Consider the following 113,013-nt stretch of genomic DNA (forward strand, 5'->3'; position numbering starts at 1 on the left):
CTCCAGGGCCTGGCACGCCTCGATCTGGAACGGGTCCAGCGCGAAGTCGTACATCTCACGGAAAGGGGCGAGTGCGGTGGCCTGCTCGGCCGCCCGCAGCTTGGCGGCGGCGTAGCGCTCAGCAGGGGACATGTCCTCGGTCATCGTGCTTACGAGCCTACCGGCCACCTCTGACAACGAGCCGATCATTATGGACGCCCTTTACCGGCCCTCCCCGGTTACCGGCCCTCCCCGGCACGCACCACTCCCCCACCGACACCCACGGGTCCGGGGCCCCGGAGAGGGCCCCACGCCCCCGGTACGGCTCCCGCCGACGGGCCGGGGGCCGGGGGGCCGGGGCCCGGGGGCTCGGGGTCGGGGCCCGGGGCTCGGGGCCGGGGGCTCGGGGTCGGGGGCCCGGCGGGCAGTTGCCTGCGCCCCCGCAGCCTGTCGTCTGCGGCCCTGCCACCCGCAGTCCCGCAGGCCTGCTGCCCCACTGCCTGCGGCCCAGCGACCCCATCGCCCGCCACCTGCGACCCCGCGGCCTGTCGTCTGCGGCCCTGCCACCCGCAGTCCCGCAGGCCTGCTGCCCCACTGCCTGCGGCCCAGCGACCCCGTCACCCGCCACCCGCCACCCGCCACCCCGTGGCTTGTCGCCTGCGGCCCTGCCACCCACAGCCCACCGCCCCGCTGCCTGCGACCCAGCGCCCCCATCGCTCGCCACCTGCGACCCCGCGACCTGTCGCCCGCGGCCCTTCCACCCACAGCCCACCGCCCCGCAGTCCGCGGCCCCGCCACCCCGCCACCCCGCCACCCCGCCACCCCGCCACCCCGCCACCCCGCCACCCCGCCACCCGCGGGTATCGCCCCGCTCCTGTGGGTATTCCCCCGCCGGGGGGACGATCACGTTCGATTCGCCCCGTAGGGGCGCGAAGCCGCGCGGACGCCATGGAGCCGTAAGGGCGCGAGAGCCGCAGAGACCGCAAGGGCGCAGGGCCAGCGCGGGAGCCGCGAAGCCCGCTGGACCGGCACGGGACAGGGCCAGCGCGAGAGCCGCGAAGCCCGCAGGGCGCAGGACCGGAACCGCAGAGGCCACAAAAACGCAGGGCCAGCGCGAGAGCCGCGAAGCCCGTACGGCGCAGGACCAGCACCGGAACCACAAAGCCCGCACGGCGCAGGACCAGCACCGGAACCACAAAGCCCGCACGGCGCAGGACCGGCACCGGAACCGCAGAGGCCACAAAAACGCAGGACCCGCACGGGAACCACGAAGCCCGCAAGGGCTCACGAGCGGGAGCGGAATTGCCCGGCTCACGAGCGGGGGGGGAACCACCCCGGCTCACGAGCGGGGCGGGGGCGGAACCACCCCGGCTCACAGTCAGGGGCGGAACCGCCCCGCCCAACAAGAACGAGCCCCGCAGAGGTGGCTGCGGGGCTCGTTCTCGTCGGCTCGGCCGTGGCCGGAGTGTTCTTCTCCTGGCCGGGGTGCGCTACGTCGCGTCGTCGTAGCCGTTGCGGCGTGGTGGTGTGTCGCCGGTGGACTGTTCCGGGAGCATCCGGTGGCCGGTGGCCGGGTCGAGGCCGTCGATGCTCTCGGGGGTCAGGTCGAGCTGCGACGCCTCGTCGTCGTCCAGTTCCCGGTCCGGGTTGGCGCGTCGGCGGCGGCGGTCGTTGAACAGGCAGACACCTACGGCGCCGAAGTACAGGAGCACGATCGGGGCCGCGAGCAGGCCCATGGTCAGCGGGTCGCCGGTGGGCGTGGCGAGCGCGGCGAAGATCGTGATGCCCAGCACCATGAAGCGCCACCAGCTCAGCACCCGGCGCCCGGTGATCACTCCGCCGAAGTTCAGCAGGATGAGGAGCAGGGGCAGCTCGAAGGCCAGGCCGAAGACGACGACCATCCGCGTGACGATGTCCAGGAACTCGTCCGCCGGGAAGAGGTTGGACCACTCGCTGGGCGTCAGGCCGACCAGCGCGGCGGCCGTGGTGGGCAGCACCGCGTAGGCGAGGTAGGCGCCGCCGAGGAACAGGGGGGCGCCGGCCGCCACGAAGCTGAGCGCGTACTTCTTCTCGGTGTTGTGCAGGCCGGGCGCGAGGAACGCCCACAGCTGGTAGAGCCAGACCGGGCTGGCGATGACGACGCCCGTGGTGAGCGACACCTTGAGCAGGATCGTGAAGGGCGCCAGCATGCCCTGCGCCGTGATCTGCGCGCAGGGATGGTCGGGCGGCGTGTTGGCAGCCGTGCCGCGCGGGCAGCCGACGCTCTCGATGACCGGGCCCGTGATGAAGTGGGCGATGTCCTTGTAATAGAGCATGGCCACGGCGGTGACCACGCCGATCGCAAGGACCGACTTCAGCAGCCGGTTGCGCAGCTCACGCAGGTGCTCCGCGAGCGGCATCCGCCCCTCGGGGTCCTTCTCCTGTTTGCGGGCAGACTTGAGCAACCCACGTCCTCGTCTCGTGCAATCAGCCGCCACCGGCCGACCGGGCCGGCGGAGCTGGGTCGGCTCCGGGTCAGCTCTGGGTGGTGCGGTTCGGCTCGGCGACGGGGCGCGAGCTGTTCACGTCACCCGGGGAGGCCTGGATCGTCCGCGGCGCGGCCTGGGAGTCGGCCGAGGAGGAGGCGTCCTTGTTGGCGGCCTCGCCGCCTTCGCCGCCTTCCTTCTTCATGGCCTTGGCCTCGCTCTTGAGGATGCGGGCCGACTTGCCGAGCGAACGTGCCATGTCCGGGAGCTTCTTCGCGCCGAACAGCAGCACAATGACGACGAGGATCAGAATGATCTCGGGGGCCCTGAGGTTGCTGAGCATGTGCGACTACCTTCTCGCCGGGTCGGCGTCTACTTCGGTGCCTGCCGTGGGGGTCGGACTGGCGTGCTAGTGCTGACAGCGATCGTAACGTTCGGCGGTGAACGGGCGGCAAGGGACGTACGTACTGCGGGTTTCCGCCACCGCCTCGCGGTCTGAACTGCGAACAGCAGCGTACCGCCCGCACACCCGTAGCAGCAGGGTGCGGTAGCAGTCCGCGATATCAGTCCCGGCCCGACTCGTGGGCTCGCGCGGCCAGTGGCGTCGCCGCCCGCTCCAGGTCCTCGGCGGCCCGCTGGATGCGCGCCGAGGTCTGCCCGACCTGGCGGGCGAGCCGCCGTACCTCCACGAAGACGCGGACGGCGAGGATGCCGAGGACGGCGATGCCGAGGAAGCCGAGGGCGATGGCGATCATGGGCCAGAGCATGGGCGAAGCCTATCGGGGGTGTGGACGTGACGAATCCCACAAGAAGTGGGTCATATCCGACGGGTTGGAGTCGGTGGCCGAGTGGGGTCGACGGCCGGGTTGGGTCGTGGCCGGGTCGGGTCGGTGGCCGGGAGGAGTCGGTGGCCGGATGGGATCAGCCGCGGTGCAGTCGCAGGGTGCGGACCCCGCCGCCCGTGAGCAGCTCGATGATCCGCTCCCCCGCCGGTTTGCGGACCGCGCTGCCGCAGTCCGGGCAGGTGAAGGAGTAGAAGGTGGTACGGCTGCTGGCGCCGATGGCCAGGCGCAGCGCGTCCGAGGCGAGCTCGAAGCGGCCGCGGCAGTCGGGGCAGGCCGCCTTGAAGAGCACCGGGCCGGTCAGGGCCGTGGGCATCGCGCCCGCCATGGTCGTCGTCATCGTTGCCGCCCGCCCTTTCGCGCGTTACTCGCCGTACGCCGCGAGGGCCTGCCGGGACGCCTGCCGCGCGCTGTCGGCGAGCGCCTGCGGTGAGACGATGTGGCCGTCCCGGCCCAGGCGCAGCGCGAGCCGCCGCAGCGAGGCGGGCTCGGGGGTGCGCAGGGTGATGCGCAGGCCGCCGTCGGACTGTTCCTCGGCGCTGTCGTGCGGGTAGTACTCGGCCACCCAGCGCCCGCCGGGCCCCACCTCGATGACGACCTCGGGGTCCTCGGCGGCGGGCTGCACCAGTCCTTCGGACAGGTCGCGCAGCTCGACGGGTGGCGGGTCGGAGGGGGCGTCCAGCAGTTTGATTTCGGCGACCCGATCGAGCCGGAAGGTGCGGCGGGCCTCCGAGAGCCGGCACCACGCCTCGACGTAGGTGTGGCCCACCGCGAACAGCCGGATCGGGTCCACCTCGCGCTCGGTCAGCTCGTCGCGCGCGGGCGAGTAGTAGCGCAGCCACAGCCGGCGCCGCTCGGCGATGGCCCGGTCGACGTCGGCGAAGACGCCGCCCTCGGACTCGAAGGTGACCGACACCCGCGAGCTGGCGCCGGCCGCTTCGCCCGCCGCGGCCTCCAGCTTGGCGGTGGCGCGCAGCAGCGCCTGCCGGTCGCCCTCGCGGAGTCCGGGCAGGGTGGCCACGGCGCGGGCGGCGACCAGCAGGGCGGTGGCCTCGTCGGCGGCGAGGCGCAGCGGTTCGGCGACGTCGTCCGGGTTGTGCCACCAGATGCGGTCGCCGTCGGTGTCGATGTCGAGCAGGTCGCCGCCGCGGAAGCTCGTACCGCACATGGGCAGTACGTCGAGGTCGGCGATCAGCTCGTCCTCGGAGATGCCGAAGGCGCGGGCGACGTCGGAGACGCGGGCGCCGGGGCGCTCGCGCAGGTAGGTGACCAGCGACAGCATCCGCCGGGTCTGGTCGATGGCGTTGGTGGCCATGGAGTGTGCGTCCCGTCTCTCTCAGCCCTTGGCCACGGCGCGCAGCCGGTCCACGACGTCGGCCCGCAGTTCGGCGGGTTCCAGCACCACCACGTCGGGCCCGAACTCGACGAGCCAGGCGTCGAGTCCGTGTCCGTACGGGATCTCCAGCTCGTCCCAGCCGTCGCCGAGTTCACGGATGCTCAGCGCGCGGGCGCGCAGCGGGTAGCCGTGGTCGGTGCGCAGGGTGATGCGGGCGGTTCCGGTGGCGGTCTCGCCCGCCCAGCTCTCCACCGTTTCGCGGACCGTGACGTGGTCGGGCACCTCGGCGGTGAACTTTCCCTGCCGGGAGCGGACCTTGCCGGTGATGCGGGAGAGCCGGAAGACCCGCTCGGCCTGCCGCTCGCGGTCCCAGCCCGCCAGGTACCAGTGGCCGCGCCAGCACTCCAGGATCCAGGGTTCCACCTGCCGCTGCTCGGGGCGGGCGGCGTTGGACTTGCGGTAGTCGAAGACGACGGGGCGGCGGTCGCGGCAGGCGAGCATCAGCGGTTCGAAGGCGGCCTCGTGGGCCGGGATGCGGGGTTCGAGGGCACTGTGGGGCTGCTGTGCCTCGAAGGCGTCGTCGTCCTGGAAGGGCACGCCGGCCGCCCGCAGCTTCTGCAGCGCGCCGCTGGCGGCGCCGGCCAGCCGGGCCTGCTGCCAGATCTTGGCGGCGAGTCCCAGGGCGGCGGCCTCGGCCGCGTCCAGGGTGATCGGGGGGAGGCGGTTGCTGTCCCGGCGCGCGAGATAGCCGGTCTCCCCGTCGAGTCCTTCGACGGTTTCGATGACCAGGCCGAGTTCGCGCAGGTCGTCCTTGTCGCGCTCGAACATCCGGTTGAAGGAGTCGTCGCTGCCCGTACCGGCGTCCCCGGAGCCGAACGTCTCCACGTACGCCTCGATGGAGGCCCGCAGTTCACGTTTGGTCAGCGGGCGACGGGTGCCCAGAAGGCACAGCGCCAGATTCATCAGCCGCTCGGCCTTGGCAATGGCCATCGACGCCCTTTCTTGTCGGACTCCCGACCGATGACCGTACCGCTCCGGGGACCTGCGGCAAAGCCGAGGGCCCGTGCCACCCGGCACGGGCCCTCGGTGCGCGCCGGCCGCCGCTGTGCCGCGGCCGGCTGCTGCCGTTCTCAGACGGACATCAGGTCACAGACGAAGATCAGCGTCTCGCCGGGGGCGATCCGGCCGCCGCCGGCGCCGCGGTCCCCGTACGCCAGGTGCGCCGGGATGGTCAGCCGACGGCGGCCGCCGACCTTCATGCCCTGTACGCCCTGGTCCCAGCCGGAAATGACCTGACCGGCACCGAGCTGGAACTCCAGCGGGTTGCCGCGGTTCCAGCTCGCGTCGAACTCCTCGCCGGAGCTGAAGGAGACCCCGACATAGTGGACCTTGACGAAGTCCCCGGCCTTGGCGACCGGCCCGTCGCCCTCCCACAGGTCCACGATCTCCAGATCGGTGGGGGCGTCGCCCTCAGGGAAGTCGATCTCGGGCTTGTCGATGTTCACGAAAGTGCTCCTACGAAAGAATGTGCACAGCTACGTACACAGTCTGGCAGATCATGCTCACACGGTGCCGACGATGTCGACGGAGAACACGAGGGTGTTCTTCGCCAGCTCGTGCTGCGGGTTGGCGCCGTAGCCCAGCTTCGGCGGAATCACGATCTCCACGCGGTCGCCGACGTTCTTGCCGACCAGCGCCTGGTCCCAGCCCTTGACGACGGCACCGGTGCCGATCTGGAAGGCGGTGGCCCCGCCGTGGTCCCAGGAGGAGTCGAACTTCTTGCCGTCCTCCCACTTCACGCCCGTGTACTGCGCGATCAGCCCGTCACCGGCCTTGACCTTCGGGCCCTTGCCCTTGACGAGCACCTGCTCCTTGAGGTCGGCGGGCGCCTTCTCCCCCTTGGGGACGGTGATCGTCGCGGCCTTCTCGCCCTCCGCCTTGACCTCGGGCATGCCCTCCTCGGGCGCCGCCTGCTGACCGTCGGACTTGCCCTTCTTGTCCGCCTTGCCCGCGGCGACCACGTCCACGACCCACACCAGGCCGTCCTCCGGCTTGATACCGGACTGCGGGTTCAGGTTGTCGCCGATCAGCGCCTTCGCGGTGCCCTCGACCTCGAACCGGCTGCCGACCTTCTGCCCCGCCACCGCCTCCAGCACCTTCTGCGGCAGCTGCTGCTGGGTCTGCTGGTCGCTGATCTCACTGACCAGCTGCATCCGCGGGGCCTTCGCATCCGCACCGGGCTGCTTGGTCCACGTGCTGCCGAGGTTCTGGCCGTCCTTCATCGTCTGCGCCGCGAAGTCCAGCCGGACGTAGTCGCCCTTCTTGACCGTGTCGCCCTTGCCCTCGTTCAGTGTCTTGGTGACCGCCTCACCGGGCGCCTTGGCGTCCTTCGGCACCGTGATCTTGGGCTGCTCCCCGGGCTTCCCCTCCACCTTGGCGACCGCGGAGGCCGACGAGCCCTTGCCGTCATCGGACCCACAGGCGGCGGTGAACAGCAGGAGGGGCACGGTCAGTGCCGCGGCGGCGGCGCGGCGGGTGTTCTTCGTGAAGTTCATGAAGTCCAACTCGGGGTCGTGGGGTGGGTGGGCAATGCCCGCCACTCTACGACCTGACCCCGGGGGCATTTCCATAAGCAACACAACGGCGTAATACAGCAATGTGCCGGGAGCTCCCGCGCTCCCGGCACATCCACGTCCGGTCGTCACCGTATCCGGTGACGACCCGGACTCACATCCCCGCGATGAGCTTCTCGACCCGGTCGTCCACGGACCGGAAGGGGTCCTTGCACAGCACCGTGCGCTGCGCCTGGTCGTTGAGCTTCAGGTGCACCCAGTCGACCGTGAAATCGCGGCGCTGCTCCTGCGCCCGGCGGATGAAGTCACCGCGCAGCCGGGCCCTGGTGGTCTGCGGGGGCACCGACTTGCCCTCGAAGATCTTCAAGTCGTTGCAGATACGGGCTGCCTGCCCCTTCCGCTCCAGCAGGTAGTAAAGGCCCCGGCGGCGGTGGATGTCGTGATACGCGAGATCTATCTGCGCCACCCGCGGATGCGACATGGTGATGTTGTTCTTGGCGCGGTAGCGCTCGATGAGCTGGTATTTCATCACCCAGTCGATCTCGGTGGCGATCCGGTCGAGATCCTGCTCCCGTACGGCTTCGAGGGTACGGCCCCACAATTCCAGGACCTGCTCGACCGTGCCCGTACGGATACCGCGCCGTTCGCAGAAGTCCACCGCCTTTTCGTAGTACTCCTGCTGCACCTCCAGGGCCGACGCCTCCCGGCCGCTGGCCAGCCGCACCTTGCGCTGACCGGTTATGTCGTGACTGACTTCCCGGATGGCCCGGATGGGGTTCTCCAGCGTCAGGTCCCGCATGACGGTGCCCGCCTCGATCATGCGCAGGACGAGGTCGGTGGCACCGACCTTCAACAGCATGGTCGTCTCGGACATGTTGGAGTCGCCGACGATGACGTGGAGGCGGCGGTAGCGCTCCGCGTCGGCGTGCGGTTCGTCGCGGGTGTTGATGATCGGACGGGAGCGGGTCGTCGCCGAGGAGACGCCCTCCCAGATGTGCTCGGCGCGCTGGCTCACGCAGTAGACGGCCCCGCGCGGGGTCTGCAGGACCTTGCCCGCTCCGCACAGCAGCTGACGGGTCACCAGGAAGGGGATGAGAATGTCCGCGAGCCGGGAGAACTCTCCGTGCCGGGCCACGAGATAGTTTTCGTGGCAACCATAGGAGTTTCCCGCGGAATCGGTGTTGTTCTTGAAGAGATAGACGTCGCCCGCGATTCCCTCCTCGTGCAGGCGGCGTTCGGCGTCGACCAGCAGACCTTCGAGAATGCGCTCGCCGGCCTTGTCGTGGGTGACCAGTTCGGTCACGTTGTCGCACTCGGGGGTTGCGTATTCCGGGTGCGATCCCACGTCCAGGTACAGGCGGGCGCCGTTCCGCAGGAAGACATTGCTGCTGCGGCCCCATGACACGACACGGCGGAAGAGGTACCGCGCCACTTCGTCAGGAGACAGTCGACGCTGTCCCCTGAACGTGCATGTGACGCCGTACTCGTTCTCCAGCCCGAAAATGCGGCGGTCCATGACTGAACATTACGCCTGATGGCCTGCTCTGAAACCGGGTTGGGCGGCCTCGTTCCGATCATTTTCCGCCGTGACCTGTGCAGCACCGCTCACGGCGGCGCCGCCACCAGGGGAAAGAAAGCGTTTTGTCGACACAAGTACGAGCAACGCGGCCACGCCGCCCGCACCCGCCACCCCGAACCCGGCGGCCGGACCACCGCGCTCCACCGCGGGCCCGACCACCGTCATCCCCAGCGCGGACCCGACGCCGAACGTCGTCACCAGCCAGGAGAACGCCTCGGTGACCGTCCCCCTGGGCGCGTGCCCGTCCACGACCACGAACGCACACGCCAGCGCGGGCGCCAGGAACACACCGGCCACCCCCGTCAGCAGCGTCATCCCCGCCACACCCGGCGTCAGCGCCAGCGGCAGGTACCCCAGGGCCAGCAACGCCACCAGCAGCCGCAGCCGGTTCTCCGGATGCCCCGGCCACTGCCGCGCGCCGTACACCACCCCGCCCAGGAGGGCGCCGACGCCGAGGGCGGACAGCAGATAGCTGGAGACCATGCCGCCGCCGTGCTCGTCCGCGTACGCGACGGCCGCCACCGCTATCGAACCGAGCGCCAGCCCGACGAAGAAGAACGAGGCGATCAGCACCAGCATCCCGGACGACCGCAGGGCGCCGAGCCAGTGCGCCTCACGCGGCGCGCTGCGCCACTGCCGCGAGGGCGGGGAGACGGCCACGGAGAGCGCGCCGAGCACCCCGATCACATTGATCACCAGCAGCGCCCACCGCTCCGACCAGAGCGCCACACACGTCGTCACCAGCAACGGGCCGACCGCGAACAGCACTTCCTGCGCCACCGCGTCCAGCGCGTACGCGGCGTGCACCCGGTCCTCGCGCTTGAGCACTCCCGGCCACAGCGCCCGCAGCCCGCCCTCCAGCGGCGGTGTGAAGAACCCGGCGACCGCCATCGCGATGTACGCCATGGGCAGCGGTTCGAGGCCGACGACCGCCAGCAGCGCCATGCCCAGGGCGGAGACCACGGCCGAGGGCAGCAGCACGCGCGGCTGCCCGTACGTGTCCACCGCGCGCCCCAGGAGCGGCTGCCCGATCGCGTTGCTCACCCCGTAGACGGCGGAGAGCACGCCCGCGAGGACGTAACCGCCGCCCTCGGCGCGGGTGAAGAGCACCACCGCGAGCGGCCCGGTCGCGTTCGGCAGCCGGCCGACCAGCGTCCCGGCCAGCAGCCGGAGCGCATGACGCGTCCGGAGCAGCTCCGCATACCCAGCGGCCATGCCGGCCCCATTTCCCCCGGTGCCACCCCGGGAAGTGTTACGTATAACGTGCGGCGTCATACGTACCATGGACGCAACCCGCGGGTCCACACCGCGCCGCCCGACGCGAGGAGTCCGACCCCGGTGACCGCCCAGGAGCACCCGACAGCAGCGCGCCCCGGCACGGCCGCCGCACCCCGCGTCACCAGCCGGGACGTCGCACGGGCCGCCGGCGTCTCGCAGGCCGCCGTCTCCCTGGTGCTCGGGGACAAGTGGCGCGGCCGTGTCTCACCGCACAAGGCCGACGCCGTACGCGCCGCCGCACGCGACCTCGGCTACCGCCCCAACCTGGCCGCCCGCAGCCTGCGCATGGGCCGCACCCGTACCGCGCTGCTCGTCGTCCCCGCCCTGACCAGCGAGTACTTCGCCCGCGTCTACACCGGCGCGGCCCGGGTCGCCGCCGAACACGGCTTCGGCGTCGTCCTGTACCCCTCCCCCGAAGGCATCGGCCCGGCCCGGGACCCCTTCGCCTCCGCGCGCGCCGCACTCGACGGCGTCATCGCCTCCTCCATGGCCACCGACGCCCTGACCGCCATGCGCGGCGAGGACCTGCCGCTGGTCATGCTCGACAGCGACCCGGACGACGCCCAGGCCACCGCGACGGTCAACCCCGACATCGCCGACGGGGTGCGGCGGCTCACCGCGCATCTGCTCGCCCTCGGCCACCGGCGCATCACCCACCTCGCCGCCGCCATCGACTCCTGGACCTTCCACGTACGCGCGGGCGCCCTGGCCGAGGCGTTGCGCGGTGTCCCGGACGCGGACGTACGCGCCGAACCGGCGGCGCTCAGCGTGGAGGCCGGGCTGCGCGCGGCGCACGCGGCCCTGACCCGGCCGGGCCCCCGCCCGACCGCCCTGCTGTGCGACGACGACCTCCTGGCGGCAGGCGCCTGCAAGGCCGCGCGCCGGCTGGGTCTGCGGGTGCCCGAGGACGTCTCCGTCACCGGCATCGACGATCTGGCGCTGGCGAAGGCCGTGGAGCCGGAGCTGACCACCGTACGGCTGCCTGCCGAGGAGGTCGGGGCCGCCGGGATGCGCGCCCTGATGACGGCTCTGGACGGCGGCGCGCCCACGCCCGTCACCCTGCCCGTCGACCTGCTCGTCCGCGGCTCGACGGCGCCGCCGCCCCAGGAACGGACGCCCTAGAAAGGGACACCCCAGTAACGGGCCCTCCAGGAGCGGACGCCGCCGTGGCGGAGGCAGCGGCGCGGGAGGTCCGGGAACGGCGGCGCGCCCCGGCGGATGCAGACCCGCCGGGGCGCGTGAAGGCCCGTGCCCGTGCGGACGACGGCGCGTCCGCACTGCGGCGGCCTACGGACTCGCCGTACGCCGCCCGCGTCGTGTCACGACGTCGTGGAACCGCCGTCGGATCCGGACGTGTCCTCGGAGTCCGAGGAGTCGTCAGCGGCTTCCTTGGAGCCTTCCGCGGCGCCGTTCTCCTCCAGCAGCCGGGAGAGCTGACGGCCCAGGATCCGCTTGAACTTCCGCTGCTGCGGTCGCGTACGATCCAGGGTCGCGACCTCCAACTGGTCGGCGGCCAGCGTGCGTTCACCGCCGTTGTTGTCGCGGGAGAGCGACTCGACGGCCAGCTTCAGGGCCTCGCCCAGCGTCATGCCGTCGCGGTGCCGCTGATCGAGGTAGCTGCTGATCTGATCGGCGTTGCCGCCGACCGCGACCGAGCCGTGCTCGTCCACGATCGAACCGTCGTGCGGCAGCCGGTAGATCTGGTCATCCTCGGGGGCGTTGCCCACCTCCGCGACGATCAGCTCGACCTCGTAGGGCTTCTCGGCGGCGCTGGAGAAGATCGAGCCGAGGGTCTGGGCGTAGACATTGGCAAGGCCGCGCGCGGTCACGTCCGCGCGGTCGTAGGTATAGCCGCGCAGGTCGGCGTAGCGCACGCCGGCGATGCGCAGGTTCTCGAACTCGTTGTACTTGCCGACCGCCGCGAAGGCGATGCGGTCGTACATCTCGCTGACCTTGTGCAGGGCGCGGGAGGGGTTCTCGGCGACGAAGACCACGCCGTCGGCGTACTGCAGCACCACGACGCTGCGGCCGCGCGCGATCCCCTTGCGGGCGTACTCCGCCCGGTCGGCCATGGCCTGCTGGGGTGAGACATAGAACGGCGTCGACACCGGCTATCCGTCCCTTTCTGTCAATGACTCTCTCAGTGGCGCGTGCATGGCGGACATCCGTCCTCAGAGCAGCGCGGCACGCGGGCCGTCGGGCTCGTCGAGCCGCCGCTCGTGGATGGCACGGGCGATCTCCGACACCTCGGCTCCGGTGTACCGCTTGAAGCCGTCCTCGGTGATCACCGTGACGATCGGGTAGATCCGGCGGGCCATGTCGGGGCCGCCGGTCGCCGAGTCGTCGTCCGCGGCGTCGTACAGCGCCTGGACCACGGCCGTGGCGGCCTGGTTCTCCGTGAAGTCCTCGCGGTAGAGCTTCTTGAGGGCGCCGCGCGCGAAGACCGAGCCGGAGCCCGTCGAGGCGAAGCCGTGCTCCTCCGAACGCCCGCCGGTCACGTCGTACGAGAAGATGCGGCCCTTCTCGCGGTCCACGTCCCAGCCGGCGAACAGCGGCACCACGGCCAGGCCCTGCATGGCCATGCCGAGATTGCTGCGGATCATCGTCGAGAGGCGGTTGGCCTTGCCCTCCAGGGAGAGTTGGGCGCCCTCGACCTTCTCGAAGTGCTCCAGCTCCAACTGGAAGAGCTTGACCATCTCGACCGCGAGACCGGCCGTGCCGGCGATGCCGACGGCGGAGTACTCGTCGGCCGGGAAGACCTTCTCGATGTCGCGCTGCGCGATGACGTTGCCCATCGTCGCGCGGCGGTCACCGGCGAGCACCACCCCGCCGGGGAACGACGCCGCGACGATCGTGGTGCCGTGCGGCGCCTCGATGGTCCCCTGCACGGGCAGCGGCGGCCGGCGGCCCGGCAGCAGCTCCGGCGAGTGCTCCCCGAGGAAGTCCATGAACGACGAGGACCCGGGCGTCAGGAAGGCAGCTGGTAGATGCCCGGCGTTACGAGTGTTGGCTTCCACACGTTTCCTTCCGGATATTCGGCCGCCCGCTTCAAGACGTGCGGCCGATCCTTGAATTGGCCCAGCGCTGCGTTGCAGCTGAAGCACAGTACGTCCCGGACCTTACCTGTCCTGCGGTCATGATCCACATGCATGCGGAGGCGGACGGGGCGAGGGCTGCGGCAGCTCTTCGCCTCCCGGTCCCCGCGGTCGTGTGCCGACGCCCGGGACGGGCTGTTCGTACGCGCTCACCGAGCACGTACCGGCGGCGCCGGGAGCGCGCGGCAGCCTGCTCGGCCGCGCGCTCCCGGTGCCGGAGCCGGAAACCGTCACGCCGGTTCGTGTGCACGGCGTACGCGGCCGACGGCCCGCCGCGCCCGCACGTCCCGCACCGGCTGCCGACGGCTCCCGGCATACCCGTTACTGTCCGCCTTTTTGCACGAACGACCGCACGAAATCCTCGGCGTTCTCCTCGAGTACGTCGTCGATCTCGTCCAGCACGGAGTCGACGTCGTCCGACAGCTTCTCCTGCCGCTCCTTGAGATCGTCCGCGGCCTGCGCGTCCTGCGACTGCTCCTCGACCTCCTCGGTCGAACGCGTCGCCTTCTGCTGTCCGCCGCCGGTGTCCTTGGTCGCCATGTCCCTCACCCCGCTCGGTTCGCCCCGCTCGATGTGACTGTCAAGATCAGACCCTACAAGCCGGGTCTGACATCGGCCCTGTTCTTGGTCGTCTTCGTGCAACGTCCGGGAGTCACCCCGATGATTCCCGCCCGGGGACATTTCAGCCCCGGATCGGATGCCCGATCGGGCCTTTGGTCACCCTCCGGAAAGGACCCGCACCAGGTCCTCGGCCGTACGGCACCGGTCGAGCAGCTCTTTGACGTGGTTACGGGTGCCGCGCAGCGGTTCCAGCGTCGGTACCCGTTGCAGAGAGTCACGGCCCGGCAGATCGAAGATCACCGAGTCCCAGGAGGCCGCGGCCACGTCGTCCGCGTACTGCTCCAGGCACCGGCCGCGGAAGTACGCCCGGGTGTCCTCCGGCGGCGCCTGGATCGCCCGGGTGACCTCGTCGTCGGTCAGCAGGCGCTTCATCTTGCCGCGGGCCGCGAGGCGGTTGTAGAGGCCCTTGTCGGCCCGGACGTCGGCGTACTGGAGGTCGACCAGCTGGAGCCGGGCCGCGTCCCACTCCACCCCGTCCCGGCGCCGGTAGCCCTCCATCAGCTCCCGCTTGGCCACCCAGTCCAGCTCGCCGGACAGGCTCATCGGGTCGTGCTCCAGGCGCCCCAGTACGTCCTCCCAGCGGGTCAGGACGTCCTTGGTCTGCTCGTCGGCGTCCGCGCCGAGCCGGTCCTCGACGTACTTGCGCGCCAGCTCGAAGTACTCCATCTGGAGTTGTACCGCGGTCAGGGTCCGGCCGCTGCGCAGCGTGATCAGGCGGCGCAGCGTCGGGTCGTGGGAGACCTGGTGGAGGGTGCGTACGGGCTGGTCGACGGCGAGGTCGGCGGCGATGAAACCGTCCTCGATCATGGACAGCACCAGCGCGGTCGTACCCAGCTTGAGGTACGTGGAGATCTCGGAGAGGTTCGCGTCCCCGATGATCACGTGCAGCCGGCGGTACTTCTCGGCGTCGGAGTGCGGCTCGTCACGGGTGTTGATGATGGGGCGCTTGAGGGTGGTCTCCAGGCCGACCTCGACCTCGAAGTAGTCGGCGCGCTGACTGATCTGGAAGCCGTGTTCGTGGCCGTCCTGGCCGATGCCGACGCGGCCGGCACCGGCGTAGACCTGGCGCGAGACGAAGAACGGCGTCAGGTGCCGCACGATGTCCGAGAACGGGGTCTCCCGCTTCATCAGGTAGTTCTCGTGCGTGCCGTAGGAGGCGCCCTTGTTGTCGGTGTTGTTCTTGTAGAGGTGGATGGGCTGGGCGCCGGGGACCTGGGCCGCGCGCTCGGCGGCCTCGGCCATGATGCGCTCGCCGGCCTTGTCCCAGAGCACCGCGTCGCGCGGATTGGTGACCTCCGGCGAGCTGTACTCCGGATGCGCGTGGTCGACGTACAGACGTGCCCCGTTGGTGAGGATCACATTGGCCAGCCCGATGTCCTCGTCGGTGAGCTGGCTGGCGTCGGCGTTCTCGCGGGCGAGGTCGAAGCCTCGGGCGTCCCGCAGCGGGTTCTCCTCCTCGAAGTCCCAGCGGGCGCGTCGCGCCCGGTGCATCGCCGCCGCGTAGGCGTTGACGACCTGGGACGAGGTGAGCATGGCATTGGCGTTCGGGTGGCCGGGGACGGAGATCCCGTACTCCGTCTCGATTCCCATTACTCGCCGTACGGTCATGCGGCCCTCCTTGCCCGGCGGCGCCCCCGGATGGGGTCGGCGCTCAAGTACCGCTGCGCTTCCGGTCCGTGTGCGGCCCCCGCTTCCGCAGTGCGCGACGCGGCGGTACCGAAGAGCCTAGAACGCCTTTGCGGCGCTGGGGAGATCATTACAGTCATTGCTCCAGTCCGGTTTTCACCTGCTCCGTCGCCGCCTTCCGGGGATCACTCCCGTGGCCCCGGAAATGCGTCCGGCTGCGGACGCCCCGTGCAGGACATCCGCAGCCGGTCGGCGGTGTTACAGGTATTGGCCGGTATTCGCCACCGTGTCGATGGAGCGGCCGGTGTCGGCGCCCTGCTTGCCGGTCACCAGGGTGCGGATGTAGACGATCCGCTCGCCCTTCTTGCCGGAGATGCGGGCCCAGTCGTCCGGGTTGGTGGTGTTGGGCAGGTCCTCGTTCTCCTTGAACTCGTCCACGCACGCCTGGAGCAGGTGGGCGACGCGAAGACCCTTCTGGTTGTGTTCGAGGAATGCCTTGATGGCCATCTTCTTGGCGCGTCCGACGATGTTTTCGATCATCGCGCCGGAGTTGAAGTCCTTGAAGTACAGAACTTCCTTGTCACCGTTGGCGTAGGTGACCTCCAGGAAGCGGTTCTCCTCGGATTCCGCGTACATCTGCTCGACGACCGACTGGATCATCGCGCTGACCGCGGCCTTGCGGGAGTCGCCGTGCTCGCCGAGGTCGTCGGCGTGCAGCGGCAGGCGCTCGGTGAGGTACTTCGAGAAGATGTCCTTGGCGGCCTCGGCGTCCGGACGCTCGATCTTGATCTTGACGTCCAGCCGGCCGGGCCGCAGGATCGCCGGGTCGATCATGTCCTCGCGGTTGGAGGCGCCGATGACGATGACGTTCTCCAGGCCCTCCACGCCGTCGATCTCGGAGAGCAGCTGGGGGACGATGGTGTTCTCCACGTCCGAGCTGACCCCGGATCCGCGGGTGCGGAAGAGGGAGTCCATCTCGTCGAAGAAGACGATGACGGGGGTGCCCTCGCTCGCCTTCTCCCGGGCCCGCTGGAAGACGAGGCGGATGTGCCGCTCCGTCTCGCCGACGTACTTGTTCAGCAGCTCGGGGCCCTTGATGTTGAGGAAGAAGCTCTTCCCCGCGGGCTGGCCGGTCACCTCGGCGACCTTCTTGGCGAGCGAGTTGGCGACCGCCTTGGCGATGAGCGTCTTGCCGCAGCCGGGCGGTCCGTAGAGCAGTACGCCCTTGGGCGGGCGCAGTTCGTGCTCCTTGAACAGGTCCGGGTAGAGGTACGGGAGCTCGACCGCGTCGCGGATCAGTTCGATCTGGCCGCCCAGACCGCCGATCTTCGTGTAGTCGATGTCCGGGACCTCTTCGAGGACCAGTTCTTCGACCTCGCTCTTGGGAATGACCTCGTAGACATAACCGGAACGGGGCTCCAGGAGCAGGGCGTCCCCGGCGCGGATGTTGATGTCCAGCAGGGGCTCGGCGAGCCTCACCACCCGCTCCTCGTCGGTGTGCCCGATGACCAGGGCGCGCTCGCCGTCCTCAAGGATCTCCTTGAGGGTGACGATGTCCCCGGCGTTCTCGTACTCCATGGCCTCGACCACGTTGAGCGCCTCGTTGAGCATGACCTCCTGGCCACGCCGGAGGTCGTCGAGGTCGACGCTGGGGCTGACGTTCACCCGGAGTTTTCGGCCTCCGGTGAAGATGTCGGCCGTACTGTCCTCGTTCGCCTGCAGGAAGACGCCGAAGCCGGCCGGCGGCTGCGCGAGCCGGTCGACCTCTTCCTTGAGGGCCACGATCTGGTCGCGCGCCTCGCGCAATGTGTTCGCGAGGCGCTCGTTCTGTGCCGAAACACCGGCCAGGTTGGTCTGCAGCTCGACGATCCGCTCTTCGAGAATCCTCGTGTGACGCGGAGAGTCGGCGAGCTTGCGTCGCAGGACGGCGATCTCCTGCTCAAGATAGGCAACCTGGCCGGCAGGGTCATCAGACCCCCGCCCCGGCCGGATGCCGCGGTTGATGTCGTCGTCGTGGGCTGCCACGGTCCTCACCTCCTCCAAGGGGAGCTGGACGCTTCCTGACCCTACCTGGGCCGGTGCAGGTTGAAACCCCTAGATCGAAAAGACTGTCGGGGTGTGTCCGATCTTCACCCTTGCGCACGTCCTCACCTCATGGGGATACCCACCCAACAACATCAGAAAGCGAGCGGTTGTATCGTCGAGACGGTCAACACCCGTCAGGGTTGGCCCCATTTGATTTACGTACGCAGGAACGGCAGGCGAGATGACGGCGCAGGACGAAGCACTGGAGGTCTGGATCGACCAGGACCTCTGCACCGGCGACGGCATCTGTGCGCAGTACGCGCCGGAGGTCTTCGAACTCGACATCGACGGTCTGGCTTATGTGAAAAGCACCGACGACGAGCTGCTGCAGGACAAGGGGGCCACCACCCCCGTCCCCCTGCCGCTGCTCAATGACGTACGGGACTCCGCGAAGGAGTGCCCCGGTGACTGCATCCACGTACGCCGCGTTTCGGATCGCGTGGAGGTCTACGGCCCCGACGCGGAGTAGACACAGCGTGACGGATCACACACCCTGTGTGCCGATGGAGGCGGGAAGTTCGCTCTGGACGAACTTCCCGCCTTTCCATTGCCACTTGGTCTGCTCGCGTACGTCCGGGCAGCAGCGCGGCACGCCGGTCGAGGAGTAGCCCAGGAGTGTCGCGGCCACCACACCGCGGCGTACGGCGATGCCGTCCACGCTGCGCTGGCGTGCGGGCGCGAGGAGGGTCGCCGCGACGCGCGGGGCCCCCTTGCCCGCCGCGGGGCGGGCGAGGACGTACACGCCGCTGGGAGGGGTGCCCGTCTCGGTGTGGCAGCGCACCACGGCGACCGTCTCGGGGCTGCCGTCGCCGTCGAGGTCGCCGGTGGCGCTGTCGACCACGTCGAGGCGGTTCGGGCCGCAGTCCACCGGATAGGCGGCGGCGCGCGGGTCGGGGGCCGGGCCGGCGGCCGCGCGGGCGCCTGGCGCGCCGTCGGTGGTGGCCGTGGCATCAGGGGGCTGGACGAAGGACGCGGCCGCGACGACCGCCGCGAGGGCGGCGGCGGTGGCGAGCCAGTGCAGGGCGCGGGTGCGGGTGTGCGGGAGGTCCTGGCCTGCCGTGAGCTGCACGCGGGGTAACTCCTGTGAAGAGCTGTGGCGGTGGGAGTGCCCAGCATCGTTCCACAAGGGCGGGCCGCCGGGGAACACACGGGCAGGGTTTCCCCCTGCCGAACGAAACGGCGCCGCCGACGGTTCCCGGTGGACGGGAACTCGTCGGCGGCGCCGGACGGTTCGGGGGGTGCGAGCGGGTCAGCCGCGCTCCGCGCCCCCGCTGGAGCTGCCGGGACCGGAGTAGTCCTCGCCGTACGCGCCCTTGGCGGGACGGCGGCGGCGCAGCGGCGGCTCGACGCCGTCCGCGAGGCGGCGGGCGGTGAGCAGGAAGCCGGTGTGGCCGATCATGCGGTGGTCGGGGCGGACCGCGAGACCCTCGACGTGCCAGGTGCGGACCATGGTCTCCCAGGCCGACGGCTCGTTGAACGTGCCGTGCTCGCGGATGGCCTCGACGGTGCGGGCCAGCTGCGTGGTGGTGGCCACGTACGCGCACAGGATGCCGCCCGGGACCAGCGCCTTGGAGACGGCCTCCAGGCACTCCCACGGGGCGAGCATGTCCAGGATGACCCGGTCGACCTCGGTGTCGGAGAGGTTGTCCTGGAGGTCACCGACGGTGAGCGTCCACGCCGGGTGCGGACCGCCGAAGTAACGCTCGACGTTCTGCGTGGCGATCTCGGCGAAGTCGGCGCGCCGCTCGTAGCTGTGCAGCATGCCCTGGTCGCCGATGGCGCGCAGCAGGAAGCTGCTGAGCGAGCCGGACCCCACCCCCGCCTCGACGACGCGGGCGCCGGGGAAGATGTCGGCCATCGCCAGGATCTGCCCCGCGTCCTTGGGGTAGACCACGGCGGCGCCGCGGGGCATGGACAGGACGTAGTCGGGGAGCAGCGGGCGCAGCGCGAGGTAGGCAACGTTCCCTGTGGTACGGACCACACTGCCTTCGGGAGCACCGATCAGCTCGTCGTGGGGGAAAGCTCCCTTGTGGGTGTGGAAGCTCTTGCCCTCTTCGAGCGTGAACGTGTAGTGGCGTCCCTTGGGATCGGTGAGCTGGACCTGGTCCCCGACCTTGAAGGGCCCGCGACGGCGGGCGGCACCGGTCGGTTCGGACATGTGACCAGCCTACCGGGCGTGGGGACCGCTCCGTACCAGGGCGGATCTGTGCCGGGGCGGATCCGTACCGGGGCGGATCCGTACCGGGGCGGATCCGTGCCGGGGCGGATCTGTGCCAGGGCGGAGGGGGGTGGGGGCGAGGTGGGGGCTGGTGGGCGCGGGGGCCGGGGCGGGCGCGGGCGGGGCCGGGCGCCGAAGCCGGGCGGGCGCGGAGCCGTCCCGTCCGCTCGCCTACAGGGCGAATCGAACGTGATCGTCCCCCCGGCGGGGGCTTACCCAGGCGTGGCGGGGCCGAAGCGCGGGGCTCCGAAGCGCGGGGCTCAGGACGGGCGGGCCATGGCAGCCACGAAGGCGCGCTCGACGTCGGCGGTGGACAGAACGCCGTAGATCTCGCCGGTCTCCTCGACGACCAGGTATTCGGTGGCGGGGGTCGCGCGCAGGTAGTCGAGGAGGTCTTCGCCGGCCAGTTCGGCGGAGACCCGCATCCCGTCCTTCAGGTCCTGGGCGAGGCCGCTGACGGCGACCCACGGGCGGCGGTGCTCGGGAACGCCGACGATGGCGTTCTCGCGGACCACGGCGGTGGGCCGGCCCACGCGGTCCACGACGACCAGGGCGCGGGCGCCGGCGTCGTTGGCGCGGCGCAGGGCCTCGGACAGCGGGGTGTCGGCCTCCACCGGTACGGCGCGCCGGGTGAGGGTGCGGGCCTGGAGGTCCGGGAGGCGTTCGCGCAGCCGGGCCATGCGCAGGCTGTTGCCCGCGCCGGTCCAGATGATCGCGGCGAGGATCGCGGCGAGCAGCGCGTCGGTGATCGAGTCGGCGCCGCCGAGGTCCGTGGGGGCGTTGCCCAGGGCGCCGGTGTGGGTGAGCAGCGGCAGCCCGATCAGGACCGCCATGGCGAGCGCGCGGCCGACCCAGGCGGCGGCGACGGTGCCGGTCATCGGTTTGCCGGTGATCTTCCACACGACGGCGCGGAGCATCCGGCCGCCGTCCAGCGGGAGGCCGGGCAGCAGGTTGAAGACGGCGACGATCATGTTGGAGATCATCAGTCCGGCGAGCAGGACGCCGGGTACGGTGCCGGGCTCGACCAGCTTCATGCCGCCGTAGAAGACGCCCGCGAGGACGAGGGAGAGCAGCGGGCCGACGAAGGCGAGGACGAATTCGCGGCCGGGTGTCTCGGACTCCTTCTCGATCTCGGAGACGCCGCCGAAGAACTGGAGCTGGATGCGGCGTACGGGGAGTTTGAAGCGCAGCGCGGCGATGGTGTGCGCGAGCTCGTGGACGAGCACCGAGGCGTAGAAGGCGACGGCGAAGAAGAGCGAGACGAGGTAGCGGGCGGCGCCCAGCTCCGGCAGGATCCGTTCGAGCTGGCCGCCGAAGACCCAGGTGATCAGGGCGGCGACGATGAACCAGCTGGGGGCGACGTAGACCGGCACGCCGAAGGGGCGGCCCATGAGGATGCCGCCGCCGGTGCGCCTGCCCTGGCCGTCCTTGGCCTGGCGCTGCGGGGAGGGGCGGTTCCCGGACGGCCTCGTACGGCCGGTGGCGCGGGCCGGGTCGGACGGTCCGGGCGGGTTGGGCGGTCGGTGGTGCGCGGACTCCTCGGGGTCCTGCGGCTTCCCACTCTCGTCCACGGCGTCCCCTCGTCGGTTGCGGCCTTCGCTCCTGTCCGTCCGGTTGCGGTCCGGTACGGCATGTCGATCATGCAGGGCGAAGGGGTCTGGCGTCGATGGTATGCGGAGCGCTTCGCGTCGCCCCGCCTCGGTCTCCCATTGTGATCCCTCGGTTGCGGTGGCTGTCAGTGGCGGGCCGTAGGGTCGGGTGTCATGGGAACGAGCACCGAGAAGGCCGGGCCGGACGCCGCGGGCGGCGACGGCGGACAGGGCGGGGCGACCGGCGGGAGCGGGGCGGCCGGGGATGCCGGGGCCGTGGCGGATGTCACCACCTCCCGCCCCGCAGCCGGCCCCGTCTCGCTCTCTCCGTCGCGGGCGAGCGACTTCATGCAGTGCCCGCTGCTGTACCGCTTCCGTGTGATCGACAAGCTGCCGGAGAAGCCGAGCCCCGCGGCGACGCGCGGCACGGTGGTGCACGCGGTGCTGGAGCGGCTCTTCGACGCTCCGGCCGCGCAGCGTACGGCGGGCGGCGCGCGCTCCATGGTGCCGGGCGAGTGGGAGAAGCTGCTGGCGAAGCGGCCGGAGCTGGCCGGGCTGTTCGAGGACGATCCGGCGGGTGAGCGGCTGGCGGCGTGGCTGGCGGACGCCGAGGCGCTGGTGGAGCGGTGGTTCACGCTGGAGGATCCGACGCGTCTGGAGCCCGCGGACCGCGAGCTGTATGTGGAGACGGTGCTGGATTCGGGGCTGCGGCTGCGCGGTTTCATCGACCGGGTGGACGTGGCGCCGACGGGCGAGGTGCGGCTCGTCGACTACAAGACGGGCAAGGCGCCCCGCCCGGAGTACGCGGACGGTCCGCTGTTCCAGATGAAGTTCTACGCGCTGGTGATGTGGCGGCTGCGCGGCCTGGTGCCGCGGCGGCTCCAGCTGGTGTACCTGGGCAGTGGTGACGTGCTGACGTATGACCCGGCCGAGGCGGATCTGCTGGGGGTGGAGCGCAAGCTGCTGGCGCTGTGGGACGCGATTCAGCGGGCGACGGCGACCGGTGACTGGCGTCCGCGCCGTACGAAGCTGTGCGGGTGGTGCGACCACCAGGCGGTGTGCCCGGAGTTCGGGGGTACTCCCCCGCCGTATCCGCTGCCGGTGCCGGGGCCCGGCCGGGCTCTCCCTGTGGAGGTCTCCGGGGAGGGGCAGGGCAGAATGGACCTGGTCTAACGAAGGAGTTCCTGTGGCAATCCGCGTCCTGCTGGTCGACGACCAGCCGCTGCTGCGTACCGGTTTCCGGATGATCCTGGAGGCCGAGCAGGATCTCGCGGTCGTCGGCGAGGCCGGGGACGGCCTGCAGGCCCTGGAGCAGGTGCGGGCGCTGCAGCCGGACGTGGTGCTGATGGACATCCGGATGCCGCGGATGGACGGGGTCGAGGCGACCCGGCAGATCACCGGTCCGGCGAAGGACGGTCCGGCGAAGGTGCTGGTGCTGACCACGTTCGACCTGGACGAGTACGTGGTCGAGGCGCTGCGGGCGGGGGCCAGCGGTTTCCTGCTGAAGGATGCGCCGGCGCAGGAGCTGGTGCAGGCGATCCGGGTGGTGGCGGCGGGCGAGGCGATGCTCGCGCCGAGCATCACGCGCCGGCTGCTGGACAAGTACGCGGGGCATCTGCCGTCCGGTGAGGAGCCGGTGCCGGACACACTGCACACCCTCACGGAGCGTGAGGTGGAGGTGCTGAAGCTGGTGGCGCGCGGTCTGTCGAACGCGGAGATCGCCGCGGATCTGTTCGTGAGCGAGACGACGGTCAAGACGCACGTCGGGCATGTGCTGACGAAGCTGGGGCTGCGGGACCGGGTGCAGGCCGCGGTGTATGCGTACGAGAGCGGGCTGGTGCGTCCCGGGGCCCAGTAGAGCGGCTGCGCGGGGCGCGCGCAGGCGTACCCCCCGGCCCCCCGGCCCCCCCCGGCCCCCCCCGGCAGAGAGCGTGCAACGGCCCGGCCCGCCACTCCGGAGGGAGCGGCGGGCCGGGCCGTCTGCGTGCGGGCGGGCGGTGCTAGCCCTTCTTGATCTCCCAGAAGCGGAAGACGGTGGAGGCGTCCAGCGTCCACTGGAGGCCGTCGATGTCCTCGCGGGCGACGGCGTACTGCTTGCCCTGCCACACCGGGATCATCGGCAGTTCCTCGGCGACGATGTTCTGCATCTCGCGGAAGGCGGTCTTGGTCGCCTGCCGGTCGGGCTGGCCGGCGGTGCCGGGCAGCAGTTTGCCGGTGATCCGCTTGGCGTCGTAGTTGTTGCCGAGGACGTTGTCCTCGCCGAAGAACGGCTGGGTGAAGTTGTCGGGGTCCGGGTAGTCGGGGACCCAGCCCTTGACGTACGCGCCGTACTTCCCGGCTTCGCGGCCCTTCTCGAACTCCTCGATGGGCACGCTCTTGACCGTGGCGTCGAAGAGGCCGCTGGCGTTGAGCTGCTGGGCGATCTCCTGGAAGGCCGGGACGGTGCCGGGGCCGTAGCGGACGGGGGTGGCCCAGAGGGTGAGCGGCACCTTCTTGTTGGTGTAGCCGGCCTCGCGCAGGGCGGCGGCGGCCTTGTCGGCCTGCGGCCGGTCGCCGTAGTTGGCGAAGAAGGCCGTGTTGTGGCCGGTGATGCCCGCGGGGACGATCGAGTACAGGGGTTCGGCGGTGCGCTTGTAGACGTCGCGGACGAGCGTGGAACGGTCCAGCAGGTACGCGATGGCCTTGCGGACGCCGAGCTTGCCGGCCACCGGGTCGTGCATGTTGAAGACCAGGTGCATGACCTCGGCGCTGTTGCCCTCGACGACCTGGATGCCGTGCTGGTGGCTGTCGGCCTGGTCCAGCGAGGCGATGTCCTTCATGGCCAGACCGCGGTAGGCGACGTCGATGGAGCCGTCCTGCACCGCCTTCTTCAGCTTGTCCTGGCCGGTGAAGAACTTCATGGTCATACCGGAGTTCTTGACCTTGGCGGGGCCCTTGTAGGAGCCGTTGACGCCGAAGACGGCCTCGGAGGACGCGTCGTAGTCCTTCAGGGTGTAGACGCCGGAGCCGATGGCCTTGTCGTCGGTGCGCAGCTTGTCGGGCGCGTACTCGCGGTGGTCGACGATGGAGCCGGCACCGGAGGCGATCTTCATGGGGAAGGTCGCGTCGGGGGTCTTGAGGCGGAAGACGACGGTCTGGGCGTCGGGGGCCTCGATCTTGTCGACGGCGGCGAACATCACGGCCGGTCCGCGCTTGTCGTTGATGCGCTTGATCCGGTCGAAGGAGAACTTGACGTCCTCGGAGGTCAGGCTGTTGCCGTTGCTGAACTTCAGCCCGTCCTTGAGGGTGCACTTGTAGACGGTGCTGCCGCCCTCGGTGAAGCCGCAGGAGTCGGCGGCCTCGGGTTCGGGCGTGGTGCTGCCCTTGGGGAAGCTCAGCAACGACTGGAAGACGTTGTTGAACAGCAACCAGGAGACCGGGTCGTAGCCGGCTGCGGGGTCGGTGGACACGACCTTGTCGGTCATCCCCATCACCACGGGTTCACCGGTCCCGGCACCCGCGCCGTCACCGGATCCGCAGCCGCTGAGCAGGGCGGCGACGAGCCCTGCCCCCAGCGGTGCGGCGAGCCACTGGTCGCGTTTCCTCACGTGCGTGTTCCTCACAGTCGTCCTGGCGGTTCAGCGGTGTGTTCCGCGCCGGCGGGTGCCGGTGTCGGTGTGCCGGCGGAGTGCCGTCATCGGTTGTGGTGGTGCGCGCCGTCTCGGGGATGCGGCAGCCGGCCGGCGTGTGGTGGCGCCGGCCGGAGGTCGTCGTCAGTTGCTGCTCACGCCGCGGGCGAGTTCCCAGATCTGCAGGGCGGAGGAGGAGTTCAGGGCCCATTCGGCGCCGGTGATGTCGTCGCGGGCGGCGACGTACTGCTTGCCCTGCCACAGGGGCAGTACGGGCACCTCGTCCGCGATGATGTCCTGGGCCTGCTTGAAGCCCTCGGCGGCGGCGTTGCGGTCGGCCTGCTGCCGGGTGCCGGGGATCAGCTGGGACTCGATCTTGTTGTTGCGGTACGGGGAGTTGAGGAAGTTCCCCTTGCCGATGAACGGCGCGATGTAGTTGTCCGCGTCGGGGAGGTCGGCGAACCAGCCCATGCCGTAGGCGGCGTACTTGCCCTCGGACTGTTCCTTGCGGAACTGCGTCCAGTTGTCGACGCCCTTGATCTGGACGTCGAACAGGCCGCTCTTGTTGAGCTGGTCCTTCAGCTCCTGGAACTCCTTGGCGGTGCTGGAGCCGTAGTGGTTCGAGGTGTAGGTGAGGGTGAGCTTCACCGGGGTGGTGATGTGCGCCTGCTGGAGGATCTTGCGGGCGGCGGGGACGCTCGGGTTGCCGTACTTGGTGAAGAACGAGTTGATGTGGCCGGTGAGCCCCTTGGGCACCAGGGAGTACAGCGGGTCGCCGGCGTAGGAGTACACGTCGCGTACCAGCGCGGAGCGGTTGACCAGCTGGGCCATGGCCTGCCGGACGGCCTTGTCGGCGACCGACGGGTCGTCGGTGTTGAAGGCCAGGTAGCGGATCTCGGAGCCGGGTACCGCCGTCAGGGCGACGTGTTCGTCGCGGGCGTTCTCCAGGCCCTTGACCTGGTCGGGTGTCAGGCTGCGGTTCATCAGGTCGATGTCGCCCTTGCGCAGGGCCTTCTCCATGCCGCCGGAGTCCTCGAAGAACTTCATCTCGACGGCGGAGTTCTTCGCCTCGATTCCGCCCTTGTAGTCGGGGTTCTTGGTGAAGACGGCCTTGCTGACGCGCTGTCCGCTGTGCTCGACCTTGACGGTGTACGGGCCGGAGCCGGAGACGTCGAAGCCCTTGTAGAGGCCCTTGGCCGGGTACACCTCGCTGTCGACGATGGCCGCTGCCGGGGTGGCGAGCTTCTGCGGGAAGGTGGCGTCCGGCTTCTTGAGGTGGAAGACCACTTCGGTCTCGCTGGGGGTCTCCACCTTGTCGACGTTGTCGACCAGGGAGATGGGGCCGCGGTCGTACTTGATGGCCAGCATCCGGTCGATGGAGAACTTCACGTCCTTGGACGTGAGGGCGTGCCCGTTGGAGAATTTCAGGCCGCCGCGGAGTTTGCAGCGGAACTGCTCGTTCTGGGTGTCCCGGAAGCCGCAGGACTCGGCGGCCTCCGGCACCGGTGCGGTGCCGGTCCGCGGCAGCCGCATGAGCGTCTGCAGCGTTCCGCGCAGCACGTTCCACGCGTCGACGTCGTACGCCTGCGCGGGGTCGAGCGGGGCGGGCGCGTCCTTGGTGGCCTCCAGTTGGGCGGTGGTTCCGACCTTGATCGGCTTGCCGCCTTCGCCGGAGCCGTCCGAACTGCCGCAGGCGGCGAGTGTGGGGACGAGCAGACCGGCCAGGGCCGGCAGCACCAAGGTCTTGCGATTCATCGTCGGCAGGTTCCTTATCAGCGCAGAGGTGTTGCTCGCGTTGACATTAGTAGGAACGGCCAGGGCGTCCGGGACACAACAGAGTTGAACGGTTATCACGCCCGGATAACGGCCGCCGGATGACCGATATCCGGACGGTGGAACGATTCGTACGCGCCTCCATCAATCCGGACACTTACCCCCAGGGAAACCAGCAGAAAGCGCCCATGGAACGACCATGGTCCACGCTGTCGACGGGCTGACACGTGAGAAACGTCACTCCCACATTGAGGAGATCATCAGAGGTAATTCAGCCAGCGCATTCGTCACGGAAAATGAGCGGCCCACTCCTTACAGTTTCTTCCGCTTTCGCCGGAACACGCTCAGTGCACGCTTCACCGGCCATCCGTGATCAAGGACCGGAGAAATGGGAGATCCACTTCTTCGAGCGATCCGACCACGGTGCGGCCCGCGCCGGCGCCGATCGGAGTCACCGACGGCACGGCGACGACCTGGCAGCCGGCCGCCTCCCCGGCCGTCACACCGGTGACGGTGTCCTCCACCACGGCGCACCGCCGCGGGTCCACACCGAGCCGGGCGGCCGCGGTCAGATACGGGTCCGGGTGGGGCTTCGTACGGGGCAGGTCGTCGCCGGCCAGCGTCAGGCGGAAGTTCTCCGGGCCCAGGGAGTGCAGCATCCGGTCGATGATGGTGCGGTGCGAGGCGGAGACCAGGGCGGTCGGCACGCCGTGCGCGGCCAGCTCCGCCAGCAGCCGGCGGGCGCCGGGCATCAGCGGCACGCCGCGGGCGATGCGCTCGGCGAACCGGGCGTTGAGCAGCACGGTCAGGTCGTCCAGGCCGATGTCGGCGCCGGTCACGCCGATCAGGTACGCGGCGCTGCGCGTCATCGGCCCCCCGACGACGACCTGGCGGTGGTGGTCGTCCAGTACGTGGCCCAGCTCGGCGAAGACCGCGGCCTCCGCCTCCCACCAGAAGCCCTCGGTGTCGACGAGGGTGCCGTCCAGGTCGAGGAAGACGGCCTGCAGGGTGGCGCCGTCGGCCGTACGGGTTCCTGTCGCGGGGATGCTGCTGGTCATCCGTGCACCTCCGTCGTCACGCGTCCCCGAAGGGACGAAAGGGCCGGCCGCTCTCCCGCGTGGGGGAGGCGACCGGCCACTACCGGACCGACCAGTGTACGACTGTGCGGGGGGACGCGCGTGGCCCGCGGGAACTTCCGTGGCCTCCCCGGTCCCGGCGCTACCGCGCGTTGAAGTACTTCGCCTCCGGGTGGTGGATGACGATGGCGTCGGTGGACTGCTCGGGGTGCAGCTGGAACTCCTCGGAGAGTTCGACGCCGATCCGCTCCGGCCGCAGCAGGTCGGCGATCTTGGCGCGGTCCTCCAGGTCGGGGCAGGCCCCGTAGCCCAGCGAGAAGCGGGCGCCGCGGTACTTCAGCGCGAACATGTCCTCGACGTCGGCGGGGTCCTCGCCGGCGAAGCCCAGCTCGGCGCGGACCCGGGCGTGCCAGTACTCGGCGAGCGCCTCGGCGAGCTGGACGGACAGGCCGTGCAGCTCCAGGTAGTCGCGGTAGGAGTCGGAGGCGAACAGTTCGGCGGTGGCCTCGCCGATCCGCGAGCCGACGGTGACGACCTGGAGGCCGACCACGTCCCGCTCGCCGGACTCCTCGGGGCGGAAGAAGTCGGCCAGGCACAGCCGCCGGCCGCGGCGCTGGCGGGGGAAGGTGAAGCGGGTCCGCTCGGTGCCGTCCTCGTTGAGCAGGATCAGGTCGTCGCCCTTGGAGTAGCAGGGGAAGTAGCCGTGGACGACGGCGGCCTCCAGGAGGTTCTCGGTCTGGAGCTTGTCCAGCCAGCCGCGCAGCCGGGGCCGTCCCTCGGACTCGGCGAGTTCCTCGTACGAGGGGCCGTCCCCCGCGCGGTTCTGCTTGAGGCCCCACTGCCCCTTGAAGAGGGCGCCCTCGTCCAGCCAGGACGCGTAGTCGGCGAGCTGGATGCCCTTGACGACGCGGGTGCCCCAGAAGGGCGGGGCGGGGACGGGGTTGTCGGTGGACACGTCGGAGCGGACGGTGCCCTCCTCCTGTTCCGGCTCCTTGATCTCGATGTCGCGCTTGGGGACGCGGCGCTGCTTGAGCTCGGGCAGGGTGGCGCCGGGTACGCCGCGCTTGACGGCGATCAGGGCGTCCATCAGGCGCAGGCCCTCGAAGGCGTCGCGGGCGTAGCGGACCTCGCCCTCGTAGATCTCGTGCAGGTCCTGTTCGACGTAGGCGCGGGTCAGGGCGGCGCCGCCGAGGATGACGGGGAAGTCGGCCGCCATCTTGCGCTGGTTGAGCTCCTCCAGGTTCTCCTTCATGATCACCGTGGATTTGACCAGCAGTCCGGACATGCCGATGACGTCGGCGCGGTGTTCCTCGGCGGCTTCGAGGATGGCCGAAACCGGCTGCTTGATGCCGAGGTTGACGACGTTGTAGCCGTTGTTGGACAGGATGATGTCGACGAGGTTCTTGCCGATGTCGTGCACGTCGCCGCGTACGGTCGCCAGGACGATGGTGCCCTTGCCCTCGGAGTCGGACTTCTCCATGTGCGGCTCCAGGTAAGCCACCGCGGTCTTCATGACCTCGGCGGACTGGAGCACGAACGGCAGCTGCATCTGGCCGGAGCCGAACAGCTCGCCGACCACCTTCATGCCTTCGAGCAGGGTGTCGTTGACGATGTCCAGGGCCGGGCGGTCGGCGAGGGCCGCCTCCAGGTCGGCGTCCAGGCCGTTCTTCTCGCCGTCGATGATGCGGCGGCGCAGCCGCTCCTCCAGGGGCAGCGCGAGCAGTTCCTCGGCCTTGCCGGCCTTCAGGGACTTGGCGGTGGCGCCCTCGAAGAGCTCCAGGAGCTTCTGGAGGGGGTCGTAGCCCTCTTCGCGCCGGTCGTAGATCAGGTCGAGGGCGACCTTGACCTGCTCCTCCTCCAGGCGGGCGATCGGCAGGATCTTGGAGGCGTGCACGATCGCCGAGTCCAGTCCGGCCTTGACGCACTCGTCGAGGAAGACGGAGTTGAGGACGATGCGGGCGGCCGGGTTGAGACCGAAGGAGATATTGGACAGGCCCAGCGTGGTCTGCACGTCGGGGTGGCGCCGCTTCAGCTCGCGGATGGCCCCGATGGTGTTGACGCCGTCCTTGCGGGACTCCTCCTGGCCGGTGCAGATGGTGAAGGTCAGGGTGTCGATGAGGATGTCCGACTCGCGGATGCCCCAGTTCGTCGTCAGGTCGTCGATGATGCGCTCGGCGATGGCGACCTTGTGCTCGACGGTACGGGCCTGGCCCTCCTCGTCGATGGTCAGCGCCATCAGGGCGGCGCCGTGTTCCCGGGCCAGCGCGGCGACCTTGGCGAACCGCGACTCGGGGCCGTCGCCGTCCTCGTAGTTGACGGAGTTGATGACCGCGCGGCCGCCGAGCTTCTCCAGGCCCGCCCGGATCACCGGGACCTCGGTGGAGTCCAGCACGAGGGGCAGGGTGGAGGCGGTGGCGAAGCGGCCGGCCAGCTCCCGCATGTCGGCGGCGCCGTCCCGGCCGACGTAGTCCACGCACAGGTCGAGCAGGTGGGCGCCCTCGCGGATCTGGTCGCGGGCCATCTCCACGCAGTCGTCCCAGCGGCCTTCCAGCATGGCCTCGCGGAACTTCTTGGAGCCGTTGGCGTTGGTGCGCTCGCCGATCGCCAGGTACGAGCTGTCCTGGCGGAACGGGACGGTCTGGTACAGCGAGGCGGCGCCGGGCTCGGGGCGCGGGCTGCGCTCGGTGGGGACCAGGCCCCGTACCCGCTCGACGACCTGGCGCAGGTGCTCGGGCGTGGTGCCGCAGCAGCCGCCGACGAGCGAGAGCCCGTACTCGGCGACGAAGGTCTCCTGGGCGTCGGCCAGCTCGCCCGCGGTGAGCGGGTAGTGGGCGCCGTCCTTGCCGAGGACGGGCAGACCGGCGTTCGGCATGCACGCCAGCGGTACGCGGGCGTTGCGCGCCAGGTAGCGCAGGTGCTCGCTCATCTCGGCGGGGCCGGTGGCGCAGTTCAGGCCGATCATGTCGATGCCGAGCGGCTCCAGCGCGGTCAGCGCGGCGCCGATCTCCGAGCCGAGCAGCATGGTGCCGGTGGTCTCGACGGTCACCGAGCAGATCATCGGCAGGTCGGTGCCGGTCGCTTCGAGGGCGCGGCGGGCGCCGAGGACGGCGGCCTTGGTCTGGAGCAGGTCCTGGGTGGTCTCGACCAGCAGCGCGTCGGCGCCGCCGGCGATCATGCCTTCGGCGTTCTGCTGGTAGGCGTCGCGCAGGGTGGCGTAGTCGACGTGGCCGAGGGTGGGCAGTTTGGTGCCGGGGCCCATGGAGCCGAGCACCCAGCGCTGCTGTCCGGTCGAGGCGGTGAACGCGTCGGCGACCTCGCGGGCGATGCGGGCGCCGGACTCGGAGAGTTCGAAGACCCGCTCGGGGATGTCGTACTCGGCGAGGGCGGCGTAGTTGGCGCCGAAGGTGTTGGTCTCGACGCAGTCGACGCCGACCGCGAAGTACTCCTCGTGGACCGAACGGACGATGTCCGGACGGGTGACGTTCAGGATCTCGTTGCAGCCCTCCAGCTGCTGGAAGTCCTCCATCGACGGGTCCTGTGCCTGGAGCATCGTGCCCATCGCCCCGTCGGCCACCACTACGCGGGAGGCGAGGGCCTCGCGCAGTGCCGTGGTGCGGGATGTGCTGGTGGACGATGGCGTGTACGAGGCCATGGAGGTGCTCCCCTGGTTGCGACGGCTGTCGGCTTTGCGCCTTCCGGGAGAAGGCGCACCCGGTCAGGGTAGCGGGCGTGGCTGTCGGGGGCCCGGGTGTCCCACGGCGTGGACGGTTCCCGGCCCGCGCCATGCCCGGTTCCGGGCCGGTCCCGGACTTGGTCAAGATCATTGACAGGCGTCGGCCGACTGCCACAGGGTCGGCATTCACCGATATCGTTCAGCATTGCCGAACCGCTCCCCGGAGCCGATCGGCGCTGCCGCACACCGCGTCACGCGCATCACGTCACCCGCTGCACACCGCTTCACCCGGAGGTTGCCCGATGGCACGGACCATCCAGTCGCTGGAGCGTGCCGCCGCGATGCTGCGGCTGCTGGCCGGCGGCGAGCGGCGGCTGGGACTCTCCGACATCTCCTCCGCGCTGGGCCTGGCCAAGGGCACCGCGCACGGCATCCTGCGCACCCTCCAGCAGGAGGGCTTCGTCGAGCAGGACCCGGCGTCCGGCCGCTACCAGCTGGGCGCGGAGCTGCTGCGCCTGGGCAACAGCTACCTGGACGTGCACGAGCTGCGCGCCCGCGCGCTCGTGTGGACGGACGACCTGGCGCGGTCCAGCGGCGAGAGCGTCTATCTGGGGGTGCTGCACCAGCAGGGCGTGCTGATCGTGCACCACGTCTTCCGGCCCGACGACAGCCGCCAGGTGCTGGAGGTGGGCGCGATGCACCCGCTGCACAGCACGGCGCTGGGCAAGGTGCTGACCGCGTACGACCCGGTGGCGCACAGCGAGGCGACGGAGGCCGAGCGGCAGGCGTTCACGCCGCGCACGGTGACCGGGCTGGAGGAGCTGGAGGGTGTGCTGGACCTCACCCGGGCGCGGGGCTGGGCGGCCGACGTGGAGGAGACCTGGGAGGGCGTGGCGTCGGTGGCCGCGCCCATCCACGACCGGCGCCGGATGCCGGTGGGCGCGGTGGGGGTGACCGGTGCGGTGGAGCGGGTCTGCCGGGACGGCGAGCCGGGTGAGCTGCGGCCGGAAATCGTCGCTGCTGTGAGGGATTGCGCACGTGCGGTCTCCCGGGACCTGGGCGCAGGGCGATTCTGACCCGTCCCGTCCCATATGTTCACCTAAGTTTTCAGTCACAGAACCCTTGACGGGGTGCTGCGTGTGAAGAAAACTGCCGTTCGTCGGTCGGCATTGTCGAACACCAAACGACAATATTCGTTATGGTGGACATTGCCGGAGGCCGACCAACGCCCTCTCGGAGGGCGCGGACCTCCGGAGGGACCCGGGGTCCGCCTTCCCCTGGACGAAGGACAAAGGAGTCGCGGGTGTCCAGCTCCGACATCTTCATCAGCGAGACCATCGGTACCGCTGTTCTGACCCTGCTGGGCGGTGGCGTCTGCGCCGCCGTCACGCTCAAGCGCTCAAAGGCGTACAACGCGGGTTGGGTGGCCATCTCCTTCGGGTGGGGCCTCGCCGTACTGACCGGCGCGTACATCGCGTCGAAGTCGGGCGCGCACCTCAACCCGGCGGTCACCGTGGGACTGGCCGTCAAGGGCGGCACGCCGTGGGGCGACGTACCGGTGTACTTCGCCGCACAGCTGCTCGGCGCCATGATCGGCGCGGTGCTCGTGTGGCTCGCGTACTACGGCCACTTCCAGGCCCATCTGCGCGACCCGGAGATCGTGGGCGAGCAGAGCGGTCAGGAAGGCATGGTCGACAAGGCGGCGGCCCCCAAGGCCGGCCCGGTTCTCGGGGTCTTCTCCACCGGACCCGAGATCCGCAACGCGGTGCAGAACCTGACCACTGAGGTCATCGCCACCATCGTGCTCGTGCTGGCGATCCTCACGCAGGGCCTCAGCGACGACGGCAAGGGCGTCGGCGTCATCGGTGCACTGCTGACCGCGTTCGTGGTCGTCGGCATCGGTCTGTCGCTCGGCGGCCCGACCGGCTACGCGATCAACCCGGTTCGCGACCTCGGTCCGCGTATCGTCCATGCGCTGCTTCCGCTGCCGAACAAGGGCGGGTCGGACTGGGGCTACGCGTGGATCCCGGTCGCCGGTCCGCTGATCGGCGGCGTGATCGCCGGTGGTATCTACAACATCGCGTTCGCCTGAGCCGCGCCGCCTGACAGAAGATTTTTGGAGCACACATGAGCGACAACCACAGCACCGCCTCACACGGCCACGGCCCATTCATCGCGGCCATCGACCAGGGCACCACGTCCAGCCGCTGCATCGTGTTCGACAAGGACGGCCGTATCGTTTCGGTCGACCAGAAGGAGCACGAACAGATTTTCCCCAAGCCGGGGTGGGTCGAGCACGACGCCAAGGAGATCTGGGAGAACGTCCAGCAGGTCGTGGCCGGTGCCGTCGACAAGGCCGGCATCACCGCCAAGGACGTCAAGGCGATCGGCATCACCAATCAGCGCGAGACCACGCTGATGTGGGACAAGAACACCGGTGAGCCGGTCCACAACGCCATCGTCTGGCAGGACACCCGCACCGACGCGCTCTGCCGCGAGCTGGGCCGCAACGTCGGCAAGGACCGCTTCCGCCGCGAGACCGGCCTGCCGCTGGCCTCCTACTTCGCCGGCCCGAAGATCCGCTGGCTGCTGGACAACGTCGAGGGCCTGCGCGAGCGCGCCGAGGCCGGCGACATCCTCTTCGGCACCATGGACTCCTGGGTCATCTGGAACCTGACCGGCGGCGCCAAGGGCGGCGTGCACGTCACCGACGTCACCAACGCCTCGCGCACGCTGCTGATGAACCTGCGCAACCTGGCGTGGGACGAGAAGATCCTGCACTCCATCCACATCCCCGCCGAGGTGCTGCCGGAGATCCGTTCCTCGGCCGAGGTGTACGGCACCGCCGTCACCGGCGCGCTGGCCGGCGTGCCGGTCGCCTCCGCGCTCGGCGACCAGCAGGCCGCCCTGTTCGGCCAGACCTGCTTCGAGCAGGGCGAGGCCAAGTCCACGTACGGCACCGGCACCTTCATGCTGATGAACACCGGTGACGAGCCCGTCAACTCCTACAACGGGCTGCTGACCACGGTCGGCTACCGCATCGGCGACGAGAAGCCGGTCTACGCCCTGGAGGGCTCGATCGCCGTCACCGGTTCGCTGGTGCAGTGGATGCGCGACCAGATGGGCCTGATCAACTCGGCCGCCGAGATCGAGACGCTGGCCAGCACCGTCGAGGACAACGGCGGCGCGTACTTCGTCCCGGCCTTCTCCGGCCTGTTCGCCCCCTACTGGCGCCCGGACGCGCGCGGTGTGATCGCGGGCCTGACCCGCTACGTCACCAAGGCGCACATCGCCCGCGCCGTCCTTGAGGCCACCGCCTGGCAGACCCGCGAGATCACCGACGCCATGACCAAGGACTCCGGCGTCGACCTGACCTCGCTGAAGGTCGACGGCGGGATGACCTCCAACAACCTGCTGATGCAGACCATCTCGGACTTCCTGGACGCACCCGTGGTGCGGCCGATGGTGGCCGAGACGACCTGCCTCGGCGCCGCCTACGCCGCCGGACTGGCCGTCGGCTTCTGGCCGGACACCGACGCGCTGCGCGCCAACTGGCGCCGGGCCGCCGAGTGGACCCCCCGCATGGACGCGGAGACCCGCGACCGCGAGTACAAGAGCTGGCTCAAGGCCGTCGAGCGGTCCATGGGCTGGATCGAGGACGAGGAGTAATCATGAGCACCCTGCAGAGCGTCCCGGCACTTGGGACGCACCCGGCCGACGGTTCGACCCAGAGCCGCGCCGAGACTCGGGAGCAGCTTTCCAAGGCGACGTACGACCTCCTGGTGATCGGCGGCGGCATCCTGGGCATCTCCACCGCCTGGCACGCCGCGCAGTCGGGACTGCGGGTTGCGCTGGTGGACGCCGGCGACTTCGCCGGCGCCACCTCCTCCGCCTCCTCCAAGCTCCTCCACGGCGGTCTGCGCTACCTGCAGACCGGCGCGGTCAAGCTGGTGGCGGAGAACCACTTCGAGCGCCGTGCGGTCTCCCGTGAGGTGGCCCCCCATCTCGCCAACCCCCTGACCTTCTACCTGCCGGTCTACAAGGGCGGCCCGCACGGCGCGGCCAAGCTCGGCGCGGGCGTCTTCGCCTACTCCGCGCTGTCCGCCTTCGGTGACGGTGTCGGTCACGTCATCAGCCCGTCCAAGGCCCAGCGCGACGTGCCGGAGCTGCGTACGGACAACCTCAAGGCCGTGGCCGTGTACGGCGACGACCAGATGAACGACGCGCGGATGGCCCTGATGACGGTCCGCGCGGCCGTCGAGGCCGGCGCCACGGTCCTGAACCACGCCGAGGTCACCGGGCTGCGCTTCACGCAGGGCCGGGTCACCGGTGCCGAGCTCAAGGACGGCACCGACGGCACCGAGTTCGGCCTCAACGCGCGCCTGGTCCTGAACGCGACCGGCCCGTGGGTCGACCACCTGCGCAAGATGGAGAACCCGAACGCGGCGCCCTCCATCCGCCTGTCCAAGGGCGCGCACCTGGTCCTCAAGCGCACCTCCCCCTGGAAGGCCGCGCTGGCGACCCCGATCGACAAGTACCGCATCACCTTCGCCCTCCCCTGGGAGGACATGCTGCTGCTCGGCACGACCGACGAGGAGTTCGAGGGCGACCCGGCGGACGTCCGCGTCACCGAGAAGGACACCGCGCAGATCCTGGACGAGGCGGCCTTCTCCGTCCGCGACCAGCAGCTGTCCCGTGACCTGATCACCTATTCCTTCGCGGGTCTGCGGGTGCTGCCGGGCGGCCCCGGCGACACCTCCAAGGCCAAGCGCGAGACCGTCGTCACCGAGGGCGCGGGCGGCATGCTGTCCGTCGCGGGCGGCAAGTGGACGACGTTCCGCCACATCGGCCGTACGGTCATGAACAAGCTGGCGGCGCTGCCGGGCCAGCCGCTGGCCGAGGACATGGAGCCGATCGCGCACCTGCCGAAGAAGCTGCCGCTGCCGGGTATCGCCAACCCCAACGCGGTCGCCCACCGCCTGCTGGTCGACGGCTCGGCCCCCGGCCCGCGCATGGCGCCGGAGACCGCCCGTCACCTGGCCACCCACTACGGTTCGCTGTCCTTCGACATCGCGCGGCTGGCCAACGAGGACGCGGCCCTCGCCGAGCGCATCCACCCGGACGCCCCGGAGATCTGGGCCCAGGTCGTCTACGCCCGCGACCACGAGTGGGCCGAGACGGTCGACGACGTGCTGCGCCGCCGCACCACGCTGACCATCCGCGGCCTGGACACGGAGGACGTCCGCGCCCGTACCAAGTCCATACTGGGGCAGCGCGGCTGACGCCCCGCCACCCACCGCTGTCCCGAAGGGCGGCTCCCGGCCCGGGAGCCGCCCTTCGGCGTGTCCGGACACCGTACGGCCCTCCTCCGGGCGGACGACGGGATGCGGCGGCGGGCGGGAACGCGACGGCAGACGGGAACGCGGCGGCAGGCGGGAACGCGACGACAGACGGGAACGCGACGGCAGACGGGGATACGGCGGCAGGCGGGAACGCGACGACACGCCCTAGCATCGCCAGGAAGGGCCCGGCCGGTCCTCGCGGCCTCCGGCCCGTGTTTCTCCAGACCCGTCGCCGACCTCGGAGATCCTCATGACCTTGCTGACCACCTGGCCGGAGAGCGGCCCGGAGACCGTGCTGCGGCGCACGTCGGAGCCCGCGGAGATCGCCGCCGCGCTGGCGCCGATCGGGGTGCGCTACGAGCAGTGGCCGGTGCGCGCGGACGTGGCGCCGGACGCGGAGCCCGCCGCCGTCCTCGCGGCGTACCGGGCGGAGATCGGGAAACTGACCGCCGAGGAGGGGTTCGTGACGGTGGACGTGGCGTCCCTGCACCCCTGCGACGACCTCGGCTGGCCGGAGAAGGCACGGGCGGCGCGGGAGATGTTCCTCGCCGAGCACATCCACGAGGACGACGACGAGGTGCGGTTCTTCGTCGCCGGGTCCGGGGTGTTCTACCTGCACGCGGGCGGCGAGGTGCACGCCGTGCTGTGCGAGGAGGGCGACCTGCTGGGCGTGCCGCGGGGCACCACCCACTGGTTCGACATGGGCACCCGGCCGTCGTTCACGGCCCTGCGCTTCTTCCACGAGGAGGACGGCTGGATCGCCGCGTTCACGGGGGACGGCATCGCGCTGCGGTTCCCGGACTTCGACACGCTCCGGGCCGGGCGGCCGGAACGGGGCGCGGCGTGACCCACACCTTCGACGTGGATCATGTGGTGCTCGACATCGAGGGCACCACGAGTGCGACCGGGTTCGTCGTCGGGGAGCTGTATCCGTACGCGCGCGAGCGGTTCGGGCGGCTGCTGACGGAGCGGGCCGGGGAGCCGGAGGTGCGGCGGGCCGTCGAGCAGATACGGGCGCTGCTGGACGAGCCGGCCGCCGACACGGCGCGGATCGAGCGGACGCTCGGCGCGTGGCTGGACGAGGACCGCAAGGTCACGCCCCTGAAGACGCTCCAGGGGCTCGTGTGGGCCGAGGGTTTCGCGAGCGGGGAGCTGGTCTCGCACTTCTACCCGGACGTGGTGCCCCGGCTGCGGGAGTGGCATGCGGCGGGCGTGCGGCTGCACGTGTACTCGTCGGGGTCGGTGGCGGCGCAGCGGGCGTGGTTCGGGAACAGCCCGGAGGGCGATCTGCGGCCGCTGGCCGGGACGTTCCACGACACGGAGAACGCCGGGCCCAAGCTGGTGGCCGCGTCGTACGAGGTGATCGCCGCGGATCTGGGCGCCGCGCCGCAGCGGGTGCTGTTCCTGTCCGACCGGCCCGGCGAGCTGGACGCGGCGCGGGCGGCGGGGTGGCGCACGGCCGGGGTGCGGCGGCCCGGTGAGCCGTACTACGAGAGCGGGGTGGGCGATCATCCCGAGGTGGCCTCCTTCGCGGAGCTGGAGATGCGTACGCGGGCCGGGGCGGAGGGAGGCGGCGCGGGCGCCGGGGACCGGGAGGTGCGGCGGGCGGGGGCGCGGCTGGCCGCCGAGGCCGCGCGGTTCGCGTCGTTCGGCTGGATGCGCGGCACGTCCGGCAACCTGTCGGTGGTGCTGGCGCATACCCCGCTGCGGCTGGCGGTGACGGCGAGCGGGCGGGACAAGGGCGAGCTGACCGCGGACGACGTGGTGCTGGTCGACGGCCGGGGCGCCGCCGTCGCGGGTACGGCGGGTCCGGCGGCCGGGGCCGGGAAGCCGTCGGCGGAGGCCGGGCTGCACGCGCGGGTGGTGCGGCTGACCGGGGCGGGCGCGGTCGTGCACGTCCACACGGTCGCGGCCGTGGCGATGGGGCGGCGGCGCCCCGGCGGGATCGTCCTGCGGGACCTGGAGATGCTCAAGGGCCTCGGCCTGCCCGCGGAAGGCGAGGCGGTGCGGCTGCCGGTGATCGCCAACAGCCAGGACATGAGCGTGCTCGGGGACCGTCTGGAGGAGGCCAGGGAACCGCGGATGCCCGCGGTGGTCGTGGCGGATCACGGTCTGTACGTGTGGGGCGCGGACCTGCTCCAGGCCCGGCACCACGCGGAAGTCGTGCAGTGGATGCTGGAGTTGGAGCTGGCGTCGGGACGGGGGTGAGCGAACCGGGGCCGCCGCGTGGGAATCGGGTTGCGGGCGGGTGCCGCCGGGCCCGTAGGTTGGGGGCAACCGCCGTCCCGTCAGCGTTGTCCCGCCCCGCGGGCCATGCGCCCGACCCCTGGAGCCGCCCCGTGACCCCAGACCTGTCCCCCATCGCCCGCCTGCCGCGCGGCGGGCTTGCGCCCCGGGCCGTCGTGGTCGGCGACCCGGCCCGCGCGGCCGCCGTCGCCGAGCTGCTCGACGACGCGGCGGAGGTCGCGTACCACCGCGAGTACCGGACGTTCACCGGCAGCTGGAAGGGCCTGCCGGTGGTCGTCTCCTCGCACGGTGTGGGCGGGCCCGGTGCGGTGCCGCTGTTCCAGGAGCTGGCCGACGCGGGCGTACGGACCTTCGTGCGCCTCGGTACGGCGGGGGCGATACGGCCCGGCATCGGCGACGGCGACCTGGTGATCGCCGAGGCGGCGGTGCGGGACGACGGGGTGACGCAGCAGCTGGTGCCGCCGGAGTACCCGGCCGTGGCGGCGCCGGAGGCGGTGCTGGCGCTCGCCGGGGCGGCGGAGGCGGCCGGGGCGCCGTACCACCGCGGGGTGGTGTGGACCCGGGCGGCGTTCCAGCCGGGTCTGCTGCCGCTGCCGGTGGCGGCGTACACCGCGGCGGGCGTGGCGGCGATCGAGATGGAGGTGTCCGCGCTGCTGGTGACGGCGGGCCTGCGCGGGCTGGTCGCCGGCGCGGTGCTGGTGATCGACGGGGTGAACGCGGACGAGCTGGTCGACGCGGCGGCCACCGGCGGGTACGACCCGCACCGGGACGCCGTCGCCGAGGGCGTGGCGCGCGGCTCCGTCGTCGCGCTGGAGGCCCTGCGGACGCTGGCGGAGGAGGCCCGGTGAGCGCGGTACGGAACGGGAACGCGGCGGCCGGGAGCGGACCCGGCGCTCCGGCCGACCTGCTGGTGCACGGCGGTACGGTGCTGACCGTCGACGCGGCGGGCACCGTGCTGTCCGACGGCGCGGTGGCCGTGCGGGACGGGGAGATCGTCGCGGTGGGCCCGGCCGACGAGGTGCGTGCCGCCCACCGTGCGGCCGAGGAGATCGACGCCGCCGGCTGCCTGGTCCTCCCCGGCCTCGTCAACACCCACACCCACCTGGCGATGACGCTGCTGCGCGGCCACGCCGACGATCTGGACCTCCAGGGGTTCCTGGGGCGGGTGGTGCCGCGGGAGAGCGAGCTGCTGTCCCCGGAAGCGGTGACCGCGGGTCTGCGGCTGGCCGTGGCGGAGAGCGTGCGGGGCGGGGTGACCACGGCCCTGGACATGTACTGGTTCAACGAGTCGGCCGCGCGGACGGCGCGGGACACGGGCTGGCGGCTGCTGTCCGGCCCGACGTTCATGGACGTACCGGGGCCGCCCGACCGGATGCCGTACGGCGACCGGATGGCGTGGGCGCGCCGGAACCTCGACGGCCGCGACGCCTCCCCCGGCACCCGCCCGGTGGTCTTCGCGCACAGCGTCTACACCCTGGACGCCGCGCAGCTGACCGACATCGCGACGCTGGCCCGGGAGTACGGCGCGCTGCTGCACCTGCACGCCGCGGAGAACGCCGCCGAGGTGGTGACGGTGCGCGAGCGGTACGGCAAGCGGCCCGTCGAACTGCTGGAGTCGCTGGGCCTGCTGGGACCGGACACGCTGCTCGCGCACGCGGTGGAGCTGAGCGACCCCGAGATCGCCGCGCTGGCCGCGACCGGTACGGGTGTCGCGCACTGCCCGGTCTCCAATCTCAAGCTGGGCTGCGGCATCGCCCGGGTACCGGAGCTGCTGCGGCAGGGCGTGCGGGTCGGGCTCGGCACGGACGGCGCGGTCAGCTCCAACGCCCTCGACATGATGGGCGCGCTGGGGATGGCGGCGCTGGTGCACAAGGCGGGCGGCGACCCCACGGCGGTCGGCGCCGAGCAGGCCGTGCGCATGGCGACGATCGAGGGCGCGCGGGCGCTGGGGCTGGACGGGCAGCTCGGTTCGCTGGAGGTGGGCAAGCGCGCGGACCTGGCGGTGCTCGACCTCGGCGGTACGCATCTGGCGCCCCGGCACGACCCGTGGTCGACGCTGGCGTACTCGGCGCGGGCCGGTGACGTCCGGGACACCGTCGTCGACGGCCGGGTGCTGATGCGCGACCGGCGGCTGACGACGCTGGACGAGGCGGCCGCGACCGCTGACGTGGAAGCGCTCCTGCGGACCGGCTGAGGACGGCGGCGGGCTCCCGGCCCGCGGCGGGCATGTCCCGTGCGCGGGCCGGGAGTTCCCGCGGCCGGAGCCCCGGCGGACCGGTCGCGGAAGGCTCCCGAGGCCGTGCTTCCGCGGCCATAATGGCGCAGACATCGGATGTCTGCGGGCGTCCGGCCGACGGATGCGAGCGGGGAGGCTCCGGGATGGCGGTCACGGACGAGGCCATAGAGAAGATCAAGGCGATGATCGTCTCCGGTGCGCTGCGGCCGGGCGACCGGCTGCCCAGGGAGACCGAACTCGCCGCGGACCTGGGCCTGTCCCGCAACTCGCTGCGCGAGGCGGTGCGGGCCCTGTCGCTGATCCGCATCCTGGACGTCCGCCAGGGCGACGGCACCTACGTCACCAGCCTGGCCCCGCAGCTCCTGCTCGAAGCGCTGAGCTTCGTGGTGGACTTCCACCGCGACGACACGGTCCTGGAGTTCCTGGCCGTCCGCCGGATCCTGGAACCGGCCGCCACCGCGATGGCGGCCGGGCGCATCGCCCCGGCCGAACTGGACGACCTGGAAGCACAGTTGAACGCGCTGGGCCGGCATCCGTCGGTGGAGGACCTGGTCGCCCGGGACCTGGAATTCCACCGCCGGATCGTGGCCACCGCCGGCAACCCGGTGCTCTGCTCCCTGCTCGACGGCCTGTCGGGACCGACGACCCGGGCCCGCGTCTGGCGCGGGCTGACACAGAAGGACGCGGTGAGCCGTACCCTCACCGAGCACCGGGCGATCCTCGGCGCCCTCCGCGACCGGGACGCGGAGGCGGCGCGGTCCTGGGCGACGGTGCACATCGCCGGCGTGGAGCAGTGGCTGCGCTCGACGCTGTGAGGAAGGACGGCCCCCCGGAACCGCCCTCCCTCTCCCCCGCCCCGGTCAGACGGCGAACCCGCCGTCCACCGCGATCGACGCGCCCGTGATGTACCGGCCGCCCTCCCCCGCGAGGTGCGCCACGGTCGCCGCGATGTCCGACGGCTGCCCGTAGGACCCCAGCGACGTCAGCTGGGCCTGCATCGGAGCGCTCTCGCCGTCGGCCGGGTTCATGTCGGTGTCGATCGGGCCCGGGTGGACGAGGTTGGCCGTGATGCCGCGCGGGCCCAGTTCCCTGGCGAGGGTCTTGGTCAGGCCGGTGAGCGCGGCCTTGCTCGTCGCGTACAGCGAGCCGCCGGGGAAGGCGACGCGCTCGGCCATGCAGCTGCCGATGCCGATGATGCGCCCGCCGTCGGTCATGTGCCCCGCGGCGGCCTGCGCGGCCAGGAACGGCGCACGGACGTTGACGGCGAGGACACGGTCCACGTCCTCCGCCGCGATCCCCTCGATCGGCCCGAGCACGCCGACGCCCGCGTTGTTGACGAGGATGTCCAGCCGCCCGAACCGCCCCACGGTGCCGTCCACGGACGCCCGTACGGCAGCCGCGTCCGCACTGTCCGCGCGCACCGCCCAGGCCCGGCGCCCCAGCGCCTTGATCCGGGCCACCACCTCGTCGGCGCGCGCCTCCTCACTGCGGTAGGTGATCGCCACATCGGCCCCCTCGGCGGCGAGCCGCACCGCGACGGCCTCCCCGATCCCCCGGCTGCCGCCGGTCACCAGTGCCACCTTGCCGTCGAGCTGTGCGGTCGTCATGTCCGCCCCTTCACGTTCCTTGCGCGTGTCGCGCTGTATACCGAGTTGTGGTGATGTGTCGCCCTCGGCGACATGACTCGATACTCGTGTGTGACGGACGACGTGGCTGGCGGAATCCGGACGGTGTATCGGGGGGTACGGGTCGGGATCACCGGCGGTCCGTGTGGGCGTCGATGCGGTCGGTCACGGGTGGAGTCCGGCCCGGTCGGGGCGGTCGGGGCGGTCGGTCATGGACGCGTCCCGGGGTCGGCCGTGGGCAGCGGCAGGTCCGTGCCGAGTAGTCCGTGATCGGTGAGCGCCTGCCAGAGGGCGTCCGGGATGTCGTACGTGAACAGTTCGGCGTTCTCCCGGGCCTCCTCCGGTGACGCGGCGCCGACCAGGGCTCCGGCCACGGCGGGGTGGCCGAAGGGAAAGCGCAGGGCGGCGGCCTTGAGCGGCACGCCGAACTCCGCGCACACGGACGCGAGCCGCCGCGCGCGCTCCACCAGCGCGGCCGGTGCCGGTACGTAGTCGTACGGCGCGCCGGGTGACGGGTCGGCCAGCAGCCCGGAGTTGTAGACGCCGCCGACGACGACCGACGTGCCGCGGCGCGTGCAGACCGGCAGCAGGTCGTCGAAGGCGCTGCGGTCGAGCAGGGTCCAGCGCCCGGCGCACAGCACCACGTCCACGTCGAGGTTGGCGACGAACCGGGCCAGGGGGCCGCTGTGGTTCATGCCGAAGCCGATGGCGCCCACCACGCCCTGCGCGCGCAGTTCGGCGAGGGCGGGGAAGCCGGAGTCGTACGCCTCGGCCTCGCGCCCTTCGACGTCGTGCAGGTAGACGATGTCGACCGCGGGCACGCCGAGACGTTCCAGGGACGCGTCGAGGGTGCGGCGGATGCCGTCGCGGGTGAAGTCCCGGACGCGGGCGCGTGGCGGGGTGGCGGTGTAGCCCTGGCCGTCCACCGCCTCACCCGGCGCGAGGGGCCGCAGCCGCAGGCCGACCTTGGTGGACAGGACGTACGAGGCGCGGTCGCGGCCTGCCAGCGCGCGGCCGAGGCGCTCCTCGGACAGGCCGAGTCCGTAGTGCGGCGCGGTGTCGAAGTGGCGGACGCCGGTGTCGAGGGCGGCGCGCACGGTCTGCTGGGCGCGGTCCTCGGGGAGGGGCCGGTAGAGGTTGCCGAGGGGCGCGCAGCCCAGTCCGAGGGGCGGTACGGTCACGCCCGTACGGCCCAGCCTCCGTCGCCCGCGCGGTATGTACGCCATGTCCGCCTCCTCGGTCGTGCTGCTCAGCCCTGCTCCCCGGCCCTGCTCCTCGGTCCTGTTTCCCGGTCCTGTTTCTCGCCGCTGATGAAGCGGGAGATGACCAGGGCGACGACGATGATCAGGCCGGTCAGGAACTGCGTCCGCAGAGGTGATACCCCGCCCGGGGCATGACGTTGATGACGAGCTGGAGGGTCGGCACGTCGGTGAGTGCGCCGAAGAGCGTGCCGCGGCCGCCTTTGAGGCCAATGCCTCCGGTGGTGTCCGCGCGTGGCAGGTCGATCCCGCTTCGCCCGCTCCCGTACGGCTCGCGCTCCGGCCCGTACGCCTCAGGTGGCGGGGCGCAGCCGCAGGCCCTGCATCCCGCCGTCGACCGCGAGGGAGGTGCCGGTGATCCCGGAGGCCGCCGGGGACGCCAGGTGGACGATGGCGGCGGCCACTTCGCCGGCGGTGACCATGCGGCCGCCCGGCTGCCGGGCGTGCAGCGCGGCGCGCTCAGCAGCCGGGTCCGGCGCCCGGTCCAGCAGCCGCCCGATCCACGGGGTGTCGGCCGTACCGGGGTTGACGCAGTTGACGCGGATGCCCTCGCGGACGTGGTCGGCGGCCATGGCGAGGGTGAGGGCGAGGACGGCTCCCTTGCTGGCGCTGTAGAGGGCGCGCTGCGGGAGCCCGGCGGTGGCGGCGATGGAGCAGGTGTGGGTGATGGAGGCCCGGCCGGGGTGGGCGGCCGCGGTACGCCGCAGGTGCGGCAGGGCGGCCCGCGCGGTGCGCACCAGCCCCAGCACGTTGACGTCGAGGACGTGCCGCCATTCCTCGTCGGTGTTGTCCTCGACCGTGCCGGCGGCGCCGATGCCCGCGTTGCCGACGAGGGTGTCCAGTCCGCCCAGCGCGTCCACGGCCGTCGCGACGGCCGCCCGTACGGCGTCCTCGCCGGTCACGTCGGCCGTGACGGGCACGGTGCCGGGCGGCGCGCCCGCCGTGTCGCGGTCCAGTACGGCGACCCGGGCGCCGCGGCGCAGCAGCAGGGCGGCGGTGGCGGCGCCGATGCCGGAGGCGCCGCCGGTGACGATCGCCGCCATGCCCGCGAAGTCACGCCCCTCGGCAGGTCCCGGGGAGCCGTGGGTTCCGGGGGCTCCGGGGGCTCCGGGGGCTCCTGGGGCTCCTGGGGTTCCGGGGAGGGCGCTCATCCCCGGTCCTCCTGTCCGGCCCGCCACCCGGGCCCGTCCGGGAAGCGGTACGCGGCGACCGAGGCGGGCTTCATCCGGGCGGAGAAGCCGGGTGCGGCGGGCGCCCGGTAGCGGCCGCGCTCGACGACGGCCGGGTCGGTGAAGTGCTCGTGGAGGTGGTCGACGTACTCGATCACCCGGTCCTCCCAACTCGCGGACACCGCCACGTAGTCGAACATCGCCAGGTGCTGCACCAGCTCGCACAGCCCGACGCCGCCCGCGTGCGGGCACACCGGCACGCCGTACTTGGCGGCGAGCAGCAGGATTGCCAGGTTCTCGTTGACGCCCGCCACCCGGGCCGCGTCGATCTGGACGAAGTCCACCGCCCCGGCCTGGAGCAGCTGCTTGAAGACGACGCGGTTGGCGGCGTGCTCGCCGGTGGCGACCTTGACCGGCTGGCCGGAGCGCACGGCGGCGTGGCCGAGGATGTCGTCCGGGCTGGTCGGTTCCTCGATCCAGTACGGCCGGTACGGCGCGAGCGCGGTCATCCAGCGCACCGCTTCGGCCACGTCCCAGCGCTGGTTGGCGTCGACCGCGATCCGCACGTCGGGTCCCACGGCCTCCCGTGCCAGCCGCAGCCGCCGCAGGTCGTCGTCGAGGTCGGCGCCCACCTTGAGTTTGATCTGCCCGAACCCGTCGGCCACCGCCTGCCGGGCCAGCCGTACGAGGGTGGTGTCGTCGTGGTCCAGCCAGCCGGGCGAGGTGGTGTACGCCGGGTACCCCTGGTCCCGGAGGCGGGCCGCGCGGGCGTCGCGGCCGGGCTCGGCGGCGCGCAGGATCGCCAGGGCCTCGTCCGGGGTCAGCGCGTCGGAGAGGTGGCGGAAGTCGACGAGGGAGACCAGTTCCTCGGGCGACATGGCGGCCAGGAACGCCCACACCGGCTGTCCGGCGCGGGTGGCGGCCAGGTCCCAGGCGGCGTTGACCAGTGCCCCGGCCGCCATGTGCGTCACGCCTTTCTCCGGGCCGAGCCAGCGCCACTGCGAGTCGTGGGTCAGGTCGCGGTGCAGGGCGGCCAGGCCGGCGGCGGTCGCGGGGGCCGGGCGGCCGGTCACGTACGGGGCGAGGGCCCGGATCGCGGCGGCGGCGAGGTCGTTGCCGCGGCCGATGGTGAAGCACAGGCCGTGGCCCCGGCCGCCGTCGGCGGTGTGCAGGACGACGTAGGCGGCGGAGTAGTCGGGGTCCGGGTTCATGGCGTCCGAGCCCTCGCGCCGCCGCGAGGTGGGGAAGCGGACGTCGTGGACCTCGACGCCCGTGACGGGTGCGGTGACGGCCATGCGTACGCCTCCAGGGAGGGGTGCGGACGAACATCGGACCTTTCCCGGACCTCCGATGTATAGCGCCGCGTCCGCGCCACCGTCCAGGGGGCGCGGCGGAGTTGCGCGCCGCCGTCCGAACCCGGGCGCGGGGCGGGGGTCGGCCGCCCCTGGGCGGCGGTCGGGGGCCGGGCCGGACGGAATCCGAACACGTCGGATGTATGCACACTCGTTCGTGCACAGGGGCTGCGTCGGGGTCCCACGGACGCCGTAGGCTGGGGGCGCACGCAATGGAACTGCTGCCGGTGACCGCCCCGAGGAGGCGGCGCCGGTCGGAAGGAGGCGCTGGGTGATCGAGCTCGACGGAGTTCCCGAGCTGATCGACCCGGTCATGGTGGCCGCGTTCGAGGGCTGGAACGACGCCGGCGACGCCGCCTCCGCCGCGGTCGCGCATCTGGACCGGGAGTGGAAGGGCGAGGTGTTCGCCGCGCTGGACGCGGAGGACTACTACGACTTCCAGGTCAACCGGCCGACGGTCTGGCTGGACGGCGGTGTCCGCAAGATCACGTGGCCCACGACGCGGCTCTCCGTCGTCCGGATCGCCGACGCGAACGGCAAGGGCAAGCCGCGCGACCTGGTGCTGGTGCGCGGCATCGAGCCCAGTATGCGCTGGCGCTCGTTCTGCAACGAGATCCTGGGGTTCGCCCACGAGTTGGGCGTGGAGATGCTGGTGGTGCTGGGCGCGCTGCTCGGCGACACCCCGCACACCCGGCCGGTGCCGGTCAGCGGGGTCACCTCCGACCCGGACCTGGCCCGCACGATGGACCTGGAGGAGACCCGGTACGAGGGCCCGACGGGCATCGTCGGCATCCTCCAGGAGGCGTGCACCCACGCGGGCGTCCCGGCGGTCAGCCTGTGGGCGGCGGTGCCGCACTACGTCTCGCAGCCGCCGAACCCGAAGGCGACCCTCGCGCTCCTGAACCGCCTGGAGGACCTGCTCGGCCTGCGCATCCCGCTGGGCGAGCTGAGCGAGGACGCCCGCGCCTGGCAGCTGGGCGTGGACCAGCTGGCGGCCGAGGACAGCGAGGTCGCCGAGTACGTCCAGTCGCTGGAGGAGGCGCGGGACACCGCCGAGCTGCCGGAGGCGTCGGGCGAGGCCATCGCCCGGGAGTTCGAGCGCTACCTGCGGCGCCGGGACCCGCAGGCCGGGCCCGGCCTGGCCACCGAGGGCGGGCTGGCCGACGGCCGCGACGGCTCGTACCTGCGGGACACGGCGAGCGGCCGCACCCGCCCGCCCAAACCGGCACACATGGAGCCGAAAGAGGCCAAGGAGTCCAAAGAGTCCAAGGACCCCAAGGACTCCGGAGAGCCCGCGGATTCCAGGGACTCCGGCGACTCCCCGGAACCCGGCGCGCCGAGCCGCGAGCCGCGTGACTCCCGCGAGTCCGGCGGCTCCGCGGACGCCAAGGGCGCCGAAGAGGGCTCCCCGGACGACTCCGAGGAATGACCCCCGCGGGGGCGGCCTCCGGGTCGTCCCCTAAGGCGGGGCAGGGGCGGGTTCCTCCTCACCGGTGATCCCCGGCGCGTCCGTGTCCGTAAAGCTGTTGTTCGTCTTCGTACGAACGAGCTACGGCTCGCCCACCGCTGGGAGCCCCCATGCGTACACGCATACATACCGTCGCCCTGGCCACGGCCCTATCCGCCGCGCTCGTCACGGGTATCGCCGTGGTACCGGCGGCCGCGTCGGGCGGGGCGCCCGGTGGGCACACGGCGGCGTTCGCGCGGCAGACCGGCCCGGACGCCGAAGCGCTCGGACGGGCGCTGCGCGGGCTGCCGGACCAGGACGCGACCGCGGCGCTGGTGCGCGTGGGCGGGCAGGGCAGCTGGCGCGGCAGCGCCGGTGTCCGCGATCTGACGACCGGGCGCGGGCCGCTGGAGAACGCCCGGTTCCGCGCGGGCTCCACCACCAAGGTCGTCACCTCGGCGATCGTGCTCCGGCTCGCCGCCGACAAGAAGATCGACCTGGACGGCACGGTTCAGGAGTACCTGCCCGGACTGCTGACGGACGCGTTCGAGCCCATCACCGTGAGGCAGTTGCTCACCTTCACCAGCGGACTGCAGCCGGGGGCGTCCCTCGGCCCGTCGGACGCCGAGGGGTACGAGAACCGCTTCAAGACGCTCACCCCGCGGGCCGTCGTCGCGGCGTCCGTCGCCAAGGGCCCCTACCGCGGTGCCGGTGAGGGGCCGGGCAGGAAGCAGCGCTACGCCAACATCGACTACACCGTCCTCGGGATGCTGATCGAGAAGGTCACCGGCGACACGTACGAACACCAGGCCTGGACCCGTGTCCTGCGGCCCGCCGGAATGCGGCACACCTCGTTCCCGGGCGGACCCGACCCGCGTATCCACGGCCCGCACCACCGGGGTTACCAGCGGCTGGCGAGCGGCGAGGTCGTGGACGCGACCGAGTGGAACATGTCGGACCGGTGGGCGGCAGGCGACATGATCTCCACCACTGCCGACCTGGAGAAGCTCCTCTTCGCGCTGTTCAGAGGCGAACTCGTGCCCCAGCCACTGCTGGAGAAGGAGATGTTCACGCTGCCGGACGTCAAGGGCGCCCAGCTGAGCGCGGGGCTCCAGCGCTACGACGCCGGTGACGGGCGGGTCGCCTGGGGCAAGAGCGGCGGCCGCCCCGGCTACAACACCTTCCTCGCGGCCACGCGGGACCTCTCCAGGACCCTGGTGTATTCCGTCAATTCGGTCGACGCCAAGGGCGAGGCGATGAACCCGGTCGCCGCGCGCATCGTACGGGCCGCGTTCTCCGTACCGGACAAGAGCTGAGGCGGGCGCTGAGCCAAGCACTGAGCTGGGCGCTGAGGCGGGCATTGAGGCAAGCGCTGAGGCGGGCACGGCTGGGCGTCGACAGTCGACCACCGCGCCCCCTCCCTCGCCCGGCCCACCGTGGCGTCATCCCGGCAGTGACAGTGCGGTGTACGGGGTCGAAGGCCTCGGCGGCACCCCGCACCGGGAGTTGGGCACACACAGCTGCGTACGCGACCAGTCCACCGCCGGTCGGCCCGGAAAGTCCAGGCCCGGGTCGGTGAGGCGGCCGACGGTCGTGCTGCCGGTGGCGGGGGCGAGGCGCAGGACGTCCACCGCGTTCTGCCGCGGCTGGACGACGTAGAGGCGGCTGCCCAGAGTGCGCAGCCCCTCGCCGCCGCACAGCGACGGCCCGTGGTGCGGTATCCGCTGAGCGCTCCCCGTCTTCGGGTCGACCCGGTACAGCGCTCCGGCCGCGGCGTTGAGGACGATCAGGCTGCCGTCGTCCGCGTACGTGATGCCGGTGGCCGTGGGGCCGTCGCCCTGCACCCACTCCCCCGTCAGCGGCAGGGTGACGATGCCGCCGGGCGGGGGCGGGAGGGAGCCGGAGGGGCCGTACGGCAGCAGGTGGAGCTGCGGGCGGCCGGCGTCGGTGACGCAGTGCCCGGGGCCGTACCCGATCAGGTCGCCCGCGTACGTCCCCTCGCCGCCGAGGGGGTAGACGCCGCGGACCTCTCCGGTACCGCCCTCGACCACGCGCAGCTCGCGGGCCGCGCCGCCCGCGATGAACAGCGAGTTCTGCCAGTTGACCCGGAGGGCGACCGCCGGGCTGCCGGTGCCCCGGTGGACGAGGGCTCCTTCCCCGGTGGCGGGGTCGATCCGGTGGACCGAGCCGTCGCGGAGCGAGCCGAAGTAGAGCAGGTTGAACCGGCCGTCGCCGGCGCAGCCCGGCTGGAAGCCGTCGGGGAGCCGGAAGACCGTACGGCCGGGCGCGGCAGCCGTACGGGCGCGGGCCGCGGCGGGTGCGGTGGCCGCGAAGGCCGCTCCGGCTCCCAAGGCGGCGGCGAGCAGCCTCCGTCGGGGCAGGGCACGTCCGGCCGATGCGTGTCCGGCCGGTGTGCGCCGGGCCGTGCCGCCCGTCATAGGCGGTCCACCGCGACGGCGGTGTACGTCGTGGTCGGCAGCGGCGGGTTCACGTCGAAGCGGGCGTTGGGCAGGTAGATGCGGTCGCCGAACGCGGCGGCGGTGGTCGGTATCTGGAAGCGCGGGTCGGTGATCCGGGCGATGGCGCGGCCGCGGGTGCCGCTGCGGTTCAGGCGCAGGACGTCCACGGCGTTCTGCGCCTGCTGCACGACGTACAGGTCCCGGCCCAGGAGCAGCAGTCCGTCCCCGTTCACGAGCGGCGGGCCGGTGTGCGTCACCCGGCGGGCGTCCCCGGTGCGCGGGTCGACGCGGAAGAGCACGCCCGCGTAGGAGTTGACCACGAGCAGCGCGGTCCTGTCCGGAGTGGGTTCGATGCCGTTCGCCGTGAAGTCAGGGCCCTGCACCCACTCCCCGGTCAGCGGCAGGGTGCGGATGCCGTCGGGGCCCGGCAGTTCGCCGTGCCGTCCAAAGGGGAGCACGTAGAGCTGGGGGCGGAAGGAGTCGGTGAAGAAGGCGGCGCCCGGGGCGAGGAAGACGTCGTTGACGAAGTTCCGGCCGTCCCCGGCCGCGTAGGTGGCCAGGACGGCGCCGCTGCGGGTGGCGATGACGCGGGCGGTCCCGGGGCCGCCCGCGACGAACAGCCGCCCCCGCCGGTCGGTCCGCAGGCCGATGGACTGCCGGCCCGCGCCGAGGCTGCCGGTGATCAGCCGGCCCCGGCCGGTGGCCAGGGCGGCGCGGTACACGGAGCCGTTGGCCAGGGAGCCGAAGTAGGCGTACGGTCCCGGGCCGATGGCGATGCCCTCGGGCTGGAACCCGTCGGGCAGGTGGATCGTGGTGGGCCATCCGCCGGCCGCGCGGGCCGGTGCGCCCGGCGGTCCGAGTACGGTGCCGGCGGCCAGTGCCGTACCGGTGGCGAGCAGTCTTCGGCGGGGCAGGGAACGAGGCATGGCGCGCGTCCTTCCTGCGGAAGTCCTGGGACCGTTCAGCCCAGCACACCTCCGTACCCGCCGTCCGCCGCATCGGCACCTCTTCACAAGCGAACCGGGGCGCTCCCTCGCCGAGAGGGAGCGCCCCGGGGGGACGGAGAGCGACGGACCGTTTCTTCGCGGCGGTCCGTCAGGGGGTCACAGGGCGACGCCGAGCAGCGCGTCCACGGCGCGCGAGACGAGGCCGGGGGCGCCCTCGTCGCTGCCGCCGTCCGTCTGCTGCGCGGCGGCCCAGCGGTCGACGGCGGCGAGCGCGGCCGGCGAGTCCAGGTCGTCCGCCAGCGCCGTACGGATCTCCTCCAGCAGCGCGTCGGCCGACGGCCCGTCCGGGCGGGAGACCGCGGCACGCCAGCGCGCCAGCCGCTCCTCGGCCTCCGCCAGGACCGCGTCCGTCCACTCCCAGTCGGCCCGGTAGTGGTGCGAGAGCAGGGCCAGGCGGATCGCCGCCGGGTCCGTGCCGTCGCGCCGCACCTTGGAGACGAAGACGAGGTTGCCCTTGGACTTGGACATCTTCTCGCCGTTCAGGCCGACCATGCCGGCGTGCACGTACGCCTGGGCGAAGGGGTGTTCGCCGGTCAGGGCCTGCGCGTGCGAGGCGCCCATCTCGTGGTGCGGGAAGGCGAGGTCGGAGCCGCCGCCCTGCACGTCGAAGCCCATGCCGAGGTACCGCAGGGCGATGGCGACGCACTCGATGTGCCAGCCCGGCCGGCCGCGGCCGAGCGAGGCGCCGTCCCAGCTGGGGTCGCCGTCGCGGGCGGCCATCCACAGCATCGGGTCGAGCGGGTTCTTCTTGCCGGGGCGCTCCGGGTCGCCGCCGCGCTCGGCGGACAGCACCCGCATCGCCTCGGCGTCGAGCCGGGAGACGTCGCCGAAGTGCCGGTCGGCCTCGACGGAGAAGTAGATGTCGCCTTCGAGCTCGTAGGCGGCGCCGCTGTCGCGCAGGCGCTCGACCATGGGGACGATCCACGGTATGGCCTCGACGGCGCCGACGTACTCGCGCGGCGGGAGCATCCGCAGGGCCGTCATGTCCTCACGGAACAGGGCGGTCTCGCGCTCGGCGAGGGCGGTCCAGTCGTCGCCGGTGGCCAGCGCCCGCGCCAGAAGCGGGTCGTCGACGTCGGTGACGTTCTGCACGTAGTGCACCTGGCGCTTCGTGTCGAGCCACACGCGCTGGACCAGGTCGAACGCGTTGTAGGTCGCCGCGTGCCCCATGTGGGTGGCGTCGTACGGCGTGATGCCGCAGACGTAGATACGGGCGACGGGACCGGGGGCGAGGGTCACCCGTCCGCCGGTCGCGGTGTCGTGGATCCTCAGGTCGCGGCCCTGGCCGGGCAGGGCGGGGACCTCAGAAGCGGGCCATGCATGCATGTCTTGAGCGTAACCGGATGCACGTTCCGCATACGAACCGGACCTCTGATCTTGGCCGAGAAGACACTCTTGCGCCGGACGGCGCCCTGTGCTGCCCAGAGCGCCCACGGGGCCGGGTGGGGCATGCGGGTCCTCCGGTGCGGCGTCCGCCGCCCCAGCGGCCGCCAGGGGCCCGTACGGACGTCCCTCAGACCGGCGGCCAGGGAATCGGCGGCCAGTCGCCGCCCGGCCGCGGGTGCACTCCGGTGCGCAGCAGGTCCGCCACACGGGCGCGCAGCGCCGCCAGCTCGGCGGCGGTGATCAGCCCGGCCAGCCGGGCGGCGAGCGGAGCGTCCTCCTCCAGCGCCGTGGCGAGCCGCCCCAGCACCTCGCGGGCCTCCTCGGTCAGCGGCTCGCCCGCCCAGCCCCACAGGAGCGTGCGCAGCTTGTCCTCGGCGTTGAAGGTCACGCCGTGGTCGATGGCGTAGAGCCGGCCTCCGTCGGCGGGCAGCAGGTGGCCGCCCTTGCGGTCGCCGTTGTTGATGACGGCGTCCAGGACCGCGAGGCGCCGCAGCCGCTCGTCGTCGGCGTGTACCAGAAGGGCCGTGCGTCCTTCGCCGACCTCGGCGAAACCCACCGGCTTCCAGCCGGGTCCCGGCTCGTCCTCCTCGACCAGCGCCAGCAGCTCCGCGCCCTCGGGCGCCACCTCGATCCACTCCTGGACCATGCCCTGCCCGTACGGGCCGTCGCGCAGCACGGTGGTGGGGACCAGGTCCCAGCCGGTGGCCCGGGACAGCTCGTACGCGGCGACCTCGCGCTGGGCGAGGGTGCCGTCGGGGAAGTCCCACAGGGGGCGCTCACCGGCGACGGGCTTGTAGACGCAGGTGCCGGTGGCGCCCTCGTGGGTGACCGTGCAGTACAGGACGGCGTTGGACGCCTCGCGGACCTGTCCGCGTACGGTCAGCTCGCCGTGGGTGAGCGCGTCGGCGGTCAGCCGCCCGGCGGTCCGGGCGGATATGCCGCCGTTCCCGCCGCCGTCCGCCGGACCGTCCGGGCCGTCACCCGTACGGGCGTCCGCCGCCCGGCCGGCCGGTCCGCCGCCGGCCGTCACCGTTTCCTCCCCCGGCATCACGCGTCCCGCCGGTATCCGTTCTGACGCGGGCATACGTGTCCTTCCGGGTCGAGCGGCAGGCTGCACAGGGGGCAGGGCGGGCGCCCCGCGTTGACGACTTCCAGGGCCCGCTTGGCGAAGGAGCGGGCCATCGTGCCGGTGAGGCGGACGCGCAGCATCGGCGGGCCGTTCTCGTCGTCCTGGAGCAGCCGCTCCTCGGCCTCGGCGAGGTCCTCGTCCGTGTCGGCCTCCAGCTCGACCAGCGCCTGGGCCTCAATGACCATGCGCTGCTCGTCGCCGTCCCAGGCGAGCGCCATCGTGCCGACCCGGAACTCCTCCTCGACCGGTGAGTCCAGCGGATCGGTGTCGGACAGTTCGGTGGGGGCGACCGCGGGGACGGGCGCGTTGCCGCCGCTGCGGCGCACCACCTCGTCCAGCAACTCGTCGATACGCTCGGCGAGCGCGGCGACCTGGGTCTTCTCCAGCGCGACACTGGTGGTGCGGCCGGAAGCCGTCGCCTGGAGGAAGAAGCTACGGCGGCCAGGCAGCCCGACCGTACCGGCCACGAAGCGGTCCGGCGCGTCGTAGAAGAACACCTGACGGGACAACGTCCTGCTCCGTTTGCTCGACTGCGGGGTCACTGTGGTCGCTGCGGTTCCTGTGGGTCTGGCTTCCGGATGCGGAACGCAGGAGGTGTGGCAGGCAGCGCCGTCGCCCCACCCTACTGCGCCCGCTGATCACGATCCGCCCGCGCCGCCGCCGACGGCCGCGTCCCGGTCGTCCGCCGCCGAGCTGCCGTCCGCCCGCGGTGCCAGCCCGCCGAAGTCGCCGGTGTCGCCGAGGCGTACGACGTAGGGCCGCAGCCGGGTGTAGCGGATCGCGGTCAGCGAACAGGGCTCGACCGAGATCCGCTGGAAGAGGTCGAAGTGGAGGCCGAGGGCGTCGGCGACGAGCGCCTTGATGATGTCGCCGTGCGAGCACATCGCGTAGACCGCTTCGGGGCCGTGCGCGGCCGCGATCCGCTCGTTCCAGTCGCGCACCGCGTCCACGGCGCGGGCCTGCATGCCCCGCATCGACTCCCCGCCGGGGAAGGCCGCGGCGGACGGGTGCTGCTGGACGACCTCCATCAGCGGCTCGTCGTTGAGTTCGGCCAGTTTGCGGCCCGACCAGTCGCCGTAGTCGCACTCGGTGACGCGGTCCTCGGTGTGCAGCGGCAGACCGGGCCGGGCGTCGAGGAGGGGCTGCAGGGTTTCGCGGCAGCGCTGGAGCGGGCTGCTCACGGCGGCGGCGAGCGGCAGGTCCGCGAGGCGGCCGGGGAGCGCGGCGGCCTGCGCGGCGCCCCGCTCGTCGAGGGCCACTCCGGGCATGCGCCCGGCGAGCAGGCCGGACGTGTTGGCGGTGGAGCGGCCGTGCCGCACCAGGATCAGCGTGGGCATGGCAGCCAGCCTACGTTCCCGGAGCGGCGGCACCGGACGCGGGACCGGCGCACGGAACCGGCGCACGGCGCGGGCAGCCCGCCGGTGTACCCCGCGCTCCTGGCACGACGCGGCACGGCGAGTGACAATTCCCCGTGTGATCGTCGACTGCGCCATCTACCGGGACGGCCGCCGCACCGAGGGGCCGGAGGACTTCTCCGACGCCCTCGAAGCGGCGCGCGCCGAAGGTCACTCGTTCCTGTGGCTCGGGCTGCACGAGCCCACCAGGGAGGAGTTCGACCATGTCAGCAGGGAGTTCGGGCTGCACCCGCTCGCCGTGGAGGACGCGCTCAAGGCGCACCAGCGGCCGAAGCTGGAGGTGTACGACGACTCCCTGTTCATGGTGCTCAAACCGATCTCCTACGACGACGCGGCGGGCTCCGTCTCCGCCAGCGAGCTGATGATCTTCCTCGGGGACTCCTTCGTCGTGGTCGTCCGGCACGGTGCGGCCAGTCCCCTCGCCGCCGTACGCCGGCGCCTGGAGCACGAACCGGACGTGCTGCGGCACGGCCCCACCGCGGTGCTGTACGCGGTCAGCGACGCGGTCGTCGACCACTACATCGAGGTGGCGGCGGAACTCCAGGTGGACCTGGAGGAGTTGGAGGCGGAGGTGTTCGCGCCGTCCCGGCCGGACACCAACAACACCGCCGCCGCGATCTACGCGTTCAAACGCGAGGTGCTGGAGTTCCGGCGGGCCACCAACCCGCTGCTGGAGCCGATGCTGCGGCTGCAGAACCCCGGGGTGCCCTTCGTGCACGACGAGTCCCGCCCCTTCTTCCGGGACGTCGGCGACCACCTCACCCGCGCCAACGAGTCCGTCGAGGGCCTGGACCGGCTGTTGTCGGACATCCTCAGCGCCCACCTGGCGCAGATGGGCGTGCGCCAGAACGACGACATGCGCAAGATCTCCGCCTGGGCGGCCCTGGCGGCCGTACCGACGCTGATCGCGGGCGTCTACGGCATGAACTTCGAGCACATGCCCGAGCTGAAGTGGAGCTGGGGTTACTACGGCATCCTGCTGCTGATGGTGACCATCGAGCTGCTGCTGTACCGCACGTTCAAGCACCGCGGCTGGCTGTGAGGGCGGCGTGCCCCGGACCGTCGGTGGCGTGCTCCGGGGCGTGAGCGCCCGCGTACCCCGAGGCGTGAGCGCCGGCGTGCTCCGGGCCGTGAGCGCCGTGCCTCAGACGCATTCCGGCGCCGAGGCGGCCGGGCCGCCGCCCAGCGCGTCGCGCCGCTCCGGGAGGCGCAGCGAGACCATCCGGCGCCGGCCGGCGAGCCGCTCGTAGGCGTACGCCGCGCGGATACCGGCGGCGAGGGCGGCGGACTTCGCCCACGGCCAGCCCAGGATGCGCCCCATGTGCGCCATCACGGCCAGGCTGACGTCGCGGTGGACCTCGGCCTCGACGCGCGCCACGGCGCGCAGCGTGCGCCGGATCGCGGGGCCGTGGCCCTGCTCCGTCAGCCGCAGCAGCTCCTCGTGGCAGTAGGCGAGGTGGTTCTCCTCGTCGTGGGCGATCATCAGGATCGCCCTGCCGATGTCGGGGTGGCCGCCGAAGTGCCTCTTCAGCAGGTCCATCTGCTCGGCGGCGCGCTGCTCGGTGACCCGGCTGTGCGCGAGGTAGGTGACGATGTCCTGCTCGGTGAGCGGCTCGTCGCGGCGCAGCTTGTCGTGCGCCAGGCCGATGCCGCGGCGCTCCAGGAGGACGGTGTAGTCGGTGGCCGCGGGGACCGGGGCCGGGTCCAGGCCGCGTTTGCGCAGCAGGGCGTTGAACAGGCGGCCGTGCTTGTCCTCGTCGGCGCCGTGCCGGGCGACCTTGGGGGCCAGCGCGCGCAGCGAGCCGGGGATCAGGGCGGCGATCCGGCCGTTCTCCCAGCCGCCCTGCGCCTCGCCGCTGGCCGCGATGGAGCAGAAGAGCCGGTAGGACTCGTCGTGGTCGAGGATCTCCTGGAACAGGCTTCTTGCCGAGAGCACCGGGCCACCTCCGATACGCCGCATCCGCAAAAGAGAAGTAAAGGGCGGTACGGGGAAGGTGGCAACCGCGGCGTCGGCCATGTCGCCCGATCAGGTGACACACCGGACAGCCGGGAGGCGGACCGGAGCCGCGCCGGAGCACCGCGCCGTAACCACGCGGGCGGTGCCGGCGTTGTGCCGGGTGACGGCCGTGGCGGGGAAGACCCCCGAGCCCCCACCACGGCCGCAGGCTTGCCCGGACCGGGTTCCGACCCCGGCCCGGCGCCCCGGCCGTCCGGGCCCCGGGGGCACGCCCTACGCCAGTCCCGCGCGCTCCAGGGCCTCGGTGCCCGCCCGCAGCGAGGCGATCCGGTCCTCCAGCGTGAAGCCCGCGGGCGCCAGCGTCAGCGTGGTGACACCGGCCGCCGCGTACGCCTGCATCCGGTCCGCGATGCGCTCGACGGACCCCAGGAGCGTGGTCTGGTCGATCAGCTTCTGCGGGATCGCGGCCGCCGCGCCCTCCTTGTCGCCGGCCAGGTACTTGTCCTGGATCTCGGCGGCTTCCTTCTCGTAGCCCATGCGCTGCGCGAGCTGGTTGTAGAAGTTCTGCTTGCGGCTGCCCATGCCGCCCACGTACAGCGCGGTGTACGGGCGGAACATGTCGGCCAGCGCGCTGACGTCCTTGTCCTCGCCGACGGCCAGCGGCAGCGTCGGGCAGACGTCGAAGCCCTCCAGCGTCCGGCCGGCCTTCTCCCGCCCGGCCCGGATGTGCGTGATCGCCGTCTCCTCCAGGTGATCGGCGGAGGGGAAGATCAACAGCGCGCCGTCGGCGATCTCACCGGTCTGGGTGAGGTTCTTGGGGCCGATGGCGGCGATGTAGAGCGGGATGTGCTCGCGCTGCGGGTGCACGGTCAGCTTCAGCGGCTTGCCGGGGCCGCCGGGCAGCGGCAGCGTCCAGTGCTGCCCCTCATAGGACAGCCGCTCGCGGGTCATCGCCTTGCGGATGATGTCCACGTACTCGCGGGTGCGGGCCAGCGGCTTGTCGAACTTCACGCCGTACCAGCCCTCGGAGACCTGCGGCCCGGAGACGCCCAGGCCCAGGCGGAAGCGGCCGCCGGACAGCGAGTCGAGGGTGGCGGCGGTCATCGCGGTCATCGCGGGCGTACGGGCCGGGATCTGGAAGATCGCCGAGCCGACGTCGATGCGCTCGGTCTGGGCGGCGACCCAGGAGAGCACGGTGGGGGCGTCGGATCCGTACGCCTCGGCCGCCCAGCACACCGCGTAGCCGAGCCGGTCGGCCTCCTGCGCGACGGCCAGATTGTCCGCGTCCATCCCGGCGCCCCAGTAGCCGAGGTTGATCCCGAGCTTCATGCCGCTCCCCTTACTGATCAGTAACGTCGGTGTTCCGGGGACTCTAGCGCGGGGTGGCGCCGGACGTCACCGGCCGGTTGTCCACAGGCCGCCCGCGCGACGTGCCGACCGGTTGTCCACAGGTCCACCGACCCGGCCGACGGGCCAGTAATCTCAAGGTCCATGGAGCAAAGGCACCTCGGCCGTACGGGCCTGCGTGTGTCCCGTCTCGGCCTCGGCACCCTGACCTGGGCCAGGGACACCGACGAACACGACGCCGCCGAGCAGCTCAAGGCGTTCTGGGAGGCCGGCGGCACCCTCGTGGACACGGCGGACGTGTACGCGGACGGCGGCGCCGAGTACCTCCTGGGCCGGCTCTGCGAGGGGCTGGTGCCGCGCCGGGACCTGGTCATCGCGACGAAGGCGGGCAGCGTCCTGGACGCGGACCGCCGCGTCGACGGCTCCCGCCGCCACCTGCTGGACGCGCTCGACGCCTCGCTGGAACGTCTCGGCACGGACTACGTGGACCTCTGGCAGCTGCACGCCTTCGATCCGCACACCCCGCTCGAAGAGACCCTCCAGGCCCTCGACATCGCCGTCGCCACCGGCCGCGCGCGCTATGTCGGCGCCTCGAACTTCTCCGGCTGGCAGCTGGCCAAGGCCGCGACCTGGCAGCTGTCGGCCCCCACCCTGCGCACGCGCCTGGCCGGCACCCAGATGGAGTACTCCCTCCTGCAGCGCGGCATCGAGCGGGAACTGCTGCCCGCGGCGCGAGACCTGGGCGTCGGCCTGCTGCCCTCGTCGCCGCTGGGCCGCGGCGTGCTCACCGGCAAGTACCGGCACGCCACGCCGGCCGACTCCCGCGGCGCCTCGGAGCGGCTCGCGCCGTTCGTCGCCCCGTACCTGGACGACACGGCGGGCCGGATCGTCGAGGCCGTCACCACGGCCGCCGACGGGCTCGCCGTCACGGCTCTGCAGGTGGCTCTCGCGTGGGTGCGCGACCGGCCCGGAGTCGCCGCCCCGGTCGTCGGCGCGCGCACGGCGCAGCAGCTCAGAGCCGCGTTGTCAGTGGAGACCCTTAGTCTTCCTGACGAGATCTGCCGGGCCCTGGACGATGTCTCGGCCCCGGTGCACCACTACCCCGACCACGACTGGAGCACGCTGTGAGTACCGACCGTCTCTCCGACGAGGCCGCGCCCGAGCCCACCGCGCCCGGCCCGGAGGCCGCCCACGGAGAGGCCGCCGCGACGGGTGCCCCTGGGGCCGCCGGGACGGAGGATGACGCGGCCGGTCCCGCGGCGTACGCGGGTGCGGACGGTCCCGCGGCGGGGGCGGAAGCGGGTACGGATGGGCCCGCGGCGGGAGCGGAAGCGGGTACGGATAAGCCCGCAGCGGAAGCGGGCGCTGACGGTCCCGCGGTGGACGCGGGTGCGGACGGTGCTCGTGCGGCGGGTGGCGGGCGGCCTGCCGGAGGCGCGGCGACCGCCGCCGCGCTGGCGGCGGCCGTGCGGGCCGTGGAGAGCGGTGAGCGGTCGGCGGACTCGTTCTTCACCGAGCGTTCCCCCCGGACGGGCGGCACCGGCACGGCAGCGGGCGCCCGGAAGCCCCAGGGCGGCGTACCGGCTCCGGCGACGGGCGGCCAGGAGCGCAGCCCTCAGGAGCGCGGCGCACCGGAGCACAGCAGCCAGAGCGGACCGGCCGGTGGTCCGGCCGACGGTCCGGCGCAGCCCGCTGCCGGGCCGGGCCGGGACAGCGCCCCGGACCACACCCGCCCGGCCCCGGGCGGTGACGGCGGCGGCCGCCCCGCACCCGCCGCGCACACCGCGGATCATCCGGCCACGACGGCGGACCTGGCCCCCGGCCTCGACGGCGTACGGCAGGTGCTGACGGCGGGCGGCGCCCCGGAGGCGCTGGCCGCGAAGGCCGCCGAGACGCTCGGTGAGCGCGCGGCGGAGGCGCTGCGCGAGGACCCGTGGCAGCTGCTCGCCGTGCCGGGCGTCCGCCCCGAGCAGGCCGACGGCTTCGCGCGGGCGCTGCTCGGCCCGGCCTGCGGGCCGGACGACGACCGGCGCGCGCAGGCCCTGGTCGGCTGGCTGCTGGAGCAGGCCGCGTTGGCGGGGCACTCCGCGCTGGAGGCGCCCGCGCTGCGCGCCGCGCTCGCCCAGCGCTCCGTACCGGACCCGGACGAGGCCCTGCAGACGGCCATCGCCGAGGGGGCCGTCCTGGTCTTCCAGGACGCCGTCGAGACGCCCGGCGGATCCCGCCCGGCGGCCGACGACGAGGACGCGGAGCAGCCGGTCCAGATCCTGCTCGGCCTCGACCGGTTCGCCATGGCGGAGGAGAGCGTCGCGGACGGCCTGGCCCGGCTGCTCAACGCTTTCGAGGCGCCCACCGACGCCGAGGAGCCCACCGACACCGACGACGCCGCCATCTCCGAGGACGACGGCGCCGCTGCGGACAACGCCGGGCAGACCGCGGACGGCGCGCCGGAGCCGACCGCCGGCGTCCAGGCCCAGGACGCGCAGAGTGTTCGAGATGCGCAGAGTGTTCAAGCCGCGCAGGACGTCCAGGCCGCGCAGGACGACGTCCAGGCCGCGCGGGACGTCCAGAACTCCCAGGACACCCAGGACACCCACCACTCCCAGGAAACCCACCACTCCCAGAACGCCCAGAACGCCCCGGACGAAGGCGCCCCCGTACGGCCCGTGAGGCAGCCCTCCACGGCCGCGTGGGAAGCCGCCGCGGCTGCCGCCCCCTCCCCCTCCGCGGCGGAGCTGGTCCGGGCCGCGGCCCGCAGCGGCCTGGTCGCGCACACCGGCGCCGAGGCCGCGCGCGCCGAGCCCGCCGCCCTGATCGCCGCGGCCCGCGCGCTCGGCCTGCGGGCGTGCGGCGCCACGCACACCGCGGACGGCCGTGCCCGCCTGGCCCGGCACCTCGCCGAGGCCACCGACGCGTACACCGGCCTCGCCGCGGCTCCCGCTCCCGGCGACGTCGCCGGGGCCGCCGTCACGCTCTCCGGGCTGCTGGCCGGCCGCGAAGGGCCCGGCCGGGACGCGGACGGCGCGCTCGCCCTGGACCTGCTCGTCGTCCTGGACGCGCCGCAACTGGACCTGGAGACGGCCGCGATGCTCGTGGAGTCGCTGACCGACGGCGCCCGGCTGGTGCTCAGCGGCGATCCCGGCGTGCTGTGGTCGGCCGGTCCCGGCCGGCTCTTCGCGGACGTGCTCGCCGCCCGCTGCTGCCCCCAGGTCGCCTCCCGCACCCCGGACTTCGGGCCGGTCGGCGAGCTGGTTTCGGGCATCGGCATCGGCGAGCTGAACCAGGTCGAGGCGCCCGGCAAGGAAGTGGTGATCGTCCCGGCGCGCGATCCGGGCGAGGCGGTGCACCGCACCGTCCAGCTCGTCGCCGACTCGGTCCCCCGGGCGATCGGCGTGCCAGCCGAGCAGACGCAGGTCATCACCGTCGGCCATGGCGGCGCCGCGGGCACCCGCGCGCTGAACGCGGCTCTCAAGGACCGCCTCAATCCCGGCCCCGGCCGGTTCGGCGGCTTCGACCCGGGCGACCGCGTCGCCTACTCGCCCGCCCCCGGCCGTACGGTCACCGGCAGGGTCACCGGCGCCGACGCGGCCGGACTGCACCTGGACTGCGCCGGCTCCCCCCTGGTCGTACCGCGCGAGCGGGTCAGCCCGGACACGGTCCGCCACGGCTGGGCCGTCACCGCCCACCAGGCGGCCGGATCACGCTGGCCGGCCGCGGTGGTCGTCCTGCCGGGGGACGCGGCCAAGGGGCTCACCCGTGCCTGGGTCTACTCCGCCTTCAGCCGCGCCGAGCGCCATCTGTCCGTCGTACAGGGCGTGGACCAGGCGCTGCCGCGCGCGGTGGCGGAGATCCCGGCCAAGGAGCGCACCACCCGCCTGCGGACGCTGCTGCGGCTGCAGGCGGCCCAGGCCGCGGCGGACGCCCTGGCCGGCTGATTCCCGTACCGCCCGGTGCCGGGGCGACGCGCGCCGACGCGCCGCCCCGGCACCGTCACGCGCCTGCCCCGCGGGGCGTCCGTGCGCTCACCGCTCCCCGTCGAGCGGCTCCAGTACGTCGTCGTCATCGGCGTCGGCGCCCAGGTCCTCGTCGAAGACGGAGCTGACGTCGAAGCGGCACACCACCCGCTGCGGGTCGGTCTGGTCGAACGGCGCGGACAGCCACTCCCCCGGCTCGGGCGTCTCGTCGGCGGCGACCACCCACAGGGTGGAGTCGCCCTCCTCCAGACCGAACTCCTTGTGCCGGGTGGCGATCTCGTCCGGTTCGAATTCGCCGAAGAGCACCCCCAGCGCCGCGTGCACGCTGCTGCCGACCACGCCGGCCACCGAACCCGTACCGCCGTTGACCACCCTGGCCTCGGCCGCGGCGTCGGCGGCCGACTCGGGGTCGAGGTCGGCGATCCGCTGGGCCTGTGACAGCAGCCGCTGGGGTTCGACCACCGCGTAGTCGCGCCGGATCAGCACGCTCAGCGCGCTGGGTTCCTCCGGTCCCGCGTAGGCGGGCAGCGTGTCGTTGCCGGGGATCTCGAAGGGAGTGACCTCGTCATAGGTGTCGTACAGCAGCTCGTCGTACGCCTCAGCCGCCGCGGCGAGTTCGTCGAACGCGGCATAGACGGCGGGGTCGTCCTGGCCCGAGCGGTGTTCGACCGCGTCGAGGTGACGGTCCAGCGCGGCTTTGACCGCCTCGGCGGCGGCACGTACCTCGGCAGCGGAAGGCTGCGCAGCATCAGACATAGTGCAGACGCTATCCGTACCGGGGCGGGTCCCGCACAATAGATGCGATGCCGGAATACGAATTCTGCGATGTGTATGTGCCGCGAGGGGTCTCCCGCAAGGCCGCCACACGCCTGCTGACCGACCATGCCGAGTACGGACACTGGGAGTTGGACCGCCTGCGCCTGAACCCTGACGGCAGCCGCCGGGTGCGGCTGCGCCGCCGGATCATCCGCCAGCTCCGGGCGACCTGGTGAGCGGCCACGGCAGGCCCGGACACGACGGAGCGGGCCCCGCCGGCGCGGGGCCCGCTCCGTCGTACCGGCCTGACGTCGCGGCCGGCCCGGTCGGTGACCGGCCGTCACCGCAGGGGCCCGTGCGGTGCGCCCGGCGGCCGGACCGGCCCCGTCCGCCGCGCCTGCGGGCCGTCGCCGCGCCTGCGGGCTGTCAGGCCCGTGCGGAACGCGCGCGGCGGTAGAGCACCGCCCCGCCGATCAGCAGGCCCGCACTCGCCGGCAGCGCGAAGCCGAGCGCTCCCGCACCGGTCTGGGCGAGGTGCTCCGCACCCTGGGGGTCCCGGGGCGGGGTGACGAACTGCGTACGGGGTGTCGACTCCTCCTCCTGGGCCTGCGGTGCCCGCTCCTGCACGGCGCCCGCCGTGTCGGTCGTGTGCGGCCGGTGCCCCTGGGCCGGGGCCGCCGGTTCGCCCGCGCGGTCCTCGGCCGGGGTGCCGGGGCCGCCCGGGGTCCGCGGGTCCTCCTGGCCGCCGGACGGCCGCGGGTCCCGCGGGCCCGGGGAGCCCGGATGCGAACCGTGGTCGGTGCCCGTGCCGGTGCCGTCCCCGGTGCTGCTGCCGTTGCCCGCGCAGCCGTTGGAGTTGACGGCGTTGCCGAGGCCGACGACCGACACCGAGTTGCCGCAGGCGTTGACGGGCGCGTGGATCGGCGCCTGTACGTGGTTGCCCGAGCCGACGCCGGGCGATCCCTGCGCGGAGCCCTGCGCCCCCGACCCGCCGCCCTGCCCGTTCCCGCCGTGGCTCCGGCCGCCCGGGGAGCCGCCGTCGTTGTCGCAGTGATTTCCCATGGAGGGATTCAGCAGTCCGACGACGTTCGCGGAATTCCCGCAGGCTTGCACCGGGATGTGCACGGGGACTTGGGCGGCATTGCCGGCCAACACCCCCGGGGAATGCGCGGCATTCCCCTGCGCGCCGGAATCGGCGTGCGCGTAGCTGCCCGCGACGGCCAGTACGCCGCTCGCTGCCGCCATCGTGATCAGGCCCTTTTTCGCGACCTGTCGCATAGGTTCGCTCTCCCTGCCTTTTACCTTCCGGATGGCCCGCGGCGTGTCGCACGCCCCACGGGCCGGAACAACCGTCGGCTCCGGAGTGCATGGCGCGCACTCCGGAGCCGACCGGGTTTACAGCCTTACGGGTTCAGGCACAGCGTCAGTCGTTGACGCAGGTGTTGCCAAAGGCAGGGTTCAGCAGCCCGATGATGTCAATCGAGTTGCCGCACAGGTTGATCGGCACGTGGATCGGGACCTGAACGACGTTGCCCGAAATGACACCCGGGGAGTTCACGGCAGCGCCCTGGCTCCCGGAGTCGGCAACGGCCAGGCCCGCGCCGGCGAGCACCAGACCACCGGTGGCAGCCGCGGCAGCGACGACCTTCTTGATCATTATTCCTCCTTGTTGACAATGCGGTCCCAGCCGCGGACCGCACCCTCTGCAACGAGGAGAAGGTGATGAAGCTACGAGCCTATGACGCCATTCACTCGTTCCGGCTAAATACGTACGCCTGGCCGATTGTGCGGGCCCGCATACGACGTCAGGGGCCTGAAGTCCCGCGCCGTGGCGCGGGACTTCGCCGTCAGCTCTGCTCGATGAACCGGTCGAGTACCCGCGTCCCGAACTTCAGTCCGTCGACCGGCACCCGCTCGTCCACGCCGTGGAACATTCCGGCGAAGTCCAGCTCCGGCGGAAGTTTGAGCGGCGCGAAACCGAAGCACCGGATACCGAGATCGTCGAAGGACTTCGCGTCCGTACCGCCGGACAGCATGTACGGAACGGCCCGCGCGATCGGGTCCTCGGCCTTCAGGGCCGACTGCATGGCGTCCACCAGGGCGCCGTCGAAACCGGTCTCCAGTGCCTTGTCGGCATGGATGTCCTCGCGCTTGACCCGGGGGCCGAGAACGCGGTCCAGATCGGCGAGGAATTCCTCCTCGTGGCCGGGCAGGAACCGCCCGTCGACGGCCGCGGTCGCCTGGCCCGGGATCACGTTGACCTTGTAGCCGGCGCCCAGTTGGGTCGGTGCCGCGGTGTTCTGCAGCGTGGCGCCGATGATCTTCGCGATGCCGCCCAGCTTGACGAGGGTCTCCTCCATGTCCTCCGGGTCGAGTTCGGTGCCCAGGGCGTCCGACAGCTCGTCGAGGAAGGACCGCACGGTCTTGGTCACCCGTACCGGGAACTTGTGCCGCCCCAGCCGCCCGACCGCCTCGCACAGCTCGGTGATCGCGTTGTCGCTGTTGGTCATCGACCCGTGGCCGGCCGTGCCGTCCACGGTCAGCCGCATCCAGTGCATGCCCTTCTGGGCCGTTTCGACCAGGTACAGCCGCAGGTTCTCGTTGACGGTGAAGGAGAAGCCGCCGACCTCGCCGATGGCCTCCGTCACCCCCTCGAAGACCCCGGGGTGCTTGTCGACGAGGTGGCGGGCGCCGTACACACCGCCCGCCTCCTCGTCGGCGAGGAAGGCGAGCACGATGTCGCGCGGCGGCCTGCGGCCGGAGCGCAGGCGGTCGCGGACGACCGCGAGGGTCATCGCGTCCATGTCCTTCATGTCGACCGCGCCGCGGCCCCACACGCACCCGTCCACGATCTCCCCGGAGAACGGGTGGTGGGTCCAGTCCTCCGCGTTGGCGGGCACCACGTCGGTGTGCCCGTGGATCAGCAGCGCGGGCCGCGACGGGTCCGTGCCCTCGATGCGGGCCACCGTCGACGCGCGGCCCTTGTGCGACTCGATGATCTGCGGTTCCAGCCCGACCTCGGCGAGCTTGTCCGCCACGTACTCGGCGGCGGCGCGTTCGCCGGGGCCGGAGTGGTCGCCGTAGTTGCTCGTGTCGATCCTGATCAGGTCCCGGCACAGGTCTACGACCTCGTCCTCGCCGGTGACCGTACGGGCCGGCTGCGACTCGCTCACACTGCCTCCTCATGGTTCACGACCGCGCCGTCCTCCTGGTGGGGCACGGACCGCGGCGGGGGTCCACCGCCATCCTCCCTCTCGGGGGCGCTGCGCCCAAGGCCGCAATACTCCCGACATGCGCTGGTCACAGGCGCCCCCCTGGCACAGGACGGCCGTGATCGACCACCCCTGAACGTTTGCTATTGTTTTCCATGTCGGAACGGCCCAGGGGCCGCACCGGCAGACACCTGGTCCGGGTGGCGGAATGGCAGACGCGCTAGCTTGAGGTGCTAGTGCCCTTTATCGGGCGTGGGGGTTCAAGTCCCCCCTCGGACACCAGCAAAAACCCCAGTTCATCTGGGGTTTTTTTGCGTTTCCGGACTCCGGGGCGACGGCGGCGGGCCCGATGCGCCCTCGCCTCTCTGGAGCCCTCTCCGGAACACATCTCCTCGAAGCGGCCATGAACCGGCGGCGTGTGACAGACGGCGTACGCGGCGGGCCGGCGGGCGGCAGCGGCTCATCGCGGCGGCGCCGCGCGACCGTGGCTACCGGTCGCCGTCGCGACGAGCTCTCCCTCATGCGGACACCCCCGTCGTCCGCGTGAGTGGACATGAAACCTTCTCTGTTCATCTCCGCTAACGCGATCCCGACGGTAAGTGCACGCAAGAGTCCTGTCAACTAGGATGAGTTGGCATTCCAGGCAGCTCACCCCGGCGCACCCACTAAGGAGCCCTGATGTCGTCACTGGCCGGGAAGGTCGACAAGCTGTTCACCACGATCCGCGCGAACGGCCGTGAGTACACGTACGAGGAAGTCGCGCGCGGGTGCAGCGAACTGAGTGGTGGCACGTTCTCCAAGACCTACGTCTGGCAGCTGCGTACCGGCCAGCGCACCAACCCCACCAAGCGCCACCTGGAGGCGCTCGCGGCGTTCTTCCGGGTGCCGGTGGCCTACTTCTTCGACGACGACACCGCCGACCGCGTCGACTCCCAGCTCGCCCTCGCCTCCGCGATGGGCAACGCAGAGGTGCGGGACATCGCGCTGCGCGCCATGAGCATGGACGACTCCGGCCGCAAGTCCCTCGCCCGCATCATCCGCGAGGTCAGCATGCTGCACGCCACCACCGGCGCGACGCGCGGCCGGCAGCCGAGCCGGTCGGCCGACGGCGAGGAGTAGTGCTCCGGATGCCTTTCCGCCGGCGTGACCGCCGCGGCAGAGGGTCTTCCGGAATGCGGGCTCTGCGCCGGCAGTGCCAGGAGAAGCTGGCGTCGTACGGGCTTCCCGCCTCCTACGACCTGCCGCTGCTCTGCGGCCACCTGGCCCGCGTGCGGAACAGGGAGATCGAGCTGGTGGCCATGCCGATGGACACCGCGGGGCCGTGCGGCCTGTGGCTGTCCTTCCCCGGTACGGACTACGTCGTCTACGAGGCGCACACCAGCCGCCACCACCAGGAACACATCATCGCCCACGAACTCGCCCACATGATCTGCGGCCACCACGGTGTCGGCGTCCCCGGCACCGACCCCGGCACCCTGCTCTTCCCGGACCTCGACCCGTCCCTCGTGCAGGACCTGCTGTACCGCGAGAACTACTCGGACGCCCAGGAACAGGAAGCGGAGGTCATGGCCTTTCTCCTCGGTGAGGCGCTGCGCGCCGGCTCGCGCGGGGGCGCGGCGGCGCCGGATCCCGACAGCGCGCTGGGCCGCATCCACGGTTCGCTCAACTGGCGCCGCGAGGACGGTTCATGACCGGCATCACCCACATCCGGTATCCGATCGCCGCGCTCGCCTGCTGGATCGCGTTCGCCTACACCCTCGTACCGCTGCTGCGCGGGCACCGCCGCAACGCGGGGCTGATCGCGCTGTGCGCGTCCTTCGGGTGCCAGGGGATGTACCTGTCGATGTCCACGCCCGTCCGCTGGACGGGCACCCTGTTCGGCACCATCACCTGGTACAACGTGTCGGTCCAGCTGTGGATCATCGCGGTGCTCGCCTGCCAGCAGATCCTGCTGATCCACTGGACGTACCCGCGGGCCGAGGCGCGGGTACGGGCCAGGCGGCGTCTGCTGCTGCTCGCGGTGGTGCCGGTGACGATGGCGGTGCTGTTCTTCCTGGCGACCCTCCAGGGCCCGCCGCGCAACGTCTTCAAAAACCCCGGCGACCAGCCGTTCTTCGTCGCCTACCAGGCCGCCTATCTCACCGCGTTCGTGGTCGGCAAGGTCCTGGTGGCCCGCGCCTGCTGGCACTTCGCCAAGCTCACCGACCACGCGTGGGTGCGCCGCGGCCTGCGCATCGCGGCGGCGGGCGCGGCGATCGAGCTGGTCTATCCGGCCGGGCGGTACGCGGACGTCTTCCTGACGCAGTACGGCTGGAACCCGCTGCGCTGGTCCGACGTGTCCCGTACGACGCTGACGGTGGGCATGGTCCTCAACATCGTCGGCTGGACCGCGCCGCTGTGGGGGCCGCGGGTCTCGGCCGCCCGCAGCTGGCTGGCCGACTACCGCAGTTACCGGCTGCTGCGACCGCTGTGGCTGGCCCTGCACCAGGCCCATCCGGAGATCTCCCTGCCGTCCAGTACCGGCAGCGACCTGTCGGCCCTGTACGACCTGCGGTTCCACTTGCACCGCCGGGTGATCGAGATCCGGGACGGCTGTCTGGCCCTGCGCGGGCACCACGGTGATCCGGGCGCGGTGCTCCCGCCCGAGAAGCACGAGAAGCACGAGAAGCCCGGGAAGGGGTCCGCCGAGGAGCGGCGCGCGGAGGCGGAGGCGGCGCACATCGCGGCGGCGCTCGCGGCCGGGCCCCGCCCGCCGGGCCCGGAGGCGGACGGTCCGGTGGGCAGCGTGGAGGACCCGCCGGGCACGGACGGGATGCCGGTGTCCGCGGCGGCGGGCGGGCCGGACTTCTCGGCCGACGTGGCGTGGCTGGTCGAGGTGTCCCGCGCGTTCGCACGTGTCCGGCCCGCGGTGGCGCAGGCCGGACCGTAGCGCCGTACGGTACGGGCGGGTCACCCGGCGAACGGCACGCCTTCCAGCCCCTGGGCGACGCCGGGCACGACGAAGAGGTTGCCGGCTTCCGGTTCGACGTCACCGAGGTCGCGGCGGGCCGAGGTGACGTAGAGGTCGGTCAGGTCCGGGCCGCCGAAGCCGCAGGCGGTGGTCAGCGACGCGGGCAGGGCGATCTCGCGGTCCAGCCGCCCGTCCGGGGTGTAGCGGCGGACCGCTCCGCCGCGGAAGAGGGCCACCCAGACGCCGCCCGCGGTGTCGGTGCACATCCCGTCCGGCACGCCCGCGGTGTCGGTGACGTCGGCGAACACGCGGCGGTCGGACGCCTTGCCGGTGTCGGGGTCGTAGTCGAAGACGTCGATCCGGCGGGTGGGGGTGTCCACGTAGTACATCCGGGTCCCGTCGGGGCTCCAGGTGATGCCGTTGCTCAGCTTGATGCCGGTCGCCGTGGTGTGCGCGGTGCCGTCGGCGTCGATCCGCGCCAGCCAGCCCGGGGAGGTCTCGCCGGCGATGGTGCCCACCCACAGGCGGCCCCGGGCGTCGGTGTTCGCGTCGTTGCCGCGCACGCCTTCCCGCGACCAGTCCATGAGCCACCGGCGCTCCCCGTCCGGCCCGGTCACGGCGACGCCGTCGCGCAGGCTCAGGGCCAGGCCGCCGCCCGCCCGGGGCAGCGCGGCGGCCACCGGCTGGCCGACGGCGGTGACCGTGTCGCCGCCGTCGGAGGGACGATAGCGGTGCACTCCCTCTTCGCCCATGTCGACCCAGAGCAGGGTGCCGTCGGCGGCGTCCCAGGTGGGGCATTCGGCAAAGTGCGCCCGTATGGCCAGGGCCACTTCAACACTCACAGTGCACATTCTCCTCGGAACGGGGGATCTTGGGCCGCCGCTGCCGGATCCGGGCCGGGAGCGGGCGGGGTCAGGGGCGCGGGGGCAGTACGGGGCCGAGCGCGTCCATCAGGGCGGCCGTGCCGTCGCCGTCGAGGACGTCGACGACGGGCAGCCCCAGCGGGCGCAGGGCCGCCACGTTGTCCCGTCCGCGGGTGGCGACGGCGACGACGGGGGCTCCGCCCAGCTCCTCCACCATACGGATCTCGCTGCGCGGGTCGGCCACCGGCAGGTGTTCCCAGTGGTAGCGGTGGGTGCGGCGCGGGTCGTGCACGAAGACGACGGCGTCGGGCTGCGAGCCCTGGAGGATCGCGGTGGCCAGGCCGCCGAAGGCGGGGTGCAGTACGGACGCCTGGCCCTTGATGATCAGCAGGTCGTGCCGGGGGTCCGCCCGCTGCACCAGGTGTTCGACGAGTCCGGCCGCCTGGAAGACGGGGGCGCGGTCGATGATGGCGCCCTCCGTGCAGCCGGCCAGCAGACAGGTCTGGCCGGTGCCGACGTATCCGGCGTCGATGCCGCGCGCCCGTGCCTCCCGGTGCAGTTGGAGGGCGACGGTCCGCTTTCCCACCACGCAGTCGCTGCCCGCCACGTGTACGAGCCCGGCGCGGGAGCGCCGCAGGCGGCCGGAGTACTTCGGCAGTTCGTCGTACGGGCGCCGGACGTCGACCAGCCGCTGGCCGTCCGTGAGCTTGTCGGCGAATTCCGTGTGCCGCAGCTGGAGATGGAGGCAGGAGATGACGTGCAGGCCGTTGCGTACGGCGGTGTCGATCTGCTCCCACCAGAAGGCCGGGAGGTCGCCCGGCGGCCGCGGCGCGTGCCGCATCCCGCCGTCACCGCCGTCCACGGCCTCCATGTGGTCGGACTCGGTCATCGCCACGACCAGTGCTTCCGGTGCGAACCGCAGGGCCTCTTCCAGGGAAGCGACGACGGGGACGCCGGTCCCGGCCACCACGGACGCCGTGGTGGCGGACGGGTGGGTGCGGTCGACGACCGCCACGGTGTCGAGGATGGTGCTGTGCCGCAGCACCCCTTGTGCCGTCTTGCCTTCGAGGCGGGCGAACACCCCGTCGGCGAAGAGCACGGCGCGGAGCGGAAGCCGGGGGAATCCGGAGAGGATCATATCCGGAACCCTACCCACCGGATCTCTGCCGGGGAATGCTGCGGCGGACCGTGCCAGGGCCCGCCCGTCCGGCCGCCGCCCGGCCGGGAACACCGGCCGTCTCCGTGCGCGGAGCTCCGCGCCGGCGGTACGGCGACGGCGTGTCCGTACCGCCGGAATCCGGTGCCCGCTCGTCACGTAGCCGGGCTCCGGACCGCCGCTGCCCCGGCTGTTCCGGCGAAGGTCTTCGACTCCATCAGGAACTCGGCGAGCGAGCCGTCGTGCGGCAGTCCGGGGCGCGTCCAGTGGGTGGGGACGTCGCCCCGGTGGACGTTGCGGATCTGCGGGCTCGCGACGCATGCGCGGATCAGGCCGGTGTCCTCGCTCAGCACCGTGAGGGCCAGGGTCCGGCCGAACCCGGACGGGCGGAGGTCCGGCCGCCAGGGCGCCACGGCCACGTACGGGAAGGGCAGTTCGGCGCCGAAGTGCGGGTCCTGCGGGCTGTCGAGGGCGACGACGACCGGCCGCAGGGCGGCGCTGCCGTCGCCCAGGTCGGCGAGGAACCGTTCGCCGGGGTCCGCGCCGGGTGCGGCCGCCAGGTGCGTGCCGACGGTGTCGTGCAGCTGCTCCGCGAGGCGCCGGGCCTCGGCCAGCGGCCGTACGGGAAGCACCGCTTCGGGGTGGTCCGGTGGCAGCGGCGGGAGGCCGGCGAGCCGTTCGGCCAGGGCCTGGGCGAGGCCCTTCGGGTCCTCCTCGCAGAGGATGGCGCTGGCGTTGAGGCACTGCACCCCGGCGTCGGCGGCGACCGAGTCGGCGACCACGTCCAGGTGGGCCTGCCAGGGAACGTCCCGGGTGATCAGGATCTTGGACCGGCCGGGGCCCTGCGCGAGCACCCGCCTGCTGTCGGCGTAGCGGGCGACGACCGGGTCGCCTCCGTAGACCAGGCCGAGGTCGGCCTGCTCGACGAGGGTCTCCGCGTGCTCGTGGGCGGTCGGCAGCAGCGCCGTGTATCCCGGGGCGAGACCGGCTTCACGCAGGGCGCGGATCAGCCGCCGCGGGGTGTAGGGGTCGCGCTGGGAGGGGCGTACGGCGACGCGGTAGCCGTGGGCGAGGGCGCCCAGCCACTCCAGGTGGGTGGCCGGGTGGTTGCCGGGCGCCAGTACGCCGAGGACGTCGCCCTTGCGTACCCACACCGCCGTCGCGTCGGCGGTGGGCGCGCCGTCCAGGGGCAGATCGTCGGAGGGCAGGGCTCCCGTGGGGCGTTGCGCGGCCAGGGTGTCCGCCGCGGCCCGGCCGGTCCGCGCCACCCTGTCGAGGGTGCGGCGGGCGATGGACACGGGCAGCCCGGAGACCAGGGCCTGGCGGCGGCAGTACGCGTCGGGGGTCTCCCCGTCCAGGGTGGCGGTGGCGAACAGTTCCCCCGCCCGTGCGAGGGCCGCGAGGCGGTCCCGGGCGGGCTGTTCCGGCGCGGCGCGCATTTCGTTGATCACCTGGCGGATCAGCAGGGGCGGCGCGAGGGAGAGTTCGCCCGCGGGGCTGCCGGTGGCGTCGGTGAAGGGGGCCCGGCTGGCGGAGCGGTACGGGCCCGCGCGCCGCTCGACGGCGATGTCAGCGCCGGTCCCGGCGGCCGCATCCGGGTGGCCGGTCATGTCAGTACACCCCCTCGATGATCTTCGCCCCGCCGTCGCTGAACGGCTGGACGTCGGCCACGCCGTCGCCCGCGAAGCCCTCGACGGGCGCGACACGGATCGCGGTGTCCCGTTCGAGGACGTGCGGCAGCAGCACCTCCGGGCTGAGCTGGCGCATGCACACCCGCCCGCGCTCGCCGTACGCCACCTCGCGGGACAGGTCCTCCGGGTCGAGCAGGGACAGGTGGACGTACGGGTGGAAGCTCTGGAAGACGCAGGGTTCGGTGTCGCCGGGGGCGGCGGGCCGCTGGGGTGCCGCGCCCATCATCGTGTTCCCGTACAGGCCGCTGACGACCGCTTCGGGGAAGACCTCGGCGGACAGCAGCCGGAGTGTCTCGGGGTCGATGGAGGTGCTGCCCCACAGGATGCCGCGCACCTTGTCGCGGACCAGCCCGGCGAGCCGCGGGCGTTCGGCGATGGCTTCCAGGAGGGGCGGCGTCGCGTACAGCAGGGCGATGTCCTGCGAGGCGAGCACCCATTCGGCCTGGTCGAGGATGTGGTCGACGTACCGCTTGGCGACGTCGGCGTGACCGCCCTGGAGGCACCGCCGTACCCAGCGCGGGTCGAGGTCGACCGGGAAGAACACCGCGCCGCGCATCCGGGCGAGGCCGCTCAGCGCCTCGGCGACGACGTGCGGCCCGGTGGGGCCGAGGAAGAGCAGATTGCCGTCGTCGCACGGGAAGCCGTGCTGGTCGAGGACCTCGGACCACCAGCGGGTGTTGCGCTCCCACTGGCCGAGGTCGACGATCCGCTTCGGGGCGCCGGTGGTGCCGCCGCTCTCCCAGACGGAGGGCTGCCTGCCGAGGCCGCGCAGTCCCGCGGGCAGCAGATCCTCGACGGGTACGTCCCGCCACTCGGCGCTGACGTCGGGGAAGCGGCCGAGGTCGGCGAGGGTGGTGATGTCCTTCCGCGGGTCGAAGGGCAGCGACGCGGCGCGCTCCACCCAGAACCGGGAGCCGGTGGCCGGGTCGAAGTGCCATTCCATGGCCGCGGCCACGACGGCGTCGGCGGAGGGCAGTTCGTGCCAGGGCGTGCCGAGTACGGCGTCCACGTCGCGCATCTGGGTTCACCTTTCTGCTGGCTGGGTGCCTTCGGGCGCGGGGCGGTGCCGGGGTGGGGGCTGCCCCGGGCGCCGGGCCCGTCCGGAGAATCCACCGGATCATGGGATGTTTGTCGGTGCAATGCGGCCCCGGGCATTCCGGCTTGAAGCGGGCGGGGGCTGGCCAAAACCGTGTCCCCGCTGCTGATGGCGGAGGACCGGTGGCGCAGGACCCCGGCTCCGCGGATTCCGCTTTCCGTCCGCGGGAGCCCGGGGCCGCCGGACGGGTCAGGGCCTGGTGGCACGCAGTGCGAACAGCAGCGGGACGCGGGGCTCCTCCGGAGGCAGCCGCCACCAGCCGTTCTCCGCCCGCTCCATCGTCGCGAAGCGCTTCCAGGGCAGCAGGTCCGTCTCCCGCAGCAGGTCGACGGTCAGCCCGGCGCCGACCAGCGCGTTGACGGTCTCCCCCAGGCCGTGCCGCCACTCGTAACTGGTCGTCGCGCCCTCCACGGGAGGCCCGTCGGTGTAGGTGTGCGGCGTGTCGTTGCGGATCGCGCCGCGCCCCTCCAAGTAGTCGTGGGTCAGCAGCAGCCCCGCGTCCTCCGGAGCGCGGCCGGGATCGGGGTTGGCGCCCAGGGAGTTGAGCAGCGGGTGGAACTCGACCACGTACAGCAGGCCGCCCGGCCGCAGCAGCCCGGCGACCACCTGGGCCCACCGGGACAGGTCGGGCAGGTAGCAGAGCGCGCCCTTGCCCGTGTAGACCACGTCGAAGCGGCGCCCGCCCAGCGCGTCGGCGGCGCGGTGCACGTCGGACTGGACGAACTCGATGTCCCGTCCGCCGTCGGCCGCCAGGCGGCGCGCCTGGGCCAGCGCCGCGCCGGAGAAGTCCAGGCCGACGGTGTGCGCCGCGCCCCGCTCGGCGAACGCCTGCGTCTCGGTGCCGAGATGGCACTGGAGGTGCAGTACGTCCCGCCCCTCCAGGGGCCCGAGGTCGTCCCACTCGAAGGGGGCGAACCAGTCGTCGGTGGTCCGTGAGCCGTCCAGGCCGTAGAAGTCGCTGGCCACGTGTACCGGGGTACGGGCATCCCAGTTCTCCTGGTTGGCCCGCAGCATGGCGTCGGTCGTGGCGGCACCGGCCCGGTGCGGCGTGCTGTCCTGTTGAGGCGCGCTGTCCTGAGTAGTCACGACGGCGTCCCTACCCGGTGGCCCGTGTCCGGATGCCCGGCGGCGGGCGGCGGGTCAGGCACACGGCGGCGCCGTGCGTCTGACCCGGTGAGGAGGTGTGTGCGGTGTATCCACCGAAGAGCTTCGACATCGGCTGGCCGGATCTCGCGTACGGGATGGCGGCCTGCGGGCGGGACGGGGACGCCGGGCGGTGGGCGGCCACCGTGGAACGGCGGTTCGGGGACGGGGGCGCGAGCGGGACGGCGCACTTGGCGGACGGCGGCGCGAGCGGGACGGCGCCCCGGGCGGGTGGCGGCGCGAACCGGTGTCTGGCGACGCTGTCCGTGCGCAGCGCGCTGGATCTGGCGCTGAGCGCCGCCGCGCTCCCGCGGGGCAGCGAGGTGCTGATGTCCGCCGTCACGATCCCCGACATGTGGCGGATCGTCATGGAACACGGGCTGGTGCCGGTGCCGGTGGATCTCGGCGCGGGCACGCTGCTGCCCACCGCGGAACAGTGGGCGGCAGCCGCCACCCCGCGGACGAAGGCCGTCGTCGTCGCCCACCTCTTCGGCACCCAGGCGCCGCTGGACCCCCTGGTCGAGCTCGCCGCGCGGCGTGGCTGGCTGCTGGTCGAGGACTGCGCCCAGGCGTACAGCGGCCCGGCCTTCCGGGGCAGTCCCGGCGCTGACGTGTCCCTGTTCAGCTTCGGCCCGATCAAGACCGCCACGGCGCTGGGCGGCGCGGTGGCCGTCGTACGGAACGCGGGCCTGCTGGCGTCGATGCGCGCGCTGCACCGGGAGTGGCCGGTGCAGCGGCAGGACGCGCAGGCCCGGCGGGTCGCCAAGTACTCCCTGCTGGCGCTGCTCACCACGCGGCCCGTCTACACCGGGGTGACGGCCGCGTCCGGGCTGCTGGGGCGCGACCCCACGAGCGGCCTCCAGGCCACGGTGGGCGCCTTCGTCGGTACGGATCTCCTGCCCGCGATCCGGCACCGGCCGGGTGCCGCGCTGCTGGCCCTGCTGGACCGGCGGCTGCGTGCCACGGGCACCGTGCGGGCGGTGGCACGGCGGGCGGCGGTGGCACGGCGGCTGGTGGCGCGGCTGCCGGACCCGGCGCTGGTGTACGGCGCGGACGCGCCCGTGCACACATTCTGGCTGTGTGCCGTGCCCACCCCGGACCCGGCCGCGACGGCCGCCCGCCTGCGTTCGGCGGGCTTCGACGCGGCGCGGCCGACCTCGCTGGGCGCGGTACCGGCACCGCCCGGCCACCAGCAGGGGGCGCGGACCGCGGCGCACCTCGTACGCCACGCCGTGAGCCTGCCGCTGCGGCCCGGCATGCCGGAGCGGGCGCTGGACCGGATGGCGGCCGTACTCGATCCGGAGGACTGGGGTCCCGCGTCCGGGCGGTGACAGTGCGCCGTCACGGCAGCGGGCGAACGGTTCTCCGGTAGACCGAGCACAGCAGCTGGGCCTTGGCCGGGCCGCCCACCTGCCAGCGCAGGTGCCACTCCCCCGGTGAGACGACGGTGAACTCGCCGTCGTAGAGGTCGGCGGCGCAGGGGTGGCGGGTGGTCCAGTGGCCGGTGCGCAGGTCGAGGTCGTGGAAGGGCCGCCCGTCGGCGAAGGTGACGTCGGCGGTGCCGTCCGGGTGCGGGCACAGCCGCAGCGTGCGGGCCGCCGGGGCGGTGGTGCCGTTCCAGGTCAGTTCGCCCTCTTCGACGTGCAGCAGCACAGCGCCGGATGCGGCCCCGCCTCCGGAGCTCTCGGAGTCCTTGAGGGCGTCGGATTCTTCGGGGCCTTCGGGCCGGAAGTGGGCCGTGCCGCGGAAGGTCCCCTGCGTGCCGGTGCGGACGTCGAGCACGGTGCGGTCGATCGTCCACCACCCGGCCAGGTACTCCGCGGCGTCGGCGACCGCGTACGGGGCTCCGGGGACGGTCGCGGCGTCGGGCTCTGTCGGCATGGCGCCATTGTCCCCGGTGCCGGCTTCCCCGCACCGGCCGGGCCGTCGGGCCGGACCGGGCCGCGCGGAATTGCGGTGCGTCCGTGCGTACCCGGTCAGTAGGGTGCCGCGGGGCCGGGTGTGTCCCCCGGCCCGGACGGCGAAGAGCACGAGGAGACGGTGTGAGCGCAGTGGGCGGCGGGCCCGGAACGCGTCGGGCGCGGCAGGTGCTGGTCTTCGACGCCGACGACACGTTGTGGGAGAACAACGTGATCTTCGAGCGGGTCATCGACGAGTTCCTGACCTGGCTGGACCATCCGGAGCTGGGCCGGGACGGCGTACGCGCCGTACTGGACGAGATCGAGGCCGCCAACGCCGTGGTCCACGGCTACGGCAGCAAGGTGTTCCTGCGCAGCCTCGGCGAGTGTGTGCGGCGGGTGCGGCTGCGGGAGGCCGGTGCGGCGGAGCTGGCCCGGATCGCGGGCTGGGCACGGGCCTTCGAGGCGGACGAGATGGAGCTGATCCCCGGGGTGGCGGAGACCCTGACGGACCTGGCCGGGCGGCACGAGCTGCTGATGCTGACCAAGGGGGACGCCGCGGAGCAGCGCGCGAAGGTGGAGGCGTCCCGGCTGGCCCACCACTTCCGCGGGGTGCACATCGTGCCGGAGAAGAACGCCGGTACGTACCAGGACCTGGTCCGGACGTGCGCGCTGACGCCGTCGGACACCTGGATGATCGGCAACTCCCCCAAGTCGGACATCCTGCCGGCCCGGGAGGCGGGCCTGAACGCGGTGTTCATCCCGAACGACAACACCTGGGTGCTGGAGCACAGCGACCTCGACCCGGCCGACGACAAGGTGCTCCACCTGGAGACGTTCGCCGAACTGCTGCGGCACTTCTGAGCCGCATACCGGGAGCGTGCGTGGGCGGCGCGCGGCGTGGTGCCGCGCGCCGCCCGGGATGGTCACATCGGGTCGGTGTCCTTCAGCGCGCCGTCCAGAGCGAGCCAGCGGGTGATGCCGATCTCGCGGAGGAACGTCACGTCGTGGCTGACCACGATCAGGGCGCCCCGGTAGGAGTCCAGTGCCGTGACGAGCCGGCGTACCGAGGCCATGTCGAGGTTGTTCGTCGGTTCGTCGAGCATCAGGAGCTGGGGTGCGGGCTCGGCCAGCATCAGGGCCGCGAGGGTCGCGCGGAAGCGTTCGCCGCCGGAGAGCGTGCCGGCCGGCTGGTCGGCACGGGCGCCCTTGAACAGGAAGCGCGCCAGGCGGGCCCGTATGCGGTTGGCGGTGGCGTCCGGGGCGAAGCGGGCGACGTTCTCCACGACGGTCAGCCCGTCGTCGAGGACGTCCAGCCGCTGCGGCAGGAAGCGGTGCGGTACGTGGATCTCCGCGGTGCCCTCCTCGGGCGGGATCTCGCCCGCCAGCGTCCGCAGCAGCGTGGTCTTGCCGGAGCCGTTGCCGCCGGTCAGCGCCACCCGTTCGGGGCCGCGCAGCTCGATGTCGGCGGTGGCGCCGTAGCGGGCGCGCAGGGCCCGCAGGGTCAGTACGTCCCGGCCCGGCGGTACTTCGGTGTGCGGCAGGTCGACGCGGATCTCGTCGTCGTCCCGTACCGCTCCGGCGGCCTCCCCCAGCCGTTCCCTGGCCTCCTTGAGCTTCTCGGTGTGCATGATGCGGTGCTTGCCGGCCGAGACCTGGGCCGCGGCCTTGCGCCCGTTCATGATGATCTTCGGCTCGCGCTTCTGGGCGTACATCTTGTTCGCGTACCGGGCCCGGCGCGCCAGTTTGACGTGCGCGTCGGACAGTTCGCGTTTCTGGCGGGCCACGTCGGCCTCGGCGACGCGCAGCATGCGCTCGGCCGCCTCCTGCTCGGCGGCGAGGGCGTGTTCGTACGCGGTGAAGTTGCCGCCGTACCAGTGGATCTCGCCGTCGCGCAGGTCGGCGATCCGGTCCACGAGATCGAGCAGTTCGCGGTCGTGGCTGACGACGACCATGACGCCGGACCAGCCCGCCACCGCGGCGTACAGGCGGCGGCGGGCGGCCCGGTCGAGGTTGTTGGTCGGCTCGTCCAGCAGCAGCACGTCGGGGCGGCGCAGCAGCAGCGCGGCGAGCCGCAGCAGGACGGACTCGCCGCCGGACACCTCGCCGATGGTGCGGTCGAGGTCGACGGCGTGCAGGCCGAGCTGGTCGAGGGTGGCGCGGGCGCGCTCCTCCACGTCCCAGTCGTCGCCCACGGCCTCGAAGTTGGCCTCACTGGCGTCTCCGTTCTCGATGGCGTGCAGGGCGGTGCGGGTCCCGGCGATGCCGAGTGCCGCGTCCACCCGCAGTCCGGTGTCCAGGGCGGCGTTCTGCGGCAGGTAACCGACCTCGCCGGCCGCTTTCACGGATCCCCCGGACGGCTGGAGCCGACCGGCGAACAGCTTCAACAGGGTCGATTTTCCTGACCCGTTGAGGCCGATCAGGCCGGTGCGTCCGGGGCCGACGGTCAGGTCGAAGTCCTCCAGGACGGGGGTGCCGTCGGGCCAGGCGAAGTCGAGGCCGGAGCAGACGACGGAGGCGGCGGAGGTGGCGGAAGGGGTGGAAGAGGTGGTCATACGGGTCTCCTCGGTGCGCGGTGAAGGGGCGGGTGGCAGCGCGGGAGACACCACGAGGAGATCCACGAGAGCCGGGCGGCGGCACCGAGCGGCGGGCCGGGGCGGAGGCGGGGCCGGGAATCCGGGTCGCCGAGGTCGCGGACAGGGGCGCACGGCGGGTGCCGGGCACGCTCTTCGCGTGCTGCGCACCTCGCGCCGTGGCGCGGTGTCTCAGGACCTCAGACGAGCAACGGCCTTCTCCTGTCGACGGCAATGGGGCCACCGAGAACGGTACGAGGGGCGCCGCGAAAACGCAAACGCTATTTCGGTTGCATTTGACGGCGCCCCCGAACAGCGCCCGCCACGGCCCGCTCCCGGCACCGCGTCCGGCCCGCCCGACCCGTCCGACCCGCCCGCCCGTCAGCCCACCGCGCGCAGCCGTACCCGCGCCGGCCCGGCCGCCTGCAAGGTGATCCCGGCGGTCAGCGGCACGTCCCGGTCCACCGCCGTCAGCTCGTACGAGCGCAGCAGGACCGCCGCCGCCAGCACGGACTCCAGCATCGAGAAGTGCTGCCCGATGCAGGCCCGCGGGCCGCCGCCGAAGGGGAACCACGCGTAACGGTGGCGCGCCGCCTCGCGTTCCGGTGTGAACCGCAGCGGGTGGAAGCGCTCCGGGTCCTCCCACAGGTCCGGGTGCCGGTGGGTCACCCAGGGCGAGACGACCACGTCGGCGCCGGCCGGTATTTGGTGCCCGCCGATGTCGGTGGCCGCGACGCCGCGGCGGCTGACCACCGGCGCCGCCGGGTACAGCCGCATGGCTTCCTTGAGGGCCCTCGTCAGCCGCGGCAGCCGGTCCAGGTCGGCGGCCTCCGGGTCGCGCCCCGCCAGTACGGCGTCGATCTCCTCGCGTACCAGCGCCTGCTCCTCGGGGTGCCGGGCGAGCAGGTGGAGGGTGAAGGCCAGGGAGGTCGCGGTGGTCTCGTGTCCGGCCAGCAGGAAGACCAGCACCTGTTCGCGGATCTCGGTGGCGTCCAGGCCGCCGTCCTGCGCGGTGCCCGCGCGGGTGAGGAGCGAGAGGAGGTCCGCGCCGTCGCCCTCGCCGCCATCGGGCGCCGCGGCGGCCCGCCGTCCGGCGGCGATGCGGTCGCAGACCGCGTTCAGCTCGGCCGTCGCGGCGGCGGCCTTCCGGTTGGCGGGCGTGGGCCAGTGGCGCGGCGGGTTGCGGGGCGAGAAGCCGCGCCGCACCACGTACTTGTTGACCACCGGGAAGCAGCGGTGCACGGTGGCGACCGCGGCCTCCAGGTCCGTACCGAACAGGATGCGGGAGACCGTGCGCAGCGCGAGCCGGTTCATCTCGCCCACCAGGTCCACGGTGCCGCCGGACGGGGCCCGCCAGCGGTCGGCGACGGCCTGCGCCTCCGATGTCACGGCCGATGCGTAGCCGTCCACCCGGCGCTTGGTGAACAGCGGCTGCACGATCCGCCGTTGCCGCAGGTAGTCGGCGTCCTGGCTGGTCAGCAGGCCGTTGCCGAAGGACTGCCGGACCTCTTCGTAGAACGGGTGGTCCTTGCGGAAGTTGACGGCCTCGGCGGCCAGGATCCGCTGGCTGCCCTCGGGCGAGAACACCCCGTAGAAGACGCTGCGCAGGCCGGGCGGCCCGGCCGTGAAGCGGACCACGTCGCCGTGGTCGCGCCGGGCGCGCGCGAAGGTGTCGAGCGTGGAACGCCGCAGGTCGAACAGTGAGCCCAGGAACGGGACTCCCTTGGGCCCCGGTATCGCCGGGGCGGTGTGCGTGGTGGAGGTCATGGGGCCGATACCTACCCCACGTAGCATGGGCCGAATGATCACCAAGCGTTCCGGCCGCGCGCCCGCCGAGACCCCCTGCCGCGTCACCGTCTGCCGCGGCTGCTGCTGCGGCGACCCGCGCAAGGTCCCGGGCGTGGACCACGCGGAGCAGATACCGCGGCTTCGGGCCGCGCTGGCGGGCGCGGCCGAGGTCCGCGCCTCGGAGTGCCTGGACGTCTGCGACCAGGCCAATGTCGTCGTGGTCCAGCCGTCCCGCGCGGGCCGGGCGGCGGGCGGGCGCCCGGTGTGGCTGGGCCTGGTCAACGACGACGGGGCGCTGGACGACATCGCCGCCTGGATCGAGGCCGGCGGCCCCGGCATCGCGGAGCCGCCGGGCGTGCTGGACCTGTACACGTTCACCGTGTCGCGGCGGGTACGGGAGGCGCTGGAGGGCTGAGAGGCCCGGCGTCCGGGCGCGCATCGGTCACCTGGCGCAGCCTTCCCCGGACGATTACCGGAGTCTTACGGGACGGGCCCGCGGCCCCCGGCAGCCCGCCCGGCGCGGTTCGCTGGACCCATGAACCCCACCGCGCCCCGCCGCACGCCGCTCCTGCGCCGCGCCGTCGTCGTCCCCGTCATCGCCGTCGCCGTGGTCGCCGCGGCCTTCGCGCTCTACCTCTTCCAGCCGTGGAAGGCCCTCACCCACACCACGGTGGACGAGGCCGCACCGCCCGCCGCCTCCTCGTCCGCCCCCGCCGACGCCATGAAGGGCGCACCGGGCACGGACGGCATGGACGGCATGGACGGCATGAAGGGGGCGGCGGCCCGCGGCAGCTTCGTCTCCCACGAACACGCGACCAGCGGCACCGCCCGCACGCTGCGCCTGGCGGACGGCGGCCGGGTGGTGCGGCTGGAGGACCTCAAGACGTCCGAAGGACCGGACGTACGGGTGTACCTGTCGCACCGGAGTGCCGCCGAGGCCGCGAAGGGGCTCGGCGCGGACGCCGTCGAACTGGGCGGGCTCAAGGGCAGCCTCGGCAACCAGAACTACGCCGTACCGGCCGGCACCGACCCCGCCGGCTTCCGCAGCGTGGTGATCTGGTGCCAGCGGTTCTCGGTGTCCTTCGGCGCCGCCGACCTCCGCCCGGCGCACACGATGGCACGCTGACCCCGTGAGCCCAGCCACCCCGCCCCGCGTACCGCCCGCCGTACCGCCCGCCGCGCCCCCGGCCGGTCCGGTGCCCGCCGCGCCGCCCCGGCGCATCCTCGTCGTCGAGGACGATCCGACCGTAGCCGAGGTCGTCACCGGCTATCTCGGCCGCGCCGGTTACACGACCGAGCACGCCGCCGACGGCTGGGCGGCCCTGGACCGCGCCGCGTCCTTCCGGCCGCACCTGGTGGTGCTGGACCTGATGCTGCCCGGCCTGGACGGCCTGGAGGTGTGCCGACGGCTGCGCCGGGCGGAGCGGGCGGAGCAGGGCGAGCGGGCGGCGGGCGCGCTCCCGGTCGTGATGCTCACCGCCCGCGGCGAGGCGTCCGACCGCATCCTGGGGCTGGAGCTCGGCGCGGACGACTACGTGACCAAGCCGTTCAGCCCCCGCGAGCTGGTCCTGCGCATCGCGTCCGTCCTGCGGCGCGCGGAGGCCGCGCCGCCTGCCGCCACCCCGGCGCCCGCCCTGCGGGCCGGTGACCTGACCGCCGACCCCGCGGGCCGCCACGCCGTACGGGCCGGGCGCGCCCTGTCCCTGACCGCCCGCGAGTTCGATCTGCTGCATTTCCTGATGCGCAACCCGGGGCGGGTGTTCGCGCGGGAGGATCTGCTGCACCAGGTCTGGGGCTGGGAGTTCGGTGATCTGTCGACGGTCACCGTGCACGTGCGGCGGCTGCGCGAGAAGGTCGAGGACGATCCGGCGGCGCCGCGGCTGATCGTGACGGTGTGGGGCGCCGGGTACCGCTTCGACCCGGCGGGCGGCCCGGGGGACGGCGGTACGGCCCCGGGCACCCCGTCCGAAGGCTCCCGCCCGTGAACGACTTTCTCGTCATCGCCGCCCTGGCCGCCCTCGGTGCCGCGGCGGCGGGGCTGCCGGCCGCCGCGGCCGTGCGGGTGCTGCGGCGCCGTTCGGTCGCGCTGTCGCTGTTCGCGGCGGGGGCCCTGGCCGTCGTCACGATGGCGGCGGGGACGGTCGCGGTGGCGCAGGCGATGTTCCTGTCGGCGCACGACCTCGGTGTGGTGATGGCCGTGGTCGCCGTCTCCGGAGTGGTGTCGCTGGGCGCCGCGCTGCTGTTCGGCCGCCGGATCACCGCGGGCAGCCGACAGCTGGCGGACGCGGCCCGTACGGTCGGCAGCGAGGGCGGGTTCGCGGCGCCCGCCGACCCGCCGACCGCCGAACTGGCCGCGCTCGCCGACGCGCTGGAGGAGGCCGGCACCCGGCTGACGCGGGCCCGCGAGCGGGAACGCGCCCTGGACACCGCGCGGCGCGACCTGGTCGCGGGCATCTCCCACGATCTGCGCACACCGCTGGCGGGCCTGCGGGCGATGGCCGAGGCGCTGGAGGACGGGGTGGTGCGCGGCGCGGACGCGGCCCGCTACCACGCCCGCATCCGCGTCGAGGTGGACCGGCTGGCCGGTCTGGTCGACGACCTCTTCGAACTCTCCCGCATCCAGTCGGGCGCGCTGACGCTGACGCCCTCCCGGGTGTCGGTGTACGACCTGGTGGACGACGCCCTCGCGGGCGCCCGGCCGCTGGCCGCCGCGGACGGGGTGCGCCTGGTGGACGGCGGGGTGGCGGCCGTACCCGTCCGGGTGGACGCCCAGCAGATCACCCGGGTGCTGGGCAATCTGCTGGTCAACGCGATCCGGGCGACACCGGCCGACGGCACGGTGGCGGTGAGCGCGCGCCGCGCGGACGACGGCCGGGTGACGCTCGCGGTCGAGGACGGGTGCGGCGGCATCCCGGAGGACGACCTGCCGCGGGTCTTCGACACCGGCTGGCGCGGCGCTCCGGCCCGTACCCCGCGCGCGGACGGCGGGAGCGGCGCGGGCCTGGGCCTGGCGATCGTCCGTGGCATCGTCGAGGCGCACGCGGGCCGCGCCACGGTCCGCAACACGGAGCGGGGCTGCCGCTTCGAGGTGGACCTTCCCGGCGAGTGACCGGCGCGCGGCGGCGGCCTGCGGCATGATGGTGATCATGACGGAGGAACACCTGCCGGATGCGGCAGCGGTGGCCGGGCTGGCCCAGGAGGCCGTACCCGGCGTGTGCGCCGCGGACGTCCGGCCCATCGCCGAAGGCGGCGACCACGCGTCCTGGTGGGTGGGCCCGGGGCATGTGGCGCGGTGCGCGCTCGATGCCGGCGGTTCGGAGCGCCTGCGCCGGGAGGTCGCGCTGCGCGAGCTGGTCGCGGAGCGGACCGGTGTGCCGGTGCCGGCCAGTGTGGCGGGCGGGGACTGGGTACGGGGGCGCGCGTTCACCCTGGACGTCCGGCTGGACGGGGTGTCCGCCGAGCTGCGCCCGGTCCCGGACGCGGGCGAGGCCGATCTCGCGCGGTTGCTCGTCTCGCTCGCGCAGGTGCCCGTGGCGGACGCCGAAGCGCTGGGCGTGCCGCCGGAGGCGCCGCGCAACCTGCCGGGACTGCTGCGCCGGGCCTCGGCGGCGGCGGAATCCGTCGCGGCGCGCGGTGAGTTCGACGCCACGTGGCTGCCGCGGCTGCGCGTACCGGGGGCGGAAGCCGCGACGGCACCCGCCACTCTGGTGCACAACGACCTCAAGGGCGAGCACCTGCTCGTCGCCGAGGACGGCCGGATCAGCGGCGTGCTGGACTGGACGGACGCGGTGACCGGCGACGCCGCGGAGGATGTCGCGGGGCTCGCGATCTCGGTCGGCGCGGTGGCGGCGGTACGCATCGCGACGGCCGCGGGGTTCGGCCACGGCGGGTGTGCCCGCGCGCTGCAACTGGCCCGCTGCGACACGCTGACGCTCCTCTCCGACCGGCTCCGCGGCCTCGACGACAGTCCGCTGCCGCTGCTGCGCGCGCAGTTGCGGCGGGCGTGGGAGCCGACGTCCCTGGACGGGCCGGAAGCGCCCTAACCCGCCGGTCCGCGCTGGTGCCCGGCTTGTTCCTCCGGCTCCCAGAGCGGATGTTCGCGCTGTGCCCACGCCGGGTCGACGGTTCCGGTCCGCATCCCCCGGCGCGCTTCGGGGTCGCCGTACGCCATCCACACATGGCCCGCGATGACGACGGCGAGCGTCAGGGCCAGCCAGTCGTGGACGAAGGTCGCGCCGGTGCGCCAGGCGAGCGGGGCGAGGTGGGTGAACCACATCAGCAGGCCCGTTCCGGTCATGACCAGGACCGCGCCCGCCAGCCAGGCTGCGTAGATCTTCTGGCCCGCGTTGAACTTGCCCGCGGGCCGGCCGGGTCTGCGGCGCAGCGCGGCGCGCAGCCAGCGGAGGTCGTGCGGCCCGTAGCGGTTGAGGCGGGTCAGGTCGGTGCGCAGCGCGCGCGAGGCCAGGCCGAGCAGCAGCGGTACGGGCAGCAGCAGCCCGGACCATTCGTGGACGGTCACCATGAGCGCCCGGCGGCCGACGAGCTGGGCGAGGAAGGGGAGGTAGAGGCAGCCTGCGGTCAGGACGCAGACGGCCATGAGGGTGGCGGTGGCGCGGTGCACCCAGCGTTCGGCGGGGGTGAAGCGGCGTACGCGCGGCGCGCGCTCAGACGGTCGGCGCATCGTCGCGTCCGTTCGACCGGCCGACCCACGCGTCCACGTCGTAGCCGCGCTCCTCCCAGTAGCCCGGCTGCACCCGCTCGGTGACGGTGATGCCGGAGAGCCACTTCGCCGACTTGTAGAAGTACATGGGTGCCGCGTACAGCCGCACCGGGCCGCCGTGCTCGTGCGCGAGCGGCTTGTCCTGGAGGGTGAGGGCGATCAGCACGTCGTCGCGGCGGGCCTGTTCGAGGGTGAGGCTCTCGCTGTACGCGCCGTCGAAGCAGGTGAAGCGGACGGCTTTCGCGCCGGGGCGTACTCCCGCCGCGTCCAGGAGGCGGTTCAGGCGTACGCCGCTGAAGGGCGTTTCCGGGACCCGCCAGCCGGTCACGCACTGCACGTCGCGCACCAGGCGCGTCTGCGGCAGCGCGCGCAGGTCGGACAGGCGGTAGGTGGCGGGGCGTTCGACGAGGCCGTCCACCGTGAGGCGGTATCCGCGGGCGTCCTTGCGCGGTACGGACGCGGTCACCGAGTAGTAGCGGAAGCCGCCGCCCGCCGGGAGCAGGCCGGACAGGCCGGTGGGGTCCTGCCGTGCGGCGGCGCCGAGGGTGCTGTCGTAGGCGCGTTGGAGGTACGGGGCGGTGGCGATGCCGGCCGCGCCGGCGGCGAGCACGCCGAGCACCAGGCGGCGGCCGACGGGGCTGCCGCGCCCGTCGGCCCCCGGCCCCGTGGCGGGCGCGTTGTCGTTCGGGGTCACACCTCGATTCGAGCACCGCGCCACCGGCGGGACCAGCCTCCGCGGCCGGACGTCAGACTTCCGTCATCAGCGCGCCCGCCGCCCCCGCTTTTCTTCCGCTACTCCCTTTCCGCGTGGCAGTGACCTCCCCCGCCGCTCTCCCGCGGCAGGTCCAGCGTCGGGTTCCGGTCGAAGAACCCGGTCGGCCGCAGCGTGAAGCCGCAGCGGTCGACCGGCATGACCGGCCAGTCCTCCAGGCGCGGCAGGTGCGTCGGCCCGAAGCAGTGCCAGAGTGTGAGGGCGGTGTTCTCCAGGGACTCGCCGGGGCGCGACCACTCGGTGACGCCCGCGCCGCCGGGGTGCTGGTTGGGGTAGTCGCCGTCCGGGTAGTGGCGGCCGGCCGCGCTGCGGGTGATCCACAGCTGTTTGGTGGCGTACGCGACGCGTGCGGCGACCGGGGAGCCGGGCTGGGCGAGCAGGGCCGGGCCGGACGGCTGCGGGGTCAGGGTGTACGCGACGGGCTGCCCGGTCCGGTTGCGGGCGCCGGGGTTGGTGATCCGCCAGCGGCGCCCGGCGGCCGGGTCGGCCGGCCGTCCGGCCTCCCCGGAGTCGGTGACGGGAGTGGCGCGAATGGTGAAGGCGTTGCCGTTGGGGTTGTCGGGTCCCATGGGAAGCCGGACGATGTCGACCTCCTCCACGGTGTTCGCGTGGCCGTCCACCGCCGCGTCCAGCCGGGCGCAGAACAGGTGCTGGTGGTACGGCGCCTGGAGGCCGGGGGCGATCTCGGTGGCGTACGGGGAGACGGTGCCCGGCACAGAGGCCGACGTCTGCACCAGGCCGGTGGACTTGACCTCGAACTCGATGCCGCCGTCCTGGTACAGGTACCAGTAGAAGCCGTAGTCGTAGTTGCCGAGCGTGGCGATGCAGGAGACGACGAGGCGGCGGGAGCGGCGGCTCTCGGCGCTGAAGCCGTCGAACATGTTGGTGTGCTTCCACAGGAGGCCGTGGTCCTCCTCGTGGATGCACACGGCGTTGGGCAGCGTCTGCGGGGTGCCGTGGTCGTCGGGGACGACGGCGTCCACGTACCGGATCTCGCCGAGGCAGTCGCAGCCCAGCCGGAGCGCGTTGGCGTTGCGGCCGAGGGTGTACTCGCCGGCGTCGAGGTAGCAGATCCAGTTGCGGTCCGCGCCGGGGTCGGCGTACGGGACGGCCATCTCGGCGAGCGAGGCGCGGTGCAGTACGGGACGTACCCGGTCGCCGTCGCGGAAGGACAGCTCGTGCAGGACCAGCCCCTCGCGGGCGTTGAAGTCCAGCCGCAGGGACCAGTTCTGCCAGGACAGGCGGTGTCCGTCCAGGGCGAAGGAAGGGCCGTCGGGCTGGGTGATCTCCAGTGCCTTCAGACCGGTGCGGGCCGGGCCGTTGAACCCGGCCTCGTAGCGCCCGCATTCGGCGGGCACGGGCACCGCTCCGGTGTCGACGAGCCGCAGGACCCGCCGCTCGGTCAGGTCCACGTCGGCGACCAGACCGCCCACGGGGTGCGCGAACAGGTTGTCGGACGCCTCGCAGCGCAGGAACGTCAGCGAGCGCACCATCCGGCGCCCGGCCTCCTCGGCCCGGCCGAAGTTGCCCGCGGCCAACGGCGCGCAGACGGCGAGGGCGGTATCGGTGATGCCGCGCTCGGCCATGGCCTTGCGCCAGCCCGGGTCGGCCTTGACGATCTCGTCGCAGCGTTCGTACTCCTCGAAGAGCAGGGGCGGCTGGCCGTCCGCCGCCGGGTCCAGCGACCGGTGGGCGAGCAGGAGGCGGGCGGTGACGTCGACGACCGCCTCGGCGGCGGCGCCGGTCGCGGTGTCCAGGAGGGTCACACGCAGGCGGCGGGCGACCGGGTCGCCGGGGCGGTGGGCGGCGACGGTGTGCCGGTCCGGTTCGTCCGGCAGGACGAGCGGGAAGCGGGTGGTGCCGCCCACCAGACCCTCGCCGTCCAGGACCTCGCGGGCCGCGGTCATCTCGTCGGCGGTGAGCGGGTCGAGGGGGTGCGGGGCGGGCGGCTGCGGTTCTGTCGTGGTGTGCGCCATCGGTCAGCTCTCCCGGGCCTGGGTCGACGGGGACGGCACGCTCGCCGCCTTCTCCAGTTGGAACGCTTCGTTGCCCAGACCGATACGGGCGTGGACCTGCGGGCGCCGGGCGCGCAGCACGCGCCCGTACACGAGTCCGATCACGGCCGCCAGGCCGATGACGCCGGGCAGCACCCAGCTCAGCGCCGAGCCTTCCTCGGCGCTGACCAGCACACCGAAGTCCTTGACCGCGTAGACCAGCACGGTCGACAGCGCGAGCGCGGCCAGCCCGGCGGCCAGCAGCCGCCCGGCCTGCGCCCGGCCCGCTCCGCGCCGTACGAAGAACGCGATGACCGCGACGGACGCGGTGGCCATCAGGACGATCACGCCGAGCGCGCCCACGTTGCCGCACCAGGTGAACAGTTTCAGTACGGGGGTGGTGGGGTCGCCGTCCGGCGTCCGGTCGGTGAGCGCGAAGGCGGCCACGACGACGAGCGAGATGACGGACTGGAGCAGCGAGCCGAGCGCGGGCGCGCCGCTGGTTCTGGCGGTACGGCCGAGCGCGGCGGGCAGCAGGCCCTCGCGGCCCATCGCGAAGGCGTAGCGGGCCACCACGTTGTGGAAGCTGAGCATCGAGGCGAAGATGCCGGTCACGAAGAAGATGTGCAGGATGTCGGTGAAGGTGCCGCCGAGCCGGGGTCCGGTGAGGGCGAAGATCAGGCCGGGGCCTTCCTTCCCGGCGGTGGCCACGACGTGGTCCGGGCCGGTGGCGACGCCGACCAGCCAGGAGCTGAGCGCGAAGAAGACCGCGACGAAGCCGACGGCGAGGAACATCACCCGGGCCACCACCGTCTGCGGCCGGCTGGTCTCCTCGGCGTAGACGGGGGCCTGTTCGAAGCCGACGAACGCGGCGACGGCGAAGCACAGCGCGGTGCCCAGGCCCGCGCCGCCGAGGGTGGCCGGGTCGAAGGCGTGCAGCGACAGGCCCTGCGGGCCCGGCCGGGCGGCGAAGGCGAGGTCGAAGACGGCGATCAGGACGACCTCGATGGCGAGCAGCACCCCCAGGACCTTGGCGTTCAGGTCGATCTTCAGTGCGCCGAGCAGGCCGATGAGGGCGACGCCCAGCAGGGCGGGCACCCACCAGGCCACGGTGATGCCGAGGTGCTTGCCGAGCAGGCCGGACACCTCGAAGCCGAAGATGCCGTAGATGCCGAACTGCAGGGCGCTGTAGGCGGCGAGGGCGACGAAGGACGCTCCGGCGCCCGCGGTGCCGCCGAGGCCGCGCGCGATGTACGCGTAGAAGGCGCCGGCGTTGTGCACGTGCCGGCTCATCTCGGCGTAGCCGACGCTGAACAGCGCCATCACCACGCCCAGGATGACGAACAGCAGCGGCTGCCCGACGATGCCCATGACCTGGTACGTGGTGACCATGACGCCGGCCACGACCATCAGGGGCGCGCTGGCAGCCAGCACGGACAGCAGCAGGCCCGGCGTGCCGATGCGGCCGGCGCGCAGGGCCCGCTCCTGGCCCTTGAAGGTACTGATCTCCCCGGATTCGCCCGGTCTTCCCGTGCGTCCCGTGGTGCCCTTGTTTCCCGTACTGCTCGTCAGCATGGCGCGGAGGTGTCCTTTCCCTGGAAAGCGGAGGCGGAGGTGCGCGTCGTGCGTGGTGCATGGTGCGGGTGGTGCGTACGTGGTGCCAGGGTGTGCTGTGTACGTGATGTGCTGCGTACGTGGTGTGCTGCGTACGTGGTGTGCTGTGTACGTGATGCGGGCGCCGGGTGGGGCGGGCGCCGGGGTCAGGCGGTGCTGAAGGCCGTGTCGCGGGCCGCTCTGAAGGCCTTGCGGGCGTCCCGGTCGGGGTAGGACCACGGCGCGGCGGTGACGTGCGGGCCGATGCGATGGAAGAGCGCGGCGGCCTCGGCCATCCTCCCCTCGTGGTACTTGGCGTGGGCGAGGAAGTTGAGGTCCACCTTGCGGCGCGGGTGCTCCTCGCCCTCCCACTCCAGCCACCAGTCGAAGGCCGCCTTCATGACCTGGCGGGCGCGGCGGGTGGCCCAGTGGCCGGAGGCGGCCGGGTCCGCGGGTTCGAGACCGGCGGCGGCCAGGGCGCGGTAGCGCTCGGCGTGCGCGACGACGGGCAGGATCGCCAGCGGCGAGTCGGCCGGGGCCTGTTCGGCGGCCCAGTACGCGAAGTCGTAGACCTGGTGCAGCGGGTCGTCGGCGCCGCCCTGCTGCTGCTCGGCCAGGCAGGCGGCCATCAGGTGGTGGGCGTGGTGGTGGTCCGGGTGCCGGGCCCGCACCTGGTCGAAGGCGTGCTCGCGTTCGTCGGGGGTGCCGGCGCGGCGGGCGAGGATCAGCAGGCCCAGCCACGGGGTCGGGTCGCGGGGCGCCATGGCGGCGGCGAGACGGCAGGCCTCGCGCGCGGCGTCCTCGCTGCTCCTGCCGCGCAGCGCCTGGAAGACCTGGGCGCAGGCCAGCAGGGTGGCGGCGTCGGCGCTGTCCGGTTCGGCGAGGCGCCAGTCACCGGCCCAGGCGGCGCTGGCCTGGCCTTCGGCGAGCACCACCAGGCGGTGGCCCCGCAGGTCCCAGTCGGTTCCGGTGTCGGCCAGCAGGGTCCGCACCCGGACCCACCGGCCGTGCGTCAGGGCGTCGACGGTGGCGGCGAGCTGGACGTCGTCCAGGGCCGGGTCGAGGACCGGCACGTCCTTGCGGCGGGAGCGGCCCAGCGGTGGCGGTGGGGGCGGCGGAGGGGTCACGGGCAGGAACACTCCATGACGCGCTTCACCTCCGGACGCGCCGCATCCCGGGCGCGTATGTGCAGAATCGGTGTACTGATCGACACCAACAGGTCACGCACAGCAAAGCGGCAGGCACAGGTTCGCGTCAAGACTGTCCGGAGAATGACCGAAAACCCAACTCCCTTGCCCGTCAACACACTTGTCAATAAACGCCGGGCGCGCTGCGGCGTGCCGGCGCGGGTCCGGCCGCGGCGGCACGCGGCGCCGCTGTAGGCCGGAGGTGTTGTCGTGCACCTCCAGCCCGGCTCCCACCCTGACGGTGCTCAGCCTTTCCGGTGCCCCGCTTTCCGGTGCCCCGCTTTCCGGTACTCGGCTTTTCCGGTACTCGGCCTTTCCGGTGCTCAGCCCACTGCCTTGGCCGCCGCCCGCCCCGCCGTACGCCCCGAGAAGATGCAGCCGCCCAGGAAGGTCCCCTCCAGCGACCGGTAGCCGTGCACGCCGCCGCCCCCGAAGCCCGCCGCCTCACCGGCCGCGTACACCCCCGGCAGGGGCTCGCCGCCCTCGGTCAGCACCCGCGAGGACAGGTCCGTCTCCAGGCCGCCGAGCGTCTTGCGGGTGAGGATGCTCAGCCGTACGGCGATCAGCGGGCCGGCCTTGGGGTCGAGCAGCCGGTGCGGCGACGCGGTGCGGATCAGCCGGTCGCCCAGGTACTTGCGTGCCCCGCGCATGGCGGTGACCTGGAGGTCCTTGGTGAAGGAGTTCGCCAGTCCGCGGTCGCGCGCGACGATCTCGCGGCGCAGCACCGCCTCGTCGAGCAGCGGCTCCTTGGTGAGCTGGTTCATCCGCCGTACGAGGTCGCCGAGTGAGCGTTCGACGATGAAGTCCGCGCCGCGGTCCAGGAACGCCTGCACCGGGCCGGGGGCGCCGGGCAGGGGCCGCCGCAGCACCTCCCGTACGCTGCGGCCCGTCAGGTCCGGGTTCTGCTCGGAGCCGGAGAGGGTGAACTCCTTCTCGATGATCTTCCGCGTGAGCACGAACCACGTGTGGTCGTAACCGCTGCGCGCGATGTGTTCGAGGGTGCCGAGCGTGTCGAAGCCGGGGAAGAGCGGTACCGGCAGCCGCCTGCCGCGCGCGTCCAGCCACAGCGGGGACGGGCCGGACAGGATGCGGATGCCGTGCCGGGGCCAGACCGGGTTCCAGTTGTCGACGCCCTCGGTGTAGTGCCACATACGGTCCCGGTTGACGATCCGGCCGCCGGCCGCCTCGGCGACGCCCAGCATCAGGCCGTCCACGTGGGCGGGCACCCCGGACAGCATCCGCTCCGGCGGCCTGCCCAGCCGCTCCGGCCAGTTGGCGCGCACCAGGTCGTGGTTGCCGCCGATGCCGCCGGAGGTGACGATCACCGCCTGGGCGCGCAGTTCGAAGGCGCCGGCCACCTCGCGGCTGCTGGGTGTGCCGCGCGCGGCGTCCGACGCCTCCAGGACCTCGCCGGTGACGGTGTCGACCGTGCCCGCGCTGCGCGCCAGGCCGGTGACGCGGTGCCGGAAGCGCAGTTCCACCAGGCCGCGCGCGACCCCGGCCCGCACCCGCCGCTCGAACGGCTCGACCAGGCCGGGGCCGGTGCCCCAGGTGATGTGGAAGCGGGGTACGGAGTTACCGTGGCCGGTGGCCTCGTAGCCGCCGCGTTCGGCCCAGCCGACGACCGGGAAGAACCGTACGCCCTGCCGGTGCAGCCAGGGCCGCTTCTCCCCCGCCGCGAAGTCGACGTACGCCTCGGCCCACTTGCGCGGCCAGTGGTCCTCGGGACGGTCGAAGGCCGCCGCGCCGAGCCAGTCCTGCCAGGCCAGCTCGTGGCTGTCGCGGATGCGCAGCCGCCGCTGCTCGGGCGAGCCGACGAGGAAGAGACCGCCGAAGGACCAGTGTGCCTGGCCGCCGAGGCCGCTCTCCGGTTCCTGGTCCAGGAGGATCACCTTGCGCCCCGCCTCGGCGAGCTCGGCGGTGGCCGCGAGGCCCGCCAGACCCGCTCCGATCACGATCACATCAGCGTCGTAGGCCATGTCCGCCAGTCTTCTCTCCTCGCCGCGGCGAGCCGGAGGGCCCGGCCGCCATCGTGGGTACCGATCCTCAGCTCGGCCGGGCGGCGCGTCAACCGCGGGTTCCGGCGCCGCGCGGGCGGGGTACCCGGGCGTGCCCGGCGACGGCAGACGGGCGACGGGCGGTCGCGCGGCTCGCTATCCTCGGCCAAGTCCCCATCGCCCCGGTCGACTTGAGGTGCGTGACGTGACGGTGTTCCTGCTGGCCGTGAGCGCGGCCGGCTGTCTGGGCGTCGGCTTCGTGCTCCAGCAGTGCGCGGCCCAGCGCGCCCCGATGCAGGACTTCCTCTCCCTGCGGCTGCTGCTCGACCTGGCCCGGATGCCGCGCTGGCTGGCCGGCATCGGCTTCATGGTCGCGGGCATGGCGCTGGGCGCCGCGGCGCTCGGCATGGGTGAAGTCACCCTCGTCGAACCGCTGCTGGCCACCAACCTGCTCTTCGCGATGGCACTGTCCAGACACCTCACCCGGCAGCGGCTGGGCCGTCAGGGCTGGAGCGGCCTGTGGCTGCTGGCGGGCGGTGTGACGGCGTTCATCGTGGCCGGGGAGCCGCACGGTGGCCGCAGTGTCGCCGGGCCGGTGCGGCACTGGCTGGTGATGGGCGCCGTCCTGGGTCTCGCGCTGCTGCTGGCGGCGTGCGCCAAGCGCGTACGGATGAGCCGGGAGGCGGCGCTCCTGGGGGTCGCGGCCGGGCTGCTGTACGGACTCCAGGACGCCCTGACCCGGATCAGTGGCGAGCGGTTCGGGCACGGCGGCTGGGCGGCGCTGCTCACCGGCTGGGAACCGTATGCGGTCCTCGCGCTGGGTGTCGTCGCGCTGGTGCTGGTGCAGAGCGCTTTCGAGACGGCGCCCCTGCGCATGTCGCTGCCCGCGCTGACGGCGGCCCAGCCGCTGGCGGGCATCGTCTGCGGGGTCGGCTTCCTGGGCGACCGGCTGAACCTGTCCGCCGGGGCGCTCGCCTGGGAGGCGGTCGGGCTGGCGGCGGTCGTGGCCGGCATCGTCCTGATCGGGCGGCATCCGGCGATGCCGACGGGGGTGTCCGGGCGGCCGGAGCGGGTGCGGGAGTTGCAGGCGGGGTGAGGGGCGGCGGGTGCGGCGGGGGCGGTCGTTCCGTACCCCCGATTTCGCCATGTCCACGCCATGCCGATCCGTGCCGCCACCGCGGCAGAGCGCCCCTGACCTGGAGAAACAAGACCCGGCACCCCTTCCTCTTCGCAGCGCCACCGCGGAACCTCTTCTCAGGAACCCGCACACAATCCACCCGAAGAGTGGGGGATGCCATGAACCGCACACCCGGCACCGGACCCGCCGCCGCGGAGGACGCCACGGAAGCGGAAGGGGCACGCGAGGACGCCTGGTACGTCGACGGCCGCTGCACCAACTGCGACGTCGCCCGGCAGCTCGCCCCGGAACTGATAGCCGAGGCCGGCGGCCGCTCCGAAGTCGTCCGGCAGCCCCGCGACGCGGCGGAGGAACGGCAGCTGCACGCCGCCGCGTTCGCGTGCCACACCCGCTCCATCCGCCGTCCCGTCCGCCGGCTCGACCCGGCCCTGGACCCCTACCCCCTGCGGCTCGGCGCCACCAGCGTCCTGCTGTGCGGGCACAACTCGCCGCACACCGCCGGAGCCAACTCCTACCTCCTGGAGCGCCCCGGCGGCACGCTGATGATGGTGGACACGCCCCGCTGGAGCGAGCCCCTGGCCGCCCGGTACGAGGCACTCGGGCCCGTCACCGACGTGCTGCTCACCCACCGGGACCACGTGGCGCACGGCCGCCGCTACGCCGACCGCTTCGGCGCCCGGCTGTGGATCCACGAAGGCGACCTGGACTCCGTTCCCGACGCCGACCACGTCCTGCGCGGCACCCGGCCCACGGAAGTGGCCGAGGGCGTGCTCGCCCATCCGCTGCCCGGCCACACCGAGGGCAGCGTGCTCTACGTCGCCGACGAGCGGTACTGCTTCAGCGGCGACAGCTTCTACTGGTCGCGCACGACCGGCGACATCGAGGTGGCGGAGACCGTCACCTGGTACTCCATCGAGGAGCTGGCCGCCTCCCTGGCCCGTACCGCCGTCGGGCTGCGCTTCGAGTGGCTGCTGCCGGGCCACGGCGGCCGCAGGCACCTGCCCGCCGACGACATGGCCGCCCGGATGCGGCGGCTGGCGGCCCGTACGCGGGAGCTGCGGCCGCGGCCGGTCGACTTCACGGGGGTGCGCTGGTGATGCCCGGCCGACCCCGATTTCTTGACAGGGGCCCGTGGCGCCCGCGCCCCGGCGGACTGGTTGCATGGGGTCATGGAGCGACAGCAACCACTGAGCGCGGACGAGATCGTCGACGTCGTCAACGAGAGCGACGAGGTCGTGGGGCAGGCCCGGCGGGGGGATACGTACGCCCATCGGCTGCGGACGCGGTGCGCGTTCGTCCTCGCCCGCGACGCCGAGGACCGGATCTTCGTCCACCGCCGGACCGCGCGCAAGCTGGTCTTCCCCTCGCACTACGACATGTTCGTAGGCGGCGTGGTCGGCGCGGGTGAGACGTACGACGAGACCGCGCTGCGCGAGGCCGAGGAGGAACTGGGCGTGACCGGCCTGCCGCAGCCGGTCCCGCTGTTCACCTTCCTGTACGAGACGCCCGAGCACACCTGGTGGTCGGCGGTCTACGAGGTGCGCTGCACGCTGCCCGTGCAGCCGCAGGAGTCGGAGGTGGCCTGGCACGCCTTCCTCACCGACGAGGAGTTGGAGCGGCGCATTCCGGAGTGGGAGTGGACGCCGGACGGCATGGCCGCGTACCTGCGGCTCCAGGAGTGGCGGGCCGCGCGGGGACAGTAACCGTCGGTGGGCCGGGAGGGGTGACCGCCCGCGGGCAGTCGCGGGCGCGGCACCACGTAGGGTTCAGGCCATGATCCTCACCGACAGACTGCGGTCGATCGGCGCGGGCGTACGGCTGTGGTTCGCACCGGCGCGCGTCCGCGAGGAGGGCACGACGCCCGACTACCGCTTCTCCCTCGCCAACGAACGCACCTTCCTGGCCTGGCTGCGGACCGGGCTGGCGCTGGTGGGCGGCGGGTTCGCGGTGGACCAGTTCCTGCCCCGGCTGCACGACGTGCTGCGGGTGACGTTCACGGTGGTCCTGCTGGTGGGCGGCGCGCTGTGCGCGGTGCGGGCGGTCAACCACTGGGTGCGCTGCGAGCGGGCGATGCGCCGCGGCGAGGACCTGCCCCCCTCCCGCTTCCCGGCCGTACTGGCCGTCGCGGTCGGCCTGCTCGCGGCGGCGATGGTCGTCCTCGTCGCCCTCGGCCGGACGCGCTGACCGATGGCCGGATCCCCACGGCTGGAGCAGCCGCGCCCGGACCGGGACCCGGGACTGCGCCCGGACCGGGACCCGGGACTGCAACCGGAGCGCACCCGCCTCGCCTGGCGGCGCACCACCCTGTCCTGCACCCTGGTCGCGATCCTCGCGGGGCGCCAGGTGGTGCAGCACCGGGGGCCCGGCCCGGTGGTGGTCGTCGCGGGGGCGCTGGTGCTGCTGGTGTGGATCGCGTTCATGGCGGCGGCCCAGCTGCGGATGCGGGCGATGAGCGCCGGGCGGCCGCCGTGCCTGTCGGCCCGTACGGCGCTGGCCCTGGCGGGCTGCACCTGCGCACTGGCGGTCCTCGGCGCGGCGATCCTCGTCTGAGGGCCCTCTTTCCGGCCGCGTGGCCCACTCACCGCCGCTGCCCTCTGGACGCCATACCGACTAGTCGGCATGATCGTAGCGGCCGTCCGCGCGGGCCGGCCGTCCCTTCCGTACGGAGGAGCACGATGAGCAAGGGCACCCCTCCCCCGCAGTCCCCGGCGCGGCCGGGTCCGCCGGGCCTCGACCTGGAGCGGCTGCGGGACCGTCTGGACCGGGAGCGCCCCGGATCGGTGCGGGGACCGCTGGATGCCGAGCTGATCGAGGGCGGCCGGTCCAACCTCACCTACCGGATCACCGACGGCACCGCCGAGTGGGTCGTCCGGCGCCCGCCGCTCGGCCATGTACTGGCCACCGCGCACGACATGCGGCGCGAGTTCCGGGTGATCAGCGCCCTGCACGCGACGGCGGTGCCGGTCCCCGGCGCGCTGCTGCTGTGCGAGGACGAGGCGGTCCTCGGGGCGCCGTTCTACGTGATGGAGCTGGTCGCGGGCACGCCGTACCGTACGGCGGAGCAGCTCGCCGCGCTGGGGCCGGAGCGGACCCGCGGTGTGGTGCTCTCGCTCGTCGACACACTGGTGGCGCTGCACGCCGTGGACCCGGCGGCGGTCGGCCTCGCCGACTTCGGCCGCCCCGACGGCTTCCTGGAGCGGCAGCTGCGCCGCTGGGGCAAGCAGCTGGCGGCGTCGCGGAACCGCGACCTGCCCGGCATCGACGCGCTGCACGAGGCGCTGGGCGCGGCGCTGCCCGCCTCCCCCGCGCCCGCCGTCGTGCACGGCGACTACCGCCTGGACAACGTGCTGGTCGGCGCCGACGACCGCATCACGGCCGTACTGGACTGGGAGATGTCCACCCTCGGCGACCCGCTGACCGATCTCGGCCTGCTGGTGATGTACAGCGAGCAGGAGGACGTGCCCGGTTCGCCGATCGCCACGACGCGCGGCGCGCCCGGCCATCCGGAGGCGGCCGAGCTGATCGAGCGGTACGCGGCCGGGTCCGGCCGGGACGTGTCCGGCATCGCCTGGTACACGGCGTTCGCGTACTTCAAGCTCGCCGTGATCCTGGAGGGCATCCACTACCGCTTCACCCTCGGGCAGACGCTCGGCGCGGGCTTCGACCGGATCGGCGAGCTGGTGCCGGTCTTCATCGACCGCGGCCTGGCCACCCTCGACACCCTGACGACCGCCACGGAAGGCTGAGGCACGCTGATGGACTTCGCATTCGACGCCCGTACCGAAGAGCTGCGGGGCAGGCTGCTGGCCTTCATGGACGAGCACGTGTACCCGGCCGAAGCGGTCGCCGACGAGCAGCGGACGGCCCTCGCGTCGCCGTGGGACACCCCGGCGGTGGTGGAGGACCTCAAGGCCGAGGCCCGCAAGCAGGGCCTGTGGAACCTGTTCCTGCCGGACGGGGAGTACGGGGCGGGACTGACCAACCTCCAGTACGCGCCGCTGGCCGAGATCACCGGCCGCAGCCCGCAGCTGGCGCCGACCGCGCTGAACTGCGCGGCGCCGGACACCGGCAACATGGAGGTGCTGGCGCAGTTCGGCTCGGAGGAGCAGAAGAAGCAGTGGCTGCACCCGCTGCTGGCGGGCGAGATCCGGTCGGCGTTCGCGATGACGGAGCCCGACGTGGCCTCCTCGGACGCCACGAACATCGAGACCCGTATCGACCGGGATGGCGACGCGTACCTCATCAACGGCCGCAAGTGGTACATCTCCGGTGCGATGAACCCGCTGTGCCGGATCTTCATCGTGATGGGCAAGACCGACCCGGAGGGCGCGGACCCGCGCCGCCAGCAGTCGATGGTGCTGGTCCCGCGCGACACCCCCGGCGTCGAGGTCCGCCGGGCCATGCAGGTGTACGGCTACGAGGACCACTCCCACGGCGGCCACGCCGAGGTGGTCTTCCACGACGTCCGCGTACCGGCCGGGAACCTGATCGGCGAGGAGGGCGGCGGCTTCGGCATCGCCCAGGCGCGGCTCGGCCCCGGCCGCATCCACCACTGCATGCGGCTGATCGGGATGGCCGAGCGCGCCATCGAGCTGATGTGCCGTCGCGCGGTGTCCCGTACGGCCTTCGGCAAGCCGCTGGCGGGCCAGGGCGTCGTGCAGCAGTGGATCGCGGACGCGCGGGTGGCCGTCGAGCAGCTGCGGCTGCTGGTCCTGAAGACCGCGTGGCTGATGGACACCGTCGGCAACAAGGGCGCGCACACGGAGATCCAGGCCATCAAGATCGCCACGCCGCGCACGGTCGTGGACATCCTGGACCAGGCGGTGCAGCTGCACGGCGCGGGCGGCGTCAGCCAGGACTTCCCGCTGGCGGAGCTGTGGGCCGCGGCCCGCACGCTGCGCCTCGCGGACGGCCCGGACGAGGTGCACCAGCGGTCACTGGCACGCCGGGAGCTGAAGCGCTACATGTGAGCACCCCCGAGGCGCCGGGGCACATGCCCCGGCGCCCGCCGAACCGGCGCAGCCCCCTGGACCCACCCGATTCCTCTGACTAGAGTCAGAGAATGGATGCTGCACAGATCGACCAGGTGCGGCGGTTCAACCGCACCGTCACCGAACGCGTGGGCGTGCTCCACGACCACTACCTCGGCCGCGACCGGCCCATCGGCGAAGCCCGGCTGCTCTGGGAGATCGGCGGGCAGGGCCAGGACGTACGGCGGCTGCGCGAGCGTCTCGGGCTCGACTCCGGTTACGTGAGCCGGCTGCTCCGCTCCCTGGAAGCCGACGGCCTGGTGATCGTGGAGCCGCAGCCCCGGGACCGGCGGGTGCGCACGGTCCGGCTCACCGACGCGGGCCGCGCGGAGCACGCCGCGCTCGACGACCGCAGCGACGAGCTGGCGGGCTCCCTGCTGGAGCCGCTCAACGCCGCCCAGCGCGCGCGGCTGGTGGCCGCCATGGCCGAGGTCGACCGGCTGCTGACCGCCACGACCGTCGCGCTGGACGTCGTCGACCCGGACCACCCCGACGCCCGGCACTGCCTGCGGTCCTACTTCACCGAGATGCAGGAGCAGTTCGAGACCGGTTTCGATCCCGCCCGGAGTCTGTTGCCCGACGCGGGCGAACTCCGTTCGCCGGACGGCCTGTTCCTGGTTGCCCGGCTGCACGGCGCGCCCGTCGGCTGCGCCGGGCTGAAGCTGCCGCCCGGTGCCGCGGCCGAGGTGAAACGCATGTGGGTGGCGCCCCAGGCGCGCAGGCTCGGCCTCGGCCGAAGGCTGCTGGGCGAGCTGGAGGCGCGGGCCGCCCGGCACGGCTGCGGCGTCCTCCGCCTGGACACCAACAAGGCTCTCGGCGGCGCGATCGACCTGTACCGCTCCTACGGCTTCGAGGAGGTCGCGGCCTTCAACGACGAGCCGTACGCCCATCACTGGTTCGAGAAGCGGATCGGCGCAGCCTGAGGGCCCGCGCCGGGGCGGGCGGGGCCTGTCGCCCGTTCAGGGCCGCAGCGCCCGCAGCAGCAGGTCGGCGAGGTGGTCGGCGACCTGCTGCGGGGTGAGCGGGCCGTCCTCGCGGTACCAGGTGCCGAGGTGGTGCACCGACCCGAAGTGGTAGTCCACGACCAGGTCGGCCGGGGTGGCGCTGCTGAACACCCCGGCGCGCTGCCCCTCCTCGACCAGCGCGCGGAACCGCTCGTGGTAGCGCCGCCGCTCGGCCCGTACCTGCTTGTCCTTCTCGGGGGCGAGATGGTGCATCGAGCGGAAGAAGATCTTCGTGTCGTCGAGGTTGTCGATGGTGGTGACCACGACGTCCGCCGCCGCGTCGCGCAGCCGCTGCTGTACGGGCGCGTCGGCGCAGGCGAAGTGGTCCAGCCGCTCCTGCTGGAGCCGCAGCACCCGCCCGTACACCTCGTGCAGCAGGTCGTCCTTGGAGCCGAAGTAGTGGTAGAGGGCTCCCTTGGTGACACCGGCGGCCTCGACGATCTCCTGGACGGAGGTGCGGTCGTAGCCCCGCTCGGCGAAGAGCCGGGTGGCGGTGGCCAGCAGCCGCTGTGCCACGGGTTTGGAACTCCCGCCGTCCTTCGTGCCGGCCATCGCCCTCACCTGTCCCTCGTGCCTCGTGCGTCGTCGTGCGTCATCGTGCGCCGTCGTGCGTCGTGTCGCTGTCGTATGTCGTCGTACGTCGTATGCCGTACGTCGTGTCATGCGTCGTGCCGTTGTCCGGTGCCCGCCGTGGGCGCGGTCAGCCGCGCCCGCGCAGTTCCCGCCTGAGGATCTTGCCACTGGTCGTCTTCGGCAGCTCGGGCAGGATCTCCACCTGCCGCGGATATTTGTACGCGGCCAGCCGCTCCTTGCAGTAACCGGCCAGCTCGGCCGGCTCGGCGTGCTGTCCGGGCCGCAGGCTCACATACGCCTTCACCGACTCGCCCCGGTAGGCGTCCGGCACGCCGACCACCGCCGCCTCGCGCACCGCGGGGTGGCCGTACAGGACGTCCTCGACCTCCCGCGGCCACACCTTGAAGCCGGACGCGTTGATCATGTCCTTCTTGCGGTCGACGACGTACAGCCAGCCGCTGCGGTCCATGAAGCCGATGTCGCCGGTGCGCAGTTCACCGTCCGGCAGGGCCTCGGCGGTGGCGTCCGGGCGGCGCCAGTAGCCGGGCACCACCTGCGGGCCGCGTACCGCGATCTCGCCCTGCTCGCCGAACGGCACGTCCCGCCCCTGCTCGTCGATGATCCGTACGACCGTGTCCGGGCCCGGCACGCCGACGGCGAGCGTCCCGGAGGCCGGGTCCACGGGCGCCTCGCGGCCGGGCGGGACGGTGGCGCAGGGCGCGGTGCACTCGGTCAGCCCGTAGCCGTTGTGCAGGTACGGGCCGAAGCCCGCCCGGAACTTCTCCACCAGCGCGGGCGGCAGCGGCGCCCCGCCCGAGGAGAGGGTGGTGAACGACGCGAAGTGCTCGCGGGTGGCGCCGGGCTGCGCCATCAGCGCCATGTAGGCGGTGGACGGGCCGACCGTGTAGGCGGGCCGGTGCTCCAGGAAGGCGTCGAGGACCACACCCGGCTCGAAGCGGTAGGCGAGCGCGACGGTGCCGGCGTTGGCGAAGCAGGCCGCCAGTTCGCAGACCATGCCGGTGATGTGGAACAGCGGCGCCAGCGCGAAGTACGTCGCGCCGTCGGGCAGTGCCAGGCCGGTGCGCTGCCGCTCGGCGTTGTAGGCGATGTTGCCGTGGGTGTTGGTGGCGCCCTTGGGGGTGCCGCTGGTGCCGGAGGTGTAGCTGATGAGGGCGGTGTCCGGGGCGGCCGGCGGTGCCACGCCGGGCGGCTTCCCCTCGTACGCGCGGGCCGCGGCCAGCAGGTCGTCGGCGCCCTCGCACGGCCCGCGCCGCTCGTCGCGCAGCACCCGCGCGTCGTCCCGCGTCTGGAGGTCCCGTTCGCAGGCGGTCAGGGCGATCCGTACGGAAGGGGCCGCGGCGGCGGTCACCCGCAGGAAGGCGTCCCAGGTGCGGTCCGCGCAGACGAGCGCGGTGACCTCGGCGTCGGTGAGGATGTGCGTCATCTCGGCCGACTTGTACATCGGGTTGACGGGGACGACGATGCCGCCCGCCTTCCAGACGCCGAGCAGCGCGAGGACGAAGTGCGGGGTGTTCTGGAGCATGATCGCGGCACGGTCGCCGGGCCGGAAGCCGCGGGCCGCCAGATGCCCGGCCACGCCGTCGCTGAGCGCGTCGGCCTCGGCGTACGACAGCCGCCCGTCGAAGTAGGCGAGGGCGGTGCGGTCCGGGGCGCGGCGGGCGGCCGACCGGAAAGCGTGCAGGGCGGAGGAGGGCGGGACCACGGGGGCGCGCTGGACCTCGGTGAGCTCGGCCAGCCAGGGCTTGTCCGCGTATGTGGTCATCGGGTGGTCCCTTCGGCTGCCGTCGTCCCCTCGGTCGCCGGGGAGGCCCCGCTCACAGTGAACCCGTCCGCGGGCTCCGCGACCGCCTCCGGCCGCCCGGCGGCCTCCAGTTTCCGCTGGATGCGGTTCATGCCGCCCAGCCACCGTTCGCTGTCCGCCGCCCGCGCGGTGTAGTAGCCGGCGACCTCCGGGTGCGGCAGGACCAGGAACCGTTCCTCCGCCATGGCCGCGAAGAGCGCGTCGGCCACCGCGGCGGGCTCGATCGCCGTCGGGGCGAGCACCAGGTCCCCGGCCGCGCCGGTGCCCGCGAGCAGGTCCGTGCGCACCCCCTGCGGACAGATGGCGTGTACCGCTATCCCGCGGTGCCGGTAGGTCAGCGACAGCCACTCCGCGAAGGCGTACGCGCCGTGCTTGGTGACGCTGTACGGGGCCGCGCCGACCATGGTGAGCAGGCCCGCCGCCGACACGGTGGACACGAACCGGCCCGCGCCGCGCTCCAGCCAATCGGGCAGCAGCGCGCGGGCGGCCCGTACGTGCGCCATGACGTTGACGTCCCAGGCCAGCTCCCAGTCGGCGTCCGGCGCCTCGGGCCCGCCGCCGGTGCCGACCCCGGCGTTGGCGCAGAAGATGTCGACGGTCCCGCCGAGCGCCTCACGGGCCGCCGGTACGACGGTGGAGGCGTCCCCGGGAACGGCGACGGCGCCCAGTTCCCGCGCGGTCCGCTCGGCCTTCGCCGCGTCCAGGTCGTTGACCACCACCCGCGCGCCTTCGGCGGCGAAGCGGCGGGCCAGCGCGGCGCCGATGCCGCCGCCCGCCCCGGTCACCACGACTGTCTTGTCCCGTACGGCTTCCACCTGCGGTCTCCCTCGGTCGCCCCTGGCTCGACTGCCAGGCAGACTAACCAGTCGGTATGCCGGAGCGGAAGGGCGCGGGCCGCCCGTGTGTCCGGGCGCCGCGGCGGCGCGCGGCGCGCGGTCCGGCACGTTCCCCCCGGGGCCGCCGGGCGTTAGCGTGCGCACGACACTGGCCTGACGGCGGAGGTGGACACATGACCCTGTCCAGACGGAATCTGCTGGCCGCGACGGCGGTCACGAGCATGGTGGGTGCGACGGCGATGACAGGCGAGGCAGCTGCGGCACACGAGGCGAACGGGGCGGACGGGGCCCATGAATCCGGCCTGACCAGCCCCGGAGAGTCAGCGGACGCCACGGGCGACGGCCGCCCCCGTACCCGCACCGGCTTCGACCGCCTGTCCGCCGACGGCTACGCGCTCCTGTCCGGCCGCCGGGTCGGCGTCGTCACCAACCCCACCGGCGTCACCCCCGGCGTACGCCACATCGTGGACGTGATGCATGCCGACGAACGGGTGGATCTGGCCGCCGTCTTCGGCCCCGAGCACGGCTTCCGCGGCACCGCCCAGGCCGGCGGGTCGGAAGGCAGCCACGAGGACCCCGCCACCGGCCTGCCCGTCCACGACACGTACGGCAAGAGCGGCCGGGCGCTGGCCGACATCTTCACCCGGTCCGGTGTGGACACCGTCGTCTTCGACATCCAGGACGTCGGCGCCCGCTTCTACACCTACATCTGGACGCTGTACGACTGCATGGTCGCGGCCGTCCTCGCGGGCAAGCGCCTCGTCGTCCTCGACCGGCCCAACCCGGTGACGGGCCGCGCCGCGACCGGCCCCGTACTGGACCGCGCCCAGGCCTCCGGCGTCGGCCGCGAACCGATCGCGCTGGCACACGGCATGACCGTGGCCGAGCTGGCCCTCCTCTTCAACGCGGAGTTCGTGCCCCGCGCCGCGGGCCGCCCGGCCGAGCTGGAGACCGTACTGATGAAGGGCTGGCGGCGGCCGGACTTCTTCGACGCCACAGGTCTCCCCTGGGTCCCGCCGAGCCCCAACATGCCCACCACCGACACCGCCCTCGTCTACGCGGGTACCTGCCTCTTCGAAGGCACCAACCTCTCCGAGGGGCGCGGCACCACCCGCCCCTTCGAACTGCTGGGCGCCGACGGCATCGACCGCCGCTGGTCCGCCGCGGCCAGCGAGCTGGCCGCGGACCTCGGCCTGCCCGGCGTCCGCTTCCGCGAGGCGTACTTCGCCCCCGCCTTCTCCAAGTTCCAGGGCAAGACCGTCGGCGGCGTCCAGCTCCACGTGCACGACCGCACGTCCTTCGACCCGGTCCGTACCGGCATCGCCCTGCTGATCACCGCGAAGCAGGTGTGGAGCGGCTTCGCCTGGCGCCCGGACCACTGGATCGACAAACTGACGGGCACCCCGCGCGTACGGACGATGATCGACGCGGGCGCCGGAGTGGACGAGGTGGTCGCGGCCTGGCAGGACGACCTGGCACGCTTCCGGCGGCTGCGGCGGGAGTTCCTGCGGTACCGGTGAAGCGGCCGCCCGGGGCCCCTGGTTCGATCAGCACCACGGGCTCACCGCCGCCACCACCAGAAAGGCTTCCGATGCCGTTCCACTGCGCACTGCGCGCCCCCGGCGCCCCGGTCCGGCACACCGGGGGCGCTGTCGAGGTCGAGGACCCGGACGACTACACGTACCTCGCGATGACCGCGAGCGGCCTGCTGGCCGAGGCGGGCTACGGGTTCACCATCGGCGGCTTCGGGACGGAGCACTGGAACTTCGATGTCGCCTACGACATGTCCGCTCTCCTCGAACAACTCCCCGAAATCCAGGACAGCCTGCGCCGAGGCGTGCGGTACGAGGCCGACCTCTACCCGCAAGGAGTGGAGCGCGGCATCACGTTCAGCCCGTCCGGCAGCACGGTGGAACTCCGGTGCGCCTCCCGCACCTCCTGGGTCCCGGATCCGGACACCGAAGTCCACGAGCGCGCGAGCCTGGAGGCCATGTTCGACAGGCTGACGCATGACGTCGCGTCCGGACTGCGGAGCGTCTGCCCGCAGGTCGCCGGACTGCGCCCGTTCCGCGACTGGAGGTGAGGACCTGACAGCCCCGGACATGCCGGTACGGGGCTGCGGCCGAGCGGAGGACCGCACCGGCCGGTACGGGGCTGCGGCAGGACAGAAGACCGCACCGGCCGGTACGGGGCTCCGGCGGGACGGAAGACCGCACCGGCCGGTACGGGACTCCCGCGTCACAATGTGCGCAATGTGTCCTGGTGGCACCCGAGACGTACGGGCATGGTGGAAGACCTGAGCCACCCCGCCCGTTCTGGCCCGCCCCGTTCCGGCCCGCCCGTTCCGGCCCGCCCCCTTCCGGAGGGACCACCCCATGCCCACCCCCATGCCCACCCCACCGCACTCCCCCGCCGTCCAGCTCACCGAACACGCCCTGGCCTACCTCCACTCCGCCGCGCTGCGGGCGGCAGCCCTCCTCGGCGTCGCCGACCACCTGGCCGACGGCCCCCGCACCGCCGGGGAACTCGCCGCCGCCACCGGCACCGACCCCGCCCACCTCCGCCGCGCCATGCGCCTCCTCGCGACCCGCGACGTGTTCCGCGAAGACTCCGACGGCGCCTTCCACCTGACGCCCGCGGCCGAACCCCTGCGCTCCGACGCCCCGTCGTCCATGCGCGACGCCGTCGTCATGCTCACCGACGAACCGTTCTGGCGGCCGGCCGGACAGCTCGCGGACACCGTACGGGCGGGCCGCACCGTCTTCGAGGAGATCTTCGGCGCGCCCTACTTCGGCCATCTGGAACGCGTACCGGAAGCGGGCGCCGTCTTCGACACCGGCATGGCCGGCCTCGCGGAGAGCGAGAACGGCCCCATCGCCGCCGCGTACGACTTCCCCGCCACCGGCACGGTCGTGGACGTCGGCGGCGGACGCGGCGGCCTGCTGCGCCAGGTGCTGCTGCGCAACCCGGACCTGACCGGCATCCTCCACGACCAGGAATCCGTCCTCGGCCACCACCTGCTGGACCGCCCCGACCTCACCGGCCGCTGGCAGACCCACTCCGGCGACTTCTTCACCGCCGTCCCGCCCGGCGCCGACGTCTACCTCCTCAAACGCATCCTGCACGACTGGAGCGACGACGACTGCGTCCGCATCCTGCGCGCCTGCCGCACCGCCATGACCCGCCCCGGCAGCCGCCTCCTGGCCATCGACGCGGTCGTCCCTCCGGGCAACGCCCCCCACCCCGGCAAGACCATGGACATCCTCATGATGACCTCCTTCAACGGCCGCGAACGCAACGAACCCGACATCCACCACCTCCTCACCACCGCCGGCCTGAAACCGTCCCGCACCCTCCCCACGCATTCGACACTGTCGATCGTGGAGGGGGTGGTGGGGTGAAAGGGGCGGCATGACACGCGGCCTCGCCCCGGAGTCCGTTTCTGCGGCCGGATGCGGTTGGGGGCTCGCGGGGGGCTTTGGGTGGGGCGGGGTCTCAGGGGGTGAGACGGCTTATCCCATCTATTGACTGGTTCGGCGTCCCGCGTGACAGTGCGCCTCGTGCACAGTGACGCGACATCAGCAGCCGCTCAGGGCGGCGGCGGTCTTTCGGCAGCTTCTGGTCCGGTCTCGGAGTCGGACGCCAGGGCGCCGGACGCCGCCGGACGGCCCGAGAGCCTTCGCCGGGTGGCCGTGGCCTCGTTCATCGGGACGGCCATCGAGTTCTACGATTTCTATATTTATGGGACGGCTGCCGCCCTCGTCCTCAATCAGGCGTTCTTTCCCACTCTCGATCCGGTCAACGCCACCCTCGCGTCGTTCTCCACCTATGCGGTGGCGTTCGCCGCGCGGCCGATCGGGTCGGTGGTGTTCGGGCACTTCGGGGACCGGGTGGGGCGCAAGTCCGTGCTGGTGGCCTCGTTGTTGTTGATGGGGTTGTCCACTGCGCTGGTGGGGTTGCTGCCGGGGTACGGGACGCTGGGGGTCTGGGCGCCGCTGCTGCTGATCCTGCTGCGGTTCCTCCAGGGGATCGGGCTGGGGGGCGAGTGGGGCGGGGCCGCGCTGCTGGCGGTGGAGCACGCGCCGAAGCGGCGGCGCGGGATGTACGCGGCGTTCCCGCAGCTGGGGCCGTCGGTCGGGTTCTTCGCGGCGACCGGGGTGTTCTGGCTGCTGTCGGCGGTGCTGGACGACGCCGCGTTCCGGTCGTGGGGCTGGCGGGTGCCGTTCCTGTTGTCGTTCCTGCTGGTGGCGGTGGGGCTGTTCGTACGGCTGAAGATCAGCGAGACGCCGGTGTTCGCGAAGGTGATGGACGCGCACGAGGCCAGCAGGGTGCCCGCGCTGGACGTGGTGCGCCGTCACCCCCGCGAACTGCTGCTCGGCGCGGGCGGCATGATCATCGCCTACGGGCTCTTCTACACCGCGACGACGTACTGCCTGGCGTACGCCACCGGCACGCTCGGCGTCTCCCGCAACACCATGCTCGGCCTCTCCCTCGTCGCCTGCCTCTTCCTGGCGGCCGGCACCTGGCTCGCCGCCACCCGCTCGGACGGCGCGGGGCGGCGCAAACTGGTCCTGGCCGGGACGGTGCTCGCGGTGGTCTGGGGGATGATCCTCTTCCCGCTGCTGGACACCGGGCAGCCGGTGCTCATCGCGGTGGCGATCGGCGGCGCGCTGTTCTGCATGGGGGTGGTGTACGGCCCGATGGGCGCGTACCTGCCGGAGCTGTTCGGCACGACGGTGCGGTATTCGGGCGCCTCGCTGGCGTACAACCTGGGCGGGGTACTGGGCGGCGCGGTCTCGCCGCTGGTGGCGACCCGGTTGCAGGCGGCCTTCGGGTCCGGCTCGGTGGGGTGGTACGTGACGGCGATGGCGGTCGTGTCGCTGGTGTGCGTACTGGCGCTGCCGGAGACGCGGGAGCGGGAACTGGGCTGAGGGCGCGCGGCCCGCGCCGGGCGCCGACTGCCGCGAACGGGCCATGCGTGGCGTATGGCCGGATCCGCCCGCCCGCAGGACGATGCGCTGCACACCGCGGCGCGGCCCGGAATTCCGGCCCGGCAGCGTGGCCCGGCGCGCCGCCCAGGGGGTCGTCATGACGGATACCGCAGACAGTTCCGGCGCACGGGCGGCGGGCATCGGCGTACAGCCTTACTGGGAGCTGACGTTCGACGCCGACGGGGACCCGGACGCCGGGCAGCGTGACCGGCTGGTGGCCGGGGCGGCGCAGCAGCGCGTCACCGACCTGCTGGTGTTCGCGCACGGCTGGAACAACGACCGTTCGATGGCCACGCGTCTGTACCAGCGGTTCTTCGCACCGTTCCCGGCCATGGCGGGCGCCGGGGTGCGGCTCGGCTACACGGGCGTCATCTGGCCCGCGATGCGCTTCTCGGACGAGCCGATCCCGGATTTCGACCCGGTGGCGGCGGGCACGCCCCCGGCACCGGCTCCGCCGCCGCCGGCACCGGCCGGGCCGCCGCTGCTGGACGACGCGACGCTGCACGCCCTGATGCGGACCTTTCCCGGCCGGGAGCTGACGCTGCGGCGCCTTCAGGAGCTGCTCGCGGAGCGGCCGGCGGCCCGTTCCGCCTTCGACGAGTTCGCGCGCCTGGCACGCGAACTGGTGGCGGTGCGCGAGGGCAGCGCGGCGCAGCGGCTGGCCGAGGACGCGGGGTCCGGCACGCCCGCGATGCTCACCGACGACCCGCTCGGGGTGTGCGAGGTGTTCACGGCGGCGCTGGAGAAGTGCGGCCGCCAGGAACTGTTCGGCGACGGCCTGAAGAGGATGTGGAACGGGGCCAAGGAGCTGCTGCGGCAGTCCGGCTACTACGCGATGAAGCGGCGCGCGGGCGTGGTGGGCCAGCTGGGGCTGGGACCGGCGCTCGGCAAGGTGGTCAAGAGCGCGCCGGGTACGCGGATCCATCTGATCGGGCACAGTTTCGGCGCCCGTCTGGTGTCGTACGGGCTGCGCGGTATGCCGGCCGGTGTGACCGGGGTGAAGTCCGTGACCCTGCTGCAAGGGGCCTTCTCGCACTACGCGTTCGCCCCGCGGCTGCCGCACGACCCGGACCGCGGCGGGGCGCTGGAGGGGGTGCAGCAGCGGGTGGACGGCCCGATGGTGTCCTGTCACTCGCGGCACGACTCGGCGCTGAGCATGCTGTATCCGCTGGCGTCCAAGCTCTCCGGCGACTCGGCGAGCTTCCTGGGCCTGTTCGACCGGTGGGGCGCGATGGGCCACGACGGCATCCAGGCCGTGGACGGCGCCCGGCGCCTGGACCTGGGCGCCGCGGTGCCCGGTAAGGGCTGTGTGAGCGTCGACGCGTCCTCGGTGGTCCGCAACGGCCCCCCGCCCGCCGGCGCGCACAGCGACGTCTGTCACGGGGAGCTGGCGCGGGTGGTGCTCGCCGCCGGGCGGGTGGTCACGAAGTAGGCGGGCGCGGAACCGCTCGCGGGAGTGACGGAACCGCTCGCGGCAGGGGCGGAACCGCTCGCGGCGGCGCCGTCCGGTCCGTGCCGTCCGGCGCCTTCCGGTGCCGTCCGGCTCCGGCCGCGTACCGGACCGGACGGCACCAAGTCGGCCGCGACGCGGATCGACGGTCGCGGTGTGGGTACCAGCAGTCACCGGCGCATCTTTCGAAAGGGCTGCCGACAGCGCCGCAGCCGGGAGGCGGACGACCTTAACTTTCTCAAATCCCCACAGATGTACGGTGGATGATGCACACGAGGCGCGCTGGGCGCCGCGGGGGGCACCGGGAGCGAGCGGCGTGCCCGGTGCGGCGCGAGTGCCGTCACCACGTATCCGCAAGACAGTTCGATGGATCCGGCGGGCGGTCCGCTACGTCCATTCTCTGTCCAGTCGGGTCCTCCCCACGGAGGTGGGATGAATTGGCCGGTTTCAGAGCTCTCGCAGAACAGGTGCGCAACCCCCGTCTCGTCGCCACGCAGCGGCGTACGGCCTTGCGCAAGTGCCTGGAGCGCTTCGCCCCGTACGGGCATCGCGCGACCTGGCACCATCTGTGCACCAGGGCGGGCATCGCGACCGAGGACCGCGAGCCCGACCCGGCGCGGCTGATGGCCGCACTGGAGGAACTGGAGGAGGCCCGCGCCGTCTGGCTCGGGTACGAGAAGGAGTTCGCGGCCCGTCGGCGCCGCGAGAAGCACGACGGTATCCGGCAGCCCAGCGCGATCGACGACTGGCACCGGCGTACCTGGGGCGGCTGTGACATCGTGCCGTGCGAAGCGCCCCACCGGCATCCGGCGGCGCCGCTGGCCGCGGTGCTGCGCAGCATGATCCGCGCGATGGAGTCGGGCACGCCGCGGGCCGGCTGCCCGGTCTGCGGTACGCAGCACTTCGTCTGGCGCACGGATCTCGAACGCTTTCCGGTGGCCGGGCCGGTGTGCCAGGAGTGCGGGATCGTGGCGCCGCTCGCCGTCCTGACCCGGGAGACGCTGGCGGGGGCGCGGGAGTCCTCCCGTGAGCGGCGGCTGTACGTGGCGGCCTGAGGGGCGCGGGGCGCCGGCCCCGTCGGCGGGGCCGGTTGTCGGACCCTGCTGTCATGCTCGGGGGCATGGTGCAGGTATGCAGCAACGGCGCACGGAACGCCACCGGCTCCAAAGTGGTGCCGAGGGTCCCGGTGGAGCCGGCCGATGCCGCGGGGAAGGCGGCCGCGGCCGGCGCCCGGGACCTCGGCGGCGGCCTGCTTCCGGGCAGCGACGGCGTGCTTGCCGGAGGCGGCGGCCCGCTTGCCGGAGGCGGCGGCCTGCTTTCCGGGCGCGACGGCCCGTTTCCCGGACGCCGCGGCCTACTTCCCGGAGGTAGGTGAACGATGTACGTTCCGCGTCATGCGTGTGCTCGCCCCCTCCCGTACCGTCGCGCCGCCGGGGTGGAGCCGATGGCTCGTTCCGCCCGCGGCGCTCTCCATCCACCTCGCCATCGGACAGGCCTATGCCTGGAGCGTGTTCAAGCCGCCCCTGGAGGCCTCGCTCGGGCTGTCCGGCACGGCCTCCGCGCTGCCGTTCCAGCTGGCCATCGTGATGCTGGGGCTGTCCGCCGCCTTCGGCGGCACCCTCGTCGAGCGCAACGGCCCGCGCTGGGCGATGGCCGTCTCGGCCGTCTGCTTCTCCTCGGGTTTCCTGGTGGCGGCGCTCGGCGCGGCCACCCGGCAGTACTGGCTCGTCGTCCTCGGCTACGGCTTCATCGGCGGTATCGGCCTGGGCATCGGCTACATCTCCCCCGTCTCGACGCTCCTGAAGTGGTTCCCCGACCGTCCCGGCACGGCGACCGGCATCGCCATCATGGGCTTCGGCGGCGGCGCTCTGATCGCCTCGCCGTGGTCCGCCTGGCTGCTGGACGCACTGGGCGGCGGCACCTCCGGCATCGCCCGTACGTTCCTGGTCATGGGGCTGGCGTACGCCGTCTTCATGACGCTCGGCGTGCTGCTGGTACGGGTGCCGCCCACCG

At 72.8% G+C, this 113,013-nt stretch carries 101 protein-coding genes, 1 tRNA gene and 1 pseudogene (2 of these 103 only partly in view); 45 read left to right on the top strand and 58 right to left on the bottom strand.

The annotated features are described in order from the left end of the window. The 11 genes from A6A06_RS36915 to A6A06_RS36965 form a co-directional block, all read right to left on the bottom strand. Positions 1 to 144: the 5' end (the start) of a DEAD/DEAH box helicase gene (locus tag A6A06_RS36915; protein ID WP_073767890.1), read on the bottom strand. The gene continues 2,670 nt to the left of window position 1, outside the view; the window shows 144 of its 2,814 coding nt (coding positions 1–144); it begins with the start codon at positions 142 to 144; its stop codon lies beyond the left edge, outside the window. A gap of 1,325 nt (positions 145 to 1,469) precedes the next feature. Continuing rightward, complete coding sequence (tatC, locus tag A6A06_RS36920) at positions 1,470 to 2,423, bottom strand: twin-arginine translocase subunit TatC (protein WP_073767892.1); 954 nt, start codon at positions 2,421 to 2,423, stop codon at positions 1,470 to 1,472. A gap of 70 nt (positions 2,424 to 2,493) precedes the next feature. Next, complete coding sequence (gene tatA, locus A6A06_RS36925; protein ID WP_073767894.1) at positions 2,494 to 2,787, bottom strand: Sec-independent protein translocase subunit TatA; 294 nt, start codon at positions 2,785 to 2,787, stop codon at positions 2,494 to 2,496. Between the two features lie 220 nt (positions 2,788 to 3,007). After that, positions 3,008 to 3,211: a hypothetical protein gene (locus A6A06_RS36930; RefSeq protein WP_073767896.1), complete on the bottom strand. Its 204-nt coding sequence runs from the start codon at positions 3,209 to 3,211 to the stop codon at positions 3,008 to 3,010. Between the two features lie 154 nt (positions 3,212 to 3,365). Beyond that, on the bottom strand, positions 3,366 to 3,626 hold the full coding sequence (locus A6A06_RS36935) for a hypothetical protein (protein WP_073767898.1): 261 nt from the start codon (positions 3,624 to 3,626) through the stop codon (positions 3,366 to 3,368). A gap of 24 nt (positions 3,627 to 3,650) precedes the next feature. Then, complete coding sequence (locus A6A06_RS36940; protein WP_073767900.1) at positions 3,651 to 4,601, bottom strand: helix-turn-helix transcriptional regulator; 951 nt, start codon at positions 4,599 to 4,601, stop codon at positions 3,651 to 3,653. Positions 4,602 to 4,622: 21 nt separating this feature from the next. Next, a complete protein-coding gene (locus A6A06_RS36945; RefSeq protein ID WP_073767902.1) occupies positions 4,623 to 5,612 on the bottom strand; it encodes a helix-turn-helix transcriptional regulator in 990 nt (329 codons plus the stop codon). Positions 5,613 to 5,752: 140 nt separating this feature from the next. Further along, positions 5,753 to 6,127: an FKBP-type peptidyl-prolyl cis-trans isomerase gene (locus A6A06_RS36950; protein WP_073767904.1), complete on the bottom strand. Its 375-nt coding sequence runs from the start codon at positions 6,125 to 6,127 to the stop codon at positions 5,753 to 5,755. Between the two features lie 57 nt (positions 6,128 to 6,184). Beyond that, entirely contained in the window at positions 6,185 to 7,177 is a 993-nt protein-coding gene (locus tag A6A06_RS36955; protein WP_073768369.1) for an FKBP-type peptidyl-prolyl cis-trans isomerase, read from the bottom strand. Positions 7,178 to 7,349: 172 nt separating this feature from the next. Beyond that, complete coding sequence (gene pafA / locus A6A06_RS36960) at positions 7,350 to 8,711, bottom strand: Pup--protein ligase (RefSeq protein ID WP_073767906.1); 1,362 nt, start codon at positions 8,709 to 8,711, stop codon at positions 7,350 to 7,352. Between the two features lie 9 nt (positions 8,712 to 8,720). After that, positions 8,721 to 9,989: an MFS transporter gene (locus A6A06_RS36965; RefSeq protein ID WP_073767908.1), complete on the bottom strand. Its 1,269-nt coding sequence runs from the start codon at positions 9,987 to 9,989 to the stop codon at positions 8,721 to 8,723. A 123-nt stretch (positions 9,990 to 10,112) separates the two neighbouring features. Between A6A06_RS36965 and A6A06_RS36970 the strand changes: the two genes are divergently transcribed. Continuing rightward, positions 10,113 to 11,174: a LacI family DNA-binding transcriptional regulator gene (locus A6A06_RS36970; protein ID WP_073767910.1), complete on the top strand. Its 1,062-nt coding sequence runs from the start codon at positions 10,113 to 10,115 to the stop codon at positions 11,172 to 11,174. Positions 11,175 to 11,371: 197 nt separating this feature from the next. Here A6A06_RS36970 and prcA read toward each other — a convergent pair whose 3' ends face one another. The 6 genes from prcA to arc all read right to left on the bottom strand — a co-directional run bounded on the left by prcA (position 11,372) and on the right by arc (position 17,419). Beyond that, entirely contained in the window at positions 11,372 to 12,160 is a 789-nt protein-coding gene (gene prcA, locus A6A06_RS36975) for a proteasome subunit alpha (RefSeq protein ID WP_073767912.1), read from the bottom strand. 63 nt (positions 12,161 to 12,223) lie between these two features. After that, positions 12,224 to 13,069 carry a proteasome subunit beta gene (prcB, locus tag A6A06_RS36980; RefSeq protein WP_073767914.1) on the bottom strand — a complete coding sequence of 282 codons (846 nt, stop codon included), beginning with the start codon at positions 13,067 to 13,069 and terminating at the stop codon, positions 12,224 to 12,226. Continuing rightward, on the bottom strand, positions 13,021 to 13,203 hold the full coding sequence (locus A6A06_RS36985) for an endonuclease domain-containing protein (protein ID WP_079194607.1): 183 nt from the start codon (positions 13,201 to 13,203) through the stop codon (positions 13,021 to 13,023). The genes prcB and A6A06_RS36985 overlap by 49 nt, the downstream gene beginning before the upstream one ends. 265 nt (positions 13,204 to 13,468) lie before the next feature. Beyond that, positions 13,469 to 13,687 (bottom strand): ubiquitin-like protein Pup, encoded by a 219-nt coding sequence (locus tag A6A06_RS36990; RefSeq protein ID WP_003981605.1) that lies wholly within the window; start codon positions 13,685 to 13,687, stop codon positions 13,469 to 13,471. Between the two features lie 177 nt (positions 13,688 to 13,864). After that, positions 13,865 to 15,376 (bottom strand): depupylase/deamidase Dop, encoded by a 1,512-nt coding sequence (gene dop, locus A6A06_RS36995; RefSeq protein ID WP_338015980.1) that lies wholly within the window; start codon positions 15,374 to 15,376, stop codon positions 13,865 to 13,867. 276 nt (positions 15,377 to 15,652) lie between these two features. Beyond that, a complete protein-coding gene (gene arc, locus A6A06_RS37000) occupies positions 15,653 to 17,419 on the bottom strand; it encodes a proteasome ATPase (protein WP_073767918.1) in 1,767 nt (588 codons plus the stop codon). 241 nt (positions 17,420 to 17,660) lie between these two features. Here arc and A6A06_RS37005 point away from each other — a divergent pair, with 241 nt between their 5' ends. Then, complete coding sequence (locus A6A06_RS37005) at positions 17,661 to 17,948, top strand: ferredoxin (RefSeq protein WP_073767920.1); 288 nt, start codon at positions 17,661 to 17,663, stop codon at positions 17,946 to 17,948. 15 nt (positions 17,949 to 17,963) lie between these two features. On the opposite strand, the gene A6A06_RS37010 is transcribed toward A6A06_RS37005, so the two are convergent. The 3 genes from A6A06_RS37010 to A6A06_RS37020 all read right to left on the bottom strand — a co-directional run bounded on the left by A6A06_RS37010 (position 17,964) and on the right by A6A06_RS37020 (position 21,268). Further along, entirely contained in the window at positions 17,964 to 18,548 is a 585-nt protein-coding gene (locus A6A06_RS37010) for a hypothetical protein (protein WP_073767922.1), read from the bottom strand. Between the two features lie 180 nt (positions 18,549 to 18,728). Then, positions 18,729 to 19,637, bottom strand: a complete 909-nt coding sequence (locus A6A06_RS37015; RefSeq protein ID WP_073767924.1) for a tRNA (adenine-N1)-methyltransferase — start codon at positions 19,635 to 19,637, stop codon at positions 18,729 to 18,731. 320 nt (positions 19,638 to 19,957) lie between these two features. After that, positions 19,958 to 21,268 carry a site-2 protease family protein gene (locus tag A6A06_RS37020; RefSeq protein ID WP_073767926.1) on the bottom strand — a complete coding sequence of 437 codons (1,311 nt, stop codon included), beginning with the start codon at positions 21,266 to 21,268 and terminating at the stop codon, positions 19,958 to 19,960. 192 nt (positions 21,269 to 21,460) lie between these two features. On the opposite strand from A6A06_RS37020, the gene A6A06_RS37025 reads away from it, so the two are divergent. Together A6A06_RS37025 and A6A06_RS37030 are read left to right on the top strand one after the other, a co-directional pair. Next, on the top strand, positions 21,461 to 22,459 hold the full coding sequence (locus tag A6A06_RS37025; RefSeq protein WP_073767928.1) for a RecB family exonuclease: 999 nt from the start codon (positions 21,461 to 21,463) through the stop codon (positions 22,457 to 22,459). 13 nt (positions 22,460 to 22,472) lie between these two features. Next, positions 22,473 to 23,144 carry a response regulator gene (locus A6A06_RS37030; protein WP_003981597.1) on the top strand — a complete coding sequence of 224 codons (672 nt, stop codon included), beginning with the start codon at positions 22,473 to 22,475 and terminating at the stop codon, positions 23,142 to 23,144. A 142-nt stretch (positions 23,145 to 23,286) separates the two neighbouring features. On the opposite strand, the gene A6A06_RS37035 is transcribed toward A6A06_RS37030, so the two are convergent. The 4 genes from A6A06_RS37035 to metH all read right to left on the bottom strand — a co-directional run bounded on the left by A6A06_RS37035 (position 23,287) and on the right by metH (position 31,395). Continuing rightward, positions 23,287 to 24,873: an ABC transporter substrate-binding protein gene (locus tag A6A06_RS37035; RefSeq protein WP_073767930.1), complete on the bottom strand. Its 1,587-nt coding sequence runs from the start codon at positions 24,871 to 24,873 to the stop codon at positions 23,287 to 23,289. Positions 24,874 to 25,038: 165 nt separating this feature from the next. After that, positions 25,039 to 26,649 carry an ABC transporter substrate-binding protein gene (locus tag A6A06_RS37040; protein ID WP_073767932.1) on the bottom strand — a complete coding sequence of 537 codons (1,611 nt, stop codon included), beginning with the start codon at positions 26,647 to 26,649 and terminating at the stop codon, positions 25,039 to 25,041. Positions 26,650 to 27,023: 374 nt separating this feature from the next. Beyond that, complete coding sequence (locus tag A6A06_RS37045; RefSeq protein ID WP_073767934.1) at positions 27,024 to 27,725, bottom strand: HAD family hydrolase; 702 nt, start codon at positions 27,723 to 27,725, stop codon at positions 27,024 to 27,026. A gap of 160 nt (positions 27,726 to 27,885) precedes the next feature. Further along, positions 27,886 to 31,395: a methionine synthase gene (gene metH / locus A6A06_RS37050; protein WP_073767937.1), complete on the bottom strand. Its 3,510-nt coding sequence runs from the start codon at positions 31,393 to 31,395 to the stop codon at positions 27,886 to 27,888. 323 nt (positions 31,396 to 31,718) lie between these two features. Between metH and A6A06_RS37055 the strand changes: the two genes are divergently transcribed. The 9 genes from A6A06_RS37055 (at position 31,719) to A6A06_RS37095 (ending at position 42,056) form a co-directional block, all read left to right on the top strand. Then, a complete protein-coding gene (locus tag A6A06_RS37055; RefSeq protein ID WP_073767939.1) occupies positions 31,719 to 32,492 on the top strand; it encodes an IclR family transcriptional regulator in 774 nt (257 codons plus the stop codon). Between the two features lie 227 nt (positions 32,493 to 32,719). Then, positions 32,720 to 33,508 carry an MIP/aquaporin family protein gene (locus tag A6A06_RS37060; RefSeq protein ID WP_073767941.1) on the top strand — a complete coding sequence of 263 codons (789 nt, stop codon included), beginning with the start codon at positions 32,720 to 32,722 and terminating at the stop codon, positions 33,506 to 33,508. A 35-nt stretch (positions 33,509 to 33,543) separates the two neighbouring features. Further along, complete coding sequence (gene glpK / locus A6A06_RS37065) at positions 33,544 to 35,085, top strand: glycerol kinase GlpK (RefSeq protein ID WP_073767943.1); 1,542 nt, start codon at positions 33,544 to 33,546, stop codon at positions 35,083 to 35,085. 2 nt (positions 35,086 to 35,087) lie between these two features. Continuing rightward, positions 35,088 to 36,698 (top strand): glycerol-3-phosphate dehydrogenase/oxidase, encoded by a 1,611-nt coding sequence (locus A6A06_RS37070; RefSeq protein WP_073767944.1) that lies wholly within the window; start codon positions 35,088 to 35,090, stop codon positions 36,696 to 36,698. Positions 36,699 to 37,008: 310 nt separating this feature from the next. Further along, positions 37,009 to 37,605 carry a 1,2-dihydroxy-3-keto-5-methylthiopentene dioxygenase gene (locus A6A06_RS37075; RefSeq protein WP_073767946.1) on the top strand — a complete coding sequence of 199 codons (597 nt, stop codon included), beginning with the start codon at positions 37,009 to 37,011 and terminating at the stop codon, positions 37,603 to 37,605. Positions 37,606 to 37,631: 26 nt separating this feature from the next. Beyond that, positions 37,632 to 38,966: an acireductone synthase gene (mtnC, locus tag A6A06_RS43660; protein WP_274535912.1), complete on the top strand. Its 1,335-nt coding sequence runs from the start codon at positions 37,632 to 37,634 to the stop codon at positions 38,964 to 38,966. Positions 38,967 to 39,097: 131 nt separating this feature from the next. Next, positions 39,098 to 39,853 (top strand): phosphorylase family protein, encoded by a 756-nt coding sequence (locus A6A06_RS37085; protein ID WP_073767950.1) that lies wholly within the window; start codon positions 39,098 to 39,100, stop codon positions 39,851 to 39,853. Continuing rightward, positions 39,850 to 41,199: an amidohydrolase gene (locus A6A06_RS37090; protein WP_073767952.1), complete on the top strand. Its 1,350-nt coding sequence runs from the start codon at positions 39,850 to 39,852 to the stop codon at positions 41,197 to 41,199. Before A6A06_RS37085 ends, A6A06_RS37090 begins: the two co-directional genes overlap by 4 nt. A 185-nt stretch (positions 41,200 to 41,384) precedes the next feature. After that, positions 41,385 to 42,056 (top strand): FadR/GntR family transcriptional regulator, encoded by a 672-nt coding sequence (locus A6A06_RS37095; RefSeq protein ID WP_073767954.1) that lies wholly within the window; start codon positions 41,385 to 41,387, stop codon positions 42,054 to 42,056. A gap of 45 nt (positions 42,057 to 42,101) precedes the next feature. Here A6A06_RS37095 and A6A06_RS37100 read toward each other — a convergent pair whose 3' ends face one another. From A6A06_RS37100 to A6A06_RS37120, 5 genes and pseudogenes are all read right to left on the bottom strand, one after another. Continuing rightward, positions 42,102 to 42,848 carry an SDR family NAD(P)-dependent oxidoreductase gene (locus A6A06_RS37100; protein ID WP_073767956.1) on the bottom strand — a complete coding sequence of 249 codons (747 nt, stop codon included), beginning with the start codon at positions 42,846 to 42,848 and terminating at the stop codon, positions 42,102 to 42,104. 227 nt (positions 42,849 to 43,075) lie between these two features. Next, positions 43,076 to 44,092, bottom strand: a complete 1,017-nt coding sequence (locus tag A6A06_RS37105; protein WP_073767958.1) for an aldo/keto reductase — start codon at positions 44,090 to 44,092, stop codon at positions 43,076 to 43,078. A 23-nt stretch (positions 44,093 to 44,115) separates the two neighbouring features. Next, positions 44,116 to 44,357, bottom strand: a pseudogene (locus A6A06_RS43355) (hypothetical protein); the annotation flags it as partial. 61 nt (positions 44,358 to 44,418) lie between these two features. Further along, entirely contained in the window at positions 44,419 to 45,168 is a 750-nt protein-coding gene (locus A6A06_RS37115) for an SDR family NAD(P)-dependent oxidoreductase (RefSeq protein WP_073767960.1), read from the bottom strand. Positions 45,169 to 45,272: 104 nt separating this feature from the next. Continuing rightward, positions 45,273 to 46,589, bottom strand: coding sequence for an enolase C-terminal domain-like protein (locus A6A06_RS37120; protein ID WP_073767961.1), 1,317 nt, complete (start codon positions 46,587 to 46,589; stop codon positions 45,273 to 45,275). 328 nt (positions 46,590 to 46,917) lie between these two features. On the opposite strand from A6A06_RS37120, the gene A6A06_RS37125 reads away from it, so the two are divergent. Continuing rightward, complete coding sequence (locus tag A6A06_RS37125) at positions 46,918 to 48,075, top strand: PAC2 family protein (protein ID WP_073767963.1); 1,158 nt, start codon at positions 46,918 to 46,920, stop codon at positions 48,073 to 48,075. A 149-nt stretch (positions 48,076 to 48,224) separates the two neighbouring features. Then, a complete protein-coding gene (locus A6A06_RS37130) occupies positions 48,225 to 49,409 on the top strand; it encodes a serine hydrolase domain-containing protein (RefSeq protein ID WP_079194608.1) in 1,185 nt (394 codons plus the stop codon). Between the two features lie 126 nt (positions 49,410 to 49,535). Here A6A06_RS37130 and A6A06_RS37135 read toward each other — a convergent pair whose 3' ends face one another. The 6 genes from A6A06_RS37135 to A6A06_RS37160 form a co-directional block, all read right to left on the bottom strand. After that, on the bottom strand, positions 49,536 to 50,531 hold the full coding sequence (locus tag A6A06_RS37135) for a hypothetical protein (RefSeq protein WP_073767967.1): 996 nt from the start codon (positions 50,529 to 50,531) through the stop codon (positions 49,536 to 49,538). After that, the gene (locus tag A6A06_RS37140; RefSeq protein ID WP_073767969.1) at positions 50,528 to 51,478 is read right to left on the bottom strand and encodes a superoxide dismutase; all 951 of its coding nucleotides are present in this window, start codon (positions 51,476 to 51,478) and stop codon (positions 50,528 to 50,530) included. The genes A6A06_RS37135 and A6A06_RS37140 overlap by 4 nt, the downstream gene beginning before the upstream one ends. A 177-nt stretch (positions 51,479 to 51,655) precedes the next feature. Further along, entirely contained in the window at positions 51,656 to 52,885 is a 1,230-nt protein-coding gene (gene mshC / locus A6A06_RS37145) for a cysteine--1-D-myo-inosityl 2-amino-2-deoxy-alpha-D-glucopyranoside ligase (protein WP_073767971.1), read from the bottom strand. A gap of 187 nt (positions 52,886 to 53,072) precedes the next feature. After that, positions 53,073 to 54,029 carry an SCO1664 family protein gene (locus tag A6A06_RS37150; RefSeq protein WP_079194610.1) on the bottom strand — a complete coding sequence of 319 codons (957 nt, stop codon included), beginning with the start codon at positions 54,027 to 54,029 and terminating at the stop codon, positions 53,073 to 53,075. Then, positions 53,993 to 54,583, bottom strand: coding sequence for a DUF3090 domain-containing protein (locus A6A06_RS37155; RefSeq protein ID WP_073767973.1), 591 nt, complete (start codon positions 54,581 to 54,583; stop codon positions 53,993 to 53,995). The genes A6A06_RS37150 and A6A06_RS37155 overlap by 37 nt, the downstream gene beginning before the upstream one ends. Positions 54,584 to 54,712: 129 nt before the next feature. After that, the gene (locus A6A06_RS37160) at positions 54,713 to 55,411 is read right to left on the bottom strand and encodes a histidine phosphatase family protein (protein ID WP_073767975.1); all 699 of its coding nucleotides are present in this window, start codon (positions 55,409 to 55,411) and stop codon (positions 54,713 to 54,715) included. Positions 55,412 to 55,538: 127 nt separating this feature from the next. Between A6A06_RS37160 and corA the strand changes: the two genes are divergently transcribed. After that, complete coding sequence (corA, locus tag A6A06_RS37165; protein ID WP_338015985.1) at positions 55,539 to 56,531, top strand: magnesium/cobalt transporter CorA; 993 nt, start codon at positions 55,539 to 55,541, stop codon at positions 56,529 to 56,531. 102 nt (positions 56,532 to 56,633) lie between these two features. Here the strand turns inward: corA and A6A06_RS37170 are convergent, their stop codons facing one another. After that, complete coding sequence (locus A6A06_RS37170) at positions 56,634 to 57,425, bottom strand: hypothetical protein (RefSeq protein WP_073767979.1); 792 nt, start codon at positions 57,423 to 57,425, stop codon at positions 56,634 to 56,636. A gap of 294 nt (positions 57,426 to 57,719) precedes the next feature. Continuing rightward, the gene (locus tag A6A06_RS37175) at positions 57,720 to 58,775 is read right to left on the bottom strand and encodes an LLM class F420-dependent oxidoreductase (protein WP_073767981.1); all 1,056 of its coding nucleotides are present in this window, start codon (positions 58,773 to 58,775) and stop codon (positions 57,720 to 57,722) included. A 162-nt stretch (positions 58,776 to 58,937) separates the two neighbouring features. Between A6A06_RS37175 and A6A06_RS37180 the strand changes: the two genes are divergently transcribed. After that, positions 58,938 to 59,921, top strand: coding sequence for an aldo/keto reductase (locus A6A06_RS37180; protein WP_073767984.1), 984 nt, complete (start codon positions 58,938 to 58,940; stop codon positions 59,919 to 59,921). Next, entirely contained in the window at positions 59,918 to 62,728 is a 2,811-nt protein-coding gene (locus tag A6A06_RS37185; RefSeq protein ID WP_073767986.1) for a helix-hairpin-helix domain-containing protein, read from the top strand. Before A6A06_RS37180 ends, A6A06_RS37185 begins: the two co-directional genes overlap by 4 nt. A gap of 87 nt (positions 62,729 to 62,815) precedes the next feature. On the opposite strand, the gene A6A06_RS37190 is transcribed toward A6A06_RS37185, so the two are convergent. After that, positions 62,816 to 63,523: a hypothetical protein gene (locus A6A06_RS37190; RefSeq protein WP_073767988.1), complete on the bottom strand. Its 708-nt coding sequence runs from the start codon at positions 63,521 to 63,523 to the stop codon at positions 62,816 to 62,818. Between the two features lie 47 nt (positions 63,524 to 63,570). Here A6A06_RS37190 and A6A06_RS37195 point away from each other — a divergent pair, with 47 nt between their 5' ends. Further along, complete coding sequence (locus A6A06_RS37195) at positions 63,571 to 63,759, top strand: DUF5703 family protein (protein WP_018537156.1); 189 nt, start codon at positions 63,571 to 63,573, stop codon at positions 63,757 to 63,759. A 190-nt stretch (positions 63,760 to 63,949) separates the two neighbouring features. Here the strand turns inward: A6A06_RS37195 and A6A06_RS37200 are convergent, their stop codons facing one another. The 3 genes from A6A06_RS37200 to A6A06_RS37210 all read right to left on the bottom strand — a co-directional run bounded on the left by A6A06_RS37200 (position 63,950) and on the right by A6A06_RS37210 (position 66,696). Next, positions 63,950 to 64,801, bottom strand: coding sequence for a chaplin (locus A6A06_RS37200; protein ID WP_073767990.1), 852 nt, complete (start codon positions 64,799 to 64,801; stop codon positions 63,950 to 63,952). Between the two features lie 145 nt (positions 64,802 to 64,946). Next, positions 64,947 to 65,180, bottom strand: coding sequence for a chaplin (locus tag A6A06_RS37205; RefSeq protein WP_073767992.1), 234 nt, complete (start codon positions 65,178 to 65,180; stop codon positions 64,947 to 64,949). Between the two features lie 190 nt (positions 65,181 to 65,370). Further along, positions 65,371 to 66,696, bottom strand: a complete 1,326-nt coding sequence (locus tag A6A06_RS37210) for a M20/M25/M40 family metallo-hydrolase (protein WP_073767994.1) — start codon at positions 66,694 to 66,696, stop codon at positions 65,371 to 65,373. A 233-nt stretch (positions 66,697 to 66,929) separates the two neighbouring features. On the opposite strand from A6A06_RS37210, the gene A6A06_RS37215 reads away from it, so the two are divergent. The 4 genes from A6A06_RS37215 to A6A06_RS37230 all read left to right on the top strand — a co-directional run bounded on the left by A6A06_RS37215 (position 66,930) and on the right by A6A06_RS37230 (position 69,664). After that, a tRNA-Leu gene (locus A6A06_RS37215) sits at positions 66,930 to 67,017 on the top strand. Between the two features lie 396 nt (positions 67,018 to 67,413). Then, positions 67,414 to 67,854: a helix-turn-helix transcriptional regulator gene (locus tag A6A06_RS37220; RefSeq protein ID WP_073767996.1), complete on the top strand. Its 441-nt coding sequence runs from the start codon at positions 67,414 to 67,416 to the stop codon at positions 67,852 to 67,854. A 53-nt stretch (positions 67,855 to 67,907) separates the two neighbouring features. After that, complete coding sequence (locus tag A6A06_RS37225) at positions 67,908 to 68,426, top strand: ImmA/IrrE family metallo-endopeptidase (RefSeq protein WP_079194611.1); 519 nt, start codon at positions 67,908 to 67,910, stop codon at positions 68,424 to 68,426. Then, positions 68,423 to 69,664, top strand: a complete 1,242-nt coding sequence (locus A6A06_RS37230; protein WP_073767998.1) for an MAB_1171c family putative transporter — start codon at positions 68,423 to 68,425, stop codon at positions 69,662 to 69,664. The genes A6A06_RS37225 and A6A06_RS37230 overlap by 4 nt, the downstream gene beginning before the upstream one ends. 20 nt (positions 69,665 to 69,684) lie before the next feature. On the opposite strand, the gene A6A06_RS37235 is transcribed toward A6A06_RS37230, so the two are convergent. The 5 genes from A6A06_RS37235 to A6A06_RS37255 form a co-directional block, all read right to left on the bottom strand. After that, a complete protein-coding gene (locus tag A6A06_RS37235; RefSeq protein WP_073768000.1) occupies positions 69,685 to 70,536 on the bottom strand; it encodes an SMP-30/gluconolactonase/LRE family protein in 852 nt (283 codons plus the stop codon). Positions 70,537 to 70,597: 61 nt separating this feature from the next. Continuing rightward, a complete protein-coding gene (locus A6A06_RS37240) occupies positions 70,598 to 71,686 on the bottom strand; it encodes a DUF1611 domain-containing protein (RefSeq protein ID WP_073768003.1) in 1,089 nt (362 codons plus the stop codon). A 173-nt stretch (positions 71,687 to 71,859) separates the two neighbouring features. After that, on the bottom strand, positions 71,860 to 73,314 hold the full coding sequence (locus A6A06_RS37245; protein WP_073768005.1) for an aldehyde dehydrogenase family protein: 1,455 nt from the start codon (positions 73,312 to 73,314) through the stop codon (positions 71,860 to 71,862). A gap of 1 nt (position 73,315) precedes the next feature. Further along, positions 73,316 to 74,413, bottom strand: a complete 1,098-nt coding sequence (locus A6A06_RS37250) for a phenazine biosynthesis protein (protein ID WP_079194612.1) — start codon at positions 74,411 to 74,413, stop codon at positions 73,316 to 73,318. 267 nt (positions 74,414 to 74,680) lie between these two features. After that, the gene (locus A6A06_RS37255) at positions 74,681 to 75,505 is read right to left on the bottom strand and encodes a class I SAM-dependent methyltransferase (RefSeq protein WP_073768007.1); all 825 of its coding nucleotides are present in this window, start codon (positions 75,503 to 75,505) and stop codon (positions 74,681 to 74,683) included. Positions 75,506 to 75,681: 176 nt separating this feature from the next. Here A6A06_RS37255 and A6A06_RS37260 point away from each other — a divergent pair, with 176 nt between their 5' ends. Further along, complete coding sequence (locus tag A6A06_RS37260; RefSeq protein WP_073768009.1) at positions 75,682 to 76,965, top strand: DegT/DnrJ/EryC1/StrS family aminotransferase; 1,284 nt, start codon at positions 75,682 to 75,684, stop codon at positions 76,963 to 76,965. Positions 76,966 to 76,975: 10 nt separating this feature from the next. Here A6A06_RS37260 and A6A06_RS37265 read toward each other — a convergent pair whose 3' ends face one another. Beyond that, on the bottom strand, positions 76,976 to 77,515 hold the full coding sequence (locus A6A06_RS37265) for a DUF6314 family protein (RefSeq protein ID WP_073768011.1): 540 nt from the start codon (positions 77,513 to 77,515) through the stop codon (positions 76,976 to 76,978). A gap of 161 nt (positions 77,516 to 77,676) precedes the next feature. Here A6A06_RS37265 and A6A06_RS37270 point away from each other — a divergent pair, with 161 nt between their 5' ends. Further along, entirely contained in the window at positions 77,677 to 78,396 is a 720-nt protein-coding gene (locus tag A6A06_RS37270) for an HAD family hydrolase (RefSeq protein WP_242441133.1), read from the top strand. Positions 78,397 to 78,458: 62 nt separating this feature from the next. Here A6A06_RS37270 and A6A06_RS37275 read toward each other — a convergent pair whose 3' ends face one another. After that, positions 78,459 to 80,087 (bottom strand): ABC-F family ATP-binding cassette domain-containing protein, encoded by a 1,629-nt coding sequence (locus A6A06_RS37275; RefSeq protein WP_073768015.1) that lies wholly within the window; start codon positions 80,085 to 80,087, stop codon positions 78,459 to 78,461. 399 nt (positions 80,088 to 80,486) lie between these two features. Further along, a complete protein-coding gene (locus tag A6A06_RS37280; RefSeq protein WP_073768017.1) occupies positions 80,487 to 81,872 on the bottom strand; it encodes a cytochrome P450 in 1,386 nt (461 codons plus the stop codon). Positions 81,873 to 81,906: 34 nt separating this feature from the next. On the opposite strand from A6A06_RS37280, the gene A6A06_RS37285 reads away from it, so the two are divergent. The 5 genes from A6A06_RS37285 to A6A06_RS37305 all read left to right on the top strand — a co-directional run bounded on the left by A6A06_RS37285 (position 81,907) and on the right by A6A06_RS37305 (position 85,936). Beyond that, complete coding sequence (locus A6A06_RS37285) at positions 81,907 to 82,308, top strand: (2Fe-2S) ferredoxin domain-containing protein (protein WP_199931393.1); 402 nt, start codon at positions 81,907 to 81,909, stop codon at positions 82,306 to 82,308. 120 nt (positions 82,309 to 82,428) lie between these two features. Then, positions 82,429 to 83,019: a DM13 domain-containing protein gene (locus A6A06_RS37290; protein WP_073768021.1), complete on the top strand. Its 591-nt coding sequence runs from the start codon at positions 82,429 to 82,431 to the stop codon at positions 83,017 to 83,019. Between the two features lie 4 nt (positions 83,020 to 83,023). Continuing rightward, complete coding sequence (locus A6A06_RS37295) at positions 83,024 to 83,878, top strand: response regulator transcription factor (RefSeq protein WP_079194613.1); 855 nt, start codon at positions 83,024 to 83,026, stop codon at positions 83,876 to 83,878. Next, positions 83,875 to 85,002 carry a sensor histidine kinase gene (locus A6A06_RS37300; protein WP_073768024.1) on the top strand — a complete coding sequence of 376 codons (1,128 nt, stop codon included), beginning with the start codon at positions 83,875 to 83,877 and terminating at the stop codon, positions 85,000 to 85,002. The genes A6A06_RS37295 and A6A06_RS37300 overlap by 4 nt, the downstream gene beginning before the upstream one ends. 37 nt (positions 85,003 to 85,039) lie before the next feature. Then, positions 85,040 to 85,936, top strand: a complete 897-nt coding sequence (locus A6A06_RS37305; protein WP_242441134.1) for a phosphotransferase family protein — start codon at positions 85,040 to 85,042, stop codon at positions 85,934 to 85,936. Here A6A06_RS37305 and A6A06_RS37310 read toward each other — a convergent pair. The 6 genes from A6A06_RS37310 to A6A06_RS37335 all read right to left on the bottom strand — a co-directional run bounded on the left by A6A06_RS37310 (position 85,933) and on the right by A6A06_RS37335 (position 94,138). After that, entirely contained in the window at positions 85,933 to 86,574 is a 642-nt protein-coding gene (locus A6A06_RS37310) for a cytochrome b/b6 domain-containing protein (RefSeq protein ID WP_073768028.1), read from the bottom strand. The genes A6A06_RS37305 and A6A06_RS37310 overlap by 4 nt on opposite strands. Next, entirely contained in the window at positions 86,558 to 87,307 is a 750-nt protein-coding gene (locus A6A06_RS37315; RefSeq protein ID WP_073768030.1) for a molybdopterin-dependent oxidoreductase, read from the bottom strand. Before A6A06_RS37315 ends, A6A06_RS37310 begins: the two co-directional genes overlap by 17 nt. A gap of 98 nt (positions 87,308 to 87,405) precedes the next feature. Then, positions 87,406 to 89,361 (bottom strand): primary-amine oxidase, encoded by a 1,956-nt coding sequence (locus A6A06_RS37320; protein ID WP_073768032.1) that lies wholly within the window; start codon positions 89,359 to 89,361, stop codon positions 87,406 to 87,408. A 3-nt stretch (positions 89,362 to 89,364) separates the two neighbouring features. Further along, a complete protein-coding gene (locus A6A06_RS37325) occupies positions 89,365 to 90,954 on the bottom strand; it encodes an APC family permease (protein ID WP_073768034.1) in 1,590 nt (529 codons plus the stop codon). A 185-nt stretch (positions 90,955 to 91,139) separates the two neighbouring features. Continuing rightward, entirely contained in the window at positions 91,140 to 92,099 is a 960-nt protein-coding gene (locus tag A6A06_RS37330; protein WP_073768379.1) for a hypothetical protein, read from the bottom strand. Positions 92,100 to 92,482: 383 nt separating this feature from the next. Then, positions 92,483 to 94,138, bottom strand: a complete 1,656-nt coding sequence (locus A6A06_RS37335) for an FAD-binding dehydrogenase (RefSeq protein ID WP_073768036.1) — start codon at positions 94,136 to 94,138, stop codon at positions 92,483 to 92,485. A gap of 223 nt (positions 94,139 to 94,361) precedes the next feature. Between A6A06_RS37335 and A6A06_RS37340 the strand changes: the two genes are divergently transcribed. From A6A06_RS37340 to A6A06_RS37375, 8 genes are all read left to right on the top strand, one after another. Continuing rightward, positions 94,362 to 95,252 carry a DMT family transporter gene (locus tag A6A06_RS37340; RefSeq protein ID WP_073768038.1) on the top strand — a complete coding sequence of 297 codons (891 nt, stop codon included), beginning with the start codon at positions 94,362 to 94,364 and terminating at the stop codon, positions 95,250 to 95,252. 200 nt (positions 95,253 to 95,452) lie between these two features. Next, a complete protein-coding gene (locus tag A6A06_RS37345) occupies positions 95,453 to 96,391 on the top strand; it encodes an MBL fold metallo-hydrolase (protein ID WP_073768040.1) in 939 nt (312 codons plus the stop codon). Between the two features lie 72 nt (positions 96,392 to 96,463). Continuing rightward, the gene (locus A6A06_RS37350) at positions 96,464 to 96,997 is read left to right on the top strand and encodes an NUDIX hydrolase (RefSeq protein WP_073768042.1); all 534 of its coding nucleotides are present in this window, start codon (positions 96,464 to 96,466) and stop codon (positions 96,995 to 96,997) included. A 70-nt stretch (positions 96,998 to 97,067) separates the two neighbouring features. Continuing rightward, a complete protein-coding gene (locus tag A6A06_RS37355) occupies positions 97,068 to 97,478 on the top strand; it encodes a YidH family protein (RefSeq protein ID WP_073768045.1) in 411 nt (136 codons plus the stop codon). Positions 97,479 to 97,481: 3 nt separating this feature from the next. Next, complete coding sequence (locus A6A06_RS37360) at positions 97,482 to 97,844, top strand: DUF202 domain-containing protein (RefSeq protein ID WP_073768047.1); 363 nt, start codon at positions 97,482 to 97,484, stop codon at positions 97,842 to 97,844. Positions 97,845 to 97,969: 125 nt separating this feature from the next. Continuing rightward, positions 97,970 to 99,040, top strand: a complete 1,071-nt coding sequence (locus tag A6A06_RS37365; protein WP_073768049.1) for a phosphotransferase family protein — start codon at positions 97,970 to 97,972, stop codon at positions 99,038 to 99,040. A gap of 9 nt (positions 99,041 to 99,049) precedes the next feature. Next, positions 99,050 to 100,264 carry an acyl-CoA dehydrogenase family protein gene (locus A6A06_RS37370; RefSeq protein ID WP_073768051.1) on the top strand — a complete coding sequence of 405 codons (1,215 nt, stop codon included), beginning with the start codon at positions 99,050 to 99,052 and terminating at the stop codon, positions 100,262 to 100,264. 92 nt (positions 100,265 to 100,356) lie between these two features. After that, positions 100,357 to 101,247, top strand: coding sequence for a MarR family winged helix-turn-helix transcriptional regulator (locus A6A06_RS37375; protein WP_073768053.1), 891 nt, complete (start codon positions 100,357 to 100,359; stop codon positions 101,245 to 101,247). A 36-nt stretch (positions 101,248 to 101,283) separates the two neighbouring features. On the opposite strand, the gene A6A06_RS37380 is transcribed toward A6A06_RS37375, so the two are convergent. The 3 genes from A6A06_RS37380 to A6A06_RS37390 form a co-directional block, all read right to left on the bottom strand. After that, positions 101,284 to 101,880 carry a TetR/AcrR family transcriptional regulator gene (locus A6A06_RS37380; RefSeq protein ID WP_073768055.1) on the bottom strand — a complete coding sequence of 199 codons (597 nt, stop codon included), beginning with the start codon at positions 101,878 to 101,880 and terminating at the stop codon, positions 101,284 to 101,286. Positions 101,881 to 102,028: 148 nt separating this feature from the next. Then, entirely contained in the window at positions 102,029 to 103,684 is a 1,656-nt protein-coding gene (locus A6A06_RS37385; RefSeq protein WP_073768057.1) for a class I adenylate-forming enzyme family protein, read from the bottom strand. Next, on the bottom strand, positions 103,681 to 104,538 hold the full coding sequence (locus A6A06_RS37390) for an SDR family oxidoreductase (RefSeq protein WP_242441135.1): 858 nt from the start codon (positions 104,536 to 104,538) through the stop codon (positions 103,681 to 103,683). Before A6A06_RS37390 ends, A6A06_RS37385 begins: the two co-directional genes overlap by 4 nt. 194 nt (positions 104,539 to 104,732) lie before the next feature. On the opposite strand from A6A06_RS37390, the gene A6A06_RS37395 reads away from it, so the two are divergent. From A6A06_RS37395 to A6A06_RS37425, 7 genes are all read left to right on the top strand, one after another. Next, on the top strand, positions 104,733 to 106,079 hold the full coding sequence (locus A6A06_RS37395; protein ID WP_073768059.1) for an exo-beta-N-acetylmuramidase NamZ family protein: 1,347 nt from the start codon (positions 104,733 to 104,735) through the stop codon (positions 106,077 to 106,079). Positions 106,080 to 106,150: 71 nt separating this feature from the next. Beyond that, complete coding sequence (locus tag A6A06_RS37400) at positions 106,151 to 106,642, top strand: hypothetical protein (RefSeq protein WP_073768061.1); 492 nt, start codon at positions 106,151 to 106,153, stop codon at positions 106,640 to 106,642. A gap of 292 nt (positions 106,643 to 106,934) precedes the next feature. Then, positions 106,935 to 107,960: a methyltransferase gene (locus A6A06_RS37405; protein WP_073768063.1), complete on the top strand. Its 1,026-nt coding sequence runs from the start codon at positions 106,935 to 106,937 to the stop codon at positions 107,958 to 107,960. Between the two features lie 285 nt (positions 107,961 to 108,245). Continuing rightward, positions 108,246 to 109,490: an MFS transporter gene (locus A6A06_RS37410; RefSeq protein ID WP_073768065.1), complete on the top strand. Its 1,245-nt coding sequence runs from the start codon at positions 108,246 to 108,248 to the stop codon at positions 109,488 to 109,490. 157 nt (positions 109,491 to 109,647) lie between these two features. Beyond that, complete coding sequence (locus tag A6A06_RS37415; RefSeq protein ID WP_073768383.1) at positions 109,648 to 110,982, top strand: serine-threonine protein kinase; 1,335 nt, start codon at positions 109,648 to 109,650, stop codon at positions 110,980 to 110,982. A 455-nt stretch (positions 110,983 to 111,437) separates the two neighbouring features. Beyond that, on the top strand, positions 111,438 to 112,055 hold the full coding sequence (locus A6A06_RS37420) for a hypothetical protein (RefSeq protein ID WP_073768067.1): 618 nt from the start codon (positions 111,438 to 111,440) through the stop codon (positions 112,053 to 112,055). Between the two features lie 339 nt (positions 112,056 to 112,394). Next, on the top strand, positions 112,395 to 113,013 hold the 5' portion of the coding sequence (locus A6A06_RS37425; protein ID WP_073768385.1) for an OFA family MFS transporter. The gene runs 776 nt beyond the window's last position; 619 of the gene's 1,395 nt are visible here — the first part of the coding sequence; the start codon lies at positions 112,395 to 112,397; its stop codon lies beyond the right edge, outside the window.

It is taken from the genome of Streptomyces sp. CB02923 (genome assembly GCF_001905005.1).
Lineage (GTDB): Bacteria > Actinomycetota > Actinomycetes > Streptomycetales > Streptomycetaceae > Streptomyces.

What these genes read in the sequence shown, in the direction of transcription:
- tatA (WP_073767894.1), bottom strand. Translation starts at nt 2,787, where the DNA reads ATGCTCAGCAACCTCAGGGCCCCCGAGATCATTCTGATCCTCGTCGTC.
- A6A06_RS36930 (WP_073767896.1), bottom strand. Translation starts at nt 3,211, where the DNA reads ATGCTCTGGCCCATGATCGCCATCGCCCTCGGCTTCCTCGGCATCGCC.
- A6A06_RS36935 (WP_073767898.1), bottom strand. Translation starts at nt 3,626, where the DNA reads ATGACGACGACCATGGCGGGCGCGATGCCCACGGCCCTGACCGGCCCG.
- A6A06_RS36940 (WP_073767900.1), bottom strand. Translation starts at nt 4,601, where the DNA reads ATGGCCACCAACGCCATCGACCAGACCCGGCGGATGCTGTCGCTGGTC.
- A6A06_RS36945 (WP_073767902.1), bottom strand. Translation starts at nt 5,612, where the DNA reads ATGGCCATTGCCAAGGCCGAGCGGCTGATGAATCTGGCGCTGTGCCTT.
- A6A06_RS36955 (WP_073768369.1), bottom strand. Translation starts at nt 7,177, where the DNA reads ATGAACTTCACGAAGAACACCCGCCGCGCCGCCGCCGCGGCACTGACC.
- pafA (WP_073767906.1), bottom strand. Translation starts at nt 8,711, where the DNA reads ATGGACCGCCGCATTTTCGGGCTGGAGAACGAGTACGGCGTCACATGC.
- A6A06_RS36965 (WP_073767908.1), bottom strand. Translation starts at nt 9,989, where the DNA reads ATGGCCGCTGGGTATGCGGAGCTGCTCCGGACGCGTCATGCGCTCCGG.
- A6A06_RS36985 (WP_079194607.1), bottom strand. Translation starts at nt 13,203, where the DNA reads ATGCATGTGGATCATGACCGCAGGACAGGTAAGGTCCGGGACGTACTG.
- A6A06_RS36990 (WP_003981605.1), bottom strand. Translation starts at nt 13,687, where the DNA reads ATGGCGACCAAGGACACCGGCGGCGGACAGCAGAAGGCGACGCGTTCG.
- dop (WP_338015980.1), bottom strand. Translation starts at nt 15,376, where the DNA reads ATGACCGTACGGCGAGTAATGGGAATCGAGACGGAGTACGGGATCTCC.
- A6A06_RS37005 (WP_073767920.1), top strand. Translation starts at nt 17,661, where the DNA reads ATGACGGCGCAGGACGAAGCACTGGAGGTCTGGATCGACCAGGACCTC.
- A6A06_RS37015 (WP_073767924.1), bottom strand. Translation starts at nt 19,637, where the DNA reads ATGTCCGAACCGACCGGTGCCGCCCGCCGTCGCGGGCCCTTCAAGGTC.
- A6A06_RS37025 (WP_073767928.1), top strand. Translation starts at nt 21,461, where the DNA reads ATGGGAACGAGCACCGAGAAGGCCGGGCCGGACGCCGCGGGCGGCGAC.
- A6A06_RS37040 (WP_073767932.1), bottom strand. Translation starts at nt 26,649, where the DNA reads ATGAATCGCAAGACCTTGGTGCTGCCGGCCCTGGCCGGTCTGCTCGTC.
- A6A06_RS37045 (WP_073767934.1), bottom strand. Translation starts at nt 27,725, where the DNA reads ATGACCAGCAGCATCCCCGCGACAGGAACCCGTACGGCCGACGGCGCC.
- metH (WP_073767937.1), bottom strand. Translation starts at nt 31,395, where the DNA reads ATGGCCTCGTACACGCCATCGTCCACCAGCACATCCCGCACCACGGCA.
- A6A06_RS37055 (WP_073767939.1), top strand. Translation starts at nt 31,719, where the DNA reads ATGGCACGGACCATCCAGTCGCTGGAGCGTGCCGCCGCGATGCTGCGG.
- glpK (WP_073767943.1), top strand. Translation starts at nt 33,544, where the DNA reads ATGAGCGACAACCACAGCACCGCCTCACACGGCCACGGCCCATTCATC.
- A6A06_RS37070 (WP_073767944.1), top strand. Translation starts at nt 35,088, where the DNA reads ATGAGCACCCTGCAGAGCGTCCCGGCACTTGGGACGCACCCGGCCGAC.
- A6A06_RS37075 (WP_073767946.1), top strand. Translation starts at nt 37,009, where the DNA reads ATGACCTTGCTGACCACCTGGCCGGAGAGCGGCCCGGAGACCGTGCTG.
- A6A06_RS37095 (WP_073767954.1), top strand. Translation starts at nt 41,385, where the DNA reads ATGGCGGTCACGGACGAGGCCATAGAGAAGATCAAGGCGATGATCGTC.
- A6A06_RS37100 (WP_073767956.1), bottom strand. Translation starts at nt 42,848, where the DNA reads ATGACGACCGCACAGCTCGACGGCAAGGTGGCACTGGTGACCGGCGGC.
- A6A06_RS37105 (WP_073767958.1), bottom strand. Translation starts at nt 44,092, where the DNA reads ATGGCGTACATACCGCGCGGGCGACGGAGGCTGGGCCGTACGGGCGTG.
- A6A06_RS37115 (WP_073767960.1), bottom strand. Translation starts at nt 45,168, where the DNA reads ATGGCGGCGATCGTCACCGGCGGCGCCTCCGGCATCGGCGCCGCCACC.
- A6A06_RS37120 (WP_073767961.1), bottom strand. Translation starts at nt 46,589, where the DNA reads ATGGCCGTCACCGCACCCGTCACGGGCGTCGAGGTCCACGACGTCCGC.
- A6A06_RS37130 (WP_079194608.1), top strand. Translation starts at nt 48,225, where the DNA reads ATGCGTACACGCATACATACCGTCGCCCTGGCCACGGCCCTATCCGCC.
- A6A06_RS37135 (WP_073767967.1), bottom strand. Translation starts at nt 50,531, where the DNA reads ATGACGGGCGGCACGGCCCGGCGCACACCGGCCGGACACGCATCGGCC.
- A6A06_RS37140 (WP_073767969.1), bottom strand. Translation starts at nt 51,478, where the DNA reads ATGCCTCGTTCCCTGCCCCGCCGAAGACTGCTCGCCACCGGTACGGCA.
- mshC (WP_073767971.1), bottom strand. Translation starts at nt 52,885, where the DNA reads ATGCATGCATGGCCCGCTTCTGAGGTCCCCGCCCTGCCCGGCCAGGGC.
- A6A06_RS37150 (WP_079194610.1), bottom strand. Translation starts at nt 54,029, where the DNA reads ATGCCCGCGTCAGAACGGATACCGGCGGGACGCGTGATGCCGGGGGAG.
- A6A06_RS37160 (WP_073767975.1), bottom strand. Translation starts at nt 55,411, where the DNA reads ATGCCCACGCTGATCCTGGTGCGGCACGGCCGCTCCACCGCCAACACG.
- A6A06_RS37175 (WP_073767981.1), bottom strand. Translation starts at nt 58,775, where the DNA reads ATGAAGCTCGGGATCAACCTCGGCTACTGGGGCGCCGGGATGGACGCG.
- A6A06_RS37180 (WP_073767984.1), top strand. Translation starts at nt 58,938, where the DNA reads ATGGAGCAAAGGCACCTCGGCCGTACGGGCCTGCGTGTGTCCCGTCTC.
- A6A06_RS37190 (WP_073767988.1), bottom strand. Translation starts at nt 63,523, where the DNA reads ATGTCTGATGCTGCGCAGCCTTCCGCTGCCGAGGTACGTGCCGCCGCC.
- A6A06_RS37195 (WP_018537156.1), top strand. Translation starts at nt 63,571, where the DNA reads ATGCCGGAATACGAATTCTGCGATGTGTATGTGCCGCGAGGGGTCTCC.
- A6A06_RS37200 (WP_073767990.1), bottom strand. Translation starts at nt 64,801, where the DNA reads ATGCGACAGGTCGCGAAAAAGGGCCTGATCACGATGGCGGCAGCGAGC.
- A6A06_RS37205 (WP_073767992.1), bottom strand. Translation starts at nt 65,180, where the DNA reads ATGATCAAGAAGGTCGTCGCTGCCGCGGCTGCCACCGGTGGTCTGGTG.
- A6A06_RS37220 (WP_073767996.1), top strand. Translation starts at nt 67,414, where the DNA reads ATGTCGTCACTGGCCGGGAAGGTCGACAAGCTGTTCACCACGATCCGC.
- A6A06_RS37225 (WP_079194611.1), top strand. Translation starts at nt 67,908, where the DNA reads ATGCGGGCTCTGCGCCGGCAGTGCCAGGAGAAGCTGGCGTCGTACGGG.
- A6A06_RS37230 (WP_073767998.1), top strand. Translation starts at nt 68,423, where the DNA reads ATGACCGGCATCACCCACATCCGGTATCCGATCGCCGCGCTCGCCTGC.
- A6A06_RS37235 (WP_073768000.1), bottom strand. Translation starts at nt 70,536, where the DNA reads ATGTGCACTGTGAGTGTTGAAGTGGCCCTGGCCATACGGGCGCACTTT.
- A6A06_RS37240 (WP_073768003.1), bottom strand. Translation starts at nt 71,686, where the DNA reads ATGATCCTCTCCGGATTCCCCCGGCTTCCGCTCCGCGCCGTGCTCTTC.
- A6A06_RS37245 (WP_073768005.1), bottom strand. Translation starts at nt 73,314, where the DNA reads ATGACCGGCCACCCGGATGCGGCCGCCGGGACCGGCGCTGACATCGCC.
- A6A06_RS37250 (WP_079194612.1), bottom strand. Translation starts at nt 74,413, where the DNA reads ATGCGCGACGTGGACGCCGTACTCGGCACGCCCTGGCACGAACTGCCC.
- A6A06_RS37255 (WP_073768007.1), bottom strand. Translation starts at nt 75,505, where the DNA reads ATGCTGCGGGCCAACCAGGAGAACTGGGATGCCCGTACCCCGGTACAC.
- A6A06_RS37265 (WP_073768011.1), bottom strand. Translation starts at nt 77,515, where the DNA reads ATGCCGACAGAGCCCGACGCCGCGACCGTCCCCGGAGCCCCGTACGCG.
- A6A06_RS37275 (WP_073768015.1), bottom strand. Translation starts at nt 80,087, where the DNA reads ATGACCACCTCTTCCACCCCTTCCGCCACCTCCGCCGCCTCCGTCGTC.
- A6A06_RS37280 (WP_073768017.1), bottom strand. Translation starts at nt 81,872, where the DNA reads ATGACCTCCACCACGCACACCGCCCCGGCGATACCGGGGCCCAAGGGA.
- A6A06_RS37285 (WP_199931393.1), top strand. Translation starts at nt 81,907, where the DNA reads ATGATCACCAAGCGTTCCGGCCGCGCGCCCGCCGAGACCCCCTGCCGC.
- A6A06_RS37290 (WP_073768021.1), top strand. Translation starts at nt 82,429, where the DNA reads ATGAACCCCACCGCGCCCCGCCGCACGCCGCTCCTGCGCCGCGCCGTC.
- A6A06_RS37305 (WP_242441134.1), top strand. Translation starts at nt 85,040, where the DNA reads ATGACGGAGGAACACCTGCCGGATGCGGCAGCGGTGGCCGGGCTGGCC.
- A6A06_RS37310 (WP_073768028.1), bottom strand. Translation starts at nt 86,574, where the DNA reads ATGCGCCGACCGTCTGAGCGCGCGCCGCGCGTACGCCGCTTCACCCCC.
- A6A06_RS37320 (WP_073768032.1), bottom strand. Translation starts at nt 89,361, where the DNA reads ATGGCGCACACCACGACAGAACCGCAGCCGCCCGCCCCGCACCCCCTC.
- A6A06_RS37325 (WP_073768034.1), bottom strand. Translation starts at nt 90,954, where the DNA reads ATGCTGACGAGCAGTACGGGAAACAAGGGCACCACGGGACGCACGGGA.
- A6A06_RS37335 (WP_073768036.1), bottom strand. Translation starts at nt 94,138, where the DNA reads ATGGCCTACGACGCTGATGTGATCGTGATCGGAGCGGGTCTGGCGGGC.
- A6A06_RS37345 (WP_073768040.1), top strand. Translation starts at nt 95,453, where the DNA reads ATGAACCGCACACCCGGCACCGGACCCGCCGCCGCGGAGGACGCCACG.
- A6A06_RS37350 (WP_073768042.1), top strand. Translation starts at nt 96,464, where the DNA reads ATGGAGCGACAGCAACCACTGAGCGCGGACGAGATCGTCGACGTCGTC.
- A6A06_RS37355 (WP_073768045.1), top strand. Translation starts at nt 97,068, where the DNA reads ATGATCCTCACCGACAGACTGCGGTCGATCGGCGCGGGCGTACGGCTG.
- A6A06_RS37360 (WP_073768047.1), top strand. Translation starts at nt 97,482, where the DNA reads ATGGCCGGATCCCCACGGCTGGAGCAGCCGCGCCCGGACCGGGACCCG.
- A6A06_RS37365 (WP_073768049.1), top strand. Translation starts at nt 97,970, where the DNA reads ATGAGCAAGGGCACCCCTCCCCCGCAGTCCCCGGCGCGGCCGGGTCCG.
- A6A06_RS37370 (WP_073768051.1), top strand. Translation starts at nt 99,050, where the DNA reads ATGGACTTCGCATTCGACGCCCGTACCGAAGAGCTGCGGGGCAGGCTG.
- A6A06_RS37375 (WP_073768053.1), top strand. Translation starts at nt 100,357, where the DNA reads ATGGATGCTGCACAGATCGACCAGGTGCGGCGGTTCAACCGCACCGTC.
- A6A06_RS37380 (WP_073768055.1), bottom strand. Translation starts at nt 101,880, where the DNA reads ATGGCCGGCACGAAGGACGGCGGGAGTTCCAAACCCGTGGCACAGCGG.
- A6A06_RS37385 (WP_073768057.1), bottom strand. Translation starts at nt 103,684, where the DNA reads ATGACCACATACGCGGACAAGCCCTGGCTGGCCGAGCTCACCGAGGTC.
- A6A06_RS37395 (WP_073768059.1), top strand. Translation starts at nt 104,733, where the DNA reads ATGACCCTGTCCAGACGGAATCTGCTGGCCGCGACGGCGGTCACGAGC.
- A6A06_RS37400 (WP_073768061.1), top strand. Translation starts at nt 106,151, where the DNA reads ATGCCGTTCCACTGCGCACTGCGCGCCCCCGGCGCCCCGGTCCGGCAC.
- A6A06_RS37405 (WP_073768063.1), top strand. Translation starts at nt 106,935, where the DNA reads ATGCCCACCCCCATGCCCACCCCACCGCACTCCCCCGCCGTCCAGCTC.
- A6A06_RS37415 (WP_073768383.1), top strand. Translation starts at nt 109,648, where the DNA reads ATGACGGATACCGCAGACAGTTCCGGCGCACGGGCGGCGGGCATCGGC.